Genomic DNA, 96,489 nt, shown 5'->3' on the forward strand with positions numbered 1-96,489 from the left:
CCGGACCACGACACGGCGGAAGGCGGACCGATGCGCGGCACCCCTCGCACCCTCACGGCGGCCACGGCCGTCCTCGTCGTACTCGGCACCGGCGCCGCGCCCGCGGCGGGGGCGGCGCCCGCGCCCCGCCCCTCGTACACCGCGGCGGAGCGGGCGGCGCACCAGGGGCAGATCCCGCTCCAGGGAGCTGTCAACGTCCGCGACGTGGGCGGCCACCGCACCTACGACGGGGAACGGGTCCGGCCCGGCCTGGTCTACCGCGCCGACGCCCTCAGCAAGCTCACCGACGCCGACGTCGCCACCCTGGCCGGGCTCGGGCTGCGCGCGGTGGTGGACTTCCGCGTGGCGGAGGAAGTGGCCTACGACGGGCAGGACCGGCTGCCCGCCGGGCTCGCCGCCACCTCGCGGCCGGTGCCGGACAACGGCCTCTTCCGGCAGCTCATGACCGTGATCGGCTCCCGCGACCCGGTCAAGCAGGAGGAACTGCTCGGCGGCGGCAGGGCCGAGGCCTTCATGCGGGACGTGTACCGCGCGTTCGTCACGGACACCACGGGCCGCGCGCACTTCGCCGCGACGCTGCGCGACCTGGCCGCCGGGGGCTCGGCGCCGCTGCTCTACCACTGCACGGCGGGCAAGGACCGCACGGGCTGGCTGACGTACGTCCTGCTGCGCGCGGTCGGCGTGCCCGAACGGACCGCCGTGGCGGACTACTTGGCGTCCAACACCTTCCGCGCCGCGTACGACGCCAGGGTGCGCGAGTCGCTCAGGCAGTCGGGCCTCATGCGCGAGCCGGAGCTGCTCATCCCGCTCCAGGAGGTCCGTACGGACTACCTCGACGCGGCGCTCACCGAGGCCACGCGGCGCTACGGCGGCTTCGGCGGGTATCTGACCAAGGGCCTCGGCCTGGACGCGCGTACCCTGCTCGGTCTGCGCGAGCGCCTGGTGGACTGAAGGCCGGGCGCGGGCGCGGTCAGGTGCCGCGCGGGGCGACGATGCCCAGTTCCCGCGCCGCCTTCAGCCACCGCGGGAACTCCCCCACCAGGTGGTCGTAGAGGACGTCGTCGGGCACCGCGCGCGGCTCCTCGCCCGCGTGGAAGAACCCGGCGTTGTCGACGGCCCGCCTCTCGGGCACGGCCAGGTCGTCCAGGCGCCGCAGATAGTCGAACTGCCTGCTCCCCGGGTCGCCGAAGCCGATGAACTTCCAGAACACCGGCAGCTTCGCGGCCTTGCACAAGTAGCGCTCGGCGGCTGCCTTGTCGAGGGGGCCGCCGTCGGTCTGGAAGACGACGAGCGCGGGCGCGGGCGGGTCTCCGCCGCCGGCCCGCGCGCTCTCCACGGCGTCCAGGTAGTGGTCGATGACGGCGTCCATGGCCAGGTGGTAGTTGGTCTTGCCCATGTGGCCGAGGCCGCTCGCGATCTCCTCGATCCGGCCGTGGTGGCGGGCCAGTTCCACGTCGGCGACGGCGTCGACGTCCGTGGAGAAGAACACGGTCGGTACGACGCCGTCGTCGTCCAGGTGCGCGGACAGGCCGAGGACGCGGTCGGCGAGGGCCTGGACGCTGCCGTCCTTGTAGTACGGCCGCATGGATCCGGAGTGGTCGACGACGAGGTAGACGGCGGCGCGCTCGCCCGCCAGGCCGTGCTCGCGCACGGAGGCGCCCGCCGCCTTGTAGAGGCTGACGAGCGCGGGCGCCGTCTCCTCGACCTTGCGGAGGCTGATCGCCGCACTCACGCCGGCCCCCCGCCGGGGTCCTGGGGGCCCGCCGCCCCGCTGGTCACGCTGGTCACGCTGGTCACGCGGCCATCTTCCCCCACCGGGCCCGCACGGCCCGCACCGGGACGGGGAAGGCGGGACCCCTGCGGCTACGGCGTGGCGTCGCGGAAGGACGGGAGGGCGAAGATCCTGGTCTTCGCCTCGTCGGACATCAGCTCGACCAGGGGCAGGACCAGGCCCCACAGGTCCCGCTTGTCGACCTCCCGGGCGAGCGCGTCGAGGTCCTCGTCGCCGAGTGCCCCGGCCCGCTCCGCGACGACCTGCCGCGAAGGCTCGGGCAGGACCTCCACGAGCGGCAGGAACTCGGCCCACAGGCCGGTGGCCACGACGGCGGGCACGATGCCTTCGAGGACGCCGGGCTCACGCAGCGCGGGCAGCGCGGCGACCGCGCGCCGCTCCTCGTCGCTCAGCAGGGCGACCAGGGGGAGCAGCGACTCCCACAGGCCCTGCGCGGCCACGGTCGTGACGAGCGTGTCGAGGCGCTCGGCGGGCTGCGCGGCGGTGAGCGAGGCGATCCGCCCGCGCTGCTCGCCGGTGACCATCCTGGCGACGGCGAGGGCCTCGGGCCACAGGCCTTCGGCGGCGGCGGAGGCGATGACGGTCGCGAGCCGCTCCTCGCCCAGCAACTCGACGATGCGACCGAGGCGTTCGGGGTCGTCGACGAGGAAGCCGGTGCGCAGCACGGCCGCGTCGTCGACCTGCGGCAGGATGCGGCTCAGCGCGGAGTCCCGCAGATGGCCGACGAACCGCCCCATGGTGAGGTGGTCCTCGCGCCCGGCGAGTTCGAGGGCGATGCGGACGACGAGGCCCTCGTCGAGCCGGTCGACGATGCCGCTGATCCGGCGCGGGTCGAGGTGCCCGCAGGACTCGGCCGTGAAGGCGACGGGGAGCTTCTCGATGATGTCGGCGGCGCGGGCCGGTTCGAGGCGCCCGGCGACGGCCGCGGCGAGCCGGGGCCCGAGCGCCTTCTGGGAGATGGCGGCGGCGACCCCGGCGGGCACGAGCTTGGTGGCCGACGCGATGCGGTCGAGCATCTCCGGCGACCGGTCGAAGAGCGCGGCGACGCAGTCGGCGCGGAAGCGGCGTACGTCGTCGGCGGGCAGTTCGCCCAGGAAGGCGAGGTCGCCGGGGTCGACGTCGAGGAGGCGGGCGGTCTTCAGGGCCTCGGCCCTGGCGCGCAGGGTGTCCACGGTGTCCACGCCCCCTAGCGGAAGAGGATCCGGCGGACCGGGCCGCGGGCCAGGGCGGGCACCAGCTTCAGGGCGTCCTCGGCCGCCTCGGTGAGGCCGGAGGCCCTGCGTTCGCGCTCGCGGCGCAGCGCGGCGGCGAGCCGCTCGATGTGTTCGGGCGCCAACCGACCGACGCTTTCCGGGGGTTCGGCCCCCAGCTCCGTCTTCAGCTGCTCCACTGCTCGGGTGCTCACGGGGACCTCCCACGACGCGGCTGCTGCTGGCTTCGCGTCCCGAGCGTGGAGCGGAATTGAATAATAGTCAATAGCGGGGACGGGACGCGGGCGTCCGGCCCGCGCACCCGTACGCTTGGCCGAATGAAACGCGCTGGTCTGCTTCTTCTCGCAGTCGTCCCCCTCGCCGTCACCGCGGTCGCGTGCTCCGCCGACGGCTCCGCGAGCCGGGCGAAGGACCGGCCCGCCGCCGCGCGGCCCTACGACGAGGACGGGTCGTCGGTCGACGCGCGTACGGACGCCAAGGGGACGCCGGCTCTCGCGGCGCCCGCGAAGAAGGAGCTGGCGATGAAGCTCGTCGCGAGCGCGGAGAACTCGACGCTCGACTGGCGCGGCCAGTACGGCTACATCGAGGACATAGGCGACGGCCGCGGCTACACCGCGGGCATCATCGGCTTCTGCACCGGCACCCACGACCTCCTGAAGCTCGTCGAGGGCTACACCGAGGACCACCCAGGCAACGGCCTGGCCCGCTTCCTGCCCGCCCTGCGCGCGGTCGACGGCAGCGACTCGCACGAGGGCCTGGGGCGGCCCTTCACCCGGGCCTGGTCGCGCGAGGCGCGGCGGCCCGCCTTCCAGCGCGCCCAGGACGCGGTGCGCGACCGCCTCTACTTCGACCCGGCGGTCCGCATGGCCGCGCGCGACGGACTCGGCGCGCTCGGGCAGTTCGTGTACTACGACGCGATGGTCATGCACGGTCCCGGCACCGGCCCGAAGGGCTTCTACGGCCTGCGCGACGCGGCGCTGAAGAAGGCGAAGACCCCGGCGGCGGGCGGCCCGGAGAAGGCGTACATCGACGCCTTCCTCGACGTGCGGCGCGCGGCGATGAAGAGCGAGAAGGCCCACCGGGACACCTCGCGCGTCGACACCGCCCAGCGGCGGTTCCTGCGCGAGGGGAACCTGGACCTGCGGACGCCGCTGACGTGGCGGGTGTACGGGGAGACGTTCCGCCTTCCGCGCTGAGCAGGCGCCCCGAAGGGGCGCGGGCCTGTATCGATCTGCGTCTCCGCCGCGCGGGCGCGACCAGCCACGACAGCCCGCAGCCGCCCGACGGCACAACGCGGCACATCCAGCGCGCCGGGCGCACCACGGGCCCGGACCCCACGAGGAGATCCGGGCCCGGGACGGGCGTACAGGCGGGGCTCAGCCCTTGACCGCCCCGGCCGCGAGGCCGGAGCCGAGGCGGCGGTGCACGATCACGAAGAAGATCATCACCGGGAGCGTGACCAGCGTGGAGCTGGCCATGACGGGCCCCCAGGAAGTGGTGTTCTCACCGAAGAACTGGAAGATGCCCACGGCCGCCGTGTACTTGTCGCTGCCCTTCATGAAGGTGTACGCGAACACGAACTCGTTCCATGCCGTGATGAAGGCGAAGATCGAGGTGGCCACCAGACCCGGCGCGACCAGCGGAAGGAGCACCGACCAGAACATGCGGAACCAGGACGCGCCGTCGATGTACGCCGCCTCCTCGACCTCCTTGGGCACCGCCGCGACGAAGCCGCGCAGCGTCCAGATCGCGAACGGCAGCGAGAGCGCGATGTACACGACCGACAGGCCGAGCAGCGAGTTCAGCATCTCGAAGTCCCGCATCTGGATGAACAGCGGGATGACGAGGGCCTCCAGCGGCACCATCTGCACGATCAGGACCATGATCAGCACGGAGGTGCGGAACTTGAACTTGAACCGGGCCACCGCGATCGCCGCGAACAGCGAGAGCGCGGCCGCCGCGGCGATCGTGGCGACGCCGACGATCGCCGAGTTCAGCAGGTACTGGCCGAAGTTGCCCCGGTCGAAGACGAAGTCGAAGTGGTCGAACGTCAGGCCGCTCGGCAGCAGGTCGGAGCCGCGCGTGAGGGCCTTCGGGTCGAGCGCCGTGGAGATCATCCAGTAGACGGGGAACAGCGTGAAGACCAGCAGCGCGATCACCGCGACCGGCAGGCCGATGCGCGAGGCGAGCGTGGTACGGCGGACGCTCACAGTTCCTCCTCCCCCTGCCGGAACAGCGTACGGATGTAGATGACGGTGATCACGAGAAGCAGCAGCGTCAGGAGGACCGCGGCCGCGGCGCCCGTACCGTAGTCGTTCTTGGCGAACGCCTCGATGTACGAGTAGACGCCGAGGTTGTAGACGTCCGGATTGGAGCCGCTGCCTCCCGGCATCAGGAAGACCTGGGTGAAGACCTTGAAGTCCCAGATGGTGGACAGGATGGTCACCACCAGGAAGACCGGCCTGATGCTCGGCACGGTGATCCGCCAGAACCGCTGCCAGGCGTTGGCGCCGTCGATCTCGCCCGCCTCGTACAGCTCCTTCGGGATGGTGAGCAGCCCGGCGAGGACGGTGATCGCGACGAACGGGAAGCCGTGGTGCACGACGTTGATCGTGGCGATCGCGTAGAACGGCAGCCGCTCGGTGAACCAGTTGGTGGTCTCCGCGTCGATCAGGCCGAGCGAGTCCGCGACCTGGCTGACCATGCCGTCCTGCGGCTGGAACAGCCAGATCCACACATACGTGCCGGTGACCGCGGGCATCGCCCACGCGGCCAGGATGGACACCGAGCAGATCAGCTTCCAGGTCGGACCGAGCCGGTTGAGCAGCAGCGCCACGAGGGTGCCGAGCGCGACGGTCAGACCGACGCACGCGAAGGCGAAGAACACCGTGTTCGGCAGGACCGTCTTCCACAGCAGGTCGCCGGTCAGCAGGTCCTTGTAGTGGTCGAATCCGATGTACGTGCCCTCGCCGCCGCCGAACTTGACCTTGTAGTCCTGGAGCGACAGCTTGCCGACCTGGATCAGGGGCCACAGCAGCAGCCCCGCGAGCACGATCAGCGAGGGGGTGAGCAGCAGCCAGGGCCGGGTGAGGGTGACCAGTTTCTTGCGGCGGCGCGCGACTTCGGCGCCCCCGTCGTCTGTGGGCGGCCGGACCGAGGGCGTGACCTCCGGCCCGTCGCTGACGAGCGTGTCTTTCACGGCGTGACTCGTCTTTCGGTTACTTGTCCTTGGCGAAGATGTCGTCCATGTCCTTCGCCGCCTTGTCCGCGGCGTCCTGGACGGACGACTTGCCCGTGAGGATCGCCTGGACCATGCCGGTGATGACCTGCGAGGCCTGGATCTCGCCGTACGCCTTGGTCTTCGGGACGGTGGCACCGGCCTCGATCATCTGCTTCGCGAACGGCTCGACCAGCGGGTCCTTCTGGGCCTCGATCTTCTTCAGCTCGGAGTTCTGGCCGGGGAAATAGTTGGTCTGCTTGGCCCACTTGGCGGCGAACTCACCGGTGGTCATCAACTTGACCAGCTCCCATGCCAGTTCCTTCTTGTCCGTGTTGAACGCGGACAGGTAGGAGCCGCCGAGGAAGGACTTGCTCATGCCGCCGTTCTGGCCGGGGATCGGCACGGCGCCGAGCTTGCCCTTGAGCTTCGGGTTCGCCTCGATGATGGCCTTGGGGGTCCAGTTGCCGCCGACCGACATGGAGATCTCGCCCTTGTTCCAGGCGTCGCCGACCTCCTTCTCCGTCCAGGTGTTGACCTTGGCCGGGGAGACCTTGTCCTTGCGCGCGAGGTCGGTGTAGAACTTCAGGCCCTTCACGGCGTCGGGCGAGTTGATGGCGGACTTCCACTTGTCGCCCTGCTGGGTGGCGAGTTCACCGCCCGCGCCCCAGACGAAGGCCGTCGCGAACATCTCCGCGCCGCCCGCCACCGGGAAGGCGATCTTGTCCGGCTCCTTCTCCTTGAGCGTCTTCGCCGTCTTCTGGAGTTCCTGCCAGGTCGTCGGCGGCTTCAGGTTGTGCTTCTCGAAGACGTCCTTGCGGTACACGATGGACCGCACACCCGCGTACCACGGCATGCCGTACTGCTTGCCGTCCAGGGTGCCCGCGTCCTTCAGGCCCTCCACCAGGTCGTTCGACAGGCCCGACTTCTTCAGGTCGTCGGTGACGTCGACGAGCGCGCCGGTCTCGGCGAACTGCGGCACCCACGTGGTGCCGACCTCGGCGACGTCCGGGACCTGGTCCTCGCCGCCCTCGATGGCCGTCGTGAACTTCTTCTGGGCGGTGGTCCACTGCTGGTACTCGACCTTGATCTTGGCACCGGTCTTCTTCTCGAAGGCCGCGCCGACCTCCTTGAAGAAGGGCCGGGGGTCGGGGTTGGTCCCCTCCATGATCCATACGGTGAGCGTCTTGCCCTTGCCGTCGGCCTTGTCGCCGTTGTCCCCGTCGCCGTCATCGCCGCACGCGGTTGCGGTCAGACCGAGCGTCAGGGCGATACAACCCGCCGCGATGACACGTCGCTTCATGCCGGCCCCCTTCAGGTTCTTGTAGTGGGAGCGATTGTGCTCACGCAGGGTGTTGGCGGTCTAGACCCTTTCGGGGAAGCGGCCGAACCGTAATCACCGTTGCGCGGTGCGCTATCGCTGTACTGCGACGGTGTCGCACGGCGCCGCCGCACGGCGTATCGCCTCCCCGGTCCCACCCGTTTGCCGCACATCTGCCGCCCGGCGGGGGGCACCGGGGCCCTCCGGGCAGCAGGTGCCCCCGCCGCGCCCGGGCCGGGCCGAGCATCAGCAGCGCGACGGCCCCGTATGGGCGAGGGCCGTCAGGCGTACCGTTTTGAGTGTCGAGCTCTGAACGGAGGCACCAGCATGCCCGAGACCACCGACACCGACTCGCTACCGCAGCTCACCTTCGGCCAGCGCGTGCAGCGCGCACGCACCCGTGCCGGCCGAACCCGCGCCTACGTGGCAGACGTCATGGGCCACTCCGTGGAGTGGGTCAAGGCCATCGAGCGGGGGGCGATCGGAATGCCCCGACTGCCCAAGCTCCTGAAGCTCGCCCAGGTCCTGGGCGTTGAGGACATCACCGAACTCACAGGCGACAACCGCATTGCGGCCGCCACGTACACGAAGGCCGAGCACGGCCAACTGCCGCTCATCAAGCAGGCGCTGACCAGGTACCGGCTGACACCGGCCGAGCGGCAACCGGAGCCCGCCGATGTGCTCATCGCGCGGCTGCGGCAGGTGTGGAAGTTGTGGCACGCCCGCGATGAGCGTGCCGGGCAACGGACGATCGGGCACCGCACCCGTATCGCCCAGCTGCTCCCGGCGCTGCTGGACGACACCCGGCACGCCGCCCGGATGCTGGAGGGCGCCGACCGCCGCCGCGCGCTGGTGGCCGAGGCCGAGGCGAACCACCTCGCGCAGCTCTTCCTCAGCTTCCAACCCGCCCCGGACCTGGTCATGCTCACTGGAGACCGCGCCATGACCGCCGCTCAGGACGCCGACAGTCCGCGCGCGATCGCAGCCGCCGCGTGGTACGTCAACCACGTCCACCGCGACGCGGGCGAGGCCGCCGAGGCCCGCGTCGACCTCGCCGAACAGGCTTCCGTTCTCCTTACCGGCAAGGAGGATCCAGATCACATCGCGCGCCGCGGGCTGCTGTACCTCGCCGTCGCCCTGTCCTACGCGAAGACCGGGCAGGCGGGCGACGCATGGCGGTACTGGGACAAGGCGGACGCAGCTGCGAAGCGGCTCGGCGACGACTACGCGCACCCATGGCTGATCTTCGGCCGTGGTGTCGTCGATGGTTACGCGATCACCATGTACAACGACCTGGTCCAACCCGCCAAGGCTCTCGACGTCGCTGCCCGGCTGGACCTACGCACCATCCCCTCGGCCACGCGCCGCTCCTACCACCTGATCGAAACGGCCCGAGCCCACACCTTGCTCGGAGAAGGCGCGGCAGCCACGGCCTATCTGAAGAAGGCGTTCGACGAATCGCCGGAAACGATCCAGTACAACCTGTTCACCCGTGGCGCTCTGCCCGGCCTGGCGAAATCGGGGCCGCGGATGGTGCGGGAAGACGCCGCCCAGTTGGCGCAGGAACTCGGGGTACCCGCCTGATCACCTAAGGGGTAGGAACCGTACCCCTGCGGGAGAGGGTCAGGACCCTACCTCTGTCCGGGCCGAGCCCCTCCTACCGTCGCTGTTACACCTGATCAGCGACGATAGGGGCAATCCGTGGACGCCACCCAAAAAAGAGCCGCATCGCAGGGGCCGACCGAGGCCGACCCGCGATCGGAGGCAATCCGGTGAACACACAAGCGGAGAACCGGCTGATCGCTGACTGGCTGGCCCAGGCTCACCCCCTGCCGGGCAGGGCCCGGCGGGAGTGGTCGGACGCCTACGTGGCGATGATCCCGCTGGGGCGGTGCTTCGACGCCGTACGCGTACCCGCTCAGCGGGTGCACGCCGCGGTGGCCGGTGAGGAGCCCGCCAGGGTGGCGGCAGCGCTGCGGGACTGGCTGCGCGGCCCGGTGATCCGGGACCTGCGCAGCCCGCTGGGCGCGTACTACTTCCTGGTGGCCCCGGGCGCGGAGTGGACCGGCCCGGAGGTCCGCCTGAGCACCGGCACCTTCCTCGGTGTCCCCCGCGTAGGACGCATCGCCTACCTGATGAGCTGGGTGGTGCCGCCGGAACACCCCGGGAACCTCTGCGACGTCACGGCCCTGCGCACGCTGCTGGCCACCGCCGATCCGCTGCGGCCGGTGAGCCGGCCATGAGCGACCTCGACGATCCGAAGGGCCCGTACCAGGCCTACCGCGAGCACCTGGACACCTGCCCGCACCGGCACTTCGGCATCCTCGCCGACTGCTCGGAAGGCATCCGCCTGCACACCGCCTGGGTCGAAGGCGGCCACACGGCCGCCACGGGCCCGGCCAGGGCAGGTCGGCATGCCTGAACCCCAGCCGGTGGTGCTCCTCGCCGCCCTGCCTCAGCTCGACACGCTCGACGCGGCGCGGCTGTCCGGCGGCGCCTGCGTCTGGTGCGCGTACGAGTTCGCACCCGGCGAGGGGATCGACCTCGGCGGCCCCGGCCCCCTCCGGCCGCACGGCTGCCTGAGCTGCTGCGAGACCAGGACGAACTCCCTCACGACCTACCTCGCCTGGTACGACCACACCGTGACGTGCCCGCGGTGCCCGTACGGCCCGTGCGCGGAAGGCCGGGCCCTCGGCGCGGCGCACCTGGCCGTGCGGGAACGGGCAGGCCACCCGCCGATACGCTGCGCCCGCTGCCGGACCGCCATCGCCCCCGGCGAGCCACTGCGCCCGCACTTCCGGCGTGCGGAGTTCGGCTATCTCCACGCGGAGAGGTAGCCCCGGCAGCGGCGGGCATGGGTGCGCGGCGCCTGCCATAGGTCCGGTCGGGGACATGGCGGACGCCGCGCTCAGTTCCGTACGCCGTTGTACGGGACATTCAAGAGCCGGACCGTCAGGTCCGGGGGGTCAGACCGTCAGGGAACGGTCCGTGGGACGGATCGGCGCCGGGAGGTCGCTCGCGCCGGTGAGGAAGCGGTCCACACCGCGCGCGGCCGAGCGGCCCTCGGCGATCGCCCAGACGATCAGCGACTGGCCACGGCCCGCGTCACCCGCGACGAAGACGCCCGGCACGCTGGTCTGGAAGTCACCGTCACGGGCAATATTGCCACGCTCGTCCAGGTCGATGCCGAACTGGTCCACCAGACCGTTCTCCCGGTCCGTGCCGGTGAAGCCCATCGCGAGGGTCACGAGCTGCGCCGGGATGCGCCGCTCGGTGCCCGGCTTCTGGGTCAGCTTGCCGTCCACGAAGGCGACCTCGACCAGGTGCAGCCACTGCACGTTCCCGTCCTCGTCGCCCTCGAAGTGGGTCGTCGAGACGGAGTAGACGCGCTCGCCGCCCTCCTCGTGGGCCGAGGTGACCTTGTACAGCATGGGGAAGGTCGGCCAGGGCTGGCCGGGCGCCCGCTCCTCGCCGGGCCGGGGCATGATCTCCAGCTGGGTCACGGACGCCGCGCCCTGGCGGTGCGCGGTGCCCACGCAGTCGGCCCCGGTGTCGCCGCCGCCGATGACGACGACGTGCTTGCCCTCGGCGGAGACGGGCGTGGTGACGTAGTCGCCCTCCTGGACCTTGTTGGCCAGCGGCAGGTACTCCATCGCCTGATGGATGCCCTTCAGCTCGCGGCCGGGCACCGGCAGGTCGCGGGCCGTGGTGGCGCCCGCCGCGACGACCACGGCGTCGTAGCGCTTGCGCAGCTTCGCCGCGTCGATGTCGCGGCCGATCTCCACGCCGGTGCGGAACTTGGTGCCCTCCGCGCGCATCTGCTCGATGCGGCGGTTGATGTGCCGCTTCTCCATCTTGAACTCGGGGATGCCGTAGCGCAGGAGCCCGCCGATGCGGTCCGCACGCTCGTAGACGGCGACGGTGTGGCCCGCCCGGGTGAGCTGCTGCGCGGCGGCGAGCCCGGCCGGGCCCGAGCCGATGACGGCGACCGTCTTGCCGCTGAGGCGCTCCGGCGCCTGCGGCGCCACGTCGCCCGTCTCCCACGCCTTGTCGATGATCGAGACCTCGACGTTCTTGATGGTCACGGCCGGCTGGTTGATGCCGAGGACGCACGCCGACTCGCAGGGGGCCGGGCAGAGCCGCCCGGTGAACTCCGGGAAGTTGTTCGTGGCGTGCAGCCGCTCCTGGGCCGCCGACCAGTCCTCGCGGTAGGCGTAGTCGTTCCACTCGGGGATCAGGTTCCCCAGCGGGCAGCCGTTGTGGCAGAAGGGGATGCCGCAGTCCATGCAGCGCGAGGCCTGCTTGGAGATGATCGGGAGCAGCGAGCCCGGGACGTAGACCTCGTTCCAGTCCTGGACGCGCTCGCCCACCGGGCGGGTCCGCGCGACCTCACGGCCGTGGTTCAGGAAGCCCTTCGGATCAGCCATGGGTCGCCGCCTCCATCATCTTCTCGGTGATCTCGGACTCGGAGAGTCCGGCTCGCTCGGCGGCGTCCTTGGCGGCGAGCACTGCCTTGTACGTACTGGGGATGATCTTGCTGAAGCGGGTCACGGCCACGTCCCACTCCGCGAGCAGCTTCGCGGCGACCGTGGAGCCGGTCTCCTCCTGGTGGCGGCGCACGACGTCGTGCAGCCACTGCTCGTCGGTGGCGTCGAGCGGCTCGACGGCCGCCAGGTTCCCGGCGTTGACGTTGTCGCGGTCGAGGTCGATCACGTACGCGACGCCGCCGGACATGCCCGCCGCGAAGTTGCGGCCGGTCTCGCCGAGGACCACGGCGTGGCCGCCGGTCATGTACTCGCAGCCGTGGTCGCCCACGCCCTCGGAGACCACCGTGGCGCCGGAGTTGCGCACGCAGAAGCGTTCGCCGGTGCGGCCGCGCAGGAACAGCTCGCCGCCGGTCGCGCCGTAGGCGATGGTGTTGCCCGCGATGGTGGAGTACTCGGCGAGGTGGTCGGCGCCCCGGTCCGGGCGGACGATCACGCGGCCGCCGGAGAGTCCCTTGCCCACGTAGTCGTTGGCGTCGCCCTCCAGGCGCAGCGTGACGCCGCGCGGCACGAAGGCGCCGAAGGACTGGCCCGCCGAGCCGGTGAAGGTGATGTCGATGGTGTCGTCGGGCAGGCCCGCGCCGCCGAACTTCTTCGTCACCTCGTGGCCGAGCATGGTGCCGACGGTGCGGTTGATGTTGCGGATGGCGACCTGCGCGCGGACGGGCTGGGCGTCCTCCTGGGAGTGCGCGGCGAGGGCGTCGGCGGCGAGCCTGATCAGCTCGTTGTCGAGCGCCTTCTCCAGGCCGTGGTCCTGCGCGACCACCTGGTGGCGCACCGCGCCCTCGGGCAGGTCCGGGACGTGGAACAGCGGCTCCAGGTCGAGGCCCTGGGCCTTCCAGTGGTTTATGGCCCGCGTGGTGTCGAGCAACTCGGCGTGGCCGACGGCCTCCTCGATGGAGCGGAAGCCCAGCTCGGCGAGCAGCTCGCGGACCTCTTCGGCGATGAACTCGAAGAAGTTCACGATGTACTCGGCCTTGCCGCTGAAGCGGTCGCGCAGCGTGGGGTTCTGCGTGGCGATGCCGACCGGGCAGGTGTCCAGGTGGCAGACGCGCATCATGACGCAGCCGGACACCACGAGCGGCGCGGTCGCGAAGCCGAACTCCTCGGCGCCGAGCAGCGCGGCGATGACGACGTCGCGGCCGGTCTTGAGCTGGCCGTCGGTCTGCACGACGATGCGGTCGCGCAGGCCGTTGAGCAGCAGCGTCTGCTGGGTCTCGGCGAGGCCCAGCTCCCAGGGGCCGCCCGCGTGCTTCAGGGAGGTCAGCGGGGACGCGCCGGTGCCGCCGTCGTGGCCGGAGATGAGGACGACGTCCGCGTGCGCCTTGGAGACGCCGGCGGCCACGGTGCCGACGCCGACCTCGGAGACCAGCTTCACGTGGATCCGCGCCTGCGGGTTCGCGTTCTTCAGGTCGTGGATGAGCTGGGCGAGGTCCTCGATGGAGTAGATGTCGTGGTGCGGCGGCGGGGAGATGAGCCCCACGCCGGGCGTCGAGTGCCGGGTCTTCGCCACCCACGGGTAGACCTTGTGTCCTGGCAGCTGGCCGCCCTCGCCGGGCTTGGCGCCCTGGGCCATCTTGATCTGGATGTCGTCGGCGTTGACGAGGTACTCGGAGGTGACGCCGAAGCGGCCGGATGCGACCTGCTTGATGCTGGAGCGGCGCGCCGGGTCGTACAGGCGCTCGGGGTCCTCGCCGCCCTCGCCGGTGTTGGACTTGCCGCCGAGCTGGTTCATGGCGATGGCGAGCGTCTCGTGCGCCTCGCGGGAGATGGAGCCGTACGACATGGCGCCGGTGGAGAAACGCTTGACGATCTCGGAGACGGGCTCGACCTCGTCGACGGGGACCGGCTGCCGGCCGCTCTTGAGGGCGAACAGGCCGCGCAGGGTCATCAGGCGCTCGGACTGCTCGTTGACGCGGTCCGTGTACTGCTTGAAGACGTCGTAGCGGCGGTTGCGGGTGGAGTGCTGGAGGCGGAAGACCGTCTCGGGGTCGAACAGGTGCGGCTCGCCCTCGCGGCGCCACTGGTACTCGCCGCCGATGTCCAGGGCCCGGTGCGCGGGCGCGATCCCGGAGGCCGGGTAGGCCTTGGCGTGGCGGGCGGCTACCTCCTGGGCGACGACGTCGATGCCGACGCCGCCGATCTTGGAGGTGGTGCCGTTGAAGTACTTCTCGACGAAGGACGCCTCCAGGCCGACGGCCTCGAAGACCTGCGCGCCGCGGTAGGAGGCGACGGTGGAGATGCCCATCTTGGACATGACCTTCAGGACGCCCTTGCCGAGGGCGTGGATGAGGTTGCGGATGGCCTGTTCGGCCTCGATCCCGGGCAGGAAGGTGCCCGCGCGCACGAGGTCCTCGACGGACTCCATCGCCAGGTAGGGGTTGACGGCCGCGGCGCCGAAGCCGATGAGCAGCGCGACGTGGTGCACCTCGCGCACGTCGCCGGCCTCGACGAGCAGGCCCACCTGGGTGCGCTGCTTGGTGCGGATGAGGTGGTGGTGGACGGCCGCGGTGAGCAGGAGCGAGGGGATCGGCGCGTGCTCGGCGTCGGAGTGCCGGTCGGAGAGCACGATCAGCCGGGCCCCGGCCTCGATGGCGGCGTCGGCCTCGGCGCAGATCTCCTCGATGCGGGCGGCGAGGGCCTCGCCGCCGCCGTGCACCCGGTACAGGCCGGAGAGGGTCGCGGCCTTCATGCCGGGCATGTCGCCGTCGGCGTTGATGTGGATGAGCTTGGCCAGCTCGTCGTTGTCGATGACCGGGAAGGGCAGCGTGACGGAGCGGCAGGAGGCGGCGGTCGGCTCCAGGAGGTTGCCCTGCGGCCCGAGCGTGGAGTGCAGCGAGGTGACGAGTTCCTCGCGGATGGCGTCCAGGGGCGGGTTGGTGACCTGGGCGAACAGCTGGGTGAAGTAGTCGAAGATCAGCCGGGGGCGCTCGGAGAGGGCCGCGATCGGCGTGTCCGTGCCCATGGAGCCGATCGGCTCGGCGCCGGTCTTGGCCATCGGCGCGAGCAGCACGCGCAGCTCTTCCTCGGTGTAGCCGAAGGTCTGCTGGCGGCGGGTGACGGAGGCGTGGGTGTGCACGATGTGCTCGCGCTCGGGCAGGTCGCCCAGCTCGATGATGCCGGCCTCCAGCCACTCCTCGTACGGCTGCTCGGCGGCGAGGCCGGCCTTGATCTCGTCGTCCTCGACGATGCGGTGCTCGGCGGTGTCCACGAGGAACATCCGGCCCGGCTGGAGGCGGCCCTTGCGGACGACCTTGGCGGGGTCGATGTCGAGGACGCCGACCTCGGAGCCGAGCACGACGAGGCCGTCGTCGGTGACCCAGTAGCGGCCGGGGCGCAGGCCGTTGCGGTCGAGGACCGCGCCGACCTGGGTGCCGTCGGTGAAGGTGACGCAGGCGGGGCCGTCCCAGGGCTCCATCATCGTGGAGTGGTACTGGTAGAAGGCGCGCCGGGCCGGGTCCATGGAGGCGTGGTTCTCCCATGCCTCCGGGATCATCATGAGCACGCTGTGCGGCAGGGAGCGGCCGCCGAGGTGGAGCAGTTCGAGGACCTCGTCGAAGGACGCGGAGTCGGACGCGTCCGGCGTACACACCGGGAAGGTGCGCTCCAGCTTGTCCTGGCTCCCGAACACCTCGCCGACGAGCTGCGACTCCCGGGCCCGCATCCAGTTGCGGTTGCCCTGCACGGTGTTGATCTCGCCGTTGTGGGCGACGAAGCGGTAGGGGTGCGCGAGCGGCCAGCTCGGGAAGGTGTTCGTCGAGAAGCGCGAGTGGACGAGCGCGATCGCCGTGGCGAAGCGGCGGTCGGACAGGTCGGGGAAGAAGGGCTCCAGCTGGCCGGTGGTCAGCATGCCCTTGTAGACGATCGTGCGTGCCGAGAGCGACGGGAAGTAGGTGGCGGCCTCGCGCTCGGCGCGCTTGCGCAGGACGAAGGCCTTGCGGTCCAGGGCGAGCCCGGTGCTCTCCCCGTCGGTGACGAAGAGCTGCCGGAAGACCGGCATCGTGGCGCGGGCGGTGGCGCCGAGCAGCGTCGGGGCGACCGGCACCTCGCGCCAGCCGAGGACGGTCAGGCCCTCATCGGCGGCCAGCGTCTCGATGTGTGAGACGGCTTCGTCCGTGGCCTGCGGGGGCAGAAAGGCGATGCCGACGGCGTACGCGCCCGCCGCGGGCAGCTCGAAGCCTGCTGCCTCGCGCAGGAACGCGTCGGGGACCTGGAGCAGGATGCCCGCGCCGTCCCCGGAGTCCGGCTCGGAGCCGGTGGCGCCGCGGTGCTCCAGGTTGCGCAGTACGGTCAGCGCCTGCTCGACGAGCCGGTGGCTCGCCTCACCGGTGAGGGTGGCCACGAAGCCGACACCACAGGCGTCGTGTTCGTTCCGGGGGTCGTACATGCCCTGCGGGGCGGGGCGACCGTCCATGGGCGACCAGGCGTCGGAACGCATCGGCACTCCCGTCGTCGTGGTGGGGCACCTCCCAGGCTCTGGGGGCGCGGGCGGCGAGGGACGACGTTGGCCCTGGCGAAATTTCGTGCAGGTTACATGATGAGCCGCTTCTCGAAAAGCGGATACTTCATTCCAGTATCTGGACAGTGCCCCGGGGTCGGAGGGCGGCGAAGGGGGGCCGGAACGGGCAGATCGGTGACCGTGGGCCCGGAGCGACCACAGGCCTCATTGCCCGCAGCGCTTACGGCTCATGCCCGGCGGTCGACGGATCGAAACAGCCCGGAAACGGATACTTGTACGGACTCCCGCATACCCCTGCGACGGGTCATCCTACGGCCGTCCCGAACAGGCTGCCCAGGGCGTACGTCACACCCGCCGCGGCCCCGCCGAGCACGAGCTGCCGCAGCCCGCTGAACCACCAGGAACGGGCGGTCACCTTGGCGACGACGGCCCCGCACGCGAACAGGCCGACGAGCGCGAGCAGCACGGCGGGCCACAGGGCACTGGCCCCGAGCAGATACGGAAGCACGGGCAGCAGCGCGCCGAGGGCGAACGAGCCGAAGGACGAGACCGCCGCCACGACCGGCGAGGGCAGGTCGCCCGGGTCGATGCCCAGCTCCTCGCGGGCGTGGATCTCCAGGGCCTGCTCGGGGTCCCTCGACAGCTGCCGCGCCACCTCGCGGGCGAGCGCGGGCTCGACGCCGCGGGACTCGTAGAGCGCGGCCAGCTCCTGCTCCTCGTCCTTGGGGTGCTTGCGCAACTCCCTGCGCTCCACGTCCAGTTCGGCCTGCACCAGCTCGCGCTGCGAGGCGACGGACGTGTACTCGCCCGCGGCCATGGAGAACGCCCCGGCCGCGAGCCCGGAGAGCCCGGTGATCACAATGGTCTGCTGCGAAACGGCACCGCCCGCGACGCCCGTCATCAGGGCGAGGTTGGACACCAGGCCGTCCATGGCACCGAAGACGGCCGGGCGCAGCCAGCCACCGTTGACGTCACGGTGGGTGTGATTGTCGCGGTGCGCCTCGTGCAGTGTCGCTTCGGTCTCGATGATCGCCATGGTGCGGCCCCCTCGCTGGTGCGCTTGCTGTCGCTCTGAACGTCTCGACGTCGCTCTGACATCTCTTCGGCGATCTCGAAAGTACGCGCGAAAAATCGCTCCCGCCAGCAAGGAAGGCCGTACTTACCTGCGAAAACACACCCTTGTGAGCCGCCCCGGGCGGGCCGTCCGGAGCCGTCGCGGACATGCCGAAGGAGTGATGCTGAGCGCCCGCATGCTCACATGAGTGGCGTGGCGTGGCAGAGATGCTCCAGCACGACTCAGCGGCACTCAGCGGTACTCAGCGCGATGGGAGGCAGGGCATGGTGTCCGTCGCCTGTGTTCCCCCGGTCCCGGCACCCGACGGCGCGGGCGGTCCGCGCGAGCGGGCCCGCGGGGCGATGCTCGGCCTGGCGGTCGGGGACGCGCTCGGCGCGCCCGCCGAGAACCTGAAGCCGTCCGAGATCCGCCGCCGTTGGGGCCGCATCACCGGGTACGTCGTCGAGCACCCGGCCGGCACGGACGACACCGAGTACGCGATCTTCTCCGGCCTGCTGCTCGCCCGGCACGGCTCGGCGCTCACCGTCGCGCACGTCGAGCGCGCCTGGCACCGGTGGATCGCGGACCTGGACGAAGGCCCCTTCCGGGGCGCCGGGTTCAGCGAACGCGGCACCCTGGAGAACCTCCGCAGGGGCCTGGCCGCCCCCATCTCCGCCCAGCACCGGCACGCCTGGAGCGACGGCCTCGCGATGCGGGCCGCGCCCTTCGGCATCTTCGCCGCGGGCCGCCCCGCCGAGGCGGCACGCCTGGTCACCGTCGACGGCACCGTCAGCCACGACGGCGAGGGCATCCACGGCGGCCGGGCCGTCGCGGCGGGCGTCGCGGCGGCGATGGCCGGGGCCCCGGTGGAGTCCGTGGTCGCGGCGGCCCTGTCCGTCATCCCGTACGACTCCTGGACCTCGCGCTCCCTGCGCCGCGCCGTCGCGGTCGCCCACCGGGGCGAACGCGCGGTCCGCTCGGCGGTCGTCATCGGCGGCTACCCCTGGACGGACCTGGCGCCCGAGGCGGTGGGCCTCGCCTTCGGCGCGTACGCGGCCGCCGGGGGCGACTTCGCGACAGCGGTTCTCACGGCGGTCAACATGGGCCGCGACGCGGACACGACCGCCGCGGTGGCGGGCGCCCTCGCCGGAGCGACCTGCGGCGCCACCGCCATCCCTCCGGAGTGGTCAACGGCGATCGGCCCGGTAAGGGGCAGCTGCCTCCCGTCCATAAAGGGCCGTCACGTCCTGGACGTAGCAGACCTCCTGGCACCCACCGACATACTCGCTGTGGGCAATCGTCCCGCAGGGCGAGTGGGGCATCCCCTGCTCGAGCGAAGCCGAGAGCTTGGGGAAGGGTGGGCACAGCCCCAGGTGCCGAGCAACCGTGCAGCCACGCCCCGGGGCCCGGGGCGCAGCCCCGCCCGCCAAGCCCTGGACGGAGCCCAGGTCGAGGGCCTCCTGCTCGGCCTGGCGGCAGGCGACGCCGCCGGCTGGCCATCGGCCCGCCACAGAGCGACCCGCATGCCCGACTGGACCCGCCGCCTCACCCGCGAACTGGACACCTTCGCCGAGCACAACGCCACCACCACCCTCCCCGTCCCCATCGCCCTCAACCAGCCCCCGGAACCCCTGCGCCTCGGCCCGTCGGACGACGCCGAATGGGCCGCGCTCACCGCGGAGTCCGTCCTGCGCGCGGCCGACGGCACCCTCGACCCCGCCCTCACCAGGGACCGCCGCACCCGCGCCACCCTCGCCCTGTCCTGGAACACCCTCGCCAGCGAGGTGGCCGCCGCCGCGGCCCGCGCCCCGGAGGTGGAGTCCGCCGTACTCCCCCTGCGCGCCCGCATCTCCGTGCGCGCGGGCCTCGGCAACCTGGCCGCGGGCCTCACCCCGCCCGCCACCGGCCACGACAACCCGCACTTCTTCGACGACGCGGCCTGCGTACGCGCCTGCGTCCTGGCCCTCGTGCACCCCGGCGACCCCGAACGGGCCGCCGCGCTCGCCGAGTTCGACGCCCGCTACACCCAGGACGGCGACGGCGTGCACGGCGCCCGCGCGATGGCCGCGGCGATCGCGGCCGCCCTCGGCGGCGCCGGGCCCGACGCCGCGGTGGACGCCGCCCTCGCCCAGCTGCCCGAGCACACCGAGATCGGGCGCAACGCCCGGCACGCCGTGAAGCTCGCCCGCGCCTGCGCGCCCGCGGCCGACGCCACGTTCGCCCTCGTCCCGCTCCTGGAGCACGAGATCGTCGACCACGTCTACAGCTACGGCATCGCCGCAGCCGAGACCGTCCCGGTCGCCCTGGCCCTGGCCACCGCCGCCCGCGGCCGGGTCCGCGAGGCGGTGCCCGCCGCCGCCTGTCTGTCGCGCGTGGCGGACTCGGCGCCCGCGCTCGCCGGTGCCCTGACCGGCGTCCTGGGCACGGCCGCCGCGATCCCCGACAGCTGGCGCGCGGCCTGCCGCACCCTGTCCGGCTGCGCCCTGCCCCGCCTCGCGGGTACCGACCTGGTGGAGCTGGCCGGACATCTGACCCGTACGAACTGACCACCCCAGGAGGGCGATCCAGACATGCCACCACCGAAGAGGACGGCGCTCGCGGACCGCGTCACCGGCGCCCTCGTGGGCGCGGCCGTCGGCGACGCGCTCGGCGGCCCCGTGGAGGGCTACTCCCCCGAGCAGATCGCGGACCGGCACGGCGGCCCCGTCCACGGCATCGTCGGCCCCTGGCACGGCGACGCCTGGCGCACCGCCCGCCCGCTCGCCCCGTACCACAAGGGCGACGGCCACGTCACCGACGACACCCTGATGACGCACGCGCTGGTCCGCGTCTACGCCGCCGTACGCGACCACTTGGACGCGTACGCGATCGCCGACCACCTGGTCCCCGATCTGATGACGAACCCGCGCTGGATCCCGGAACTGGAAGCCGAGGCCCTGCCCCTGCACCGCCTCTTCCTCGCCGAGAAGTGGCTCGTCGCCCGCCTGCACTACGGCCACGTGGACCCGCGCGAGGCGGGCGCGGGCAACATCGTCAACTGCGGCGCGGCGATGTACATGGCCCCGGTCGGCCTGGTCAACGCCGCCCACCCCGAGGCCGCGTACGCCGAGGCCGTGGACATCGCGGGCGCGCACCAGTCGTCGTACGGACGCGAGGCGGCGGGCGTCTTCGCGGCGGCGGTCGCGGCGGCCTGCGCGCCCGGCGCGACACCCACCACGGTGATCGACACCTGCCTGGCGCTGGCCAAGGACGGCACGCGGGCGGCGATCGAGGCGGTGGCGGACGCGGCGGCCCGCCACCGGGCGTACGAGACGGCGCTGCGCCCGCTGCGCGCGGCGGTCGCCCCCTTCGACACCGTCGGCCCCGACTACCGCGCCCCGTCCCTGGGCGCCCGCCGCCCCTCGCGGCTGCACGCCGTCGAGGAACTCCCCGTCGCCCTCGGCATGCTCCTGATCGGCGAAGGCGACTACCGCGCCACCGTGCTCGGCTCGGTGAACTACGGCCGCGACTGCGACTCGATCGCCACCATGGGCGGCGCGCTCGCGGGCGCCCTGGGCGGCGAGGCCGCGGTCCCGCCCGACTGGGCGAAGCGGGTGGCCGAGGCCAGCCGCCTGGACCTGCACGCCCCGGCCCGGGCCCTGACGGCGGTCGCCGAGGAGGTCTTCGCCAGGGACAGGGCCCGCCGCCGCGCCCACGAGCACGCCTTCACGGCCCTGACGGGCGGCGCCCCCTGATGCGCCTCACCTGGCTACAGCCCGAGGACCTCATCGCCCACGAACTCCGCCAGGCCCAGGAGGAGGGCCGCGACGTCACCGAGGCCCGGGCCCGGTGGCTGGCAGCGGGTGGCGACCCGACCCCACCCCACTCGGGCACGTCCCCCCAACCGGCCCCACCCCACCTCCGGGCCCTGGCGGAAGAGCTGTTGGCGGAACTGGACGGCCCGGAAGCGGACATCAAGCCCGTCCCGTGTTCGAGGACGAGCGCGCGGCTCGCCGGAGCCGGGGCGCCCCCGCGAGGGCACCGCGACCGCGTCCACGCCGCCTGGCTCGGCAGAGCCGCGGGCTGCCTCCTGGGCAAGCCTGTGGAGAAGCTCCCCCTGCACGGCATCCGCGCCCTGGCCAAGGCCGCGGGCAACTGGCCCCTGGACACCTGGTTCACCGCCAGGGGCGTCCCGCCCGAGCTGATCGCACGCCACCCCTGGAACCGCCGCTCCGCCGCCACCTCCCTGGCCGAGAACATCGACGGCATGCCCGAGGACGACGACCTCAACTACCCGCTCCTCAACCTGCTGCTCCTGCGCCGCCACGGCCCCGCCTTCACCACGGCGGACGTGGCCGCGCTCTGGCTCGACGAACTCCCCGCCGCCCGCACCTTCACCGCCGAGCGCGTCGCGTACCGCAACCTCCTCAACGGCGTCGTACCACCTCGAACGGCCCGGCACCGCAACCCGTTCCGCGAGTGGGTCGGCGCCCTGATCCGCGCGGACGCGCACGGCTGGACCCACCCCGGCGACCCCGGGGCCGCCGCCGAGCAGGCCCGCCGGGACGCGTGCCTGACGCACACCGGCAACGGCGTGTACGGCGCGATGTTCGCGGCGGCCACGATCGCGCAGGCCGCGGCCGGCGGCGGCGACGTCCACCACTGCCTGGCCACGGGCCTGACGGTGGTCCCGCCCGGCTCCCGGCTCGCCGCGGCGGTCCGCCACGGCATCGAACTGGCCCGTACGACGCGTGACTTCGACGACATCGCCGACGCGCTGCACGCCGCGTACGACCACTACCACTGGGTACACGTCGTCCCGAACGCGGCCCTGCTCGCCGCCGCCCTCACCCACGCCGACGGCGACTTCACCGGCTCCATCACGCGCGCGGTCGCCGGCGGCTGGGACACGGACTCCAACGGCGCGACGGCCGGCTCGGTCGCGGGCCTGCTCGCCGGGCACCCGGACGCGCTCCCGGACCGCTGGACGGCACCGCTGAAGAACCGCCTCGCCACGTCCGTCGGCGCCTTCGACGGCGTCAGCTTCACCGAACTTGCCGATCTGACCTACGAACTGACGCAGCATCACCCAGCAGAGGAGATGTCCCCCTGATGGCCCCCCACATCGTCGTCCTGGGCAGCACCAACATGGACCTGGTCGCCTACGTGCCCGAGGCCCCGCGGCGCGGCGAGACCGTCACCGGCCGCGAGTTCCGCACCTTCCCCGGCGGCAAGGGCGCCAACCAGGCCGTCGCCGCGGCCCGCGCGGGCGCCACCGTCTCGATGATCGGCGCGGTCGGCACCGACGCCTTCGGCAGCCAGCTGCGCTCCGCGCTCGACCACTGCGGCGTGGACACCGATCTGCTGCGCACGGTGGAGGGCGCGACCGGCACCGCGCACATCGTCGTCGACGACGGCGGTGGCAACGCGATCGTCGTGGTGCCCGGCGCCAACGCCGCCCTGACCGGTCTGACCCACGGCGACGAGGCCCTCATCGCCTCCGCCGACCTGCTCCTGCTCCAGCTGGAGGTCCCGCTCGACGGCGTCGTCGCCGCCGCGCGGCACGCCCGCGAACACGGCGTCCGCACCGTCCTCACCCCCGCGCCCGCACGGAGCCTTCCGCCCGAACTCCTGGACGCCACCGACCTGTTGATCCCCAACGAACACGAGGCCGCGGCCCTCACCGGGGCCCTCGACCCGCACGCGGCGGCCCACGCACTCCTCGACCGGGTCCCGGAGGTCGTCGTCACGCTCGGCGCCGAGGGCAGCCTGTACGCGGCACGCGGCGCCGAACCGGTCACCGTGCCCGCGCCCCGGGTCACGGCCGTGGACACGACGGGCGCGGGCGACACCTTCGTGGGCGCGCTCGCGGTGGTGCTCGGCGAGGGCAGACCCATGCCGTCCGCGCTCGCCTGGGCCTCGGCCGCCGCCGCGCTGTCCGTGCGGCGCCCGGGCGCGACGGCCGCCATGCCGTACCGCGCGGAGATCGACGCGGAGGCCGACACCCGGGCCGAAGCCCCGGTGGAGGCGGACCGGTGACGCGGCCCCCGCTGGACGGCCTGCGCGTCGTCGACCTCGCCACCCTCTTCGCGGGCCCGCTCGCCGCCACCCTCCTCGGCGACTTCGGCGCGGAGGTCGTCAAGGTCGAGCACCCCACGCGCCCCGACCCGTCCCGGGGCCACGGCCCGGCGAAGGACGGCATCGGCCTGTGGTGGAAGCTGCTGGGCCGCAACAAGCGCACGATGACGCTCGACCTGTCGACACCCGGCGGCCGGGCCACCCTGCTGCGCCTGGCCGCCGGGGCGGACGTGATCGTGGAGAACTTCCGCCCCGGCACCCTGGAGAAGTGGGACCTGGGCTGGGAGGAGCTGAGCGCGGCCAACCCGCGCCTGGTCCTGGCCCGCGTCACGGGCTTCGGGCAGTTCGGGCCGTACGCGCGCCGCCCCGGCTTCGGCACCCTCGCGGAGGCGATGAGCGGCTTCGCGGCGGTGACCGGCGAGCCCGACGGGCCGCCCACGCTGCCGCCGTTCGGCCTCGCGGACTCCATCGCGGGGCTCGCCACGGCGTACGCGGTGATGACGGCCCTGACGGCCCGCGACCGCACGGGCCGGGGCCAGGTCGTCGACATGGCCATCATCGAGCCGATCCTCACCGTCCTAGGCCCGCAGCCCCTCTGGTACGACCAGCTGGGTCACGTACAGCCGCGCACCGGCAACCGCTCGACGAACAACGCGCCCCGCAACACCTACCGCACGGCCGACGGCGGCTGGGTGGCGGTGTCCACGTCGGCCCAGTCGATCGCGGAACGCGTGATGCGCCTGGTCGGCCGCCCCGAGCTGATCGACGAGCCCTGGTTCACGACCGGCGCCGGGCGCGCCGCGCACGCGGACGTCCTCGACGGGGCGGTCGGCGCCTGGATCTCCCGGCACACCCGCGCCGAGGTCGTCGAGGCCTTCGAGAAGGCGGAGGCGGCGGTGGCCCCGGTACAAGACGTACGGGACGTCATGACGGACCCGCAGTACGCGGCCCTGGGCACCCTCACCACGGTCCCCGACCCGGACCTCGGCCCCCTGCGCATGCAGAACGTCCTGTTCCGTCTCTCCGAGACGCCCGGCGCGATCCGCTGGGCGGGGCGGGCGCACGGCGCCGACACCGACGAGATCCTCACCGAACTCGGCCTGACGGCCGGGGAGATCACCGCGCTGCGCACGGCGGGTGCCCTGTGAGACCGCACCCGCTGACCTGGCTGTACGTTCCCGGCGACCGGCCCGAGGTGGTGGCCAAGGCACTCCTCGCGGGCGCGGACGTGGTGATCGTCGACCTGGAGGACGCGGTGGCGCAGGGCCGCAAGGCGTACGCCCGCGAGGCCACGGTCGACCTGCTCGCCGAGCCGCACCCCGTGCCGGTCCACGTCCGCGTGAACGCCCTCGGCACTCCCCTGTCCGACGCCGACCTGGAGGCCCTCGCCCCGCTGCCCGGCCTCGCGGGCCTGCGGCTGCCCAAGGTCACGTCGGCCGACGACGTGGTCCGCACCGCCGAACGGGCCGCTCCGCTGGAGGGCGGCGCCCCCGCCCTGTACGCCCTGCTCGAATCGGCCCTGGGCGTGGAGCGGGCCTTCGCCGTCGCGACTGCCCATCCGGCGCTGCGCGGCCTGTCCATCGGCGAGGCGGACCTCCGCGCCGACCTCGGCGTGCGGGAGGAGGCGGGTCTCGACTGGTGCCGCTCCCGGGTGGTCGTGGCGGCACGGGCCGCGGGGCTCGCGCCGCCCGCCCAGTCGGTCTATCCCGATGTCCGCGACACCGAGGGCCTCGCGGCGTCCTGTGCCCGGGGGCGCGCGCTCGGCCTGCTCGGCCGCGCGGCGATCCACCCGCGTCAGCTGCCGGTCATCGAGCGCGCGTACCTGCCGACTCCGCAGGAGGTCGAACGGGCGGAGGAAGTCCTCAAGGCGGCGGCCACCGAGCAGGGCGCGCAGGCGCTGCCCGACGGCCGCTTCGTGGACCGCGCGGTGGTGGAGGAGGCAGGCAGGATCCTGGCCCTGTCGCGCCGCGCGCCCTAGCCGCCCGCCTCAGCCCTTGGCAGCGGACTCCGCCTCACCGTCGGAGCCTGCCTTCTCGGAGCCGGGCTTGTCGGGGTCCGACTTGTCGGCGCCGGGCTTGTCGGAGCCGGGCTTGGACAGGGCGACCGAGGGCTCGGCCTTGTCACCGCCGGGGACGCCACCACCGGGAACCGGTTCGACGATCTCCTCCCGGCCGGGCCGCATCCGCGCCGAGAGCACGAGGTACACCACGGCGAGCAGGAAGACGACGAGCGCGGTCCAGTTGTTCAGGCGCAGGCCGAGGAATTCGTGCGCGTCGTCCACGCGCATGTACTCGATCCAGAAGCGGCCCGCGCAGTACGAGGCGACGTACAGCGCGAAGGCGCGGCCGTGGCCCAGCTTGAAGCGCCGGTCCGCCCAGATGACGAGGACGGCGACGCCGACGCACCACAGCGACTCGTACAGGAACGTCGGGTGGTAGGTGCCGGGGACGCGGCCGTCGTCGGAGCTGGTGATCTTCAGCGCCCATGGAACGTCCGTCTCCCTGCCGTACAGCTCCTGGTTGAACCAGTTGCCCCAGCGGCCGATCGCCTGGGCGAGGGCGATGCCGGGGGCCAGCGCGTCGGCCCAGGCGGGCAGCGGGATGCCGCGCCTGCGACAGCCGATCCAGGCGCCGACCGCGCCGAAGGCGATCGCGCCCCAGATGCCGAGGCCGCCCTCCCAGATCTTGAAGGCGTCCACCCAGTCACGGCCGTCACCGAAGTACAGCTGGTAGTCCGTGATCACGTGGTAGAGACGGCCGCCGACCAGGCCGAAGGGCACCGCCCACACGGAGATGTCGGCCACGGTGCCGGGCTGCCCGCCACGGGCGACCCACCGCTTGTTGCCGAGCCACACGGCGACGAACACGCCGATGATGATGCAGAACGCGTAGCCGCGCAGCGGGATGGGGCCGAGGTCGACCACTCCGCGCGAGGGGCTGGGGATGTAGGCAAGTTCCATGGCAGGGTCGACGCTACCTTGCCGGGCCGGGGCGACGGCAACCAGCCCGACAACGGGTCCGTAACAGGGGCCCGGCGGCGGGTCAAGATCCGGCCGCCGCCGGGCGGGCGCCCGCTAGCGGTTCGCCTTCTCCACGGCGGCCTTGAGCTTGTCGGGGGTCAGCGGGTTCTTCTGGTCCTCGAAGATGTTCTTCCCGTCGAGGAGGATGGTGGGCGTGCCGCGCAGGCCCGCGTCCTCGAAGGCCTTGTCGGACTTGGTCACCCAGCTGTTGTGCGTGCCGTCGGTGACGCACTTCTTGAAGGGGGCGGTGTCGAGCCCGTCGACCTTGCCCGCGAGGTCGAGCAGCTTGTCGTTGTCCGCGAAGGCGTCGTCGGTCTCCATGGGCTGGTTCTGGAACAGCACGTCGTGGTACGGCGCGAACTTGCCCGCGTCCTGGGCGCAGGCGGCGGCGTTGGCGGCGCGCAGCGATCCGGAGCCGCCCATGTTGCCGTCGATGAGGGTCGCGAGGTGGTACTGGGCCTTCAGCAGGCCCTTGTCCACGAGGCCGTTGATCGTCGAACGATAGCCGTCCTCGAACTGCTTGCAGGCCGGGCAGCGGAAGTCCTCCCAGACGGTGAGGGTGGACTTGGCGCTGTCCTTGCCGGACTGGATCGCCAGCTTGTCCTTGCCCACCGCGCCGTCGGGCGCGACGACCGGGCCCGCGGTGTCCTTCTTCTTGTCGTCGTCCCCGGCGTTGGCCGCGAGCAGGCCGCCGACCGCGGCCAGGGCGAGCACGCCGACGACGGCGGCGCTCACCAGCAGCGTGCGGCGCCGCTTGTCGCTTCTCTTCTGCCGCTCGCGCTCCTCGGCCAGGCGCTCCCGGGCCGTGCGCTTACCCTCACGGTTCTTCTCGCTCATACCGGACCAAACGAACCGGGGAGGCGCGAGCGCGCCTCCCCGGTCCAGGTCCACCCGTACGAGCTAAACGCCCGTTCTACGAGCCTGTTCGCACGCCCCTGGCCAGCTCGCCCGCGAGGTCCCGCACCGCGTCGAGGCCCGCGGAGGCGTCCTCGGCGTCGAGCATCCGCTGGACGAAGGCCGAACCGACGATGACGCCGTCGGCGAAGCCCGCCACCTCGGCGGCCTGCTCGGCGTTCGAGACGCCGAGGCCGACGCAGACCGGCAGGTCGGTGGTGGCGCGGGTGCGCCGGACCAGGTCCTCGGCCTGCGCGCCGACCGAGGCGCGGGTGCCGGTGACGCCCATCAGGGACGCGGCGTACACGAAGCCGGAGCCCGCCGCCGTGATCGTCGCGAGCCGCTCGTCCCTGCTGCTCGGCGCGACGACGAAGACGGTGGCCAGGTCGTGCTTGGCCGCGTGCTCGCGCCACAGCGCCGACTCCTGCACGGGCAGGTCCGGCAGGATGCAGCCCGCGCCGCCCGCCTCGGCCAGCTCGGCGGTGAAGCGCTCCACGCCGTAGCGGTCGACCGGGTTCCAGTACGTCATGACGAGGACCGGCTTGCCCGTGGCCGCGTGGGCCTCGCGGACCGTGCGCAGGACGTCCGCGATCCTGACGCCGCCGCGCAGGGCGATGTCGTCGGCGGTCTGGATGACGGGCCCGTCGAGGACGGGGTCGCTGTGCGGCAGGCCCACCTCCACGACATCGGCCCCGCCGTCGAAGACGGCCTTGATCGCCTCGATGCCGCCGTCGACGGTCGGGAAGCCCGCGGGGAGGTACGCGATGAGTGCCGCGCGGCCCTCCGCCCTGGCGGCGGCGAGGGTGTCGCTCAGCAGCTGGACGTTTCCGCTCACTTGGCGTCCTCCTCGATCTCGGCGGTGCCCGCGGCGTCCGCGGCGACCTCGGCGTCGGTCTCGTACAGGCCGAAGTAGCGTGCGGCCGTGTCCATGTCCTTGTCGCCGCGTCCGGACAGGTTGACGACGATCAGACCGTCCTGGCCAAGGTCGCGGCCGACCTCCAGGGCGCCCGCGAGCGCGTGGGCGCTCTCGATCGCCGGGATGATGCCCTCGGTGCGGGAGAGCAGGCGCAGCGCCCGCATGGCCGCGTCGTCGGTGACGGCGCGGTACTCGCCGCGGCCGCTGTCCTTGAGGAAGGCGTGCTCCGGGCCGATGCCCGGGTAGTCGAGCCCCGCCGAGATGGAGTACGGCTCGGTGATCTGGCCCTCGTCGTCCTGGAGGACGTAGGACCGCGAGCCGTGCAGGATGCCGGGCTCGCCCGCGGTCAGCGTGGCCGCGTGCTCGCCGGTCTCGACGCCGTGGCCCGCGGGCTCGCACCCGATGAGCCGCACGCCCGCGTCCGGGATGAAGGCGTGGAAGAGGCCGATGGCGTTGGAGCCGCCGCCGACGCAGGCGATCGCGGCGTCGGGGAGCCGCCCGGCCCGCTCCAGGATCTGCCGCCGGGCCTCGACCCCGATGACGCGGTGGAAGTCCCGGACCATCGCGGGGAAGGGGTGCGGTCCTGCCACGGTCCCGAACAGGTAGTGGGTGCGGTCCACGTTGGCGACCCAGTCGCGGAAGGCCTCGTTGATGGCGTCCTTCAGCGTGCGGCTGCCGGACTTCACGGCGATGACCTCGGCGCCGAGCATGCGCATGCGGGCGACGTTCAGCGCCTGGCGCTGCGTGTCGATCTCCCCCATGTAGATGGTGCAGTCCAGGCCGAAAAGGGCGCAGGCCGTGGCCGTGGCGACGCCGTGCTGGCCCGCCCCGGTCTCGGCGATCACCCGGGTCTTGCCCATGCGGCGGGTGAGCAGGGCCTGCCCGAGCACGTTGTTGATCTTGTGGGAGCCGGTGTGGTTCAGGTCCTCCCGCTTGAGGAAGACGCGGGCGCCCCCGGCGTGTTCGGCGAACCTCGGCACCTCGGTGAGGGCGCTGGGGCGGCCGGTGTAGTGCACGAGCAGGTCGTCGAGTTCCCGGGCGAACTCCGGGTCGGCCTTCGCCTTGTCGAACTCGACGGCCACCTCGTCGACTGCCGCGACCAGGGCCTCCGGGATGAACTTGCCGCCGAAGGCACCGAAGTAGCCTTCGGCGCTGGGGACTTGGCCGTCCGGGTCGGGGATGAAGAACTCGCTGGGCATGTGGGTACCTCGCTGTCGTGCGTGAGCGAACGTGGGTAACCGTCTGCGCGCAGCCGCGTCGCGGTGGAACCTCCCACCCTCCCGGTCTCGGGAAGGGGTGGTCTCGGGGAATCAAAGTCCGCCGCGACGGCGGGCACCCCGACGAACCGGTCCGGCGGTGCCGAACCCGCGGGACGTCAGGGACGCGCGCCGCGAGGGCACCATCGCATGCCGTTGACCTGCCCGGGCTCGTCCCCGATGACGTACCGCACGCGCCGCCCGTGCACCCGCCGCGCCGGCGCCCGGCAGCCACGCGGCCGACACCCGCGGGCGAGGCGGGCGTACGGGTCGCGCGTGGCGGCGAGGCGGTCGGCGGACATGGGGACGCTCAGCCGCGGCCGTGCCGCAGGGCCGGGTGGGCGCCCGCCGCGACCAGGTCGGACACGGCGGCCTTCGGGTCACGGCCGGTGACGAGGGACTCGCCCACGAGCACCGCGTCGGCGCCCGCGTTGGCGTAGGCGATGAGGTCGTGCGGCCCGCGCACACCGGACTCGGCGATCTTCACCACGGAGTCGGGCAGCTCGGGCGCGACGCGCTCGAACGTGGCGCGGTCGACCTTGAGGGTCTTCAGGTCGCGCGCGTTGACCCCGACGACGCGGGCGCCCGCGTCCAGGGCGCGCTCGGCCTCGTCCTCGTCGTGGACCTCCACGATCGGGGTGAGGCCGATGGACTCGGCGCGCTCGATCAGCGACTCCAGGGCCGGCTGGTCGAGGGCCGCGACGATCAGCAGGGCGAGGTCGGCGCCGTACGCGCGGGCCTCCCACAGCTGGTACGAGGTGACGATGAAGTCCTTGCGAAGCACCGGGATGTCGACCTTGGCGCGCACGGCCTCCAGGTCGGCGAGGGAGCCGCCGAAGCGGCGCTCCTCGGTGAGCACGGAGATGACGGCGGCGCCGCCCGCCTCGTAGTCGGCGGCGAGTCCCGCCGGGTCGGCGATCGCGGCGAGCGCGCCCTTGGACGGGCTGGAGCGCTTGACCTCGCAGATGACCTTGACGCCCTCACCGCGCAGCGCGGCCGCGCCGTCCTTGGCCGCCGGGGCCTTCGCCGCGCGCTCCTTGAGCTCGTCGAGGCTGACGCGCGCCTGCCGCTGTGCGAGGTCGGCACGGACTCCGTCGATGATCTCGTCGAGCACACTCACGCGAGCGGCCCCCTTCCCTGCTTTCCGATGGTCACTGCGATGGTATCCGCAGCACGGCGTAGTACTCGCATCCGGTTGACGAGGCTCTCACTACCTGGACTCTACGCCGGTTCCGCGGCGGCCCGACGGGCCCGCTAGGGGTGCAGCCAGGACCCGAACGGCAGATTGCGTACGAGCGTGAAGACCGCGAGGACGGCTCCGACGGCCCACAGCTGGGCGCGGCCGAGCTGCATCCGGGCCGGCCTGCCGCGCACCGTCCGCAGGGCCCACAGCACCCACAGGACGGCGAAGAGGCCGTAGCCCACGACGGCGACGGCGTTGGCGCCGAGGGCCGTGGTGAGGTCGCCCTGGGCGAAGGCGTGGGCGCTGCGCAGGCCGCCGCAGCCGGGGCAGTAAACGCCCGTGAAGTACAGCAGCGGGCAGGTCGGGTAGTGGCCCGGCTCGTTCGGGTCGACGGTGGCGACGTACGCGAAGGCGGCGGCGACGGAGCCGAGCACGCCGAGCGGCACGGCGAGGCGGCGCAGCGCGGGGCCCGCGCCGGCGGGCACGGCGGTCTCCTGTTCGGCACTCACCCGGGCATTGTCCCCCGTGCGCCGCCCGGGCACCTGGCGGGTGCGCCGACGGGATGCCGCCGGTACGCCGACGGGGCGGCCGGGCGTGTCGCCCTGCCGCCCCGTGGACGTACGCGTGCGGTCAGCCCTCGGCGCGGGCGACCTGGGGCTTGTGCGGCTTCTGGCCCATGCCGGCCAGGCGCATCGCGCCGCCGACGACGCCGCCCGCGAGGATGATCGCCATGCCGGCCCAGAAGCCGACGGGCTTCGCCATCACCATGAAGGCACCCGCGACGCAGAAACCGATGAAGGCGATGATGACACCGGTCCAGGCGGCCGGGGTGTGTCCGTGGCCATGTCCCGCCATGACTTGCTCCTCGTTAGCTGTGACTGTGCGTGTGTTGAACGCCGTGTTCATTGTCCCGTATGCGGGATCGTGCCCTGTGCCGGGGTGTCCCGGCAGGTCGGCGGGTCTCTAGCCGGTCTGCGTCGGGTCCTCGCCCCGGTCGATGGCCTTCCACAGGTCCTCGGGCCGGTCGGGGTCCGGGGCGCGGCGGGCCCTCGGGCGGGGCGCGCCGTCGCGCTCGTAGCGGCCGGACATCGCGGGCCAGGCGCTGCCCCGGGTCAGGGCGAGCAGCCCCGCGACCAGGATGAGGGCGCCGGCGGCGACGGCCGCGTACGGCCAGCCGGTGTGGCTGAGCCCGGCGACCTCGGCGGCGGCGTCGCCGGACGCGGTGGCGGCCTTGTCGTCGAGGGCCGCGCGGTCGTTCGCGCCGAGCAGCGCGGCGACGACGATGCCGACGCCGCTGAGGGCGAGCAGCGCCGAGACGAGCACGCGGCCCGCGCGGCGGACGGCGAAGACCGCGACGAGCGCGGCCAGGCCGACTATCGCGAGCGCGGCGGGCACGCCCGTGACGTCGCTGCCCTTGGCGGTCAGCGGGAAGTCGCCGCCCGCGACGGCCGTGGAGCCGTGCGCCCAGGACTGCCGGGAGGCGAGCAGCGCGAGGGCCGCGCCCGCGGCGCCGAGCAGCAGGGCGGCGGCGAGGCTGCGGCGGCCGCCGCCGCGCGGGGTGCGGTCCGCGGCGACCTGGGGCGCGTCCTCGGTACGGGGCGTCGGTAGGGCAGAAGTCACCCGTCCACTATCCCTCACGGCTCGCTGTGGTGTGCAGGCGGTTGGCGGTATGGATGGCGCGGAGCACGGCGGCGGCCTTGTTGCGGCACTCGGTGTCCTCGGCGACGGGGTCGGAGTCGGCGACGACCCCGGCCCCCGCCTGCACGTACGCGGTGCCGTCGCGCAGCAGGGCGGTGCGGATGGCGATGGCGGTGTCGGAGTCGCCCGCGAAGTCGAGGTAGCCGACGCAGCCGCCGTACAGGCCGCGCCGGGCGGGTTCGAGTTCGTCGATGATCTGCATCGCGCGGGGCTTGGGGGCGCCGGAGAGGGTGCCCGCGGGGAAGCAGGCGGTGAGCACGTCGAAGGCGGAGCGGCCTTCGGCGACGCGGCCGGTGACCGTGGAGACGATGTGCATGACGTGCGAGTACTTCTCGACGGACATGAAGTCCACGACCTCCACGGAGCCCGGTTCGCAGACGCGCCCGAGGTCGTTGCGGCCGAGGTCGACGAGCATCAGGTGCTCGGCGCGCTCCTTGGGGTCGGCGAGGAGTTCCTCGGCCAGCTCCTGGTCCTCCTGGGGCGTGGCGCCGCGCGGGCGGGTCCCGGCGATGGGGTGCACCATGGCGCGCCCGTCCTCGACCTTGACCAGGGCCTCGGGGCTTGAGCCGACGACGTCGAAACCCTCGAAGCGGAGCAGGTACATGTACGGCGACGGGTTGGTCGCCCGCAGCACCCGGTAGACGTCGAGCGCGCTCGCCCGGCAGGGGGTCTCGAACCGCTGCGAGGGCACGACCTGGAAGGCCTCGCCCGCGCGGATGCGCTCCTTGATGTCCTCGACGGCGGCCCGAAAACTCAGCGACGCGGAGCGTCCCGTTGAGGGGTGGTGGTCGGGCGACGGGTGGGCGGGGCCGCCCCAGCGGGCGGTGAACTCCGGCAGCGCGGAGGGCGGGAGGGCGGCCGGGGGCTGGGCGACCGGCCGCGTCAGATCGGCCTCCATGGCGTCGAGCCGGGCCACGGCGTCGGCGTGGGCCTCGTCGACGCCGGTGTCGAGGTCGTTGTGGTTGATCGCGTTGGCGATGAGCAGGACCGAGCCGTCCCAGTGGTCGAGTACGGCGAGGTCGCTGGTCAGGAGCATGGTCAGCTCGGGAAGCGCGAGGTCGTCGACCTCTCCGGGGCCGATCTTCTCCAGGCGGCGCACGATGTCGTAGCCGAGGTAGCCGACCATGCCGCCGGTGAAGGGCGGCAGGCCCTCCGCGCCGGTGAGGTCGCGCGGGGTGTGCAGGGCGGCGACGGTGGCGCGCAGCGCGGCGAGCGGGTCGCCCGACGTGGGCACGCCGACGGGCGGGGTGCCCAGCCAGTGGGCCTCGCCGTCCCGCACGGTCAGGGCGGCGGCGCTGCGCACGCCGACGAAGGAGTAGCGAGACCAGAGGAAGTCGGCGCGGCCGTTCGCCGCGGACTCCAGGAGGAAGGTGCCGGGGCGCTCGGCGGCGAGCTTGCGGTAGAGCCCGACCGGGGTGTCGCCGTCGGCGAGGAGCCGGCGGCTGACGGGGATCACTCGGCGGTCGGCCGCGAGCTTGCGGAAGGTCTCAAGATCCATGGGGCGACCCTACTGGCCGGGGGTGAGCACGTCGGTGTCGAAGCAGGTGCGCGTGCCCGTGTGGCAGGCGGCGCCGACCTGGTCGACCTTGACGAGGACGGTGTCGGCGTCGCAGTCGAGGGCGACGGACTTCACGTGCTGGACGTGCCCCGAGGTGTCCCCCTTGACCCAGTACTCCTGGCGGCTGCGCGACCAGTAGGTGCAGCGCCCGGTGGTCAGGGTGCGGTGCAGCGCCTCGTCGTCCATCCAGCCGAGCATCAGCACCTCACCGGTGTCGTACTGCTGGGCGACGGCGGGGAAGAGCCCGTCGGCGCCGCGCTTGAGGCGGGCGGCGATGTCGGGGTCGAGGCCACTGGAGGGTGCGGGCGTGCTGCTCATGTCGGCCATTGTGCCGCGCCCGGGCGGCGTGCCTCGCGGAGGTCCACTGTGCGGACCAGGCGCCCGGTCGTACGCTGGCTCCCATGTCGACCCATGCCAAGCGTGAACGACTTCTCCTCGCGGACCTCCTGGAGGCGGCGGGGCCGGACGCACCGACCCTGTGCGACGGCTGGCGCACCCGTGACCTCGCCGCGCACGTGGTGGTGCGCGAGCGGCGCGCCGACGCCGCGGGCGGTCTCGTGATCAAGCAGCTCGCGGGCCGTCTGGAGCGGGTCCAGGCCGAGTTCGCCGCGAAGCCGTACGAGGAGCTGATCCAGCTGATCCGCACGGGCCCGCCGCGGTTCTCGCCCTTCAACCTGAAGCAGGTCGACGAGGCGGCGAACGCCGTGGAGTTCTACGTCCACGCAGAGGACGTGCGCCGCGCCCAGGCCGGCTGGACGCCGCGCGAGCTTGACCCCGTCTTCGCCGACGCCCTGTGGTCCCGCCTGGAGCGCACGGCCCGCGTCATGGGCCGCAAGGCGCCGGTGGGCCTGGTGCTCCGGCGGCCCGACGGGCAGACGGCGGTCGCCCACCGGGGCACGCCGGTGGTCACGGCCACCGGTGAGCCCGCCGAGCTGCTGCTGTTCGTCTTCGGCCGCCAGGAGGTCGCGGACGTGGAGCTTGAGGGCGACAAGGACGCCGTCGCCAAGCTCCACGAGACCAAGCAGCTGGGCCTCTAGCGCGCCGCGCGGCGGGGTCCCCGGCGGTCAGCGCACCGGGTGCCCCGCCTGCCGCAGCGTCTCCTTGACCTCGCCGATCCGCAGGTCGCCGAAGTGGAAGACGGACGCGGCCAGGACCGCGTCCGCGCCGGCCGCCACGGCGGGCGCGAAGTGGTCCGGGCGACCCGCGCCGCCGGAGGCGATGACGGGGACCGTGACGTGCTTGCGGACCGCCTCGATCATCTCGATGTCGTAGCCGTCCTTCGTGCCGTCCGCGTCCATCGAGTTGAGCAGGATCTCGCCCGCGCCCAGCTCGGCGGCCCGGTGGGCCCACTCGACGGCGTCGATCCCGGCGGACTTCCGGCCGCCGTGGGTGGTGACCTCGAAGGAGCCCGATTCCGTGCGGCGGGCGTCCACCGACAGGACCAGGACCTGGCGGCCGAAGCGCTCGGCGATCTCACGGATCAGGTCGGGGCGGGCGATCGCGGCGGTGTTCACACCGACCTTGTCGGCGCCCGCGCGCAGCAGCTTGTCGACGTCCTCTGCGGTGCGCACGCCGCCGCCGACGGTGAGCGGGATGAAGACCTGCTCGGCGGTGCGGCGCACCACGTCGTACGTGGTCTCGCGGTTGCCGGACGAGGCGGTGATGTCCAGGAAGGTCAGCTCGTCGGCGCCCTCGGCGTCGTAGACCTTCGCCATCTCGACGGGGTCGCCCGCGTCGCGCAGGTTCTGGAAGTTGACGCCCTTGACGACCCGGCCGTTGTCGACGTCCAGGCAGGGGATGACTCGGACGGCGAGCGTCACGATGGTGCTCCTCGGGGGACTTCTCGGAATGCTTCGAGTTCTACTTCGACCAGGATGCGCGGGTCGACGAAGCCGGACACGACCACGAGGGTGGTGACCGGGCGCACGGAGTCGAAGAACTCCTGGTGGGCCCGGCCCACGTCGTCGACGTCCCGCGCGTGGGTCAGGTACATGCGGGTGCGGATCACGGAGTCGGCGCCCAGGCCGAACTCCCCGAGCGCTGCGAGGGCGTTCGCGAAGGCCGTCCTGGCCTGCTCGTAGGGGTCGCCCTCGCCGTGCAGGACGTCGCCCCGGAAGGCCGTCGTCCCGCCGACGACGACCCGGTCGCCCGCCGCGACGGCGCGTGCGAAACCGAAGGCCTCTTCCCAAGGGCTGCCGCCCTCCCGTCTCCCACCACCACCCTTCTGAGGAAGGCCCTCCGGGCCCCCTTTTTCGGGCACGCGCCGTACGCCATCGGTCATCGGGACACGGCCTCCAAGGCCTCTTCGAGGGTGAACGCCTTCGCGTACAGCGCCTTGCCGACGATGGAGCCCTCCACGCCCTGCGGCACAAGCTCGGCGATGGCGCGCAGGTCGTCCAGGGAGGAGACGCCGCCGGAGGCGACGACGGGGCGGTCGGTGGCCGCGCAGACGGTGCGCAGCAGCTCCAGGTTCGGGCCCTGGAGCGTGCCGTCCTTGGCGATGTCGGTGACCACGTAGCGGGCGCAGCCCTCGGCGTTGAGGCGCTCCAGGGTCTCGTACAGGTCGCCGCCGTCGCGGGTCCAGCCGCGGCCGCGCAGGGTGGTGCCGCGCACGTCGAGGCCGACGGCGATCTTGTCGCCGTGCTCGGCGATGACTTTGGCGACCCACTCGGGGGTCTCCAGGGCGGCCGTGCCGAGGTTGACGCGGGTGCAGCCGGTGGCCAGGGCGGCGGCCAGCGAGGCGTCGTCGCGGATGCCTCCGGAGAGTTCGACCTTGATGTCCATGGCCCCGGTGACCTCGGCGATCAGGTCGCGGTTGTCGCCGGTGCCGAAGGCGGCGTCGAGGTCGACCAGGTGCAGCCACTCGGCGCCCGCGCGCTGCCAGGCGAGGGCGGCCTCCAGGGGGGAGCCGTAGGAGGTCTCCGTGCCGGACTCGCCGTGGACGAGGCGGACGGCCTGGCCGTCGCGGACGTCGACGGCCGGGAGGAGTTCGAGCTTCGGGGCCGTGTCAGGGGCCATCAGAGGGTTCCGATCCAGTTCTTCAGCAGCTGCGCTCCGGCGTCGCCGGACTTCTCGGGGTGGAACTGCGTGGCCCACAGGGCGCCGTTCTCGACGGCCGCCACGAAGGGTGAGCCGTGGGTGGCCCAGGCGACCTTGGGGGCGCGCATGGCCGGGTTCGCGGTCTCCAGGGACCAGTCGTGGACGGCGTAGGAGTGCACGAAGTAGTAGCGCTCGTCCGCGTCCAGGCCCCGGAACAGCTCGGAGCCCTCGGGGGCCTCGACCGTGTTCCAGCCCATGTGGGGGACGATGTCGGCCTTCAGGGGCTCGACGGTGCCGGGCCACTCGTCCAGGCCCTCGGTCTCGACGCCGTGCTCGATGCCCTGGGCGAAGAGGATCTGCATGCCGACGCAGATGCCCATGACGGGGCGGCCCCCGGACAGACGGCGGCCGACGATCCAGTCGCCGCGCACGGACCGCAGACCCCGCATGCAGGCCTCGAAGGCGCCCACGCCGGGCACCAGGAGGCCGTCGGCGTTCATGGCCGTGTCGTAGTCACGGGTGATCTCTACGTCGGCGCCCGCGCGGGCGAGGGCGCGCTCGGCGGACCGCACGTTCCCGAAGCCGTAGTCGAGGACGACGACCTTCTTGGAGGATCCGGCGGAGGTCAATTCCACACCTCCAGGCGGACGACGCCCGCGAGCAGGCACATGCCGGCGCCGATGGAGAGCAGCGTGATCAGGCTCTTGGACTGCTTCTGCTTGGCGAAGGAGTAGACGCCGCCGAGCAGGAAGAGCCCGACGAAGATCAGCATGGTGGAGATGCCGTTCATGCGGTTACAGCGCTCCCTTGGTGGAGGGGAGGATGCCGGCGGCGCGCGGGTCGCGCTCGCTGGCGTACCGCAGCGCTCGCGCGAGGGCCTTGAACTGGCACTCGACGACGTGGTGGGCGTTGCGCCCGTACGGCACGTGGATGTGCAGGGCGATCTGCGCCTGGGCGACGAAGGACTCGAAGATGTGGCGGGTCATCGTCGTGTCGTACGCGCCGATCATCGGGGCCAGGTTCTCGGGCTCCGTGTGCACCAGGTACGGGCGGCCGCTGAGGTCGACCGTGACCTGGGCGAGGGATTCGTCGAGCGGCACCGTGCAGTTGCCGAAGCGGTAGATGCCCACCTTGTCGCCGAGCGCCTGCTTGAAGGCGGCGCCGAGCGCGAGGGCGGTGTCCTCGATGGTGTGGTGGGTGTCGATGTGCAGGTCGCCCTCGGTCTTGACCGTGAGGTCGAACAGGCCGTGGCGGCCGAGCTGGTCGAGCATGTGGTCGTAGAAGCCGACCCCGGTCGACACGTCGACCTTTCCGGTGCCGTCGAGGTCGATCTCGACGACGACCGAGGTCTCCTTGGTGGTCCGTTCGACACGGCCTAGGCGGCTCATGCTCCCTGCTCCTTCTTGAGTGCGCGTACCGCATCGAGGAACGCGTCGTTTTCGGCGGGGGTTCCCGCGGTCACCCGCAGCATGCCGGGCACGCCGTTGTCCCGGACGAGGACCCCGTGGTCGAGGATCCGCCGCCAGGCCTGGTGGGCGTCGGGGAACCGCCCGAACTGGACGAAGTTGGCGTCCGACTCCGTCACTTCGAAGCCGAGGTCCCGCAGCCCGGTGACGAGGCGGTCGCGCTCGGCCTTGAGCTGCTCGACGTACCCGAGGAGCGTGTCGGTGTGCTCCAGGGCGGCCAGCGCGGTGGCCTGGGTGACGGCCGAGAGGTGGTACGGCAGGCGCACCAGCTGGACGGCGTCCACGACCGCGGGGTCGGCGGCCAGATAGCCGAGGCGCAGGCCCGCGGCGCCGAACGCCTTGGACATGGTGCGTGAGACCACCAGGTGCGGCCGCCCTTCGAGCAGCGGGAGCAGCGACTCGCCGTGGCTGAACTCCACGTACGCCTCGTCGACCACGACGATGGACGGCTTGGCGGCCTGGGCGGCGTCGTACAGGGCGAGGACGGCTTCGCGGGGCACGGCGTTGCCCGTGGGGTTGTTGGGGGTCGTGACGAAGACGACGTCCGGCGCGTGCTCCGCGATGGCCGTGGTGGCGGCCTCGACGTCGATCGTGTAGTCGTCGCGCCGCGGTCCGGAGATCCAGCCGGTGCCGGTGCCGCGCGCGATCAGCGCGTGCATCGAGTACGAGGGCTCGAAGCCGATGGCGGTGCGGCCCGGGCCGCCGAAGGTCTGGAGCAGCTGCTGGATGATTTCGTTCGAGCCGTTCGCCGCCCAGACGTGGGCGCGGGTGACCTCGTGGCCGCCGGTGCGGGTGAGGTACTTCGCCAGCTCCGTGCGCAGCTCGACCGCGTCCCGGTCGGGGTAGCGGTTCAGGCCGCGCGCGGCCTCGCGGACGCGCTCGGCGATGCGCTCGACGAGGGGCTCGGGGAGCGGGTAGGGGTTCTCGTTCGTGTTCAGGCGTACGGGGACGTCGAGCTGGGGCGCTCCGTACGGGGACTTGCCGCGCAGCTCGTCCCGGACGGGGAGGTCGTCGATCCCGGTCACTGGCCCGGCACCTTCCAGCCGAACCTGGCCTTCACGGCCGCGCCGTGCGCGGGCAGGTCCTCCGCCTCGGCGAGCGTCACCACGTGGTGGGCGACCTCGGCGAGGGCGTCTCGGGTGTAGTCCACGATGTGGATGCCGCGCAGGAAGGACTGGACGGACAGGCCCGAGGAGTGGCAGGCGCAGCCACCGGTGGGCAGCACGTGGTTGGAGCCCGCGCAGTAGTCGCCGAGGGAGACCGGCGCCCACGGGCCGACGAAGACCGCGCCCGCGTTCTTCACCCGGTCGGCGACGGCGGGGGCGTCGGCGGTCTGGATCTCCAGGTGCTCGGCGCCGTACGCGTCGACGACGCGCAGGCCCTCCTCCAAGCCGTCCACGAGCACGATCGCGGACTGGCGGCCGCTCAGGGCGGGCACGATCCGGTCCTCGACGTGCTTGGTGGCGGCGATCTGCGGCACAAGCTCCGCGGCCACCGCGTCGGCGAGCGCCACCGAGTCCGTGACCAGGACGGCCGCCGCGAGCGGGTCGTGCTCGGCCTGGCTGATCAGGTCGGACGCGATGTGCGCCGGGTCGGCGGTGTCGTCGGCCAGGATCGCGATCTCGGTCGGGCCCGCCTCGGTGTCGATGCCGATGCGGCCCGTGAAGTAGCGCTTGGCGGCGGCGACCCAGATGTTGCCGGGGCCCGTGACCATGTTGGCGGAGGCGCAGGACTCGGTGCCGTACGCGAACATCGCGACGGCCTGGGCGCCGCCGACGGCGTACACCTCGTCGATGCCGAGGAGGGCGCAGGCGGCGAGGATGGTCGGGTGCGGCAGGCCGCCGTGCTCCTTCTGGGGCGGCGACGCGAGGGCCATGGAGGCGACGCCCGCCTCCTGCGCCGGCACCGCGTTCATGATCACGGAGGAGGGGTAGACGGACCGGCCGCCCGGGGCGTAGAGCCCCACGCGCTCGACCGGCACCCACTTCTCGGTGACCGAGCCGCCGGGTACGACCTGGGTGGTGTGCGGGGCGCGGCGCTGGGCGCGGTGCACGGTGCGGGCCCGGCGGATGGACTCCTCCAGGGCCGCGCGCACGTCCGGGTCGAGGCCCGCGAGGGCCTCGGTGAGCGCGGCGGCGGGCACGCGGACCCGCTCCAGGCGCACGCCGTCGAACTTCTCCGCGTACTCGATCAGCGCCGCGTCGCCGCGATGATGCACGTCTTCGCAGATGGGCCGCACCTTCTCCAGGGCAGCCGCGACGTCGAAGTCGGCACGGGGCAGCAGGGCGCGCAGAGCGGAACCCTCAGGGAGGGCCTCGCCGCGCAGATCGATTCGAGAGATCACATGGCCAATTCTCGCAGACGGCCGGGAGCGGCCGGTCCCTGGGAGCGCACCGAAGGGGCGCGGGCCGCGTCGATGTGCGGCTCCGCCGCGCGGGCGCGACCAGCCACAAACGACCCGCGGGCGTCCGCGAACCGCTAGCGTTCAGGCCGTCACGGAGCGGGCATGAACATTTGTACGAGACATGCACACACCTGAGCGCCCGCAGGGAGGACGCACCAGTGGTCGACGACACCGGCACCGGGGACCCGCCGGACGGCCTGACCGCCTCGGAGATCGGGATGTGGCAGGCGTTCCGCAACGGCACGGTGTACGACCTGCGGGCGGGCAGCGCCGCCGTCGACGACCCGCACGGCGCCCACCCCTGGGGCCCCGAGCGCAGCGTGCGAGCGCGCATCCTGGCCTGGCTGCTGCTCGACGGGCCGCCCGCGCTCGCCGGCCGGGTGTCGTCCCTGAAGCTCACGGGCGTGCAGGTCACCGACGTCCTGGACCTGGCGGGCGGCACGGTGGTGCCGTACACGGAGCTGAAGGGCTGCCGCTTCGAGAAGGAGGTGCTCCTCCCCGAGTCCCGCTTCACCACGCTGCGCATGGTCGACTGCTCCATCCCGCGCCTGGAGGCCGCCCGGCTGCACACCGAGGGCGACCTGCACCTGCCGCGCTGCCGCGTCCACAACGGCATGCGCCTGACCGACGCCCACATCGGCACGGACCTGCTGCTCAACCAGGCCGTGGTCTACCGCGACCGGCGCGGCAGCTCGCTGATGGCCGACGGCATGACCGTGGGCCAGGACCTCCAGGCGGAGATGCTGGAGTCGCACGGCGAGCTGCGCCTGCGCGGCGCGAAGGTCGGCGTCAGCCTGAGCCTGCGCGGCAGCCGCCTGGCCAATCCGTACGGCCGCTACGCCCTGAACGCCCCGCAGCTCACCGTCGAGCGCACCCTGTACCTCACGCCCGCGGGCGTCGGCAATCCGCCGCAGACCAGCGGCACGACGCCCGCGCGCGGGACCCGCGTCCAGCGCTTCAGCTGCGAGGGCGGCATCCGGCTCGACGACGGGCGCTTCGGCGACGCGGTGGACTTCGGCCAGGCCCGCTTCACCCTCCAGAACGACCAGGAGGTGTCGCTGCGCCGGGTGCAGACGCCCGAGCTGCGCTTCCTCGGCGAGGCCCCGCAGCGCGGCAAGGTCGTCCTGTCCGGCGCCCGCGTGGTCAACCTGATGGACCGGGCCACCAGCTGGCCGGGCCCCGGAGCCCTCCAGATGGGCGGTTTCACGTACGAGAACCTCATCCCGCAGAGCGGCTTCCCGCTGTCGCGGCGCCTGGAGTGGGTGGCCGCCGCCACCGCCGAGTACAACCCCGAGCCGTACGAGAAGCTCGCCGCCGTCCTGCGCAACGGCGGCGAGGACGCCGACGCCCGCGAGGTCCTGCTGGCCAAGCAGCGCCGCCGCCGCGAGACCCTGCCGCTCGCGGCCAAGCTCTGGGGGTACGCGCAGGACTGGACGGTGGCCTACGGCTACCGCCCCGGCCGGGCCGCGCTGTGGATGGCGGTCCTGTGGGCGGCCAGCGCGATCGCCTTCTCCCGCGCCGACCACCCGCCGCTCAAGGAGGGTGAGCACCCCGACTGGAACCCGTCCCTGTTCGCCCTCGACCTGCTCCTGCCCGTCATCAACCTGGGCCAGGACACCTACTGGCAGCTGCGCGGCGGCTGGCAGTGGCTCGCGGCGGCCCTGATCCTGATGGGCTGGGTCCTGGCGACGACGGTGGCGGCGGGCGCGACGCGGTTGCTCCGCCGGAACTGACGTGTTCTTCCCCCCCCACCCGCCCGCCCCTCCATCGCGCTGCGCGCTCGCGCGGAGCGCCGATAGGGCGGGGGCAAGGGGGCGCAGCCCCCGGATCAGGGAGCGGCGGGCCTGGGGCGCACCGCGAGGGCCCCGGTTTCGCGGCCGAACCGTTATGCGACCCCGCACAACCAAGCCTCCACCCCGCCCGTCAACAGCAACGACCGCACCAGTTTGTCCAGGCGTACGAGGGGGACCGCACATGCCGCTGCTGCGCGCCCTCATCCGCACGGTCCGCATGGTCCGCCACACCCCGCAGCTGGCCGACGGCCTGCCCGCCGCCGACGAGGTGCTGCTCGACGTGCCGGACGACCGGCTCGGCCCTGCCCTGGTGGCCGCGGGCCGCGGCGACCACGGCCCGGCCGCCAAGCTGCTCGCCACCACCCGCGAGGCCGCCGAGTGGGAGAACCGCGACCGGTACGCCACCCGCCTCGCCGCCTTCGCCCGCTCCCGGCCCGAGTGGTTCGACGACTGGCTGACCCTCGCCCCGCACGACCCGGACGCGCTGCTGCTCAAGGCCGAGCTGGCGGTGGTGCGCGGCTGGGAGTCGCCCGCGCGCGCCGAACTCCTGCGCGAGGTCAGCCCGCTGCTCACGGCCGCGGCCGAGGCCGACCCACGCGACCCGGTGCCCTGGCGCGTGGCGCTCGACCACGCCCGCGGCACCCACGCCTCGCACTCCGACTTCGAGGAGCTGTGGGGCCAGGCGGTGCGCCGCTCCTCGTACCACTACGGCTGTCACGCCTCGGCGCTGATGTACCTGTCCGCGGCCTGGTACGGCTCCCACACCGAGTGCTTCGACTTCGCGGAGCGCGCGGCCGCGGACGCGCTGCCCGGGTCGCTGATACAGGCGCTCCCCGCCCGCGCCGCGTTCGCGTACCTCGCGGGCGGCGGCGGGCGGCTGCCGCGCGAGCGCCTGGACCGGGCCGCCGACCTGGCCATCGCGCTCTCGGCCTCCTACGCGCCCGCCGACCCGTGGCCGGCCGAGGTGCGCAACCTCCTGGCGTACGTCCTCATCCGCCTGGAGCGCTGGCAGGACGCCCTGGACCAGTTCCGTCTCATCGGCCCGTACGCGACCTCGTTCCCCTGGGACCGGATCGCCGACGACCCGCTCGGGCAGTTCCTCGAACTGCGCGACGGCGTCCGCATCGAGGTGGCCGCGCGCACCCCGCTGCGGTCCGGGCGCGGGCGCGGGGAAGGCAAGGTCACCGGCGGCCGTTAGGCTTTCGGCTCGTGACGACCGTCCGGCTCCCCCTGTTCCCACTCAACTCGGTGCTGTTCCCTGGGCTCGTGCTGCCCCTGAACGTCTTCGAGGAGCGATATCGCGCCATGATGCGCGACCTGCTCAAGTCTCCCGACGAGGACCAGCGGCAGTTCGCCGTCGTGGCGATCCGCGACGGCAGCGAGGTCGCGCCCAGCGCGCCCGGCCTCCCCGACCAGACGGCCCGGCCCGACCTCGGCCCCGCGGCGGGCTTCGGCGACGACCCGATGCGGGCCTTCCACGCGGTGGGCTGCGTCGCGGACGCGGCGACCATCCGCGAGCGCGAGGACGGCGGCTTCGAGGTGCTCGCCACCGGCACCACCCGGATGCGCCTGCGCTCGGTGGACGCCTCAGGCGCGTATCTGACGGCGGACCTCGAACCGCTGCCGGAGGAGCCCGGCGAGGAGGCGGGAGCCCTCGCCGAGGGCGTGCTCAGGGCCTTCCGCTCCTACCAGAAGCGCCTCGCGGGCGCCCGGGAGCGGTCCCTGTCGACGGGCACGGAGCTGCCGGACGACCCGTCGGTGGTGTCGTACCTGGTCGCGGCGGCCGCGGTCCTGGACACCCCCACGAAGCAGCGCCTCCTGGAGGCCGCCGACACCGCCTCCCGGCTGCGCGACGAGCTGACCTTGCTGCGCAGCGAGACCGCGATCATCCGCAATCTGCCGTCCTTGCCCGCGACGGACCTGACGCGCGGCACGACGAGCCTCAACTGACGCATCCCGAGACGTGACCCGATACGCATCCCGACGGGCAGGCGAAGTGGCGAAGAAGCAGAAGAAGTCCCAGACGGGCGGTACGCCGGCGACGGTGGTCCTCACGGGTGCGGGTGTCGCCTTCACCCTCCACGCGTACGACCACGACCCGTCCCACCCCTCGTACGGCGACGAGGCCGCCGAGGCGATGGGCGTGTCCCCCGGCCGCGTCTTCAAGACCCTGGTCGCCGAGGTCGACGGGGAGCTGACGGTGGCCGTGGTGCCGGTCGCGGGCTCGCTCGACCTCAAGGCCCTGGCGGCGGCGGTCTCCGGCAAGCGCGCGGTCATGGCCGACCCGGCCGCCGCGGAGCGCACCACGGGGTACGTGCGCGGCGGCATCTCCCCCCTGGGCCAGCGCAAGAAGCTCCGCACGGTCCTGGACGACTCGGCATCGGCCCACGCCACGATCTGCGTCTCGGCGGGCCGCCGGGGCCTCGAGGTGGAGCTGTCCCCCGCCGACCTGGCCGCCCTCACCTCGGCCGTGCTTGCTCCGATCGGGCGTGAATAGGCCCTCGACGCCTTCGTGTTCCTCGACTAGGACCACACCCATGTCGAAGAAAACGCGGAAGCGGAAGTGGCGGGTGCGCAAGTCCAAGTCGAACCACGGCCGCCGCCCGGCCTAGGCCTCGCGGCACGCCCCGAGAGCGGCCCGCGGCAGGAATCCGGCGCGCACCGGCACCATCCAGCCCGTCCGGCGTTTGAGGACGAGGCGCGGAGCGCCGATGAGAGCGGGGGCCCGGGGGCGGCAGCCACCGGTTCGGGGAGGGGCGGGCCTGGGGCGCCTCGCGAGAGGTCAGGCCTGCTCCTGCTGGGCCCCGTAGGAGGAGAACGGCTCCGGATCCCGGGGCCCGAAGAGCGCCGTGAGCACGAGGTGCACGATCATCGCGGCGACGGGCCACGCGAGCAGCACTCCCTTCGCGTTCAGCTCCATCGGCGCGTCGAACACGACCCCGCGCCCCACGGACTTGGCGTGCGCCACCACGTCCGTGTCGGGCCCGAACCACACGCCCACCTTCCAGGCGAGCACCGCCCCGAGCAGCGCCCCCGCGGCGAGCCCGACGACCAGCGGGATGCCGCCACGGCGCCGCAGGAGGAAGACGACGAGCGCGCTCACGAAGCCGAAGGCGAGCCCGAGCAGGGTGAACGTTCCGTCGACCCCGATGGCCTGCTCGCCCTCGGTGTCCTTGAGGTAGACCGCCTGCTTGTCGGCGATCAGCGGCACCCGGGGCGCCAGCCACAGCCACAGCAACCCGAGCAGCACCCCGCTGACCGCCACCGCGGCCGCGATCACCGCGGCCTGCCCGATCTCACGCTTCATGCCGGGCTCGCCCTCCTCGTGCCAGGTGTCGGCCTCGGACCCCGGCAGGTGCGCGGAGGCCTGCGGCGCCTGCCAGGGGTTGTGCTCGGGCTCGGGCTGCGGCGGTTGGGAGGGCGTCAGCGGTGCGGTCACGCACACATGGTGCCAGCTCCACCTGAGAACCGCGCCACCGGACGTACGCGGGAGGGGCGCGGGAAGGGTCAGCGCACGGCCGCGCGCCGGTAGGCCCACGTGGCGACGGTGAGCGAGACCACGCCGACCACCGCGCACACCCCGAGGTCGAGCAGCACGACGCCCCAGTCGGGGTCCCCGCGGAAGGTTCGGGCGAGCGCCTCGACCCCGTACGTGGAGGGCAGCAGGTCGCGCGCGTACTGGAGGAGCCCCGGCATCCGCTCGGCCGGCAGGACGCCGAGCAGGAGCGCCGCCGACATGCCCATCTGGCCGAGCAGCGTGGCCAGTTCCGGCCGGGGCGCGAGCAGCCCGAGGGCGGCGCCGAGCCCGGCGAGGGCGGCACCGGCGAGCGGGATCACCGCGGCGAGCACCCACAGGTGCGTCAGCGGCAGGCCGAAGAGCCCGCAGCCGACGACCGCCGTGACGACGGTCCCGGGCACGGTGAAGGAGGCGTACGCGGCGGCCGCGCCGAGCACCACGGCGGCGGGCGGCACGGGCAGCGTGGCGTAGTGGTCGAGCCCGCCGTCGCCGCGCAGCTGGCCGAAGTACTGGGCGAGCAGGTTCAGCGCCACGAAGGCCACGACGAGGACGGACGAGCCGGCCACGACCGCGTGGGCCTCGCTGCCGCCGTCCACGACCCCGCGCATGAGGATCATGATGCCGACCGACTGGAAGGTGGCGACGAAGAGCAGCGGGATGCGCGCGACGCGGGCCCGCGACAGCTGCGCGCGGTAGACCGCGGCCAGGGCGGGAAGCATCCGGGCCGGCGGGCCGAGCGGCGCCGCCGCGTCCTCGGCGGCCGCGCGGTCGTCCTCGGCCCGGATCACGGCCTCCAGGGGCACGGCACTCAACGGACAACCTTCCTGACGTCCCAACGCTTCACGGCTCGGTCCCTCACGCCTTCACCAGCCCGTCCCCGCCGCGCCCGCCGAGGGCCAGATACACGTCCTCAAGGCTGGGCGTGGCCAGCGTGAAGTCGTCGAGCGCGGCGAAGGCGCCGCCGCCCGTGACCGCCGCGACGGCCGCCCTGGCCTCCTCCGGCGCGAGCCGCAGCGTCCAGCGGCGCCCGGACTCCACGGCGGACGACCGCAGCGCGGCGACCTCCGGGACGTCGACGGGCGCCCGCTCCCGCCATACAAGCTCCACCCGCACCTCGCCCGCGACCTTCTCCTTCAGGCCGGTGGGCGTGTCGCAGGCGATGACCTTGCCGTGGTCGAGCACGGCGACGCGGTCGAGCACGGTCTCGGCCTCGATGACGTTGTGCGTGACGAGCAGGACGGTCGTGCCGCGCTCGGCGCGGCGCCGGTCGACCGCGCTCCACACCGCGCGCCGCGCGACCGGGTCCATGCCGGTCGTCGGCTCGTCGAGCACGAGCAGCCCGCGCTCCCCGACGAGGGCGGTGGCGAAGCAGGCGAGCCGACGCTGGCCGCCCGAGAGCTTCTTCAGGGGCCGGGAGGCCAGCGGGGTGAGCCCCAGCTCGTCGAGGACGTCGTCGCGCTGGGCCCGCGCGCGGGCCGTGTCGAGGCCGCGCAGCCGCGCGGTCGTCTCGACGGCCAGGGACACGGTCAGCTCGTCGAGCGCGGTCGTCTCCTGGCCGAGGTAGGCGAGCAGCCGCGCGGCCCGCTCCGGGTGCCGCACGATGTCGTGGCCGAGGACCTCGACGCTGCCGCTGTCGGGGCGCATGAGGCCGGTCAGCTGCCGTACGAGGGTGGACTTGCCCGCGCCGTTGGGCCCGAGGAGCCCGAAGATCTCGCCGCGGCCCACGCGGATGCCGACGCCGTCGCTGGCGCGCACCTCGGGCGTGGCGGGCCTGCCGCGCCTGCCGCGGGCGGCGGGGTAGACCTTGACCAGATCGCGCACCACGCAGACGGCATCGCTGCCGTGCCCCTGCCGGAGCCCCCCTCGGACTGCCTGTGCCGCGCGCGTACTCACGAAGGACGAGGGTACGGGGTCGGTGGGGCGGCGGGGCGCGCGGGGCGGGCCTCACGCGTCCGTCCGGGCGCGCCCCGAGCCCCCAGAGGGGTCTTATCCAGCCCTCGTACGGGCCCGCGCGAAACCCCTCACTCCGCGGCGGGCGCGTGCTCGGCGGCGGTACGAACGTCGATTTCCCGCCAGAATCCGGCACGGATCGCATAGCGGTCGTGCTCGTCGATCTGATCGTCCTTGTGGGCGAGCAGGCCGAAGCGGGCGGCGTACCGCAGCAGTTCGCCGTCGACGCGGTGCGGGATGCGCGGGTACATCGTGGACAGCTTCTGGAGGCTGTGCTGCTCGGGCAGGCGCGCCATCCAGCGGCGCGCGAAGACCTGCCCCACCTCGTACGGATCCCCGCCGACGGTGGTGATGTCCTCCTCGCGGTCGGCCCAGCGCTGCTCGGCCGTGGTGAGCTGGGCGAGCGTGGGCAGCGCCGCGGCCTCGGCGGACTCGGCGGGGGTGCCGGGGCGGTCGATCCAGCCCTTGTCCGAGGACCAGCGCAGGGTCGCGCTGGTGTGCTCCTTGCCGGCCTGGACCGGGCCCGGGCCGCGCAGGGCGGCGAGGTCCTTGGGGGTGGGGACGCCCTTGGCGGCCCGGTCGCCGTTCTCCTGGGCCCGCGGGGAGGCGGCCGCGTGCTGGGCGGCGGGCTGCTCGGCGGGCTCGGCCGCGGCCGCGGAGAGGGCGGACTCGGGCAGCGGCGCGGAGAGGATCGCGGCGATCTCGGGCCGTGGCACGGGCGGCGGGGCGCAGACGCCGCCCAGCTCCTTGGCGCGGACGGCCTTGGTGATCCAGGCGCGGTCGAGGACGCGCCGCTCGTCGGCCTCGGCGACGAGGTCCTCGGACTGGTTGTAGTCGCCGTCGGCGGCCTGGACGGCCCACAGGTGGACGGCGACGCCGTGCTCCTTGGCGGCCATCATGCCGGGCAGCAGATCGCCGTCGCCGGTGACGAGCACGACGTCGGAGCAGGCGCGGTTGCGGGCCAGCTCCGTCAGCTCGGCGTGCATCGCGGCGTCCACGCCCTTCTGCGCCCAGCGCCCGTCACTGCGGGTCAGGGCGCCCAGGCGGACGGTCACGCGCGGCATCACGCGCAGCCTGCGGTGCTCCGGCTGCGGCACCCGGTCGGGCGCGCCGTCGAACCAGTAGATGCGCAACAGGGGCCGCTCGGTGTCGGACTCGGCGCGCTCGCGCAGGCCCTGGATGAGCGCGGCGTGATCGACGGTGATCCTGGACCGGGACGGCTCTCCCGCGAGGAGGCTCGCGGCGGCTCCCAGCAGATACCCGGCGTCCACCAGGACTACGCAGCGGTCCACGCGATCCACCCTCTTTCCAGGTTGCCCGGCTTGCCCGGCCTTGCCCGAAAGCTCCCCACGCGTGCCCCGAACGGTCTCACAGGTGCACGGCCGTGGACCTGCGGTCCTGGGGGTCACTTCGGGTTCGCTTCGAGTCTGCCCGACCTCGCGGAGGTTAACGGCTCGAAACTCGATCTTCGGCGTGGCGTATCCGCTCCGTACCCTCCGGCAGCCCCTATTACGCACGGTGAGTGCCCGAAATGCGTGATTGTCACGCATATGTGAGTCTGGTCGCGTCCTGGCCCCCCGATCCTTCTCAGGAGGAAGATCAATATGGCCAAGAACAAGAACCGCGACCGTAACCAGCAGCAGAAGGGCGGCCAGGCCGCCGAGCGCGGCCGCGAGGAAGCCCAGAAGTCGGCCATGGAGGCACAGGCCCAGCCCCAGGCGCAGGCCCAGGGCAGCCCTGCGGACGTCGCCCGCAAGCACCAGCGCCGCTTCGGCCACAACTGACGCGGGCTCAGGCACACCTGAGGGGCGCACCCGATACGGGTGCGCCCCTCTGCCGTGCCGTGTGCCCCGGGGGCGGGGCGGTCAGCCCGTCAGGCAGGACGGGCCGAGCAGCACCTTCAGGTCACCGAAAAGGGCCGGGTCCGGCTTCACCCGGTGCCGGTCGAGCCGTAGCACGGTGGTCTTCTGCGCCCCCTGGAGCTTGATCCGCACCTCGCTGTTGCCCTTGTGGTGGCTGAGGATCTCGCCGAGACGGGTGACCATCGGCGGGCTCACCTTGACCGTCGGGATGGTGATGAGGACCGGGGCGTTGGTTCCCGCGTTCGACAGGTCGGGGACCTGGAGCTCCATCGCGACGAGCCGGGGCACGTCCTCGCGCTTGTCCAGGCGGCCCTTGACGAAGACCACGGCGTCCTCGACGAGCTGGGTCGACACCAGCTGGTACGTCGCCGGGAAGAACATGCACTCGATCGAGCCCGCGAGGTCCTCGACGGTGGCGATGGCCCAGGCGTTGCCCTGCTTGGTCATCTTGCGCTGGAGGCCGGAGATGATGCCGCCGATGGTGACGACCGCGCCGTCGGAGAAGTCCCCGCCGGTGAGCTGCCCGATGCCCGCGTCGGCCTTGTCCGAGAGCACGTGCTCCAGGCCGAAGAGGGGGTGGTCGGACACGTACAGACCGAGCATCTCCCGCTCCTGGGCGAGCAGATAGGTCTTGTCCCACTCGTCCTCGGAGAACTCCACGTCCAGGCCGAAGCCCGGCTCGCTCGACTCGTCCTCGCCCATGCCTCCGAAGAGGTCGAACTGGCCCTCGGCCTCCTTGCGCTTGACCGCGACCACGTTGTCGATCATCGGCTCGTACTGCGCGGTCAGGCCCTTGCGGGTGTGCCCCATGGTGTCGAAGGCGCCGGCCTTGATCAGCGACTCCGTGGTGCGCTTGTTGCACGCGGCGGCCTCGACCTTGTCCAGGTAGTCGGGGAAGGAGGCGTACTTCCCCTTGGCCTTGCGGGAGCGGATGATCGCGTCCACCACGTTCGTGCCCACGTTGCGGACCGCTTCGAGACCGAAGAGGATCACGTCGTCGCCCTGGGCGGCGAAGTTGTGCACCGACTCGTTCACGTTCGGCGGGAGGACCTTGATCCGCATGCGGCGGCATTCGTTCAGGTAGACGGCCGACTTGTCCTTGTCGTCCTTCACCGAGGTGAGCAGCGCCGCCATGTACTCGGCCGGGTAGTTCGCCTTCAGATACGCGGTCCAGTACGTGACCAGGCCGTACGCGGAGGAGTGCGCCTTGTTGAACGCGTATCCGGCGAACGGGACCAGGACGTCCCACAGAGCCTGGATCGCCGCGTCCGAGTAGCCGTTGGCGCGGGCGCCCTTCTGGAAGAGGACGAAGTTCTTCTCCAGCTCCTCGGGCTTCTTCTTGCCCATCACGCGGCGGAGGATGTCGGCCTCACCGAGCGAGTACCCGGCGATGATCTGGGCGGCCTTCTGCACCTGCTCCTGGTACACGATCAGGCCGTAGGTGAGACCCAGGGTCTCCTTCAGGGGCTCTTCCAGCTCCGGGTGGATCGGGGTGATCTCCTGGCGGCCGTTCTTCCGCTCCGCGTAGTTGGTGTGCGAGTTCATGCCCATCGGGCCCGGGCGGTACAGGGCCGAGACGGCGGAAATGTCCTCGAAGTTGTCGGGCTGCATCTGGCGCAGCAGCGAGCGCATCGGGCCGCCGTCGAACTGGAACACGCCGAGCGTGTCACCGCGGCAGAGCAGTTCGAAGGTCTTGGGGTCGTCGAGCGGGAGGTCGAGCATCTCCAGGTCGATGCCCTTGTTGGCCTTCACCATCTTGACGGCGTCGTCCATGATGGTGAGGTTGCGCAGGCCCAGGAAGTCCATCTTGAGCAGGCCGAGCGACTCGCACTGGGGGTAGTCCCACTGCGTGATGGTGACGCCGTCGGTGTGCCGCACCCAGATCGGGGCGTGGTCGATGATGGGCTCGCTGGACATGATCACGCCGGCGGCGTGCACGCCCATCTGCCGGACCAGGCCCTCGACGCCCTTGGCGGTGTCGATGACCTTCTTCACGTCCGGCTCGTTCTCGTACATCCCCCGGACCTCGCCCGCCTCGCTGTAGCGCGGGTGGCTGGGGTTGGTGATGCCGTCGAGGTCGATGCCCTTGCCGAGGACGTCGGCGGGCATGGCCTTGGTGATGCGGTCGCCCATCGCGTACGGGTAGCCGAGGACGCGGGCGGAGTCCTTGATGGCGTTCTTCGCCTTGATCTTGCCGTACGTGCCGATCATGGCGACCTTGTCGGCGCCGTACTTCTCGGTCACGTACCGGATCACCTCGACGCGCCGGCGCTCGTCGAAGTCGATGTCGACATCGGGCATCGAGATGCGCTCGGGGTTGAGGAACCGCTCGAAGATCAGTCCGTGCGTGATCGGGTCGAGGTCGGTGATGCCCATCGCGTACGCCACGATCGAGCCGGCCGCGGAGCCTCGGCCCGGGCCCACCGCGATGCCCTGCTTCTTGGCCCACATGATGAAGTCGGCGACCACGAGGAAGTACCCCGGGAAGCCCATCGAGATGATGGTGTCCATCTCGTACTCCGCCTGCCTCTGGCGGTCCTCGGGCACCCCGCCCGGGTAGCGGCGCTCCATGCCGCGGCGGACCTCCTCCTGGAACCAGGTGACCTCGGTGAAGCCCTCGGGGATGTCGAACTTCGGCATGAGGTCGCGCTTCTCGAACATGCCGGTGGTGTCGATCTGCTCGGCCACCAGGAGGGTGTTGCGGCAGCCCTCCTGCCAGGCGTCCGAGGAGTCGACGGCGTACATCTCGTCCGTGGACTTCAGGTAGTAGCCGGTGCCGTCGAAGCGGAAGCGGTCCGGGTCCGAGAGGTTCTTGCCGGTCTGGATGCACAGCAGGGCGTCGTGGGCGGTCGCCTCGTGCGCGTACGTGTAGTGCGAGTCGTTGGTGACCAGCGGGGGGATGCCGAGCTTCTTGCCGATCTCCAGGAGGCCGTCGCGGACCCGGCGCTCGATCTCGATGCCGTGGTCCATCAACTCCAGGAAGTACCGCTCCTTGCCGAAGATGTCCTGGTACTCCGAGGCGGCCTTCAGGGCCTCGTCGAACTGGCCGAGGCGCAGCCGGGTCTGGAGTTCGCCGGACGGGCAGCCGGTGGAGGCGATGAGCCCCTCCGACCACTGGGAGATCGTCTCCTTGTCCATGCGGGGCCACTTCTGGAGCCAGCCCTCGGCGTACGCGTCCGAGGACAGCCGGAAGAGGTTGTGCAGGCCCGTGCTGTTCGCCGCCCAGATCGTTTTGTGCGTGTAGCCACCCGAACCGGAGACGTCGTCCCGCTTCTGGTGGGGCTGGCCCCACTGGATCTTGCGCTTGTTGCGCCGGGACTCCGGCGCCACGTACGCCTCGATGCCGATGATCGGGGTGACCCCGGCCTTCTGGGCGCTGTGGAAGAAGTCGTACGCCCCGTGGAGGTTGCCGTGGTCCGACATGGCGATATGGGTCATGCCCATGTCGTTGCACGCCTGGAACATGTCCTTCAGCCGCGCCGCACCGTCCAGGAGCGAGTACTGGGTGTGCACGTGCAGGTGCGTGAAGGGCGGCTTCGACACGGCTTGGGCCTCCAACGGAAACACTGGGCGACAGGCTGCGGGCAGTCTGGGGGGACAGCGGGGAAGTCTAGTCCGGCTCACTGACAGCAAGGTCTGATACTGCGGCGCGCAGCGTCTCGTTGTGGGGTGGCGGTCGGGTGACGGGCGGGCACTCAGGAGTACGGTCGGGCGTTGGAAGAGGGCAGGGGCGAGGAACGCCCGTCCCGCATGTCATGCACCAGGAGGCACCCCGCGATGTCGAGCCCGCAGCCCACCGCTGAGCAGCGCGGCGAGGAGATCCTCGCCGTCTTCGGCACCGCTTTCGGCGAGCTGCTCGCCGCCGACCCCGCGGCGTTCCGGGTGAAGTTCCGGAAGATGGCGGCCTCCGCCTTCGCGTTCTACCGGGGCACGGCCTGCCTCTTCTACCACGACCAGGAGCGCGCGCACGCGGGCGCCGTGAACAGCGGCCCGTACCTGGACGACCGTACGGGCCGGGTGTGGATCCACGGCGACCTGCACGCGGAGAACTTCGGCACGTACATGGACTCCCAGGGCCGCCTGATCTTCAATGTGAACGACTTCGACGAGGCCTATGTGGGCCCCTTCACCTGGGACCTCCAGCGCTTCGCCGCCTCGCTCGCCCTGATCGGGTACACGAAGGCGCTCAGCGACGAGCAGATCACCGGCCTGGTGCGGACGTACGCCGTGGCCTACCGCGGGCGGATCCACGACCTGGCCACGGGCGCCAAGAGCGAGGAGGTGCCGCCGTTCACGCTCGACACCGCCGAGGGCCCGCTGCTCGGCGCGCTGCGCGCCGCCCGCTCCCTGACCCGCTTCGAGCTGCTCGACTCGATGACGGAGATCCGTGACTTCGAGCGCCGCTTCGCGCCGGGCGGCGGCTCCATCGAGCTGGACGCCGCCACGCGCTACAAGGTCCTCGCGGCCTTCGACGGCTATCTGGAGACCCTCCCGGAGTCCTCCCTGACCCGCCCGGACTCCTACCGCGTGAAGGACGTCGTGGGCCGCCGCGGCATCGGCATCGGCTCCGCGGGCCTCCCCTCGTACAACATCCTCCTGGAGGGCAACAGCGACGCGTTGGAGAACGACGTCGTGATCTACCTCAAGCAGGCCCAGACCCCGGCCGTCTCGCGGCACGTGACGGACGCCTCGATCCGCGAGTACTTCCAGCACGAGGGCCACCGCACGGTCATCTCGCAGCGCGCCCTCCAGGCGCACGCCGACCCCTGGCTCGGCTGGACCGAGCTTGACGGCGCGGGCCAGCTCGTCGCCGAGGTGTCGCCGTACGCGGTCGACCTGGACTGGTCGGACATCGACGACCCGGAGGAGATCGCCGCGGTGGTCGCCGACCTGGGCCGGGCCACCGCCACGATGCACGCGGCGGCGGACGACGAGAGCGGCCACTCGGACCTGGTGCCGTTCTCCACGGAGCGGGCGATCGACGCCGCGATCGCTGCCGACGAGGAGGGCTTCGCGGACCTCCTCGTGGACTTCGCCCACGGCTACGGCGCCCGCGCGCGTGCCGACCACCAGATCTTCGTCGACCTGTTCCGCAACGGCCGGATACCGGGGCTGTAGGCGCCCCGCCGCCCCGCGGGGCCGCCGGGCCCGATTCACAGGGACCCTTTAGGGGTCCCTTACGGCGGCCCATGGGACACTCGCTTCCGCGATGGACATATTCGGGACCCAGCTGAGAGTCGTGCGCGCGGCGCTGTTCACGACGGTCGTCGTGCTGCTCTCCGCCGCGTCCCACGTGTTGCTGTCCCGGGCCCCGCTGCCGCTGACCACATGTCTGGCGATCACGGCCGTCGTCTACGTCATCGCGTACGCCCTGGCCGGGCGCGAGCGCGGCTTCGGCAAGATCGCCGCGCTGCTCGTCCCGCTGGAGCTGGCCGCCGACACGGTCTTCACCACCGGCCAGCACGTCTGTTACGGCCAGGCGGGCGGCCCGGTCGCGGGCCCGCTGCGCTCCTTCGGCGTCGACATGCTGTGCGGCGGCGACGTGGGCACCCCGCTGGCCCGGATGACGGGCGGCGAGCAGGTGCGGGGCGCCGCCGCGCTGCTCGCCGACGCCGACCCGGCCGCGGCCTGGCTGCTGCTCGCCGCGCACGTCGGCGTCGGGCTCGCCGCCGCCGCCTGGCTGCACCGGGGCGAGCGCGCCCTCGCCCAGCTCCTGCGCGCCGTGGCCGCGGCCACCTTCCGGCCGCTGCTTCTCGCCCTCGCCGTGGTGAGCGCCCAGGCCGCTCCGGAGCGGCGCGCGCCGCGGCCCGTGCTCCGGGCCCGCGCGGCGCGCACCCGGCTCTTCGTGCACTGCGTGGGACGGCGTGGACCGCCGTACTCGGCCGCTGTCGCCTGAGTACGCACGTCCACACGTTTTCCGACACCCACGGAGTACCACCATGAGCAAGCGCAACAGCCAAGCCGCCAAGCAGGCCGCCCGCGAGCGGATCCGCGCCCAGCAGGAGGCCGAGCGCAAGCGCGAGAAGCGCAAGCGGTCGGTCATCGTCGGCGCGTCCATCGTCGGCGTTCTCGCCATCGCCGGCGGCATCAGCTACGCCGTCGTCCAGGGCAACAAGCCCGGCTACTGGGACGAGGCCAAGGACCAGAAGCTGGTCAAGCCCGCCAACACCTCGGGCAAGGACGGCACGACGGTCATTCTCGGCAAGGCGAGCGCCAAGAAGACCCTGAAGGTCTACGAGGACCCGCGCTGCCCGGTCTGCGCCGGCTTCGAGCAGGCCGTCGGCCCGACCGTCGAGAAGGACCTCAAGGACGGCAAGTACAAGGTCCAGTTCGTCGGCGCCACCTTCCTCGACAGGACCTTCCAGGGCGAGGGCTCGCGCAACGCGATGAGCGCGCTCGGCGCCGCCCTGAACGTCTCCCCCGACGCCTTCCTCGCCTACAAGAAGGCGCTGTACTCCGCCGACAACCACCCCGCCGAGTCCGACGACAAGTTCAAGGACGACGCGTACCTGCTGAAGGTCGCCAACGAGGTGCCCGAGCTGAAGAAGAGCGCGGCCTTCAAGAAGGCGGTCGACAACGGCACGTACGACCGCTGGGCCCTGGCGATGTCCGACGCGTTCGACGACAACGAGGACGACGTCGACGGCACCCCGGCCTTGGTCGTGGACGGCAAGCAGCTCAAGGGCGCCGACGGCCGCAACGCCCCGATGACGCCCGAGGAGTTCAACAAGGCCGTGGACAAGGCCCTGAAGGCCTGATCAGGAGCTATCACGCAAGCGCAGTAGGCGACTTGTGAAAGAGCGGGCGAACTTTTCGAGGGCGCCCGCTCTTTCGGCGTTACCGGTCCGTAGGGTGCCTCCTCGTGACCAGTCGAATAGACAACAACGTGCCCGCGGCCGCCGAGGACTCCGAGAGACCTCCGGCCGCCGCGCTCGCGCCGCGCCGCCGGACCGTCGTCAAGGCCGCGGCCGCCACCGCCGTCCTCGCCGCTCCGCTCGCGGCCACCGCGCCCGCCCACGCCACCGAAGGGCCCGCCTTCCTGCACGGCGTCGCCTCCGGGGACCCGCTGCCCGACGGCGTCCTGCTGTGGACGCGCGTCACGCCGGTCCCCGACGCGGTGCCCGGCTCCGGCAAGGGCCCCGACGTGCAGGTGGGTTGGGAGGTGGCCGAGGACAAGGGCTTCACCCGGGTCGTGGGCCGGGGGACCACCACCGCGACGGCGGCGAGCGACCACACCGTCAAGGCGGATGTAAGGGGCTTGCGCCAGGCGACCACCTATTACTACCGCTTCTCCGTAGAGGGCACTTCCGCGGTGCGCTCCCCCGTCGGGCGGACCCGCACGGCCCCCGCGCACGACGCCGCCGTGCCCGGCGTCCGCTTCGGTGTGGTCTCCTGCGCCAACTGGGAGGCGGGCTACTTCTCGTCGTACCGTCACCTCGCGGCCCGTACCGAGCTGGACGCGGTCCTGCACCTGGGCGACTACCTGTACGAGTACGCGTCGGGCGGCTACGCCTCCACCCGCGGCCTCGTGCGCGAGCACCGGCCCCGGCACGAGATCGTCACGCTCGCCGACTACCGCGAGCGGCACGGCGTCCACAAGACCGACCCGGACGCCCTGGCGATGCACGCCACGCACCCGGTCATCGCGATCTGGGACGACCACGAGGTCGCCAACGACACCTGGTCCGGCGGGGCGGAGAACCACCAGCCCGAGACCGAGGGCCCCTGGTCCGCCCGCGTGGCCGCCGCGAAGCAGGCCTACTTCGAGTGGATGCCGGTCCGCCCCTCCACCGAGGGCACCGTCTACCGCCGCATCCGCTTCGGCAAGCTGGCCGATCTGCACCTGCTCGACCTGCGCTCGTTCCGCTCGCAGCAGGCCAAGCCCGGCAGCGGCGCCGTGGACTCGCCGGAGCGCACCCTCACCGGGCGCGCCCAGCTCGACTGGCTGAAGGCGGGCCTCGCCTCGTCCGACGCCGCGTGGAAGCTGGTCGGCACCTCGGTGATGATCTCGCCGGTGGCCTTCGGTTCGCTCCCGGCGTATCTGCTCGCGCCGCTGGCCGAGCTGCTCGGGCTGCCCAAGGAAGGTCTGGCCGTCAACACCGACCAATGGGACGGCTACACGCACGACCGCAAGGAGCTGCTCGGGCACCTGCGGGACAAGGGCGTCAAGAACACGGTGTTCCTGACCGGCGACATCCACATGGCCTGGGCGAACGACGTGCCCGTCACGGCCGCCACGTACCCGTCGTCGCCTTCGGCCGCGACGGAGTTCGTCGTCACGTCCGTGACCTCCGACAACGTCGACGACTACCTGAAGGTGGCGCCGCACACGCTGTCGCTCGTCGGCGTCGCCGCCGTCAAGGCCGCCAACCGCCACGTGAAGTGGCTGGACATGGACTCGCACGGCTACGGCGTCCTCGACGTGACCGCCGAGCGCTCGCAGATGGACTACTACGTGGTCTCCGACCGCAAGGACCCCAAGGCCACGTCGTCCCGGGCCCGCTCGTACCGCACGCTCAGCGGGACGCAGAAGGTGGAGCGGGTGCGCGAGCCGCTGCGCTGACCGCTCGCGGGGCACGGTGTGGCGAGCGCCGCGACACCGTGCCCTTCCGCGACCGTCAGAGGGTCTCCAGGAAGCCGAGGGCCGTGCGCCAGGTGGCCTCGGCCGCGTCGGCGTCGTAGTCGTCCAGGTCCGGGTCGGTGTACAGGTGGCCCGCTCCCGCGTAGCGGTAGACCTCCACGTCGGCGCCGGCGCGGCCCATCCGCAGGTACCAGGCGCTCAGCCAGTCGTCCGTCTCGAACGGGTCGGGCTCGGCGACGTGCAGCTGCACCGGCAGACCGTCCACCGCCGCGTTGTCGGCGATGTCACTCGTGCCGTGCAGGAGCAGCAGGCCGCGCGCCTTGGCGTCGCCGAGCGCGAGCGTCTGCGCGACCGAGGCGCCGAAGGAGAAGCCCGCGTAGACAAGGCCGCGGTCCGAGTACGGCGCCGCGGCCAGAATCGCACGTTTGAGCAGCTCGTCCCTGCCTACTTCTTCCTGGTGGGCCATGCCCTCCTCGACGGTGGCGAAGACGCGCCCCTCGAAGAGGTCGGGGGTCCACACCTGGTGGCCCGCCTCGCGCAGCCGGTCGGCCGCCGCGCGCACCGCGGGCCGCAGCCCGCACGTCGAATGGAAAAGCACGATGTTCATGGAGCCATCGTGCCATCCGATCCCACCCGCCCCACCTACCCTCGAACGTCCCACCCGCTCCACCTACCCTCGAACGTCCCACCCGCTCCACCTACCCTCGGAGACATGGAGAACGTCCTGCGCCCGTTGATCGTGGTCGGCGCCGTGCTCGTGCTCACCCTGGCCGTCGGCTGGCTGGTGGACACGGCGCTGTGCCGTGCCGTCGCCCGGCAGCCGCAGCGCCCGTTGTGGGGACTGCTCCGCCGCTGCCGCCTGCCCCTGCAAGTCGTCCTGTGCGCGGCTCTGCTGCGCGCCTCGTACGTGCACGCGAAGGTCGCCGAGGACCACTCGGCGGGCATCGGCAGAGCGCTCTCGCTGGTCCTGATCGGCTCGGTGGCCTGGCTCGCGGTGCGGATCTCCACGGCGATAGTGGAGGCGTCGTACGGGCGCTACGCCGCCGCCCACCGCGACCCGGCCCGGGTGCGCCGCGTCCGTACGCAGGTGACGCTGATCCAGCGCGTCGTCACGGCCCTCATCGGCGTGGTGGCGGTGGCCGCGATGCTGCTCACGTTCCCCGCTATGCAGGCGGCCGGGACCTCGCTGCTCGCGTCCGCCGGCATCCTGGGCATCGTGGCGGGTGTCGCCGCGCAGTCCACGCTCGGGAACCTCTTCGCCGGACTGCAGATCGCGTTCGGCGACATGGTGCGGATCGGCGACACCGTCGTCGTGGACGGCGAGTGGGGCACCGTCGAGGAGATCACGCTGACGTTCCTCGCCGTGCGCACCTGGGACGAGCGGCGGATCACCATGCCCGTCTCGTACTTCACGTCGAAGCCGTTCGAGAACTGGTCGCGCGGCGGCTCCCAGATGACCGGCACGGTCTTCTTCCACCTCGACCACACCGCCCCGGTCGCGGCCATGCGCGAGAAGCTGCACGACGTGCTGCGCGACTGCGCCGCCTGGGACGGCCGGGACTGGGGCCTCGCGGTCACCGACACCACGGTCAGCACGATCCAGGTGCGCGCGCTCGCCACCGCCAAGGACGCCGACGACATCTGGACGGTCCGGGTCACGGTCCGCGAGCAGCTCGTCGCCTGGCTGACCGAGCACCATCCGTACGCGCTGCCGCGGGTCAACACCGCCTGGGCGGAGCTGCCGCCCGACGGCGTCCGGCGGCACCCGGCGCGGCCGCACCCGCCGCGCACCGGCCGGGGCTGAGCGCGCGGCCCGTCAGCGCAGGCTGCGCACGTCCAGCTGGCGCAGCACCCGGTCCACGATCTCCGGGTCGTGGCCGGGCTCGCTGCGCGCGGCGAGGACGGCGTGCCGGGCGGCGGACATCATCTCGCGCTGGATGCGCTGGACCGCCTTGATGCGGTCGACGCGGGTGGCGTACCGCTCGCGCCGCTCGTCGTCGACGATGTCCGGGCTGATCCGGGCCCCGATGTCGAAGGCGCCGCGCAGGAGCCGCTCGGACAGCTCGTCGGGCAGCTCCTCGACCTCCTCGATCTCCCGCAGGCGGGCCTTGGCCGCCTTGGCCGCGCGCAGCGCGAGGCCGCGCTCCAGGGCCCGCTCGGCGTCGGTGTCGGCGCGGACGTCGAGCCGCTTCACCAGCCAGGGCAGCGTCAGGCCCTGCGCGACGAGCGTCGCCATGATCACGCAGAAGGCGATGAAGACGACCTCGTCGCGGCCCGGGAAGGGCGCCCCGTCGTCCGTCTTGAGCGGGATGGCGAGGGCGAGCGCGACCGAGGCCACGCCGCGCATCCCGGACCACCACATGACGACGGTCTCGCGCCACGACATCGGGATCTCCTCGTCGTAGTCGCGCCGCTTGTGCAGCCGCTTGGCGAGCCACGTCGCGGGCAGCAGCCAGAGCAGCCGTACGCCGACGACGACGGCCACGACCACGGCGCCCCAGCCGAGCATCTGCCACTCGCGCCCCTCGGAGGTGCCGAAGACGTTGTGCAGTTCGAGGCCGATGAGGCCGAAGGCGACGCCGGTGACCAGCGTGTCGACGATCTGCCAGAAGGACTGGCCGGTGATGCGGCCGAGCACGTCGTCGGCGTCGACGGCGTTCTCGGCCAGGAAGAGCGCGGTGGTCAGGACGGCGAGGACGCCGGAGCCGTGCAGTTCCTCGGCGAGTACGTACGCGACGAACGGCACGAGCAGGGTCAGGCCCGTCTGGAGCGTCGCGTCGGCGAGCAGGCCCATCAGCTTGTTGCTGAGCCAGCCGAGGGCGAGCCCCACGGCCACGGCGACGACTGCGGAGAGCACCAGCTGACCGGCCGCCGACGGCCAGGAGAAGGTGCCGCTGACGACGGCGCCGATCGCCACGTGGTAGAGCACGATCGCCGTGACGTCGTTGAACAGGCCCTCGCCCTCCAGGATGGACACCAGGCGCCGCGGCAGGCCGAGCGATCCGGCCACGGCGGTGGCCGCGACCGGGTCGGGCGGGGCGACGAGCGCCCCGAGGGCGAGCGCGGCGGCCAGCGGCAGGCCCGGCACGATCGCGTGCGCGACGGCCGCGACGGCGGCCGTCGTCACGAAGACGAGGGCGACGGCGAGCAGCAGGATGGGGCGGATGTTGGCCGCGAACTGCCGCCAGGACGTGCGCTGCACGGCGGCGTAGAGCAGCGGCGGAAGCACCAGCGGCAGGATGAAGTCCGGCGGGACGTCGACGTTCGGCACGAAGGGCAGCAGCGCGAGGACGATGCCCCCGAGCGTCATGAGGACGGGCGCGGGCAGCCCGAGCCGGTCCCCCAGCGGCACGGTCACCACCGCCCCCAACAACAGGGCGAGCAACAGCGCCAGTTGATCCACGGGTGCCCTCCGGGGGCTGAGTCCTACACGATCAGGGACTCAACCTTGCCACGGATGCCCGCAAAGGCGGCAAATCACCCGCCCGTGCGGCTCCGCCCGGCCGCCGCAGCGCCTTCCGCATGGCCCGGTGCGGAATGCCCGCGTCGGGGAACTCCGGGCCGTACGCCTCGTACCCCAGGCATTCGTAGAACCCGAGCGCCCGCGTCTGCGCGTGCAGGTCGACGGCCGCGAGCCCGCGCGCACGGGCGGCGTCCTCGATGGCCGCGACCAGCGCGCCCCCGACGCCGAGCCCGCGCGCGGAGCGCAGCACGGCGAGGCGGCCCAGGGCACCCACGGTGGCGTCCCCGCCGTTCTTGACGACCGCGGCGTCGCCGGTGAGCAGCCGGGCCGTGCCGAGCGGGGTCCCGTCGTCGCGGCGCACCGCGATGACGTGCACGGCCCCCGCGTCATGCGCGTCGAACTCCAGGTCCTCGGGCACGCCCTGCTCGATGACGAAGACCTCCCTGCGCACGGCCAAGCAGGCGTCCAGGTCCTCCCGGCCCTCCGCGACCCGGCAGGTCACGGCGGCGGTCACGCGCTCTCCGCCCGGACCCGGTCGAGGGCCTGCTGGAGGTCGTCGGGGTAGCCGCTCTCGTACTCGACCCACTGGCCGTCGCCGGGGTGCTCGAAGCCGAGCCGCACGGCGTGCAGCCACTGACGGGTCAGGCCCAGGCGCTTGGCCATCGTGGGGTCCGCGCCGTACGTCATGTCGCCGACGCACGGGTGGCGGTGGGCGGCCATGTGGACGCGGATCTGGTGGGTGCGGCCCGTCTCCAGCTTGATGTCGAGCAGCGAGGCGGAGCGGAAGGCCTCCACCAGGTCGTAGTGCGTGACCGAGGGCTTGCCCTCGGCGGTGACCGCCCACTTGTAGTCGTGGTTCGGGTGGCGGCCGATGGGGGCGTCGATGGTGCCGCTCATGGGGTCGGGGTGGCCCTGCACGAGCGCGTTGTACCGCTTGTCGACCGTGCGCTCCTTGAACTGGCGCTTCAGCGACGTGTACGCCCGCTCGGACTTGGCGACCACCATCAGGCCCGAGGTGCCCACGTCCAGGCGGTGCACGATGCCCTGGCGCTCGGCGGCGCCGGACGTCGAGATGCGGTACCCCGCGGCGGCGAGGCCGCCGATCACGGTGGTGCCGGTCCAGCCGGGGCTCGGGTGCGCGGCGACGCCGATGGGCTTGACGATCACGACGATGTCCTCGTCGTCGTGCACGATCTCCATGCCCTCGACGGGCTCGGCGACGATCTGCACCGGCGCGGGCGCCTGCGGCATCTCCACTTCCAGCCAGGCGCCGCCGTGCACGCGCTCGGACTTGCCGGCGACCGCGCCGTCGACCAGCACCTTGCCGGCGGCCGCCAGCTCGGCGGCCTTCGTACGGGAGAACCCGAACATGCGCGAGATGGCGGCGTCGACGCGCTCGCCCTCCAGGCCGTCGGGCACGGGCAGGGTACGGATCTCGGGAATCGTGCTCACCCCACGAGTATGCAGGAGGGGTGGGACACTCCCGTACCGAAGGCCCCGCGCGCGGCCTTCGGAGCGGGTCAGTCCTTGTGCACGGTCCCGTCCGGGTCGAGCCCGCGGAAGGAGAGCAGCACGATCAGGATGCCGCCGCAGACGATCGCCGAGTCCGCGAGGTTGAACACCGCGAAGCCCTTGGGGGCGATGAAGTCGACGACCGCGCCCTTGAAGACGCCGGGCGAGCGGAAGATCCGGTCGGTGAGGTTGCCGAGCGCGCCGCCGAGCAGCAGGCCGAGCGCGATCGCCCACGGCAGGCTGTACAGCTTGCGCGCGAGGCGGGCGATCACCACGATCACGGACGTGGCGATCACCGTGAAGACGATGGTGTAGGCCTCGCCCATGCCGAAGGCCGCGCCCGCGTTGCGGATCGCGTTGAAGCGCAGCAGGTCACCGACCACGTCGATCGGCTCGTGGTGCTCCAGCTCGGCGACCACGATCATCTTGCTGACGAGGTCCAGGGCGTACGCGACCAGCGCCACGCAGAACAGCACGGCGATCTTGCGCTTACCCTGGGGCTTCCGCTCGCCCCCGGCGTCCTGCGCGCCGTCGGCGCCGTGCTCCGCCTCAGGGGTGTCCGGCGTACCGATGATGCGCTCCGCCTCTGCCACGTGAATCCCTCAACCTAGGTACCTGACTGGGACGAGGGTACGACACACCTCCGCGGCGCCAGGTTTCCAGGCCGCGCTCAGGAGCGCCGTTCCTGCTTCTGCTTGCACTCGACGCACAGGGTCGCGCGCGGGAAGGCCTGCATGCGGGCCTTGCCGATCGCGTTGCCGCAGTTCTCGCAGAGTCCGTACGTGCCCGCGTCGAGGCGTTCCAGGGCACGCTCGGTCTGCTCCAGCATCTCCCGGGCGTTCGCGGCCAGGGCCATCTCGTGCTCGCGCGTGATGTTCTTGGTGCCGGTGTCCGCCTGGTCGTCGCCCGCGCCGTCCCCGGAGTCCCGCATCAGGCCCGCGAGGGCCGCCTCGGACGCCTCGATCTCGGTGCGCAGGCGCATCGTCTCCGACATCAGCTCCGTCTGCGCCTCGGCGACCTCGGCCGGGGTCCACGGATCCTCTCCGGGCCGCACCGCCAGCTCGCCGGGGGCCGCGGCGGCGGCCCGGGCCTTCGGTACCGTCCCCGCCGCTCCCGCCTTCGTCGCGGCTCCCGCCTGCTGTGTCGCCGTCGCCGTGCCCGGAGTCTTCTTCGCAACCACCGTCGTGGCTCCCGTCGTCTCCGCGGCCTGAGCCGCATCCTCGGCCGCGGGCGCGGCCTTCTTCTTGGCCGAACGTGTGCTGGTCCCTCGGTCCTTCGCCGTGGCCCCCGTCGCCTTCTTGGACGCGCCACGACCCCCGTGTGCCTCCCTGCCGGAGGCAACGCCTTCCGCGACGCTCCCGTCCTCGGCCCCGGCCCTGTCCCCGTCCCCGGACGCGAGCACCGCCGCCGTGACGGCGGGTGCCTCCTCGTGAGCGCCCTCCGTCCGCTTGGCGGCGGTCTTCTTGGCCACGGCTTTCTCGGGGGCGGTCTTCTTGGCCGCTGCCTTCTTAGCCGCTGCCTTCTTGGTCGTGGCCTTCTGGGTCGTGGCCTTCTGGGGTGGGGGCTCCTGGGCGGGGGTCTTCTTGGTTGCTGTCTGATTGGCCGTGGTCTTCTTGGCCTGGGTCTTCTTGGCCTGGGTCTTCTTGGCCTGGGTCTTCTTGGCCTGGGTTTCCTTGGCCGTGGTCTTCATGGCCTCGGTTTCCTTGGCCGTGGTCTTCTTAGCCTCGGTCTGCTTAGCCGCGGTCTTCTTAGCCTCGGTTTCCTTGGCCGTGGTCTGCTTGGCGGCGGTCTCCTCGGCCGTGGTCTTCTTCGCCGTGGCCTTCTTCGCCGCCTTCTTCCCCGGTGGCACCTGTTCGGGAGGCGTCTCTCCGGAGGGGGCCTTCGCGGCCACCGTCTTCTTGGCGGCTGCCGTCTTGGCCACTGCCTTCTTGGCGGCAGCCTTCTTGGCGGCAGCCTTCTTGGCCGGGGCCTTCCCGGCAGCAGCCTCCTTGGCCACGGCCCCGGAGGCGGCAGAGGCCCCCGGCCTAACCGCACCCTTCTTGGCCCCGGCCTCGTGGGCCGCCCCCTCCTTGGCGGCAGCCTTCTTGGTCACGGTCTTCTTGGCCGTCGCCTTCTTGACCGGGGCCTTCCCAGCAGCGGCCTCCTTCGCCGCGGCCCCGGAGGCACCCGCCTCAGCCGCACTCTTCTTGGCCCCGGCCTTATGGGCCGGGGCCTCCGCGGCCGAGCCCACCGCCTTGCCCGCCCGCACGGTCTTCACGGCACGGGACGCCTTACCGCCCCCTTCTCCGGCCGCCCCGCCGGCCCCCGCGGCTGTGGATCTGCTGGACGCCGACTGCTGTACGGCGGTCTTCTTCGCCACCATGGCCGCGGCCCCTTCACATATTGTGATCTTGCACGCGAATCGTGCTGGGACGATAAATCGACTCCAGGCCCGCGGCAACGGGGCACGCCGCCCGATCCGCCCGCCCCACGGGTGCCGCGCGGCGAGCCTTCATGCGTTGTGCCCAGCTCCCCGCCCCGTAATCCGCCGACCGGGGCGCACCGGGACACGTGGGCGCGCGTCTCGCCATTCGGGTCAGTACGGCCCTCGCGCCCCCCGCCGCCCGGAGCCCCCGAAATCCGGTGGGCCGCCCCTCCCCGGGCGCCGTACACTGGCCGGAGCGAAAAGCGTGGATGGGGACGAGTAGCGGCGTACGCAGCCATGAGCGACCCGGGGACGGTGAGAGCCCGGGGGCGAGCGCGACGTGAAGATCACCCCGGAGCCGCCGGAGGAAAGCCGCAGCCCACAGCCGAGCAGGCGGGGCGAAAGCGAGTAGAACCGGCATCGCGACCCCAATGAGGGGGTCGTCAAGAGCGCCACCGGCGCCACGACGGCCAAGGAGGGTGGTACCGCGGGAGCGCGACAAGGCTCTCGTCCCTCCGACGGAACGGAAAGCACGTCCGCCGGAGGAAGCGCGATATGACGCCGCCGCAGTACCGCCAGGTACCCGCCCAGGTCGACCTGCCCGCCCTCGAGCACGCCGTGCTCGACTTCTGGCGCGAGCAGAAGATCTTCGCCAAGAGCCTGGAGCAGTCCGAGGGCCGCCCCGAGTGGGTGTTCTACGAGGGCCCGCCCACCGCCAACGGCATGCCGGGCGCCCACCACATCGAGGCCCGCGTCTTCAAGGACGTCTTCCCGCGCTTCCGCACCATGCGCGGCTACCACGTGGCGCGCAAGGCCGGCTGGGACTGCCACGGCCTGCCCGTCGAGCTGGCCGTCGAGAAGGAGCTGGGCTTCAACGGCAAGAAGGACATCGAGGCGTACGGCATCGCCGAGTTCAACGCCAAGTGCCGCGAGTCCGTGACCCGCCACACCGACGCCTTCGCCGAGCTGACGACCCGCATGGGCTACTGGGTCGACCTGGACGACGCCTACCGCACCATGAACCCGGAGTACGTGGACTCCGTCTGGTGGTCCCTGAAGGAGATCTTCAAGAAGGACCTCCTCGTCCAGGACCACCGCGTGGCCCCCTGGTGCCCCCGCTGCGGCACCGGCCTGTCCGACCACGAGCTGGCGCAGGGGTACGAGACGGTCGTCGACCCGTCCGTCTACGTCCGCTTCCCGCTCACCGGCGGCCCCCTCGCGGGCGAGGCCGCCCTCCTGGTGTGGACGACGACCCCCTGGACCCTGGTGTCCAACACGGCCGTCGCCGCCCACCCGGACGTCACCTACGTAGTGGCCACGGACGGCAAGGAGAAGCTGGTCGTCGCCGAGCCCCTGGTGGAGAAGGCCCTCGGCGAGGGCTGGGAGACCACGAGCCAGAAGTTCACGGGCGCCGAGATGGAGCGCTGGACGTACCAGCGTCCCTTCGAGCTGGTGGAGTTCCCGAGCGCCAGCGAGGGAACCAATGAGAACAGCCCTGCGGAGGCGCACTTCGTCGTCAACGCCGACTACGTGACCACCGAGGACGGCACCGGTCTCGTCCACCAGTCCCCCGCCTTCGGTGAGGACGACCTCAAGGTCTGCCGGTCGTACGGCCTGCCCGTGGTGAACCCGGTCCGCCCGGACGGCACCTTCGAGGAGGACGTCCCGCTCGTAGGCGGCGTCTTCTTCAAGAAGGCGGACGAAACGCTCACCAAGGACCTGGACGACCGCGGCCTGCTCTTCAAGCACATCGCGTACGAGCACAGCTACCCCCACTGCTGGCGCTGCCACACCGCGCTCCTCTACTACGCGCAGCCGTCCTGGTACATCCGCACCACGCGCATCAAGGACCGCCTCCTCCAGGAGAACGAGAAGACCAACTGGTTCCCCGATTCGGTCAAGCACGGCCGCTTCGGCGACTGGCTGACCAACAACGTCGACTGGGCCCTCTCCCGCAACCGCTACTGGGGCACCCCGCTGCCCATCTGGCGCTGCGAGGAGAACCACCTGACGTGCGTCGGCTCGCGCGCGGAGCTGACCGAGCTGACCGGCACCGACCAGACGGACCTCGACCCGCACCGCCCCTTCATCGACGACATCACCTTCACCTGCACCCACGAGGGCTGCTCCCTCGAAGCGGTGCGCGTCCCGGAGGTCATCGACGCCTGGTACGACTCGGGCTCGATGCCGTTCGCCCAGTGGGGCTACCCGTACAAGAACAAGGAACTGTTCGAGTCCCGCTACCCGGCGCAGTTCATCAGCGAGGCCATCGACCAGACCCGCGGCTGGTTCTACACGCTGATGGCGGTCGGCACCCTCGTCTTCGACAAGTCCAGCTACGAGAACGTCGTCTGTCTCGGCCACATCCTCGCCGAGGACGGCCGCAAGATGTCCAAGCACCTGGGCAACATCCTCCAGCCGATCCCGCTGATGGACCAGCACGGCGCCGACGCGGTCCGCTGGTTCATGGCCGCGGGCGGCTCCCCGTGGGCGGCCCGACGCGTGGGCCACGGCACGATCCAGGAGGTCGTCCGCAAGACCCTCCTGACGTACTGGAACACGGTCGCCTTCCAGGCGCTGTACGCCCGCACGTCGAAGTGGGCCCCCTCGGACGCCGACCCGGCGCCCGCCGACCGCCCGCTCCTCGACCGCTGGCTGCTCAGCGAGCTGCACGCGCTCACCGACCAGGTGACGCAGTCCCTGGAGTCCTACGACACCCAGCGCGCCGGCAAGCTCCTGTCCGCCTTCGTCGACAACCTCTCCAACTGGTACGTACGCCGCTCGCGCCGCCGCTTCTGGCAGGGCGACAAGGCGGCGCTGCGCACCCTGCACGAGGTCGTCGACACGGTGACGCGACTGCTCGCCCCGCTGACGCCGTTCATCACCGAGCGCGTCTGGCAGGACCTGATCGTTCCCGTCACCCCGGACGCCCCGGAGTCGGTGCACCTCGCCACCTGGCCCGAGGCGGACCTCTCGGCCGTCGACCCGGAGCTGTCGCGGCAGATGGCCCTGGTCCGGCGCCTGGTGGAGCTGGGCCGCGCCTCCCGCGCGGAGTCCGGCGTCAAGACCCGCCAGCCGCTGTCCCGCGCCCTGGTCGCGGCCACCGGCTTCGAGACGCTGGGCGACGAGCTGCGCGCGCAGATCACGGAAGAGCTGAACGTCTCCTCGCTCGCCTCCCTGTCCGAAGTCGGCGGCTCCCTGGTGGACACCACCGCGAAGGCGAACTTCCGCGCCCTCGGCAAGCGGTTCGGCAAGGGCGTCCAGGCCGTGGCCAAGGCGGTCGCGGAGGCCGACGCCGCCGCGCTCTCCCTCGCACTGCGCGAAGGCACGGCGTCGGTGGAGGTCGACGGCGAGACCGTCAGCCTCGCCCCGGACGAGGTCATCATCACCGAAACCCCGCGCGAGGGCTGGTCGGTAGCCTCCGACTCCGGCGCCACGGTCGCCCTCGACCTTGAGCTGACGGACGAACTGCGCCGGGCGGGCCTCGCACGTGACGCGATCCGCCTGATCCAGGAGGCCCGCAAGAACAGCGGCCTGGACGTCGCGGACCGCATCGCACTGCGCTGGGCGTCCACCGACGAGGCCACGGTCACGGCCCTCACGGACCACGCCGCCCTCATCGCCGACGAGGTCCTGGCCACGGACTTCGCCGCCGGCGACGCGGACGACAGCTACGGCGAGCCGTTCAAGGACGACTCCCTGAACCTGACGTTCCGCCTCCGCAAGGCGTAACCACCAGGCGACCGAAGGCCCGGTCCCGCCAAGCTTCTTGGCGGGACCGGGCCTTCGTCATGTCCCCGTGCGCCGCGGGCGCACGGCGGCACCCGTCGAGCGTCGGCCTTCAGCACAAAAGGGCGGAGCCCCCGGGAATCCGGGGGCTCCGCCCTGAACGCTGCCGACGCCTACGGCGTGGTGTCGCCCGTCAGTTGTCGTCCTCGTCGATGAGGAAACCGCGCATCGGGGACGGGGCCTGCTGCATCGGCGGCTGGCCCTGCGGCCGCACCGGCGCCATCGGCTGCGTCATCGCGGGCGACATCTGCTGCTGGCCGCCGTACGACGGACCACCCGCGGGCTGGTTGCCGCCCATGGACTGGTTGCCGCCGTAGGACGGGGCACCCGCGCCGGCCGGAGCCATCGAAGGCGCCGGGGACGGCGGCAGCGAGGCGGTCGCCGGGGTACGCGGCGGGGCGAGCGAGTCGTCGGCCTGGGTCTCCAGCTGACGCAGCTGCGACTCCAGGTAGGACTTCAGACGCGTGCGGTACTCGCGCTCGAAGCCGCGCAGGTCCTCGACCTTGCGCTCAAGCGTGGCGCGGGCGGACTCCAGGGAGCCCATCGCGACACGGTGCTTCTCCTGCGCGTCCCGCTCCAGGGCGTCGGCCTTGGCACGGGCGTCCCGCTCCAGGCCCTCGGCGCGCGAACGGGCCTCGCCCACGATCTTGTTGGCCTCGGAACGGGCCTCGGCGATCGCCTGGTCGGCGGTCTGCTGCGCGAGCGAGAGCACACGGGCGGCGCTGTCGCCACCGGGGCCCTGGCCCGGCTGGGGCATCTGCGGGCCGTGGCCACCCATGGGACCGCCCATGGGGCCGCCCATCGAGCCCTGGCCCATCGAACCCTGACCCATAGGACCCTGGCCCATCGGGCCGGGACCCTGCGGACCACCCTGCGGGCCGTGCCCACTGGGTCCCGCGGGCAGCTGCGGCGCACCGCCCGGCAGCTGCGGCGGGCCGCCCATCGGGCCGCCCATCTGCTGCTGCGGCGGAACCGGCTGCGGACCAGATATTGCGGCGGGCACGGGAGCGCCGGGACCTCGCTGGTCCTGCGGGCCGCCCTCGGGGCCCTTGCGCATGTTGCCCTGCTGCTGGTTCTGCGCGGCCGCGCGCGTGGCGGCGGCCAGCTTCGCGCGCAGGTCCTCGTTCTCGCGGAGCAGGCGCGTCAGTTCGGCTTCGACCTCATCGAGGAAGGCATCGACCTCGTCCTCGTCATAGCCTTCTCGGAGGCGGACGGTCGTGAACTGCTTGTTCCGCACGTCCTCGGGGGTCAACGGCATCTCTTCACCTCAACGTAGTCGTCGGCATTCGGCAAGACCGTATCGTTCACAGCTGGCTCACGACGGTGATCAGGATGTAGACGATGATCATCAGTACGAAGAAGGACAGGTCGAGCGCCACGCCGCCGAGACGCAGTGGCGGAATGAACCGCCGCAGAAGCTTGAGCGGTGGATCGGTGACAGTGTAGGTGGCCTCCAGAACGACCACCATCGCCTTGCCGGGTTGCCATGAGCGGGCGAACTGGAAGACGTAGTCCATGACCAGCCGGAAGATCAGCACGATGAGGAAACACATCAGCGCGATGTAGATCACTTGCAAGACCACGCCCATGTCCGCGTTTCCCTCTCCCCTGCTTCTGGTCGCATCCGCGCTGTATCGGTCCGGTACTGCTGTCTACTGCACTGCGTCTCAGCTCTGGTTGAAGAACCCGCCCTCTGCGATACGGGCCTTGTCCTCCGCCGTGACATCGACGTTAGCAGGCGACAACAGGAACACCTTCTGCGTCACTCGCTCGATACTGCCATGCAGACCGAAGACCAGACCGGCGGCAAAGTCGACAAGTCGCTTCGCGTCGGTGTCGTCCATCTCCGTCAAGTTCATGATCACCGGGGTGCCTTCGCGGAAGTGTTCCCCGATGGTACGGGCTTCGTTGTACGTCCGGGGGTGAAGTGTGGTGATGCGGTAGGGCTCTCGCTCGGACACGACCTTGGGCATGATCACCGGTGCGTTCTTCTCCAGGCTCTGTCGTTCAGGTGTGATAGATGCCACGGGGGCGATTCGTGCCGGTCGTCCCGATTCAGCGGCGAGCGAAGCGGCACGCGGCGCCGGTTCGCGGGGCGCGGGCGGCTGTACCACTCGTACCGATTCGTCCCGTTCCAAGTCCCGGTCCGTCAGGTGGGACTGGTGCGACTGGTGCGGTGGTTCGTGCCGCCGGCGGTCGCGCTCGGGCTCCGGCTCGGGCTCGAAATCGTCATCGGGGTCGAAGCCCCGGCCGTCGTAACCGTCGTCCTCCACGAGGCCGAGGTAGACCGCCATCTTGCGCATCGCGCCGGCCATGCTCTGAGTCCTCCGCTCTGTGGTGGATCGACAGGTCGTCACCAACTTCCCGCGATCCACGAGCCATACCCGCCGCAAAGGTGGGAATGACCATATTTTCTGCTGTGGTCCGACTTCCTGGCGACGTTACCCGAGCCCGCGTCGGACTCCGAGTACCGCTGTCCCGACGCGCACATGTGTCGCACCGGCCGCAACGGCCTGCTCGAGGTCCGCACTCATCCCTGCCGACACCATGTTCGCAGCCGGATGGGCCACGCGCAGGGCAGTCGACAAATCCATCAGCCGCTCGAACGCCGCCTGTTGCCGTCCCGCGTACTCCCCGGTGAGCGGCGCGACGGTCATCAGACCGTCGAGCCGGAGCCCGGGGGCGTCGGCCACGAGACCGGCCAACTCTTCGATTCCGCCGGGCCCGACGCCGCCCCGCTCCCCGCGACCGCTCTCCCCGGCGTCGAGGGCCACCTGGAGCAGGCAGCCCACCTCCCGCTCGGCGCGCACGGCCGCGGCCGAGAGCGCGGTGACGAGCTTCGGCCGGTCGACCGACTGCACCACGTCCGCGTAACCGACCACGGAACGCACCTTGTTGGTCTGCAACTGTCCGACGAAGTGCCAGCTCAGCGGCGCGTCCGCGCAGGCGGCGGCCTTGGGCGCCGCGTCCTGGTCGCGGTTCTCTGCGACGTGGCGGACGCCGAGTTCCGCGAGCGCGCGTACGTCGCTCGCGGGGTAGGTCTTGGTGACCACGATGAGGGTCACCTCTTCGCGCTTGCGCCCGGCGGCCGCACAGGCCGCCTCGATGCGCTGTTCCACATTCGCCAGGTTCGCGGCGAGTTCCGACTTACGGTCCGTCATGCCCCATCAGTCCAGCCAGACGTAGCCCGCGAGCCGACCGGTGACGCGGTCGCGGCGGTACGAGAAGTGATCTCCCGACTCCAGCGTGCACACCGGCGACCGCTCCCGGTCGCGCACGCCGAGCCGCTCGAGCTGCGCGTGCACCCCGGCGGTCACGTCGACCGCCGGTGTGCCCCAGCTCGTGACGGCGTACGCCGCGGGTTCCACGGCGGCGACGTCGGCGCGCATGCCCGCGGGTACTTCGTAGCAGTGGCCGCACACGGCGGGCCCGGTGCGGGCCACGATCCGGGCGGGCTCGGCGCCGAGGCCCACCATGGCCTCGACGGTCGCGGGCACCACTCCGGCGATCATGCCGGGGCGGCCCGCGTGCGCCGCGGCGACGACGCCCGCCACCGGGTCGGCGAGGAGCACGGGAGTGCAGTCGGCGGTCAGGACGGCGAGGGCGAGGCCCCGCTCGGCGGTGACGACGGCGTCGACCGCCGGAATCTCCTGGTCCGCGGGCCAGGGCCCGTCGACCACGGCGACGTCCCGGCCGTGCACCTGGTTCATCCAGACCACCAGACCCTGGTCGATGCCCAGGGACTTGGCGGCCAGTTCGCGGTTCCGCAGTACGGCGCCGGGGTCGTCGCCGACCGCTCCGCCGAGGTTCAGCTCCGCGTACGGAACGGCGCTCACCCCGCCCCACCGGTCGGTGAAGGCGAAGTGCGCGCCGCTCACAGTGCTCGTTCCGGAGCTTTCGCCTATCACTTCAGGAAGTCCGGCACGTCCAGCTCTTCGGCCTGGCTGTCCTGGTGCAGACGGGTCGGCGGGACCTGCGGGGGCGTCACGGGCGTCGCGGGCGCCTCGTTCGCCGGAGCCGGTTCGACGGGCTCCGGGGCCGGGGGCTCCTCGCGCGGGGTGACGCTGCCGAGGCCGCCGAAGGCCGGTCCCGGACGGGACGATTCGGCCGGGCGGCTCGCGGGGGCGGGCTCCTCGCGCTTGCTGGAGGCCGAGCCCAGGACGTTGTCCCGCTTGGCCGGCGGCTGTCCGCCGTCGAACCCGGCGGCGATGACCGTGACCCGGACCTCGTCGCCGAGCGCGTCGTCGATGACCGCGCCGAAGATGATGTTGGCCTCGGGGTGGGCGGCCTCACTGACCAGCTGCGCCGCCTCGTTGATCTCGAACAGGCCGAGGTCGGAGCCGCCGGAGATGGAGAGCAGGACGCCCCGGGCGCCGTCGATGGAGGCTTCCAGGAGCGGCGAGGAGATCGCCATCTCGGCCGCGGCCACCGCGCGGTCGTCGCCGCGGGCCGAACCGATGCCCATGAGCGCCGAACCGGCCTCGGACATGACCGACTTGACGTCGGCGAAGTCGAGGTTGATCAGGCCGGGCGTGGTGATGAGGTCGGTGATGCCCTGAACGCCGGAGAGCAGGACCTGGTCGGCCGACTTGAAGGCGTCGAGCACGCTGACCTGGCGGTCCGAGATGGAGAGCAGCCGGTCGTTCGGGATGACGATGAGGGTGTCGACCTCTTCGCGGAGTTCGGCGATGCCGTCCTCCGCCTGGTTCGCGCGACGGCGGCCCTCGAAGGTGAACGGCCGCGTGACCACACCGATCGTCAGGGCGCCGAGGGAGCGCGCGATGTTGGCGACCACGGGCGCGCCGCCCGTGCCGGTGCCGCCGCCCTCACCGGCCGTGACGAAGACCATGTCGGCCCCCTTGAGGACCTCCTCGATCTCCTCGCGGTGGTCCTCGGCGGCCTTGCGGCCGACGGCCGGGTTGGCGCCGGCGCCGAGTCCGCGGGTGAGTTCCCGGCCGACGTCGAGCTTGACGTCGGCGTCGCTCATCAACAGGGCTTGCGCGTCGGTGTTGATGGCGATGAACTCGACGCCCTTGAGACCGACCTCGATCATCCGGTTGATGGCATTGACACCACCGCCGCCGACACCGATGACTTTGATGACTGCGAGGTAGTTCTGCGGTGCTGCCACGTCGAAGGCCTCTCGCCTCGAGTTACGTGTCGCCGTCTCACGCTGCCGCGAGGCGCCGACTGATGCCGAATGGGACGGTCCGAATCGCCGACCCGAACCCTAACGCTGAAGTTTAGGGTTACCAGTGTGTCTGTTCCCTGGACTCTTCCGAACAGGACACTAAGTCGACAAGTGGCGCGCGTTCAACGAACACGCCGAACCTCCCGTTTTTCTTTTCACCCTATGTGATCAGGCGTAGCGATGCCCATCCAGGGTGCTGGCCTGCGCTGATGTACGTCAACTCGCTGATGACGCGGGGGCGGTGGGAACGGTCACGTCGAAGTGCCGTGCCTTGGGGACGGCTTTCATCAGGGCGCTCAGGGCTTCGGCCTTCATACGGCCGTTCTCGCTGCTGCCCCAGGCGACCGTGCGTCCGTCGGCCAACTCCAGCGAGATGGAGTCGTACGACCGGACCTTGACGGTGGTGGTGTCCCCGGCCACCGCGCCGGGCAGGTCCGTGACCACCCGGACCGCCTCCCGGCGCAGCCGCTCGGGGCCGAAGCGGCGCAGGCTGGCGGCCGCGTCGCCGGACTGATGCGGTGTCAGGGCCAGCCGGGGAGTGCCCTTCGGGGCCTTGGTGACCGTGGCGAAGCGCACACCCTTGGCGTCCACTTCGACGAACTTTCGGCCCTTTTCGATGAGCAGGGCGGGCGTGCGTTCGGTCACTTCCAGGGTGATGCCGTGCGGCCAGTCACGGACGACGTCGACCGAGTCGATCCGGGGCAGCTTCCTCCGCAGCCGCTCCTCGACGGCGTCGGAGTCGACCGAAATCAGCGCTCCCCCACTGCGGATGCCGGCCGCCTCGCGCACCTGGTCCGGCCTGAGGACCACCGTCCCGGTCGCCGTGACCCGCTCCACGCGCAGCCAGGGCGAGGCGTAGAGCACCCAGACCGCGGCCCCGCCGAGGACGCACAGCAGGGCCGTGACGAGGATCAGGGTGCGCGGCTTCGGCAGCCGCAGGCGGCGCGAGCGCGGGCGGGGCGGGCCGGACTTGGGCCCCTGCCGTTCGGCGGTCTTCTGTCCGGCCACGCTCCCCTGCCTTCTCACGCGCTGCGGCGTGACGCAATCGCCTCGTGCACCATGCCGACGAGGAGGTCGTCGGCGTCCCTGCGACCGAACTCCGAAGCGGCGCGGGACATCTCGTACAGCCGGTGCGGGTCGGCGAGCACGGGAAGGACCTGGGACTGGACCCATTCGGGCGTCAGTTCCGCGTCGTCGACCAGCAGTCCGCCGCCGGCCTTGACCACCGGCTGGGCGTTGAGCCGCTGTTCGCCGTTGCCGATGGGCAGCGGGACGTAGGCGGCCGGGAGCCCGACGGCGGAGAGTTCGGCGACGGTCATCGCGCCCGCGCGGCAGAGCATCATGTCCGCCGCCGCGTACGCGAGGTCCATCCGGTCCACGTACGGTACCGGGATGTAGGGCGGCATTCCGGGCATGTTCTCGACGTACGGCAATTCGTTCTTCGGGCCGACGGCGTGCAGGATCTGGATGCCCGCGCGCTGGAGGACCGGGGCGACCTGCTGGATGACCTCGTTCAGGCGCCGGGCGCCCTGGGAACCGCCGGAGACCAGGAGCGTGGGCAGGTTGGGGTCGAGGCCGAAGGTGTCGCGGGCCTCCGGGCGCACCTTCGCGCGGTCCAGCATGGCGATGGCGCGGCGCAGCGGGATGCCGATGTAGCGCGAGCCGCGCAGCTTGCTGTCGGGCGTGGAGACCGCGACGGCCGCCGCGTACCGGGAGCCGATCTTGTTGGCGAGGCCGGGGCGCGCGTTGGCCTCGTGCACCACGATCGGTACGCCGCGGCGCTTGGCCGCGAGGTAGCCGGGCAGCGCCACATAGCCGCCGAAGCCGACGACGCAGTCCGCCTTGGTGCGCTCCAGGACCTGCTCGGCCGCCTTGATGGTGCCGCGCAGCCGCCCGGGCACCGTGATCAGCTCAGGCGTGGGCTTGCGCGGCAGGGGGACGGCGGGGATCAGGGCGAGTTCGTAACCACGGTCGGGTACGAGCCGCGTCTCCAGGCCCCGCTCCGTGCCCAGGGCCGTGATGCCCACGGTCGGGTCCTGCCTGCGCAGGGCGTCTGCGAGGGCAAGCGCGGGCTCGATGTGGCCGGCGGTCCCCCCACCGGCGAGTACGACATGCACCGAAATTCACCGCTCTCCGGACGAACGCGCCTTGACGCGCCGTCGCATCGTGTTCCATCTCACCCGAGGTTGCCGCATGGCCAGGGCCGCCTTCGCCGCGGGGTCCTGTCGCGCGAAGGCGATGAGGAGTCCGACGGCGAACATGGTCGGCAGCAGGGCTGAGCCTCCGTAGGAGAACAGCGGGAGCGGGACACCGGCGATCGGCAGCAGGCCGAGCACCGCACCGATGTTGACCACGGCCTGGGCCGTGATCCAGGTGGTCACACCTCCCGCGGCATACCTCACGAAGGGGTCCTCCGTGCGTCCGGCCACGCGGATACCCGCATAGCCTAGAGCCGCGAACAGGGCGAGCACCGACAGTGTCCCCGCGAGACCGAGTTCCTCACCGGTGATGGCGAAGATGAAGTCGGTGTGGGGTTCGGGTAGTTGACCCCATTTTTCCACACTCGCGCCCAGTCCGGAACCGAAGAATCCGCCGGAGGCGAGGGCGTAGATGCCGTGCACCGCCTGCCAGCAGGAGTCGCCGGGGCCCGGCTCGGTCGCGCCGATGCACTCCAGGCGCGCCATGCGGTTGGGGCTGGTCTTGATGAGGATCACACCGAGGACGGCCGCGATGCTCAGGACGCCCGCGAAGAGCCGCGTGGGCGCCCCGGCCAGCCAGAGCAGGCCGAACAGGATCGCGGTGAGGATGATCGCCGTGCCCATGTCGCCGCCCAGCATGATCAGGCCGAGCAGCATGAAGGTGACGGGCACGAGCGGCACCAGCATGTGCTTCCACTGCGTGAGCAGCCGCTTGTCCTGTTTGCGCGCCAGCAGGTCGGCGCCCCACAGGACGAGGGCGAGCTTGCCGAACTCGCTGGGCTGGAGCTGGAACGGACCCCCCAAATAGATCCAGTTCTGATTGCCGTTGACGCTGCGCCCTATCCCGGGGATCTGGACGAGGACCATCAGGAAGACGGAGGCCGCGAGGATCGGGTAGGACAGGGCCCGGTGCAGCTTGACCGGCATCCGCATGGCGACGAGCAGCAGCGCGGAGCCGAGCACCGCGGCGACGAACTGCTTGCGGAAGAAGTACGAGGCGGGCAGGTTGAGCTGCAACGCCTGGATCATCGACGCCGAGTAGACCATCACCAGGCCGAGAGCGGTGATCAGCAGCGCCGCCCCGAAGATCAGGTAGTACGCGGTCAGCGGCCGGTCCCAGGCCCGCCGTGCCTTGACGTAGAGCCCTCTCACGGGGCTCTCGCGCGGCACGGGGGTGCTGCGCGGGCGGGCCGGCCGTTTCGGCGTACGCGGGACGCGGGGCGTACGGACCGGGGCGCGCCCGGCCATCAACGCCGCCCCAGACCGGCGCGCCCGGCGCACGGCCGTACCCGGGAACGCCCCCACACCCACCACGCCGACGCTTTCACGTGTGCCCTCCTCACGGTGCCGGGTGCCTGACGACGGCGCCCTCGCGGGCCCGTGTCAGGCGCTCGCGCCGAGTTCGCGAACCGCTTCCGCGAACGCGTCACCACGTTTGTTGTAGTTGGTGAACATGTCCATCGACGCACAGGCCGGAGCCATCAGGACGGTGTCCCCCGGCGCTGCGAGCCGTGCCGCCCGGCGGACCGCCTCGGCCATCGCCCCAGTGTCGGTCCGGTCGAGGTCGACGACGGGTACTTCCGGCGCGTGTCGCGCGAGGGCTTCCCTGATCAGGGCGCGGTCGGCGCCGATCAGGACGGCGCCGCGCAGCCGCTTCGCCGACGCGGCGACCAGCTCGTCGAAGGTCGCGCCCTTGGCGAGCCCGCCCGCGATCCACACGATCGACTCGTACGCCGCCAACGAGGCCTGGGCCGCGTGGGTGTTGGTGGCCTTGGAGTCGTCGACGTAGGCGACGCCGGCCACGTCGGCGACGTGCTCGATGCGGTGGGCGTCCGGGCTGAAGGCCCGCAGGCCGTCGCGGACGGCCTGCGGGGCCACGCCGAAGGCGCGCGCGAGCGCGGCCGCCGCGAGGGCGTTGGCGATGTTGTGCGGGGCCGGAGGGCGCACGTCGGAGACCTCGGCCAGCTCCTGGGCCTGCTTCTGGCGGTCCGGTACGAAGGCACGATCCACCAGGATGCCCTCCACGACGCCGAGTTGCGAGGGGGCCGGGGTGTTCAGCGTGAAGCCGATGGCGCGGCAGCCCTCCTCGACGTCGGCCGCGCGGACCAGGTCCTCGGTCGACGGCTTGTCGGTGGCATCCACGTTGTAGACGCAGGCCACCTGGTTGCCCTCGTAGATCCGGCCCTTGTCGGCGGCGTACGCCTCCATGGAGCCGTGCCAGTCGAGGTGGTCGGGCGCGAGGTTCAGTACGGCGGCGGAGTGCGCGCGCAGGGAGGGCGCCCAGTGCAGCTGATAGCTGGACAGCTCGACGGCCAGGACGTCGTAGGCGTCGCCCTCCCGTCGCCCACCACCGCCCTCAACCGAACGCGCTTCGCGCGCCGCCCTGTCTTCCAGGACGACATCGACGATCGGCGTACCGATGTTGCCGACGGCGGCGGTGCGCAGGCCCGCGGCGCGCAGGATCGACGCCAGCATCTGCGTCGTCGTGGTCTTGCCGTTGGTGCCGGTGACGGCGAGCCAGGGGGCGGCGCCGGGGCCGCGCAGGCGCCAGGCGACCTCCACGTCGCCGATGACGTCGACGCCCGCGGCGGCGGCGGCCGCGAACAGCGGGCTGTCCGGCTTCCAGCCCGGCGAGGTGACGACGAGACCGGTCCCCTCGGGCAGCGTCTCCGCGTCCCCGAGGCGCACGGCGACGCCCGCGGCGGCGAGGTCGGCGGCCCGCGCGTCGAGCGCGGGGCCCGAGCCGCCGTCCACGACGGTCACGGCGGCACCGAGGCCCGCGAGGGCGCGCGCGGCGCTGACGCCGCTGACGCCGAGCCCGGCGACGGTGACGTGCAGGCCCTTCCAGGAGTCCAGCGAGGGGGTCACTTCTTGGCTGCCCATCCGGCGTAGAAGAGGCCGAGTCCGACGATGACGCACATGCCCTGGATGATCCAGAAGCGGACCACGACCAGGACTTCGGACCAGCCCTTGAGTTCGAAGTGGTGTTGCAGTGGCGCCATCCGGAAGACCCGCTTACCGGTCAGCCGGAAGGAGCCGACCTGGATGACCACCGACATGGTGATGAGGACGAAGAGGCCGCCGAGGAGCGCGAGCAGCAGCTCCGTGCGGGAGCAGATGGCGAGGCCCGCGAGCGCGCCGCCGAGGGCGAGCGAACCGGTGTCGCCCATGAAGATCTTGGCGGGCGAGGTGTTCCACCACAGGAAGCCGAAGCAGGCACCCATCAGCGCGGAGGCCACGACGGCCAGGTCGAGCGGGTCTCTGACCTCGAAACAGGCGGCCGGGTTGGTGAGGTCCTGGGCGTTGGCGCAGGACTCCTGGAACTGCCAGACGCCGATGAACGTGTACGCGCCGAAGACCATCACGGAGGCGCCGGTGGCGAGGCCGTCGAGGCCGTCGGTGAGGTTCACGCCGTTCGACATCGCCAGGATCATGAACAGCGCCCAGACGACGAACAGGACCGGGCCGATCGACCAGCCGAAGTCCTCCACGAACGACAGCTTCGTGGACGCCGGGGTCTGGCCCCTGCCGTCGGCGAACTGGAGCGAGATGACGGCGAAGGCGATGCCGACGATCAGCTGTCCGGCCATCTTCGCCTTGGCGCGCAGACCGAGGGAGCGCCGCTTGACGATCTTGATGTAGTCGTCGAGGAAGCCGACCAGGCCCATGCCCGCCATCAGTCCGAGCACGAGCAGACCCGAGATCGTGGGCTCGGCACCCGTGATGATCTTGCTCAGGAAGTACGCGATGAGGGTCGCCAGGATGAAGGCGATACCACCCATGGTCGGCGTACCGCGCTTGCTGTGGTGCTCGCGCGGGCCGTCGTCGCGGATGTACTGGCCATAGCCCTTGCGTGCCAGGAGCTTGATCAGCAGGGGCGTCCCGACCAGGGTCAGGAAGAGCCCGATCACACCCGCGAACAGCACTTGCTTCATCATCGGGCGTCAACTCCGCCCGTCGCGGTGCCGGCGGCGGTGTCCGCCGCGAGCGTCTGGGCGACGCTCTCGAGGCCCACCGATCTGGACGCCTTCACCAGCACGACGTCTCCTGGGCGCAGCTCGCTGCGCAGCAGGTCGATCGCCGCCTGTGCGTCGGACACGTGCACCGACTCCTCACCCCACGAACCCTCGTTGTATGCGCCCAGTTGGAGCCAGGACGCTTCCCTGCCCCCGACTGCCACGAGCTTGTTCACGTTCAGCCGGACGGCAAGGCGTCCGACCGCGTCGTGCTCGGCGAGCCCCTCGTCCCCGAGCTCGGCCATGTGGCCGAGCACCGCCCACGTGCGACCTCCCTTTGCCTGTGCGGCCTTGCCCATGGCGGCCAGCGCACGCAGGGCGGCGCGCATGGACTCGGGGTTCGCGTTGTAGGCGTCGTTGACGACCGTCACGCCGTCCGGGCGCTCGGTGACCTCCATACGCCAGCGGGACAGCGTGCCCGCCTCGGAGAGCGCGAGGGCGATCTCGTCCACGGACATGCCAAGGTCATGGGCGACGGCGGCCGCGGCGAGCGCGTTCGACACGTGGTGCTCACCGTACAGGCGCAGTCGCACGTCGCTGCACCCGGAGGGTGTGTGCAGCGTGAAGGCCGGCTGTCCGTTCTCCGTGAGACGGACATTCTCGGCGCGTACGTCGGCGTCGTCGGCCTCTCCGAAGAGCAGCACGCGCGCCCGTGTCCGCGTGGCCATCGCGCGCACCAGCGGGTCGTCGGCGTTGAGGATCGCGGTGCCGTCCGCGGGGAGGCTCTCGACCAGCTCGCCCTTTGCTTCCGCGATCTGCTCACGGCCGCCGAACTCGCCGATGTGGGCGGTGCCGACGTTCAGGACGACGCCGACCCGCGGCGGCGTGAGCCCGGTCAGGTACCGGATGTGGCCCTTGCCGCGCGCGCCCATCTCCAGGACCAGGAACCGGGTCTCCTCGGTGGCGGTCAGGGCGGTCAGCGGCAGGCCGATCTCGTTGTTGAACGAGCCGGGCGTCCACACCGTCGGCGCCGCGCGCTGGAGCACCTGCGCGATCAGGTCCTTGGTGCTGGTCTTGCCCGCGGAGCCGGTGAGGGCCACGAGGGTGGCGCCGAGCCGGGCCACCACGTGCCGGGCGAGCGCGCCGAGCGCCGCCTGCACGTCGTCGACGACGACGGCGGGCACGCCGACGGGCCGCTGCGCGAGGACGGCGACGGCTCCCGCCGCGACGACCTGCGCGGCGTAGTCGTGGCCGTCGACGCGCTCGCCGACGAAAGCGACGAACAGGCCGCCGGGCTCCACCTCACGGGAGTCCCGGACGACCGGCGCGGTGACCCGGACCGACGGATCCGGTATGTCGTACGTCTGCCCGCCGACGACGGTGGCGATCTCGGCGAGGGAGAGGGCGATCACAACTTCATCCCTGGGTTTGCTGGATAGCTTCGCGAAGCACCTGGCGGTCGTCGAAGGGACGGACCACTCCGGCGATGTCCTGGCCCTGCTCGTGGCCCTTGCCCGCGACGAGGACGGTGTCGCCGGGCTCGGCGCGGGCGACGGCCGCGGCGATCGCGGCGGCCCGGTCCTCGAAGACGGCGACCTCGCCGCGCTCGTGGGCGGGCACCTCCGCGGCGCCCGCGAGCATGGTGGCGAGGATCGCGAGGGGGTCTTCGGAGCGGGGGTTGTCGGAGGTCAGTACGGCGGTGTCGGCGAGCCGGGCCGCGGCGGCGCCCATCGGCCTGCGCTTGGTCTGGTCGCGGTCGCCGCCGCAGCCGAGCACGATGTGCAGCTTGCCCTCGGTGACCTTGCGCAGCGCGCGCAGGACCGATTCGACGGCGTCCGTCTTGTGGGCGTAGTCGACGACCGCGAGGTAGCCCTGGCCGACGTCGACGCGCTCCAGGCGGCCCGGGACCCCGGGCACCGCGGCGACGCCGTCGGCCGCGGTCTGCGGGTCGATCCCGGCGACGGCGAGCGCGACGATCGCGGCGAGCGTGTTGGCCACGTTGAACGGGCCCGCGAGCGGCGACCTCGCGGAGATCCGCTCGCCCTTGGGACCCACGGCGGTGAACGCGGAGTCCAGCGGACCCACCTGCACGTCCTCGGCGCGCCAGTCGGCGTCCGGGTGGCCCTCGGCGGAGAAGCTGGTGACCGGCACCTCGGACTCGGTCAGGAGTCTGCGGCCGTACTCGTCGTCGTAGTTGACGACGCCGAGCCGCGCGCGGCGCTGGGTGAACAGCTGCGCCTTGGCCCGGAAGTAGTCCTCCATGTCGGAGTGGAACTCCATGTGCTCCGGGCTCAGGTTGTTGAACACGGCCACGTCGAACACGCAGCCGTCCACGCGCCCGAGCACCAGGGCGTGGCTGGAGACCTCCATCGCGACCGCCTGGACGCCGCGCTCGCGCATCACCGCGAACAGCGCCTGGAGGTCGGTGGCTTCGGGCGTGGTGCGCTCGGACTTGATGCGCTCGTCGCCGATGCGCATCTCCACCGTGCCGATGAGGCCCACCCGTCGCCCGCCACCGCCCTCAACCGACGCCGCTCCGCGTCGGCTCCCATGATTCTGGCGGACCTGCCGCAGACCGCCCTCCATGAGGTACGCGGTGGTCGTCTTGCCGGACGTACCGGTGATGCCGATCTGGAGCAGGTCGCGGCCGGGGTGGCCGTAGACCGTGGCGGCCAGCTCGCCCATGTGGCCGCGCGGGTCGTCGACGACGAGGACCGGCAGGCCGGTGGCGGCGGCGCGCTCGGCGCCCGTCGGGTCGGTGAGGATGGCGGCGGCGCCGTGGCCGGCGGCCTGGGCGACGAAGTCGGCGCCGTGCATGCGGGCGCCAGGCAGCGCGACGTACAGGTCGCCGGGGCGCACGGCCCGCGAGTCGTGGGTGATGCCGGTGACGCCGGTGGAGCCCGGCGCGGTGCCCGGGGCCGCGGCCCCCAGCTGATCGGCTAGCTCCGCGAGGGGGGTGGCGGAGACCTGGGCCGGCCTCGGCGGTCCCGGATAGGTCACGGGAGCGTCCTTCTGGGTGGTTTGGGACTGATCAGCGTGTGGCACGGCGGTGAGCGTACCGGGCGTACCCCCGCTGGGGCCAAAAGGGAGGGGCCCTGGTGTGCGGTTCCCCGGATCCGGGGTGATCGTCGTCACGGCGGACCCCGCTCAGCGGCCCGGCTTGTCGGTGGCCGGAGGGCGGCCGGGCGTCTCGGGTCCGCCCGGGGTGAAGGTGACCGGAAGCCGGGCGGGGGCGTGCCCTGTGGGCGGCACCTGGAGGGTCTTCAGGGAGAACTGCATGACCTTCTTGTAGATGGGCCCGCAGATCTGGCCGCCGAAGTAGCTGCCCTTCTTGGCGTTCTGGATGACGCAGTAGACGGTGACGCGCGGCTTGTCGGCGGGCGCGAACCCGGCGAAGGACGAGGTGTAGCCGCGGTAGCGGCCGGTCTGCGGGTCGACGCGGTTGGCGGTGCCGGTCTTGCCCGCGACACGGTAGCCGGGGATGCGCGCCTTGGTGCCGGTGCCTTGTTCGTCGTCGACGACGGACTCCAGCATCCGCGCGACGGTGTTCGCGGTCTTCTTGCTGACGACGCGGTTCTTGGCGGGCGCGGGCGCGGGGGTGAAGCGGCCGTCGGGCCCCTTGGTGCCGCGCACGAGGGTGGGCTCGATCCGCACGCCGTTGTTGGCGATGGTCGAGTACACGGAGGCCGCCTGCATGGCGTTGATGGAGACGCCCTGGCCGAAGGGGATGGTGAACTGCTGCGAGGTGGACCACTTGTCGGGCGGCGCGAGGATGCCCTTGGTCTCGCCCGGGAACCCGAGGCCGCTGGGCTGTCCGAGGCCGAACTTCCGCAGGTATCCGTAGAGGGTCCGGTTCACCTGCTTCTGGGTGTTCCCCAGCTCTCCGGTGGCGAGGATCGTGCCGATGTTGCTGGACTTGGCGAGCACGCCGTTGAGCGTGAGGTACCAGGTCGGGTGGTCGATGTCGTCCTGGAAGAGCCGGTCGCCGCGGTGCAGGCGGTTGGGGACGGTCACCCGGGTGTGGGGCGTGGCCGCGTTCTCCTCCAGGACGGCGGCCATCGACATGACCTTGGCGGTGGAGCCCGGTTCGTAGGCGTCCTGCACCGCCGCGTTGCCGAGGCTTCCGCTCGTGGCCCGCGACAGGTCGTTGGGGTCGAAGCCGGGCGCGTTGGCCATGGCGAGGACCTCGCCGGTGCGGGTGTCCTGCACGATCACGTAGCCGCGGTCCGCGCGGGACTTCTTGACCTGCTCGGTGATGGCGTCCTGCGCGGCCCACTGGATGTCGCGGTCGATGGTCAGCTCGACGTCGGAGCCGGGCACCGCGGGCTTCTCGTTGGTGCCCGCGGTCGGCACCTGGCGGCCGCCCGACTGGGCGTAGCGGATCTCGCCGCGCTTGCCCGCGAGGTCCTTGTCGAGCTGCTGCTCGATGCCGCCGCCGCCCTTGCCGTCGGCGTTGACCCAGCCCAGTATCCCGGCGGCCAGGTCGTCGTTCGGGTACACGCGCTTGCTGGTGGGCACGGCGAAGACACCGGCGAGGACGTTCACCGCCTCGGTGTCGGCCCGCGCCTTCTCGGCGAGCGTGGCACGCAGGTCCTTGATCTGCTTCCACACCTGCGGGGTCTCGCGGCGGGAGAGCAGCGTGAAGCGGGTCTTGGGCGTCCTGAGCTTCTTGGCGACGGCGTCGCTGTCCTCGTCGAGGATCGGCGCGAGCAGGGCCGCGGCCTGCTCGGGCGCGTCCTTGACCTTCGTCTCGTCGGCCGTGAAGAGCGTGGGGTCGGCCGTGATGTCGTACGCGTCCACGCTGGTGGCCAGCTCGACGCCCCTGCGGTCGGTGATGGCCCCGCGCTCGGCGGCGATCTTGTGACTGGAGTACCGGTTCTTCTCCGCCTTGGCGGCGTACGCGTCGGCGTCGACGGCCTGGACCTGGAGGAGCCGCACCACGAACGCCAGCATCACCAGGGTCAGGGCCAGGCTGACCAGGCGGAGGCGGGGCCGGGGGCTGCCCAGGCGCAGCGGCTTGGCCCGGCCCGCGGCGGAGCGGGGGCGGCGGCCCTGCTGCGGGCGGCGCGGCCCGCCGTTCCGCGCGGGCCGGACGGGGCGGGCCGGTCCGGGGACGCGGCGCCGGGGCGGCGGCTGACGGTCCGTCACTTACGTCACCTGCCGGAGGTCGTGGGTACGGGCTTCGCGGGAGGGGGCGGGACGGCGCCGGCCGCCGTGCCACCCGCGGGCGGCACGGCCGCGGGGCTCGGCACCCGGGACGGCCCCGCCCCGGGCGCGGGCAGCGCCTCGGGGGCCCGCGCAGGGGCCGGGGGCAGCGGCGCGGGCGGGCGCGCCGCGGACTCGCGCACGGCGGAGGGCCCGGCCGCGGCACCCGGGACGCCGCGGACGGTGCCGTCGGGGTTCAAGAAGGCCGGGTCGCCGCCGGGGACCATGCCTAGCTCGCGGGCGCGGCGCTGGAGCGCGCCCGGGGCGGCGTACTCGTCGACCTCCCGCTGGAGCTGCTGCTCCTCGTCGGTCAGCTCCTGGGTCTCCTTCTTCAACTTGCTGAGCTGGAAGGAGCCTTCGTTGAGCGAGGAGTTGAGCAGCAGGAGCGTGATCAGGCCGCCGCCGAGCAGCAGCACCACCAGGAGCATGAAGGGGGTGCGCGCCGCCTGGCTCGGGCCCGCGGGCAGCAGCCGCGCGAGCTGCGCCGCCCTCCCCCGCAGCTGCGGTCTCTTGCTCACTCCAGCCACCTCCTTCACGAAGCCACCTCGGTCATGCGGACCTCTCACCGCGGGCCGCCCCGGTCAGGCGGGCGGCACGCGGACGCCTCTCACCGGACGCCGCTCACCGGGTGACGTCCTCGCGGATGCGCTGCGCGCCGCGCAGCCGCGCGGGCGCGGCCCTGCGGTTCTCCGCGATCTCCTCCTCGGTGGGCAGTTCGGCACCGCGCGTCAGAAGCTTGAGCCGCGGCTGGTACTCCTCGGGCACGACCGGCAGGCCGGGCGGCGCCGTCGTCGCGGCACCCGCCGCGAGCACCTGCTTGACCAGCCGGTCCTCCAGCGAGTGGTACGACAGGACGGCGATGCGGCCGTCCACGGCAAGCGCCTTCACGGCCGCGGGGATGGCCCGCTCCAGGACGCTCAGCTCGCCGTTGACCTCGATGCGCAGGGCCTGGAAGGTGCGCTTGGCGGGGTTGCCCCCGGTGCGCTTGGCGGCCTGCGGCAGCGCGTCCCGGATCAGCTCCACGAGTCGCGCGCTGTTGCTGAAGGGCTCCTTGTCGCGCTCGCGCACCACGGCGGACACGATCCGCTTGGCCTGCTTCTCCTCGCCGTACGCGCGCAGGATCCGCACCAGCTCCCCGGCCGGGTAGGTGTTGAGGACCTCGGCGGCGCTGACGCCGGTCGTCTGGTCCATGCGCATGTCGAGGGGCGCGTCCTGGGCGTAGGCGAAGCCGCGGTCCGCCTCGTCTAGCTGCATGGAGGAGACGCCGAGGTCGAACAGGACGCCCTGGACCTGCGGGACGCCGAGCCTTTCGAGCACCTCGGGCAGCTCGTCGTAGACCGCGTGGACGAGGGTGGCGCGCTCGCCGTAGGGCGCGAGCCGCTCGCCGGACAGGCGCAGCGCCTCCTTGTCCCGGTCCAGGGCGATGAGGCGGGCCTCGGGGAAGGCGGCGAGGAGGGCCTCGCTGTGGCCGCCGAGGCCGAGGGTGCAGTCGACGACGACGGCTCCCGGCCGCGTGAGCGCGGGGGCCAGCAGGTCCAGGCACCGCTGGAGCATCACCGGGACATGTCGACTGCTGCTCAAGGGGCCCTCTCAGGTCCGGCGGAGCGACGTACGCACCGCCGGGTCCCCGCCCGCTCGGTGAAGGGGAACCGGATGCCGGCGCCGGGGAGGCGGCGTCAGCCGACCGGGAGCGGGAGGAGGCCGAGCCGTACGTACGCGCCACGCACGTGGGGAATTCTGCGAATCTCCGGATGTACCAGCGGGGAGCAGGTCTCCGCTCCCGCTTCGCGTCACTTTAGTCCACCGTGTCTCGCGGTCAATCAACCGGCCTGCGCGGCGCGGCCCGGCCGCGATCACACCTGTGATCAGCGCCGCTTCACCCGTTCGGCGGCCCAGCGCCCACCCCTGTGGGTTACCTCACAACAACGTTCAATGACGTTCTTTGTCCCCTCTCACAACAGGACCGCACCCGCTGTGACCACTACCGTCATAGCCATGACGACTTCCGCATCCCTCCCCACCGAGCCCGAAGGCGCCATACCCACCGGCGGCGCACGCGAGGGTGGCACCGTCACCGACCGCCTGGTCGACGCGAACACCCGCTACGCGGCGGACTTCACCGACCCCGGCATGGACGCCCGGCCCGTGCTGCGGGTCGCGGTCGTGGCCTGCATGGACGCCCGCCTCGACCTGCACGCCGCACTCGGCCTCGAACTCGGTGACTGCCACACCATCCGCAACGCCGGCGGCGTCGTCACCGACGACGTCATCCGCTCGCTCACCATCAGCCAGCGCGCGCTCGGCACCCGCAGCGTGGCCCTCATCCACCACACCGGCTGCGGCCTCGAGTCCCTCACCGAGGAGTTCCGGCACGACCTCGAGATGGAGGTCGGCCAGCGCCCCTCGTGGGCCGTGGAGTCCTTCCGCGACGTCGACCAGGACGTGCGGCAGTCGATGCAGCGCGTGCGCACCTCGCCGTTCCTGCTGCACACCGACGACATCCGCGGATTCGTCTTCGACGTGCACACGGGCCTGCTGCGCGAGATCGACCCCGCCTGAGGCGGTGCCGCGCCCGCCCGCCTGAGCGCGGCGGCGCCGTCCGAGGGGCGGCGCCGCCCCGCCTTCGCGTGACCGCGGTGGACCCGCGTGACCGAATCGAAAGCCCGTGACGCTCAGGTACCGGGTACCGGACAATTTCCGGCACCTGAAACACCGCAAGATCCGACATAACGGCGCCAGTTATCCACAGGCGAGTGACACGAACCGGTATGCCCAACAAGAATGCCTGTGTGGCGCCGCGCTGAACCATTCACGCGTGGTGTCCGTGTTTCGGGGTGGGCCGGTCCGCACGCGAGTGTCGGCCCGGGGAACCATGCAAAGAGGTATCCCTGCTCCTTGCCGAGCGTGGGGAAGGGCCGAGGAGGGCCGGGTGACGACCTATGACGATCGAGCGAGCCTGACAGATCTGACCGCCACGGCGGAGCGTGTCCGCGGGTCGGTCGAGGGTGTGATCGAGGGCAAGCCGGAGGTCGTACGGCTTTCGCTGACCGTGCTCCTCGCCGAGGGGCACCTGCTCATCGAGGATGTTCCGGGCGTGGGCAAGACCATGCTCGCCAAGGCGCTCGCGCGGTCCATCGACTGCTCGGTGCGGCGTATCCAGTTCACGCCGGACCTGCTGCCGTCGGACATCACGGGTGTGTCCATCTGGGACCAGCAGCGCCGTGACTTCGAGTTCAAGCCGGGAGCGATCTTCGCGCAGATCGTGATCGGCGACGAGATCAACCGCGCTTCCCCGAAGACGCAGTCCGCGCTCCTGGAGTCCATGGAGGAGCGCCAGGTCACCATCGACGGGCAGACGTACGAGCTGCCCAGCCCGTTCATGGTCGTGGCCACGCAGAACCCGGTGGAGATGGAGGGCACCTATCCGCTGCCCGAGGCGCAGCGCGACCGCTTCATGGCGCGCGTGTCGATCGGCTACCCGGGCCCCGAGGCCGAATTGCAGATGCTGGACGTGCACGGCGGCGCCTCGCCGCTCGACGACCTCCAGCCGGTGGCGCACGCGCACGACATCGTGAAGCTCATCGACGCGGTCCGCACGGTCCACGTCGCCGAGGCCGTGCGGCGGTACGCGGTCGACCTGGTCGCCGCCACCCGCAACCACCCCGACCTGAGACTCGGCGCCTCGCCGCGCGCGACCCTGCACCTGCTGCGGGCCGCGAAGGCGTCCGCCGCGCTCAGCGGCCGTGACTTCGCCCTGCCGGACGACGTGCAGGCCCTGGCCGTCGCCGTCCTCGCGCACCGGCTGCTGCCCACGGCCCAGGCCCAGTTGAACCGGCGCACGGCCGAATCGGTCGTCCTGGAGATCCTCCAGCGCACCCCGGTCCCGGCGGGCAAGGAGACCGGCCAGGGGTACTACGGCCAGCAGCCGCCCGGCGCCCGGAGGCTGTGATGACGGCCGGGGGGAGGCCGCCGGAGCGATCCGGCGGCACCGGCGGCCCCGACGGCTCCGGGGACAGCGGCACCGGCGGCGACCGGGGGGAGCGGGGCGGTCTTCGCACGGCGCTCGCCGGGCTCACCACCCGGGGCCGCTCCTTCTTCGCCGCGGGCATCGCCGCCGCCGTCTGCGCCTACGTGCTCGGCCAGGGCGACCTGCTGCGGGTCGGACTGCTGCTCGCGGTCCTGCCGCTCGTGTGCTCCGCCGTGCTGTACCGCACGCGCTACCGCGTCGCGGGCAGCCGCCGACTGTCCCCCGCGCGCGTGCCCGCCGGTTCGGAGGCACGCGTGCACCTGCGGATGGAGAACGTCTCGCGGCTGCCCACGGGCCTGCTGATGCTCCAGGACCGCGTTCCGTACGTGCTCGGGCCGCGGCCGCGGTTCGTGCTCGACCGCGTGGAGCAGGGCGGGCGCCGCGAGGTGTCCTACCGCGTCCGCTCGGACCTGCGCGGCCGCTATCCGCTGGGCCCGCTCCAGCTGCGCCTCACCGACCCCTTCGGGATGTGCGAGCTGACCAGGTCCTTCTCCACGTACGACACGCTGACGGTGGTCCCGCGCGTGGAGGCGCTCCCCGCGGTGCGCCTGACCGGCGAGGCCAAGGGGTACGGCGAGGGACGGCACCGGTCGCTCGCCCTCGCCGGCGAGGACGACGTCATTCCGCGCGGCTACCGCTACGGCGACGACCTGCGCCGCGTCCACTGGCGCTCCACCGCGCGCTACGGCGAGCTGATGGTGCGCCGCGAGGAGCAGCCGCAGCGCTCCCGCTGCACGGTGCTCCTGGACACCCGCGCGGTGGCCTACCAGGGCGCGGGCCCCGACTCGGCCTTCGAGTGGGCGGTCTCGGGCGCGGCGTCCACGCTGGTCCACATGCTCGAACGGGGCTTTTCCGTACGCCTGTTGACGGACACCGGCAACTCGCTGCCCGGCGAGGGCGCCGACGGCTTCGCGGGCGCGAGCCAGGAGACCGCCGACTCGGCCGGGCTGATGATGGACACGCTCGCCGTGATCGACCACTCGGACGGCGCGGGCCTCTCCCGCGCGTACGACGTGCTCCGCGGTGGCAACGAAGGCCTCCTCGTCGCCTTCCTCGGCGATCTGGACGAGGAGCAGGCCGCGGTGATCGCCAGGACGCGTCAGCGCGGTGGCGCCGCGGTCGCCTTCGTCCTGGACAGCGACACCTGGCTGCGCGGCGTGGGCGCCCCGCCGTCCGCGCGGGCCGCGGACCGGCTGCGGCTCCTGCACGAGGCGGGCTGGACGGCGGTCGGCGTACCGCCCGGGGTGCCGCTGGTCGACCTGTGGCGCCAGGCGGACCACCTGCGCACCAGCGCGGCAGCGGCGCCGACGGCGAGTACGGGTCCGATGGCGGGCGGGACGGGGGGATGGTCATGAGTGGGCGTACGCGACTCGCGCTGTGCGCCGCCGCCGCGACGCTGATGGCGTCGGGCGCGATGCTGCCGCTCGTCGACGAGTCGGGCTGGCTGGTGCAGGCGGCGATCCTGCTCACGCTGCAGAGCGGCGCGGGCGGCCTCGCGCGGCGGGTGCCGCTCGCCCGGCCGCTGACGGTAGGCGCGCAGGCCCTGGTCACGCTGCTGCTCCTGACCCTGGTCTTCGGCCGGGAGCAGGCGCTCGCCGGGGTGATCCCCACCCCCGAGGTGTTCCGGCACTTCGGCCTGCTCCTGGAGGCGGGCGGCGACGACGTCGGCCGGTACGCGATCCCGGCGCCGCTCACCGACGGCATCCGCCTGATGCTGGTCGGCGGGGTCCTCGTGGTCGGGCTCATGGTGGACGCCCTCGCGGTGACGTTCCGCACGGCCGCGCCGGCCGGTCTGCCGCTGCTCGCCCTGTACTCGATCGCGGCGGGCCTCGCCGAGGACGGCGCGGGGTGGCTGTGGTTCCTGCTCGCGGCGGCCGGCTATCTGCTGCTGCTCCTGGCGGAGGGCCGGGACCGGCTCTCGCAGTGGGGGCGGGTCTTCGGCGGGGCGGCCCGGCCGCCGGGCCGGGTCTCGGCGGGTCTGGACGGCGAGGGCGGCGCGCTCGCCCCGGTGCGCACGGGCCGGCGCATCGGCGCCGTCGCCCTGGGCGTCGCCCTGGTGGTGCCGCTCGGCCTGCCCGCCCTGGACGGCGGTCTCCTGGACGACTCGAACGGGCCGGGGGGCGGCGGCCGCGGCGGAGGCGGCACGATCTCGGCGGTGAACCCGCTGGTCGCGCTCCAGGACAGCCTGAACCAGCCGGAGGACCGCCAGGTCATCTCGTACCGCACGAACGCGAAGAGTTCCCAGGGCATGTATCTGCGGATCGTGTCGCTCGACAAGTTCGACGGCACGACGTGGAAGACCACCGTCCGGGACATCGAGGACATCCCCTCGCGCCTCCCCGACCCGCAGGGCCTGTCCCCCACGGTCCGCAGGACCGAGATCCAGACGAACATCTCGGCGGCGGACGGCTACGCGCAGAACTGGCTGCCCATGCCGTATCCGGCGAGCCAGGTGCGCATCGACGGGCGCTGGCGGTACGAGCCCGTGGGCCGCGCGGTGGTCGGTGACCGCGGGCAGACCACGCGGGGGGTGCGGTACTCCGTCAACAGCCTGGTCGTGGAGCCCACGGCCGAGCAGCTCGCGGCCGCTCCCCCGGCGCCCGCGGCCGTGGTGCGGGAGTTCACCAAGGTGCCGGACACGCTGCCGTCGGTGGTGGGTGAGACGGCCCGGAGGCTCACCCGCGGCGCGGCGAACGACTACGAGCGGGCGGTGAAGCTCCAGGACTGGTTCGCGTCCGACGGCGGCTTCACGTACAACACGCAGGTCCGCGCGGGCAGCGGCCCCTCGGCCATCGCGCGCTTCCTGGACCAGAAGGAGGGCTTCTGCGTCCACTTCTCCTTCGCCATGGCGTCGATGGCGCGGACGCTGGGCATTCCGGCGCGCGTGGCCGTGGGCTTCACCCCGGGCTCCGCGCAGGCGGACGGCACCATGTCGGTGGGGCTCCGGGACGCGCACGCCTGGCCCGAGCTGTACTTCGAGGGCGTGGGCTGGACCCGTTTCGAGCCGACGCCGACCCGCGGCACCGTGCCGGACTACACCCGTGACCAGACGTCCGACGACGACACCGACGACCCGGCGGTGCCCGAGCCGTCCAAGTCGGCGGAGGAGTCGCCGCGGCCCTCGCAGTCCTCGGACTGCCCGCGCGACCAGCGGCAGGCGGGCGGCTGCACCAGCGCGCTGCCACTGCTCGCGACGGGCTCCGACGACGGCGGGCCACCGGTCGGGATGATCGTCGGCGGGTCGCTGGCCGGCCTGGCGATCCTCGCGGTGCCGTTGTTGCCGCTGCTGTGGCGGACACGGGTGCGCGCGCTGCGCCTCGGCGTCGGCGGGCGCACGGAGGCGGACGCGGTGACGCGGACCCTGGCGGCCTGGCTCGAGGTCACGGACACCGCGTGGGACCACGGCATCCCGCCGGACGAGTCCCTGACACCGCGGACGGCGGCGGCCCGGATCGTCCGCGTCGGCGAGCTGGACGCGGGTGCGGCGGACTCCGTGCACCGGGTGGCCGCGGCGGTGGAGCAGGTTCTGTACGCGCCGCAGCCGCGGTTCGTGACGGGGCTGCCCGACGACGTGCGGCGGCTGCGGGAGGGTCTGCGGGCCTCCGCGAGCCGGTCGGCCCGGTTGCGGTCGACGCTCGCGCCGCGTTCGGCCGCGCGGGTGATGTGGTCGCTTTCGGACCGCTGGGCGGGGGTGCGCACCCGGTGGCAGGGGCGCCTGGCCAAGCGCTGGCCCGCCCGCCCCGCGGCGCGCGAAGGGGGCTGAGCCCCGGTCCTGACGGCCTTGGCGTGGCCCGAAACGTCCGTGGGGTGACCGCAGATTCGCGGTCACCCCACTGTCGTGTGCGGGCCCTCCGCGACGGCTCATGTGCGGGTGCACATGCGTGAGCAAACGCTTGAGAGGGAGGATCCGGGGGCCGATCGCCGGGGCGGGGGGCCGGTCGCGTGATGCGCGGGGCCGTTCGGAGCACGGGGCACAGGGGTCGGCCGCGCCCCGGGGCCCTGGTTCCGGCGCCGGGCATGGGACGGTTTTCGGCGGGGACGAAGGCGGAGAAGGCGGCGGGCAGCGACAAGGCCCGGCGCGCCGAGTGCGCGACCGGGCCTTGGGCGGAGCAGGGAAGTCAGGCGCGGCGAGGAGGTCCTCCGGGGGCTACTGGCCGCCTTGCTGCTCGTCCCTGCGGCGCTGCCAGCGCTGCTCGATGCGGTCCATCACGGACCGCCGCTGCCTGGGCTGATGCTGCCGCCGCCCGTGCGGGGCGGCGGGACCGCTGGGAGTGCCGGGGGCCTGCTCGCCCGGCTTGGGCGCCTTGCGCCAACCGGTGACGGCGAGCACCGCGCATCCCAGCATGACGAGGAATCCCACCACGCTCACCCAGATCAGCTGGGCGACCATTCCGGCCATGAGGAGGGCGATACCCACCAGGAAGCCCGCGACCGCTTGGTAGACCCGCTTCCGGGTGTACGTACGCAGCCCGCTTCCCTCAAGCGCTGTCGCGAACTTGGGATCTTCGGCGTACAGCGCTCGCTCCATTTGCTCGAGCATGCGCTGCTCGTGCTCCGAGAGCGGCACGGAGTCCTCCTCATCGTGCAGTCGCCGGGGCGACCGGGGGGTCCCCTTCAGGATAGGCAGGGAATCGCCCCCGTGAAACCCGCCCCTCTGCGCCAACTTCGCCAAACCGGACCGTCAGGTCGCTCCGGCTCGCTGAAGCCTGCATTCCCCAGCGGCCGGTCTGTCATGCCGGACGGTGTCCCTCGATCATACGGCTCCCGTAGCCCGTTCGGGGGGCCTGTGGCGTACTCCATGTGCCGCTGCGCCCCTGATCAGCGAGGTAGCCCCAGGCGTCACAGGAGCCCCAGGCACCGGCCGGCGCTCAGGCCCCGCTCGCCTCGGGCGTCTCGCCGAGCACATGGAGCTGGGTGGCGACGGAGTGGAACGCGGACAGCTCGGCGGCCGCCGCCTCCAGCTTCAGGAGGGCTTCCAGGGCGCCGGGCTCGGTGTCGACGAGGACGCCGGGCACGAGGTCGGCGAAGACCCGCACGCCGTGCACGCCGCCCACGCGCAGGCCCGCGCCCTCGACCAGCTCGGTGAGCTGCTCGGCGGTGAAGCGCCGCGGCACCGGGTCGCCCTCGCCCCAGCGCCCGGCCGGGTCCTGGAGCGCCGTGTGGGCCTCGGTGAAGTGTCCGGCGAGGGCACGGGCGATGACGGCGCCGCCGAGGCCCGCGGCGAGCAGGCTCAGGACGCCTGCGGGGCGGAGCGCGCCGACGGCGTTGCGCACGCCTTCGGCCGGGTCGTCCACGTACTCCAGGACGCCGTGGCAGAGCACCGCGTCATAGCCCCCGCGCTCGACGACGTCGAAGAGGCCGTGCACGTCGCCCTGGACGCCGCGCACGCGGTCGGCCACGCCCGCCTCGGCGGCGCGGCGCTCCAGCGCGAACAGCGCGTTGGGGCTGGGGTCGACGACCGTGACGCGGTGGCCGAGGCGGGCCACGGGTACCGCGAAGTTGCCACTGCCGCCGCCGGTGTCCAGGACCTCGAGGCCGCCGGGGGTGTCGCCCGCGGTGGCCTTGACACGGCGGTCGAGGGCGTCCTTCAGGACCTCCCAGACCACGGCCGTACGGAGGGAAGCGCGCGGGCGGGGAGGGTCGGAGCGCAGCGACGCCGCTTGCGGGGGGCGGGGGGAGGCGGGCGGGCGCATCGGGTCCGACACGGCAGTTGACTCCTCGGCGCGGCTCCGCCTGGGTCGGCGGGCTGTTCGGGTACGGGCGGTCCCACCCTATTGCCTCTGGACCTGTGCCCCGGAATCCGTCGGCGCGGGCGGCGCGGGGGGCCGCTCACGTCGGCACCGGGCCGCGCCCGGGCCGGGGGGGGGGGGGGGGGGGGGGGGGGGGGGGGGGGGGGGGGGGGGGGGGGGGGGGGGGGGGGGGGGGGGGGTGGGGGGGGGGGGGGGGGGGGGGG

Annotated in this window: 86 protein-coding genes; 29 read left to right on the plus strand and 57 right to left on the minus strand. The window is 72.4% G+C overall.

Annotated elements, in window-relative coordinates:
* The first annotated feature begins 30 nt into the window (after positions 1-30).
* Complete coding sequence (locus AC07GB_RS20805) at positions 31-951, plus strand: tyrosine-protein phosphatase (RefSeq protein ID WP_478847493.1); 921 nt, start codon at positions 31-33, stop codon at positions 949-951.
* A 19-nt stretch (positions 952-970) separates the two neighbouring features.
* Here AC07GB_RS20805 and AC07GB_RS20810 read toward each other — a convergent pair whose 3' ends face one another.
* From AC07GB_RS20810 to AC07GB_RS20820, 3 genes are all read right to left on the minus strand, one after another.
* Positions 971-1,732, minus strand: a complete 762-nt coding sequence (locus AC07GB_RS20810; protein WP_478847496.1) for a VWA domain-containing protein — start codon at positions 1,730-1,732, stop codon at positions 971-973.
* 131 nt (positions 1,733-1,863) lie between these two features.
* On the minus strand, positions 1,864-2,973 hold the full coding sequence (locus AC07GB_RS20815; protein WP_478847498.1) for a hypothetical protein: 1,110 nt from the start codon (positions 2,971-2,973) through the stop codon (positions 1,864-1,866).
* A 5-nt stretch (positions 2,974-2,978) separates the two neighbouring features.
* Positions 2,979-3,197: a hypothetical protein gene (locus tag AC07GB_RS20820; protein ID WP_478847500.1), complete on the minus strand. Its 219-nt coding sequence runs from the start codon at positions 3,195-3,197 to the stop codon at positions 2,979-2,981.
* Between the two features lie 123 nt (positions 3,198-3,320).
* Here AC07GB_RS20820 and AC07GB_RS20825 point away from each other — a divergent pair, with 123 nt between their 5' ends.
* Positions 3,321-4,199: a chitosanase gene (locus tag AC07GB_RS20825; protein WP_478847502.1), complete on the plus strand. Its 879-nt coding sequence runs from the start codon at positions 3,321-3,323 to the stop codon at positions 4,197-4,199.
* A gap of 180 nt (positions 4,200-4,379) precedes the next feature.
* Here AC07GB_RS20825 and AC07GB_RS20830 read toward each other — a convergent pair whose 3' ends face one another.
* From AC07GB_RS20830 to AC07GB_RS20840, 3 genes are read right to left on the minus strand one after another with little or no spacing between them, the layout of a single operon-like run.
* Positions 4,380-5,213: a carbohydrate ABC transporter permease gene (locus AC07GB_RS20830; protein ID WP_478847504.1), complete on the minus strand. Its 834-nt coding sequence runs from the start codon at positions 5,211-5,213 to the stop codon at positions 4,380-4,382.
* Positions 5,210-6,202: a carbohydrate ABC transporter permease gene (locus AC07GB_RS20835; protein ID WP_478847506.1), complete on the minus strand. Its 993-nt coding sequence runs from the start codon at positions 6,200-6,202 to the stop codon at positions 5,210-5,212. Before AC07GB_RS20835 ends, AC07GB_RS20830 begins: the two co-directional genes overlap by 4 nt.
* Positions 6,203-6,221: 19 nt before the next feature.
* The gene (locus tag AC07GB_RS20840; protein ID WP_478847508.1) at positions 6,222-7,523 is read right to left on the minus strand and encodes a sugar ABC transporter substrate-binding protein; all 1,302 of its coding nucleotides are present in this window, start codon (positions 7,521-7,523) and stop codon (positions 6,222-6,224) included.
* Positions 7,524-7,868: 345 nt separating this feature from the next.
* On the opposite strand from AC07GB_RS20840, the gene AC07GB_RS20845 reads away from it, so the two are divergent.
* From AC07GB_RS20845 to AC07GB_RS20860, 4 genes are all read left to right on the plus strand, one after another.
* Positions 7,869-9,125 (plus strand): helix-turn-helix domain-containing protein, encoded by a 1,257-nt coding sequence (locus tag AC07GB_RS20845; protein ID WP_478847510.1) that lies wholly within the window; start codon positions 7,869-7,871, stop codon positions 9,123-9,125.
* Positions 9,126-9,313: 188 nt separating this feature from the next.
* Positions 9,314-9,784: a hypothetical protein gene (locus AC07GB_RS20850; protein WP_478847512.1), complete on the plus strand. Its 471-nt coding sequence runs from the start codon at positions 9,314-9,316 to the stop codon at positions 9,782-9,784.
* On the plus strand, positions 9,781-9,963 hold the full coding sequence (locus tag AC07GB_RS20855) for a hypothetical protein (RefSeq protein ID WP_478847513.1): 183 nt from the start codon (positions 9,781-9,783) through the stop codon (positions 9,961-9,963). The genes AC07GB_RS20850 and AC07GB_RS20855 overlap by 4 nt, the downstream gene beginning before the upstream one ends.
* Positions 9,956-10,378, plus strand: coding sequence for a hypothetical protein (locus AC07GB_RS20860; protein WP_478847515.1), 423 nt, complete (start codon positions 9,956-9,958; stop codon positions 10,376-10,378). The genes AC07GB_RS20855 and AC07GB_RS20860 overlap by 8 nt, the downstream gene beginning before the upstream one ends.
* 129 nt (positions 10,379-10,507) lie before the next feature.
* On the opposite strand, the gene AC07GB_RS20865 is transcribed toward AC07GB_RS20860, so the two are convergent.
* The 3 genes from AC07GB_RS20865 to AC07GB_RS20875 all read right to left on the minus strand — a co-directional run bounded on the left by AC07GB_RS20865 (position 10,508) and on the right by AC07GB_RS20875 (position 17,580).
* Positions 10,508-11,968 (minus strand): glutamate synthase subunit beta, encoded by a 1,461-nt coding sequence (locus AC07GB_RS20865; protein ID WP_478847517.1) that lies wholly within the window; start codon positions 11,966-11,968, stop codon positions 10,508-10,510.
* On the minus strand, positions 11,961-16,472 hold the full coding sequence (gltB, locus tag AC07GB_RS20870) for a glutamate synthase large subunit (protein ID WP_478847655.1): 4,512 nt from the start codon (positions 16,470-16,472) through the stop codon (positions 11,961-11,963). Before gltB ends, AC07GB_RS20865 begins: the two co-directional genes overlap by 8 nt.
* A gap of 376 nt (positions 16,473-16,848) precedes the next feature.
* Positions 16,849-17,580 carry a VIT1/CCC1 transporter family protein gene (locus tag AC07GB_RS20875; protein WP_478847519.1) on the minus strand — a complete coding sequence of 244 codons (732 nt, stop codon included), beginning with the start codon at positions 17,578-17,580 and terminating at the stop codon, positions 16,849-16,851.
* Positions 17,581-17,882: 302 nt separating this feature from the next.
* On the opposite strand from AC07GB_RS20875, the gene AC07GB_RS20880 reads away from it, so the two are divergent.
* From AC07GB_RS20880 to AC07GB_RS20905, 6 genes are read left to right on the plus strand one after another with little or no spacing between them, the layout of a single operon-like run.
* A complete protein-coding gene (locus tag AC07GB_RS20880; RefSeq protein ID WP_478847521.1) occupies positions 17,883-20,144 on the plus strand; it encodes an ADP-ribosylglycohydrolase family protein in 2,262 nt (753 codons plus the stop codon).
* A gap of 24 nt (positions 20,145-20,168) precedes the next feature.
* Positions 20,169-21,332 carry an ADP-ribosylglycohydrolase family protein gene (locus tag AC07GB_RS20885; RefSeq protein ID WP_478847523.1) on the plus strand — a complete coding sequence of 388 codons (1,164 nt, stop codon included), beginning with the start codon at positions 20,169-20,171 and terminating at the stop codon, positions 21,330-21,332.
* Positions 21,332-22,690, plus strand: a complete 1,359-nt coding sequence (locus AC07GB_RS20890; RefSeq protein WP_478847525.1) for an ADP-ribosylglycohydrolase family protein — start codon at positions 21,332-21,334, stop codon at positions 22,688-22,690. The genes AC07GB_RS20885 and AC07GB_RS20890 overlap by 1 nt, the downstream gene beginning before the upstream one ends.
* A complete protein-coding gene (rbsK, locus tag AC07GB_RS20895; protein ID WP_478847527.1) occupies positions 22,690-23,616 on the plus strand; it encodes a ribokinase in 927 nt (308 codons plus the stop codon). The genes AC07GB_RS20890 and rbsK overlap by 1 nt, the downstream gene beginning before the upstream one ends.
* On the plus strand, positions 23,613-24,803 hold the full coding sequence (locus AC07GB_RS20900; protein WP_478847529.1) for a CaiB/BaiF CoA transferase family protein: 1,191 nt from the start codon (positions 23,613-23,615) through the stop codon (positions 24,801-24,803). Before rbsK ends, AC07GB_RS20900 begins: the two co-directional genes overlap by 4 nt.
* A complete protein-coding gene (locus AC07GB_RS20905) occupies positions 24,800-25,633 on the plus strand; it encodes an HpcH/HpaI aldolase/citrate lyase family protein (RefSeq protein WP_478847531.1) in 834 nt (277 codons plus the stop codon). The genes AC07GB_RS20900 and AC07GB_RS20905 overlap by 4 nt, the downstream gene beginning before the upstream one ends.
* 9 nt (positions 25,634-25,642) lie before the next feature.
* On the opposite strand, the gene lgt is transcribed toward AC07GB_RS20905, so the two are convergent.
* The 11 genes from lgt to hisI all read right to left on the minus strand — a co-directional run bounded on the left by lgt (position 25,643) and on the right by hisI (position 34,497).
* Positions 25,643-26,614, minus strand: a complete 972-nt coding sequence (gene lgt, locus AC07GB_RS20910; RefSeq protein WP_478847533.1) for a prolipoprotein diacylglyceryl transferase — start codon at positions 26,612-26,614, stop codon at positions 25,643-25,645.
* 114 nt (positions 26,615-26,728) lie between these two features.
* Positions 26,729-27,511, minus strand: coding sequence for a DsbA family protein (locus tag AC07GB_RS20915; RefSeq protein WP_478847535.1), 783 nt, complete (start codon positions 27,509-27,511; stop codon positions 26,729-26,731).
* Between the two features lie 76 nt (positions 27,512-27,587).
* On the minus strand, positions 27,588-28,403 hold the full coding sequence (gene trpA / locus AC07GB_RS20920) for a tryptophan synthase subunit alpha (protein WP_478847537.1): 816 nt from the start codon (positions 28,401-28,403) through the stop codon (positions 27,588-27,590).
* Entirely contained in the window at positions 28,400-29,683 is a 1,284-nt protein-coding gene (gene trpB, locus AC07GB_RS20925; protein ID WP_478847539.1) for a tryptophan synthase subunit beta, read from the minus strand. The genes trpA and trpB overlap by 4 nt, the downstream gene beginning before the upstream one ends.
* Positions 29,684-29,859: 176 nt before the next feature.
* On the minus strand, positions 29,860-30,042 hold the full coding sequence (trpM, locus tag AC07GB_RS20930; protein ID WP_478847541.1) for a tryptophan biosynthesis modulator TrpM: 183 nt from the start codon (positions 30,040-30,042) through the stop codon (positions 29,860-29,862).
* A gap of 8 nt (positions 30,043-30,050) precedes the next feature.
* Entirely contained in the window at positions 30,051-30,860 is an 810-nt protein-coding gene (gene trpC, locus AC07GB_RS20935) for an indole-3-glycerol phosphate synthase TrpC (protein ID WP_478847543.1), read from the minus strand.
* 134 nt (positions 30,861-30,994) lie between these two features.
* Positions 30,995-31,432: a DUF2752 domain-containing protein gene (locus tag AC07GB_RS20940; RefSeq protein ID WP_478847545.1), complete on the minus strand. Its 438-nt coding sequence runs from the start codon at positions 31,430-31,432 to the stop codon at positions 30,995-30,997.
* 121 nt (positions 31,433-31,553) lie between these two features.
* A complete protein-coding gene (locus tag AC07GB_RS20945; RefSeq protein ID WP_478847547.1) occupies positions 31,554-31,778 on the minus strand; it encodes an HGxxPAAW family protein in 225 nt (74 codons plus the stop codon).
* Between the two features lie 108 nt (positions 31,779-31,886).
* On the minus strand, positions 31,887-32,543 hold the full coding sequence (locus AC07GB_RS20950) for a TIGR02234 family membrane protein (RefSeq protein ID WP_478847549.1): 657 nt from the start codon (positions 32,541-32,543) through the stop codon (positions 31,887-31,889).
* Positions 32,544-32,550: 7 nt separating this feature from the next.
* Positions 32,551-34,119, minus strand: a complete 1,569-nt coding sequence (locus tag AC07GB_RS20955) for an anthranilate synthase component I (protein WP_478847551.1) — start codon at positions 34,117-34,119, stop codon at positions 32,551-32,553.
* 9 nt (positions 34,120-34,128) lie between these two features.
* Positions 34,129-34,497 (minus strand): phosphoribosyl-AMP cyclohydrolase, encoded by a 369-nt coding sequence (gene hisI, locus AC07GB_RS20960; RefSeq protein ID WP_478847553.1) that lies wholly within the window; start codon positions 34,495-34,497, stop codon positions 34,129-34,131.
* 83 nt (positions 34,498-34,580) lie between these two features.
* Between hisI and AC07GB_RS20965 the strand changes: the two genes are divergently transcribed.
* Positions 34,581-35,216, plus strand: coding sequence for a TIGR03085 family metal-binding protein (locus AC07GB_RS20965; RefSeq protein WP_478847555.1), 636 nt, complete (start codon positions 34,581-34,583; stop codon positions 35,214-35,216).
* 27 nt (positions 35,217-35,243) lie between these two features.
* Here the strand turns inward: AC07GB_RS20965 and hisF are convergent, their stop codons facing one another.
* The 8 genes from hisF to hisD are packed head-to-tail and all read right to left on the minus strand — an operon-like array spanning position 35,244 to position 41,028.
* Positions 35,244-35,999 (minus strand): imidazole glycerol phosphate synthase subunit HisF, encoded by a 756-nt coding sequence (gene hisF, locus AC07GB_RS20970; RefSeq protein WP_478847557.1) that lies wholly within the window; start codon positions 35,997-35,999, stop codon positions 35,244-35,246.
* Positions 35,996-36,460 carry a RidA family protein gene (locus tag AC07GB_RS20975; RefSeq protein ID WP_478847559.1) on the minus strand — a complete coding sequence of 155 codons (465 nt, stop codon included), beginning with the start codon at positions 36,458-36,460 and terminating at the stop codon, positions 35,996-35,998. The genes hisF and AC07GB_RS20975 overlap by 4 nt, the downstream gene beginning before the upstream one ends.
* Positions 36,457-37,197 carry a bifunctional 1-(5-phosphoribosyl)-5-((5-phosphoribosylamino)methylideneamino)imidazole-4-carboxamide isomerase/phosphoribosylanthranilate isomerase PriA gene (gene priA, locus AC07GB_RS20980; RefSeq protein ID WP_478847561.1) on the minus strand — a complete coding sequence of 247 codons (741 nt, stop codon included), beginning with the start codon at positions 37,195-37,197 and terminating at the stop codon, positions 36,457-36,459. The genes AC07GB_RS20975 and priA overlap by 4 nt, the downstream gene beginning before the upstream one ends.
* The gene (gene hisH, locus AC07GB_RS20985; protein ID WP_478847563.1) at positions 37,197-37,853 is read right to left on the minus strand and encodes an imidazole glycerol phosphate synthase subunit HisH; all 657 of its coding nucleotides are present in this window, start codon (positions 37,851-37,853) and stop codon (positions 37,197-37,199) included. The genes priA and hisH overlap by 1 nt, the downstream gene beginning before the upstream one ends.
* Positions 37,844-38,008 carry a hypothetical protein gene (locus tag AC07GB_RS20990; RefSeq protein WP_478847565.1) on the minus strand — a complete coding sequence of 55 codons (165 nt, stop codon included), beginning with the start codon at positions 38,006-38,008 and terminating at the stop codon, positions 37,844-37,846. Before AC07GB_RS20990 ends, hisH begins: the two co-directional genes overlap by 10 nt.
* 4 nt (positions 38,009-38,012) lie before the next feature.
* Positions 38,013-38,606 (minus strand): imidazoleglycerol-phosphate dehydratase HisB, encoded by a 594-nt coding sequence (gene hisB / locus AC07GB_RS20995; protein WP_242716818.1) that lies wholly within the window; start codon positions 38,604-38,606, stop codon positions 38,013-38,015.
* Positions 38,603-39,709, minus strand: a complete 1,107-nt coding sequence (locus AC07GB_RS21000; protein ID WP_478847567.1) for a histidinol-phosphate transaminase — start codon at positions 39,707-39,709, stop codon at positions 38,603-38,605. The genes hisB and AC07GB_RS21000 overlap by 4 nt, the downstream gene beginning before the upstream one ends.
* A complete protein-coding gene (gene hisD / locus AC07GB_RS21005; RefSeq protein ID WP_478847569.1) occupies positions 39,706-41,028 on the minus strand; it encodes a histidinol dehydrogenase in 1,323 nt (440 codons plus the stop codon). The genes AC07GB_RS21000 and hisD overlap by 4 nt, the downstream gene beginning before the upstream one ends.
* Positions 41,029-41,306: 278 nt before the next feature.
* On the opposite strand from hisD, the gene AC07GB_RS21010 reads away from it, so the two are divergent.
* The 5 genes from AC07GB_RS21010 (at position 41,307) to AC07GB_RS21030 (ending at position 45,493) form a co-directional block, all read left to right on the plus strand.
* Positions 41,307-42,821, plus strand: coding sequence for an oxidoreductase (locus AC07GB_RS21010; RefSeq protein WP_478847657.1), 1,515 nt, complete (start codon positions 41,307-41,309; stop codon positions 42,819-42,821).
* Positions 42,822-43,062: 241 nt separating this feature from the next.
* A complete protein-coding gene (locus tag AC07GB_RS21015; protein ID WP_478847571.1) occupies positions 43,063-44,079 on the plus strand; it encodes a hypothetical protein in 1,017 nt (338 codons plus the stop codon).
* Positions 44,080-44,090: 11 nt separating this feature from the next.
* On the plus strand, positions 44,091-44,831 hold the full coding sequence (locus AC07GB_RS21020) for an LON peptidase substrate-binding domain-containing protein (RefSeq protein ID WP_478847573.1): 741 nt from the start codon (positions 44,091-44,093) through the stop codon (positions 44,829-44,831).
* Positions 44,832-44,877: 46 nt separating this feature from the next.
* The gene (gene ybaK / locus AC07GB_RS21025; protein WP_478847575.1) at positions 44,878-45,378 is read left to right on the plus strand and encodes a Cys-tRNA(Pro) deacylase; all 501 of its coding nucleotides are present in this window, start codon (positions 44,878-44,880) and stop codon (positions 45,376-45,378) included.
* Positions 45,379-45,418: 40 nt separating this feature from the next.
* On the plus strand, positions 45,419-45,493 hold the full coding sequence (locus AC07GB_RS21030; protein ID WP_467095488.1) for a hypothetical protein: 75 nt from the start codon (positions 45,419-45,421) through the stop codon (positions 45,491-45,493).
* A 170-nt stretch (positions 45,494-45,663) separates the two neighbouring features.
* On the opposite strand, the gene AC07GB_RS21035 is transcribed toward AC07GB_RS21030, so the two are convergent.
* From AC07GB_RS21035 to AC07GB_RS21050, 4 genes are all read right to left on the minus strand, one after another.
* The gene (locus AC07GB_RS21035; protein ID WP_478847577.1) at positions 45,664-46,320 is read right to left on the minus strand and encodes a DUF2567 domain-containing protein; all 657 of its coding nucleotides are present in this window, start codon (positions 46,318-46,320) and stop codon (positions 45,664-45,666) included.
* A 68-nt stretch (positions 46,321-46,388) separates the two neighbouring features.
* A complete protein-coding gene (locus tag AC07GB_RS21040; protein WP_478847579.1) occupies positions 46,389-47,210 on the minus strand; it encodes an ABC transporter permease in 822 nt (273 codons plus the stop codon).
* Positions 47,211-47,253: 43 nt separating this feature from the next.
* A complete protein-coding gene (locus AC07GB_RS21045; protein WP_478847581.1) occupies positions 47,254-48,291 on the minus strand; it encodes an ABC transporter ATP-binding protein in 1,038 nt (345 codons plus the stop codon).
* A gap of 128 nt (positions 48,292-48,419) precedes the next feature.
* Positions 48,420-49,640, minus strand: a complete 1,221-nt coding sequence (locus AC07GB_RS21050; RefSeq protein WP_478847583.1) for an NYN domain-containing protein — start codon at positions 49,638-49,640, stop codon at positions 48,420-48,422.
* A 312-nt stretch (positions 49,641-49,952) separates the two neighbouring features.
* Here AC07GB_RS21050 and AC07GB_RS21055 point away from each other — a divergent pair, with 312 nt between their 5' ends.
* Complete coding sequence (locus AC07GB_RS21055; protein WP_172384029.1) at positions 49,953-50,132, plus strand: hypothetical protein; 180 nt, start codon at positions 49,953-49,955, stop codon at positions 50,130-50,132.
* An 81-nt stretch (positions 50,133-50,213) separates the two neighbouring features.
* Here AC07GB_RS21055 and dnaE read toward each other — a convergent pair whose 3' ends face one another.
* Positions 50,214-53,753, minus strand: coding sequence for a DNA polymerase III subunit alpha (dnaE, locus tag AC07GB_RS21060; RefSeq protein WP_478847585.1), 3,540 nt, complete (start codon positions 53,751-53,753; stop codon positions 50,214-50,216).
* Between the two features lie 234 nt (positions 53,754-53,987).
* Here dnaE and AC07GB_RS21065 point away from each other — a divergent pair, with 234 nt between their 5' ends.
* From AC07GB_RS21065 to AC07GB_RS21080, 4 genes are all read left to right on the plus strand, one after another.
* Positions 53,988-55,328: a DUF2252 domain-containing protein gene (locus AC07GB_RS21065; RefSeq protein ID WP_478847587.1), complete on the plus strand. Its 1,341-nt coding sequence runs from the start codon at positions 53,988-53,990 to the stop codon at positions 55,326-55,328.
* Between the two features lie 91 nt (positions 55,329-55,419).
* Complete coding sequence (locus AC07GB_RS21070) at positions 55,420-56,106, plus strand: hypothetical protein (RefSeq protein WP_478847589.1); 687 nt, start codon at positions 55,420-55,422, stop codon at positions 56,104-56,106.
* A 43-nt stretch (positions 56,107-56,149) separates the two neighbouring features.
* Positions 56,150-56,968, plus strand: a complete 819-nt coding sequence (locus AC07GB_RS21075; protein WP_478847591.1) for a thioredoxin domain-containing protein — start codon at positions 56,150-56,152, stop codon at positions 56,966-56,968.
* 128 nt (positions 56,969-57,096) lie between these two features.
* Positions 57,097-58,773 (plus strand): alkaline phosphatase D family protein, encoded by a 1,677-nt coding sequence (locus AC07GB_RS21080; protein ID WP_478847659.1) that lies wholly within the window; start codon positions 57,097-57,099, stop codon positions 58,771-58,773.
* A 55-nt stretch (positions 58,774-58,828) separates the two neighbouring features.
* Here the strand turns inward: AC07GB_RS21080 and AC07GB_RS21085 are convergent, their stop codons facing one another.
* Positions 58,829-59,398 (minus strand): dienelactone hydrolase family protein, encoded by a 570-nt coding sequence (locus AC07GB_RS21085; RefSeq protein WP_478847593.1) that lies wholly within the window; start codon positions 59,396-59,398, stop codon positions 58,829-58,831.
* A gap of 105 nt (positions 59,399-59,503) precedes the next feature.
* Here AC07GB_RS21085 and AC07GB_RS21090 point away from each other — a divergent pair, with 105 nt between their 5' ends.
* Positions 59,504-60,595, plus strand: a complete 1,092-nt coding sequence (locus tag AC07GB_RS21090; protein WP_478847595.1) for a mechanosensitive ion channel family protein — start codon at positions 59,504-59,506, stop codon at positions 60,593-60,595.
* A gap of 12 nt (positions 60,596-60,607) precedes the next feature.
* Here AC07GB_RS21090 and AC07GB_RS21095 read toward each other — a convergent pair whose 3' ends face one another.
* From AC07GB_RS21095 to AC07GB_RS21115, 5 genes are all read right to left on the minus strand, one after another.
* Positions 60,608-62,194, minus strand: coding sequence for a Na+/H+ antiporter (locus AC07GB_RS21095; protein WP_478847597.1), 1,587 nt, complete (start codon positions 62,192-62,194; stop codon positions 60,608-60,610).
* Between the two features lie 31 nt (positions 62,195-62,225).
* Positions 62,226-62,768, minus strand: coding sequence for a GNAT family N-acetyltransferase (locus AC07GB_RS21100; protein WP_478847599.1), 543 nt, complete (start codon positions 62,766-62,768; stop codon positions 62,226-62,228).
* A complete protein-coding gene (locus AC07GB_RS21105) occupies positions 62,765-63,706 on the minus strand; it encodes an RluA family pseudouridine synthase (protein ID WP_478847601.1) in 942 nt (313 codons plus the stop codon). Before AC07GB_RS21105 ends, AC07GB_RS21100 begins: the two co-directional genes overlap by 4 nt.
* A 68-nt stretch (positions 63,707-63,774) precedes the next feature.
* A complete protein-coding gene (gene lspA / locus AC07GB_RS21110; RefSeq protein ID WP_478847603.1) occupies positions 63,775-64,359 on the minus strand; it encodes a signal peptidase II in 585 nt (194 codons plus the stop codon).
* A gap of 77 nt (positions 64,360-64,436) precedes the next feature.
* On the minus strand, positions 64,437-66,128 hold the full coding sequence (locus AC07GB_RS21115) for a histone H1-like repetitive region-containing protein (protein WP_478847605.1): 1,692 nt from the start codon (positions 66,126-66,128) through the stop codon (positions 64,437-64,439).
* A 597-nt stretch (positions 66,129-66,725) separates the two neighbouring features.
* Here AC07GB_RS21115 and ileS point away from each other — a divergent pair.
* Positions 66,726-69,902 carry an isoleucine--tRNA ligase gene (gene ileS / locus AC07GB_RS21120; protein ID WP_478847607.1) on the plus strand — a complete coding sequence of 1,059 codons (3,177 nt, stop codon included), beginning with the start codon at positions 66,726-66,728 and terminating at the stop codon, positions 69,900-69,902.
* A gap of 190 nt (positions 69,903-70,092) precedes the next feature.
* On the opposite strand, the gene AC07GB_RS21125 is transcribed toward ileS, so the two are convergent.
* From AC07GB_RS21125 to rsmH, 16 genes are all read right to left on the minus strand, one after another.
* The gene (locus AC07GB_RS21125) at positions 70,093-71,217 is read right to left on the minus strand and encodes a DivIVA domain-containing protein (RefSeq protein ID WP_478847609.1); all 1,125 of its coding nucleotides are present in this window, start codon (positions 71,215-71,217) and stop codon (positions 70,093-70,095) included.
* Positions 71,218-71,263: 46 nt separating this feature from the next.
* Positions 71,264-71,548 (minus strand): YggT family protein, encoded by a 285-nt coding sequence (locus AC07GB_RS21130; protein WP_030679335.1) that lies wholly within the window; start codon positions 71,546-71,548, stop codon positions 71,264-71,266.
* Positions 71,549-71,626: 78 nt separating this feature from the next.
* Positions 71,627-72,274 carry a cell division protein SepF gene (locus tag AC07GB_RS21135; protein ID WP_478847611.1) on the minus strand — a complete coding sequence of 216 codons (648 nt, stop codon included), beginning with the start codon at positions 72,272-72,274 and terminating at the stop codon, positions 71,627-71,629.
* Between the two features lie 126 nt (positions 72,275-72,400).
* On the minus strand, positions 72,401-73,120 hold the full coding sequence (locus tag AC07GB_RS21140; protein WP_478847613.1) for a YggS family pyridoxal phosphate-dependent enzyme: 720 nt from the start codon (positions 73,118-73,120) through the stop codon (positions 72,401-72,403).
* A 6-nt stretch (positions 73,121-73,126) separates the two neighbouring features.
* Entirely contained in the window at positions 73,127-73,837 is a 711-nt protein-coding gene (pgeF, locus tag AC07GB_RS21145; RefSeq protein ID WP_478847615.1) for a peptidoglycan editing factor PgeF, read from the minus strand.
* Between the two features lie 26 nt (positions 73,838-73,863).
* Positions 73,864-75,090 carry a cell division protein FtsZ gene (gene ftsZ / locus AC07GB_RS21150; protein ID WP_478847617.1) on the minus strand — a complete coding sequence of 409 codons (1,227 nt, stop codon included), beginning with the start codon at positions 75,088-75,090 and terminating at the stop codon, positions 73,864-73,866.
* Positions 75,091-75,366: 276 nt separating this feature from the next.
* Positions 75,367-76,158 carry a cell division protein FtsQ/DivIB gene (locus tag AC07GB_RS21155; RefSeq protein WP_478847619.1) on the minus strand — a complete coding sequence of 264 codons (792 nt, stop codon included), beginning with the start codon at positions 76,156-76,158 and terminating at the stop codon, positions 75,367-75,369.
* Positions 76,159-76,172: 14 nt separating this feature from the next.
* Positions 76,173-77,267 (minus strand): undecaprenyldiphospho-muramoylpentapeptide beta-N-acetylglucosaminyltransferase, encoded by a 1,095-nt coding sequence (murG, locus tag AC07GB_RS21160; protein WP_478847621.1) that lies wholly within the window; start codon positions 77,265-77,267, stop codon positions 76,173-76,175.
* Positions 77,268-77,273: 6 nt separating this feature from the next.
* Positions 77,274-78,596: a putative lipid II flippase FtsW gene (gene ftsW / locus AC07GB_RS21165; protein ID WP_478847623.1), complete on the minus strand. Its 1,323-nt coding sequence runs from the start codon at positions 78,594-78,596 to the stop codon at positions 77,274-77,276.
* Positions 78,597-78,731: 135 nt separating this feature from the next.
* Entirely contained in the window at positions 78,732-80,231 is a 1,500-nt protein-coding gene (gene murD / locus AC07GB_RS21170; protein ID WP_478847625.1) for a UDP-N-acetylmuramoyl-L-alanine--D-glutamate ligase, read from the minus strand.
* Positions 80,213-81,286: a phospho-N-acetylmuramoyl-pentapeptide-transferase gene (gene mraY, locus AC07GB_RS21175; protein WP_478847627.1), complete on the minus strand. Its 1,074-nt coding sequence runs from the start codon at positions 81,284-81,286 to the stop codon at positions 80,213-80,215. Before mraY ends, murD begins: the two co-directional genes overlap by 19 nt.
* Positions 81,283-82,716, minus strand: a complete 1,434-nt coding sequence (locus tag AC07GB_RS21180) for a UDP-N-acetylmuramoyl-tripeptide--D-alanyl-D-alanine ligase (protein WP_478847629.1) — start codon at positions 82,714-82,716, stop codon at positions 81,283-81,285. The genes mraY and AC07GB_RS21180 overlap by 4 nt, the downstream gene beginning before the upstream one ends.
* 4 nt (positions 82,717-82,720) lie before the next feature.
* A complete protein-coding gene (locus AC07GB_RS21185) occupies positions 82,721-84,439 on the minus strand; it encodes a UDP-N-acetylmuramoyl-L-alanyl-D-glutamate--2,6-diaminopimelate ligase (RefSeq protein WP_478847631.1) in 1,719 nt (572 codons plus the stop codon).
* A 12-nt stretch (positions 84,440-84,451) separates the two neighbouring features.
* A complete protein-coding gene (locus AC07GB_RS21190; protein WP_478847633.1) occupies positions 84,452-86,452 on the minus strand; it encodes a peptidoglycan D,D-transpeptidase FtsI family protein in 2,001 nt (666 codons plus the stop codon).
* A gap of 5 nt (positions 86,453-86,457) precedes the next feature.
* Complete coding sequence (gene ftsL / locus AC07GB_RS21195; protein WP_478847635.1) at positions 86,458-87,027, minus strand: cell division protein FtsL; 570 nt, start codon at positions 87,025-87,027, stop codon at positions 86,458-86,460.
* Between the two features lie 103 nt (positions 87,028-87,130).
* Entirely contained in the window at positions 87,131-88,090 is a 960-nt protein-coding gene (gene rsmH, locus AC07GB_RS21200) for a 16S rRNA (cytosine(1402)-N(4))-methyltransferase RsmH (protein WP_478847637.1), read from the minus strand.
* Positions 88,091-88,504: 414 nt separating this feature from the next.
* Here rsmH and AC07GB_RS21205 point away from each other — a divergent pair, with 414 nt between their 5' ends.
* The 4 genes from AC07GB_RS21205 to AC07GB_RS21220 all read left to right on the plus strand — a co-directional run bounded on the left by AC07GB_RS21205 (position 88,505) and on the right by AC07GB_RS21220 (position 94,299).
* On the plus strand, positions 88,505-89,068 hold the full coding sequence (locus AC07GB_RS21205) for a beta-class carbonic anhydrase (RefSeq protein WP_478847639.1): 564 nt from the start codon (positions 88,505-88,507) through the stop codon (positions 89,066-89,068).
* Positions 89,069-89,438: 370 nt separating this feature from the next.
* Positions 89,439-90,458: an AAA family ATPase gene (locus AC07GB_RS21210; protein WP_478847641.1), complete on the plus strand. Its 1,020-nt coding sequence runs from the start codon at positions 89,439-89,441 to the stop codon at positions 90,456-90,458.
* Positions 90,458-91,891 (plus strand): DUF58 domain-containing protein, encoded by a 1,434-nt coding sequence (locus tag AC07GB_RS21215; protein WP_478847643.1) that lies wholly within the window; start codon positions 90,458-90,460, stop codon positions 91,889-91,891. Before AC07GB_RS21210 ends, AC07GB_RS21215 begins: the two co-directional genes overlap by 1 nt.
* A complete protein-coding gene (locus AC07GB_RS21220) occupies positions 91,888-94,299 on the plus strand; it encodes a transglutaminase TgpA family protein (RefSeq protein ID WP_478847645.1) in 2,412 nt (803 codons plus the stop codon). The genes AC07GB_RS21215 and AC07GB_RS21220 overlap by 4 nt, the downstream gene beginning before the upstream one ends.
* A 384-nt stretch (positions 94,300-94,683) precedes the next feature.
* On the opposite strand, the gene AC07GB_RS21225 is transcribed toward AC07GB_RS21220, so the two are convergent.
* Together AC07GB_RS21225 and AC07GB_RS21230 are read right to left on the minus strand one after the other, a co-directional pair.
* The gene (locus AC07GB_RS21225; RefSeq protein WP_478847647.1) at positions 94,684-95,103 is read right to left on the minus strand and encodes a DUF3040 domain-containing protein; all 420 of its coding nucleotides are present in this window, start codon (positions 95,101-95,103) and stop codon (positions 94,684-94,686) included.
* A 301-nt stretch (positions 95,104-95,404) separates the two neighbouring features.
* Positions 95,405-96,241: a methyltransferase gene (locus tag AC07GB_RS21230; RefSeq protein WP_478847649.1), complete on the minus strand. Its 837-nt coding sequence runs from the start codon at positions 96,239-96,241 to the stop codon at positions 95,405-95,407.
* Positions 96,242-96,489 lie beyond the last annotated feature (248 nt).

It is taken from the genome of Streptomyces sp. NPDC045778, from assembly GCF_056431945.1.

Excerpts from the sequence above, each read along its gene's own strand:
- AC07GB_RS21015 (WP_478847571.1), top strand. The coding sequence starts at position 43,063 with ATGCCGCTGCTGCGCGCCCTCATCCGCACGGTCCGCATGGTCCGCCAC.
- AC07GB_RS20885 (WP_478847523.1), top strand. The coding sequence starts at position 20,169 with ATGCCACCACCGAAGAGGACGGCGCTCGCGGACCGCGTCACCGGCGCC.
- AC07GB_RS20875 (WP_478847519.1), bottom strand. The coding sequence starts at position 17,580 with ATGGCGATCATCGAGACCGAAGCGACACTGCACGAGGCGCACCGCGAC.
- AC07GB_RS21220 (WP_478847645.1), top strand. The coding sequence starts at position 91,888 with ATGAGTGGGCGTACGCGACTCGCGCTGTGCGCCGCCGCCGCGACGCTG.
- AC07GB_RS20860 (WP_478847515.1), top strand. The coding sequence starts at position 9,956 with ATGCCTGAACCCCAGCCGGTGGTGCTCCTCGCCGCCCTGCCTCAGCTC.
- AC07GB_RS20990 (WP_478847565.1), bottom strand. The coding sequence starts at position 38,008 with ATGAACGGCATCTCCACCATGCTGATCTTCGTCGGGCTCTTCCTGCTC.
- AC07GB_RS21065 (WP_478847587.1), top strand. The coding sequence starts at position 53,988 with ATGTCGAGCCCGCAGCCCACCGCTGAGCAGCGCGGCGAGGAGATCCTC.
- AC07GB_RS20890 (WP_478847525.1), top strand. The coding sequence starts at position 21,332 with ATGCGCCTCACCTGGCTACAGCCCGAGGACCTCATCGCCCACGAACTC.
- AC07GB_RS20880 (WP_478847521.1), top strand. The coding sequence starts at position 17,883 with ATGGTGTCCGTCGCCTGTGTTCCCCCGGTCCCGGCACCCGACGGCGCG.
- murD (WP_478847625.1), bottom strand. The coding sequence starts at position 80,231 with ATGGGCAGCCAAGAAGTGACCCCCTCGCTGGACTCCTGGAAGGGCCTG.
- AC07GB_RS20945 (WP_478847547.1), bottom strand. The coding sequence starts at position 31,778 with ATGGCGGGACATGGCCACGGACACACCCCGGCCGCCTGGACCGGTGTC.
- AC07GB_RS21140 (WP_478847613.1), bottom strand. The coding sequence starts at position 73,120 with ATGACGGACCGTAAGTCGGAACTCGCCGCGAACCTGGCGAATGTGGAA.
- AC07GB_RS21010 (WP_478847657.1), top strand. The coding sequence starts at position 41,307 with ATGTGGCAGGCGTTCCGCAACGGCACGGTGTACGACCTGCGGGCGGGC.
- AC07GB_RS21125 (WP_478847609.1), bottom strand. The coding sequence starts at position 71,217 with ATGCCGTTGACCCCCGAGGACGTGCGGAACAAGCAGTTCACGACCGTC.
- AC07GB_RS20955 (WP_478847551.1), bottom strand. The coding sequence starts at position 34,119 with ATGGATCTTGAGACCTTCCGCAAGCTCGCGGCCGACCGCCGAGTGATC.
- AC07GB_RS20855 (WP_478847513.1), top strand. The coding sequence starts at position 9,781 with ATGAGCGACCTCGACGATCCGAAGGGCCCGTACCAGGCCTACCGCGAG.
- mraY (WP_478847627.1), bottom strand. The coding sequence starts at position 81,286 with ATGATGAAGCAAGTGCTGTTCGCGGGTGTGATCGGGCTCTTCCTGACC.
- AC07GB_RS21070 (WP_478847589.1), top strand. The coding sequence starts at position 55,420 with ATGGACATATTCGGGACCCAGCTGAGAGTCGTGCGCGCGGCGCTGTTC.
- priA (WP_478847561.1), bottom strand. The coding sequence starts at position 37,197 with ATGGCCCCTGACACGGCCCCGAAGCTCGAACTCCTCCCGGCCGTCGAC.
- AC07GB_RS21130 (WP_030679335.1), bottom strand. The coding sequence starts at position 71,548 with ATGGGCGTGGTCTTGCAAGTGATCTACATCGCGCTGATGTGTTTCCTC.
- lgt (WP_478847533.1), bottom strand. The coding sequence starts at position 26,614 with ATGGAACTTGCCTACATCCCCAGCCCCTCGCGCGGAGTGGTCGACCTC.
- AC07GB_RS20825 (WP_478847502.1), top strand. The coding sequence starts at position 3,321 with ATGAAACGCGCTGGTCTGCTTCTTCTCGCAGTCGTCCCCCTCGCCGTC.
- AC07GB_RS21085 (WP_478847593.1), bottom strand. The coding sequence starts at position 59,398 with ATGAACATCGTGCTTTTCCATTCGACGTGCGGGCTGCGGCCCGCGGTG.
- AC07GB_RS20845 (WP_478847510.1), top strand. The coding sequence starts at position 7,869 with ATGCCCGAGACCACCGACACCGACTCGCTACCGCAGCTCACCTTCGGC.
- AC07GB_RS21215 (WP_478847643.1), top strand. The coding sequence starts at position 90,458 with ATGACGGCCGGGGGGAGGCCGCCGGAGCGATCCGGCGGCACCGGCGGC.
- trpB (WP_478847539.1), bottom strand. The coding sequence starts at position 29,683 with ATGCCCAGCGAGTTCTTCATCCCCGACCCGGACGGCCAAGTCCCCAGC.
- ileS (WP_478847607.1), top strand. The coding sequence starts at position 66,726 with ATGACGCCGCCGCAGTACCGCCAGGTACCCGCCCAGGTCGACCTGCCC.
- AC07GB_RS21135 (WP_478847611.1), bottom strand. The coding sequence starts at position 72,274 with ATGGCCGGCGCGATGCGCAAGATGGCGGTCTACCTCGGCCTCGTGGAG.
- AC07GB_RS20865 (WP_478847517.1), bottom strand. The coding sequence starts at position 11,968 with ATGGCTGATCCGAAGGGCTTCCTGAACCACGGCCGTGAGGTCGCGCGG.
- AC07GB_RS20915 (WP_478847535.1), bottom strand. The coding sequence starts at position 27,511 with ATGAGCGAGAAGAACCGTGAGGGTAAGCGCACGGCCCGGGAGCGCCTG.
- gltB (WP_478847655.1), bottom strand. The coding sequence starts at position 16,472 with ATGTACGACCCCCGGAACGAACACGACGCCTGTGGTGTCGGCTTCGTG.
- hisI (WP_478847553.1), bottom strand. The coding sequence starts at position 34,497 with ATGAGCAGCACGCCCGCACCCTCCAGTGGCCTCGACCCCGACATCGCC.
- AC07GB_RS21055 (WP_172384029.1), top strand. The coding sequence starts at position 49,953 with ATGGCCAAGAACAAGAACCGCGACCGTAACCAGCAGCAGAAGGGCGGC.
- AC07GB_RS21090 (WP_478847595.1), top strand. The coding sequence starts at position 59,504 with ATGGAGAACGTCCTGCGCCCGTTGATCGTGGTCGGCGCCGTGCTCGTG.
- AC07GB_RS20975 (WP_478847559.1), bottom strand. The coding sequence starts at position 36,460 with ATGACCGATGGCGTACGGCGCGTGCCCGAAAAAGGGGGCCCGGAGGGC.
- trpM (WP_478847541.1), bottom strand. The coding sequence starts at position 30,042 with ATGTCCGCCGACCGCCTCGCCGCCACGCGCGACCCGTACGCCCGCCTC.
- hisB (WP_242716818.1), bottom strand. The coding sequence starts at position 38,606 with ATGAGCCGCCTAGGCCGTGTCGAACGGACCACCAAGGAGACCTCGGTC.
- AC07GB_RS21115 (WP_478847605.1), bottom strand. The coding sequence starts at position 66,128 with ATGGTGGCGAAGAAGACCGCCGTACAGCAGTCGGCGTCCAGCAGATCC.
- AC07GB_RS20965 (WP_478847555.1), top strand. The coding sequence starts at position 34,581 with ATGTCGACCCATGCCAAGCGTGAACGACTTCTCCTCGCGGACCTCCTG.
- AC07GB_RS21075 (WP_478847591.1), top strand. The coding sequence starts at position 56,150 with ATGAGCAAGCGCAACAGCCAAGCCGCCAAGCAGGCCGCCCGCGAGCGG.
- ftsW (WP_478847623.1), bottom strand. The coding sequence starts at position 78,596 with ATGGCCGGGCGCGCCCCGGTCCGTACGCCCCGCGTCCCGCGTACGCCG.
- AC07GB_RS20805 (WP_478847493.1), top strand. The coding sequence starts at position 31 with ATGCGCGGCACCCCTCGCACCCTCACGGCGGCCACGGCCGTCCTCGTC.
- AC07GB_RS20840 (WP_478847508.1), bottom strand. The coding sequence starts at position 7,523 with ATGAAGCGACGTGTCATCGCGGCGGGTTGTATCGCCCTGACGCTCGGT.
- rbsK (WP_478847527.1), top strand. The coding sequence starts at position 22,690 with ATGGCCCCCCACATCGTCGTCCTGGGCAGCACCAACATGGACCTGGTC.
- AC07GB_RS21205 (WP_478847639.1), top strand. The coding sequence starts at position 88,505 with ATGACGACTTCCGCATCCCTCCCCACCGAGCCCGAAGGCGCCATACCC.